General features: G+C 72.5%; 89 protein-coding genes and 2 pseudogenes (1 of these 91 only partly in view). 46 read left to right on the top strand and 45 right to left on the bottom strand.

All coding sequences use genetic code 11. The features are described 5' to 3' along the window. Positions 1-105 precede the first annotated feature (105 nt). Positions 106-1,890: a glyoxylate carboligase gene (gene gcl, locus AB0937_RS27845; RefSeq protein ID WP_366715220.1), complete on the bottom strand. Its 1,785-nt coding sequence runs from the start codon at positions 1,888-1,890 to the stop codon at positions 106-108. A 209-nt stretch (positions 1,891-2,099) separates the two neighbouring features. Between gcl and AB0937_RS27840 the strand changes: the two genes are divergently transcribed. Both AB0937_RS27840 and AB0937_RS27835 read left to right on the top strand, forming a co-directional pair. Beyond that, on the top strand, positions 2,100-2,849 hold the full coding sequence (locus AB0937_RS27840; protein ID WP_366715218.1) for a hypothetical protein: 750 nt from the start codon (positions 2,100-2,102) through the stop codon (positions 2,847-2,849). Positions 2,850-2,877: 28 nt separating this feature from the next. Further along, positions 2,878-3,384, top strand: a complete 507-nt coding sequence (locus tag AB0937_RS27835) for a GNAT family N-acetyltransferase (protein WP_366715216.1) — start codon at positions 2,878-2,880, stop codon at positions 3,382-3,384. A 12-nt stretch (positions 3,385-3,396) separates the two neighbouring features. Here AB0937_RS27835 and AB0937_RS27830 read toward each other — a convergent pair whose 3' ends face one another. Both AB0937_RS27830 and AB0937_RS27825 read right to left on the bottom strand, forming a co-directional pair. Further along, a complete protein-coding gene (locus AB0937_RS27830; protein ID WP_366715214.1) occupies positions 3,397-4,983 on the bottom strand; it encodes an AMP-binding protein in 1,587 nt (528 codons plus the stop codon). Beyond that, positions 4,980-6,659, bottom strand: coding sequence for an AMP-binding protein (locus tag AB0937_RS27825; RefSeq protein ID WP_366715212.1), 1,680 nt, complete (start codon positions 6,657-6,659; stop codon positions 4,980-4,982). The genes AB0937_RS27830 and AB0937_RS27825 overlap by 4 nt, the downstream gene beginning before the upstream one ends. Positions 6,660-6,784: 125 nt before the next feature. Here AB0937_RS27825 and AB0937_RS27820 point away from each other — a divergent pair, with 125 nt between their 5' ends. The 3 genes from AB0937_RS27820 (at position 6,785) to AB0937_RS27810 (ending at position 11,642) form a co-directional block, all read left to right on the top strand. Beyond that, positions 6,785-7,594, top strand: coding sequence for a helix-turn-helix transcriptional regulator (locus tag AB0937_RS27820; protein WP_366715210.1), 810 nt, complete (start codon positions 6,785-6,787; stop codon positions 7,592-7,594). A gap of 204 nt (positions 7,595-7,798) precedes the next feature. Beyond that, a complete protein-coding gene (locus AB0937_RS27815; protein ID WP_366715208.1) occupies positions 7,799-10,651 on the top strand; it encodes an AAA family ATPase in 2,853 nt (950 codons plus the stop codon). Positions 10,652-10,853: 202 nt separating this feature from the next. Then, positions 10,854-11,642 (top strand): serine protease, encoded by a 789-nt coding sequence (locus AB0937_RS27810; protein WP_366715206.1) that lies wholly within the window; start codon positions 10,854-10,856, stop codon positions 11,640-11,642. Positions 11,643-11,743: 101 nt separating this feature from the next. Here the strand turns inward: AB0937_RS27810 and AB0937_RS27805 are convergent, their stop codons facing one another. After that, on the bottom strand, positions 11,744-12,859 hold the full coding sequence (locus AB0937_RS27805; RefSeq protein ID WP_366715204.1) for a winged helix DNA-binding domain-containing protein: 1,116 nt from the start codon (positions 12,857-12,859) through the stop codon (positions 11,744-11,746). A 266-nt stretch (positions 12,860-13,125) separates the two neighbouring features. On the opposite strand from AB0937_RS27805, the gene AB0937_RS27800 reads away from it, so the two are divergent. Beyond that, positions 13,126-13,728: an isochorismatase family cysteine hydrolase gene (locus tag AB0937_RS27800; protein ID WP_366715202.1), complete on the top strand. Its 603-nt coding sequence runs from the start codon at positions 13,126-13,128 to the stop codon at positions 13,726-13,728. A 105-nt stretch (positions 13,729-13,833) separates the two neighbouring features. On the opposite strand, the gene AB0937_RS27795 is transcribed toward AB0937_RS27800, so the two are convergent. Then, positions 13,834-14,565 (bottom strand): flavodoxin family protein, encoded by a 732-nt coding sequence (locus AB0937_RS27795; protein WP_366715201.1) that lies wholly within the window; start codon positions 14,563-14,565, stop codon positions 13,834-13,836. 123 nt (positions 14,566-14,688) lie between these two features. Between AB0937_RS27795 and AB0937_RS27790 the strand changes: the two genes are divergently transcribed. Beyond that, a complete protein-coding gene (locus tag AB0937_RS27790; protein WP_366715199.1) occupies positions 14,689-15,693 on the top strand; it encodes an NAD-dependent epimerase/dehydratase family protein in 1,005 nt (334 codons plus the stop codon). A gap of 233 nt (positions 15,694-15,926) precedes the next feature. On the opposite strand, the gene AB0937_RS27785 is transcribed toward AB0937_RS27790, so the two are convergent. Next, the gene (locus AB0937_RS27785) at positions 15,927-17,039 is read right to left on the bottom strand and encodes a HAMP domain-containing sensor histidine kinase (protein WP_366715197.1); all 1,113 of its coding nucleotides are present in this window, start codon (positions 17,037-17,039) and stop codon (positions 15,927-15,929) included. Continuing rightward, entirely contained in the window at positions 17,036-17,869 is an 834-nt protein-coding gene (locus tag AB0937_RS27780) for a response regulator transcription factor (RefSeq protein ID WP_366715195.1), read from the bottom strand. The genes AB0937_RS27785 and AB0937_RS27780 overlap by 4 nt, the downstream gene beginning before the upstream one ends. Positions 17,870-17,983: 114 nt before the next feature. Here AB0937_RS27780 and AB0937_RS27775 point away from each other — a divergent pair, with 114 nt between their 5' ends. From AB0937_RS27775 to AB0937_RS27765, 3 genes are read left to right on the top strand one after another with little or no spacing between them, the layout of a single operon-like run. Next, the gene (locus tag AB0937_RS27775; protein WP_366715193.1) at positions 17,984-18,697 is read left to right on the top strand and encodes a glycosyltransferase family 2 protein; all 714 of its coding nucleotides are present in this window, start codon (positions 17,984-17,986) and stop codon (positions 18,695-18,697) included. Continuing rightward, positions 18,694-19,449: a DUF2064 domain-containing protein gene (locus AB0937_RS27770; RefSeq protein ID WP_366715191.1), complete on the top strand. Its 756-nt coding sequence runs from the start codon at positions 18,694-18,696 to the stop codon at positions 19,447-19,449. The genes AB0937_RS27775 and AB0937_RS27770 overlap by 4 nt, the downstream gene beginning before the upstream one ends. Further along, complete coding sequence (locus AB0937_RS27765; RefSeq protein ID WP_366715189.1) at positions 19,446-20,204, top strand: methyltransferase domain-containing protein; 759 nt, start codon at positions 19,446-19,448, stop codon at positions 20,202-20,204. The genes AB0937_RS27770 and AB0937_RS27765 overlap by 4 nt, the downstream gene beginning before the upstream one ends. A gap of 313 nt (positions 20,205-20,517) precedes the next feature. Here AB0937_RS27765 and AB0937_RS27760 read toward each other — a convergent pair whose 3' ends face one another. Then, positions 20,518-21,759, bottom strand: coding sequence for a molybdopterin-dependent oxidoreductase (locus AB0937_RS27760; protein WP_366715187.1), 1,242 nt, complete (start codon positions 21,757-21,759; stop codon positions 20,518-20,520). A gap of 117 nt (positions 21,760-21,876) precedes the next feature. On the opposite strand from AB0937_RS27760, the gene AB0937_RS27755 reads away from it, so the two are divergent. Further along, complete coding sequence (locus AB0937_RS27755; RefSeq protein WP_366715230.1) at positions 21,877-23,229, top strand: hypothetical protein; 1,353 nt, start codon at positions 21,877-21,879, stop codon at positions 23,227-23,229. A gap of 31 nt (positions 23,230-23,260) precedes the next feature. Here the strand turns inward: AB0937_RS27755 and AB0937_RS27750 are convergent, their stop codons facing one another. After that, complete coding sequence (locus AB0937_RS27750; RefSeq protein ID WP_366715185.1) at positions 23,261-23,755, bottom strand: ATP-binding protein; 495 nt, start codon at positions 23,753-23,755, stop codon at positions 23,261-23,263. Between the two features lie 300 nt (positions 23,756-24,055). On the opposite strand from AB0937_RS27750, the gene AB0937_RS27745 reads away from it, so the two are divergent. The 4 genes from AB0937_RS27745 to argG all read left to right on the top strand — a co-directional run bounded on the left by AB0937_RS27745 (position 24,056) and on the right by argG (position 30,555). Next, positions 24,056-25,864: a methylmalonyl-CoA mutase subunit beta gene (locus tag AB0937_RS27745; RefSeq protein WP_366715184.1), complete on the top strand. Its 1,809-nt coding sequence runs from the start codon at positions 24,056-24,058 to the stop codon at positions 25,862-25,864. After that, positions 25,864-28,038 carry a methylmalonyl-CoA mutase gene (gene scpA / locus AB0937_RS27740; protein ID WP_366715182.1) on the top strand — a complete coding sequence of 725 codons (2,175 nt, stop codon included), beginning with the start codon at positions 25,864-25,866 and terminating at the stop codon, positions 28,036-28,038. Before AB0937_RS27745 ends, scpA begins: the two co-directional genes overlap by 1 nt. Then, complete coding sequence (meaB, locus tag AB0937_RS27735) at positions 28,035-29,027, top strand: methylmalonyl Co-A mutase-associated GTPase MeaB (RefSeq protein WP_366715180.1); 993 nt, start codon at positions 28,035-28,037, stop codon at positions 29,025-29,027. The genes scpA and meaB overlap by 4 nt, the downstream gene beginning before the upstream one ends. Before the next feature lie 73 nt (positions 29,028-29,100). Then, positions 29,101-30,555 carry an argininosuccinate synthase gene (gene argG, locus AB0937_RS27730; RefSeq protein ID WP_366715178.1) on the top strand — a complete coding sequence of 485 codons (1,455 nt, stop codon included), beginning with the start codon at positions 29,101-29,103 and terminating at the stop codon, positions 30,553-30,555. 58 nt (positions 30,556-30,613) lie between these two features. On the opposite strand, the gene AB0937_RS27725 is transcribed toward argG, so the two are convergent. From AB0937_RS27725 to AB0937_RS27715, 3 genes are all read right to left on the bottom strand, one after another. After that, positions 30,614-31,306 carry a hypothetical protein gene (locus AB0937_RS27725; protein ID WP_366715176.1) on the bottom strand — a complete coding sequence of 231 codons (693 nt, stop codon included), beginning with the start codon at positions 31,304-31,306 and terminating at the stop codon, positions 30,614-30,616. A 163-nt stretch (positions 31,307-31,469) separates the two neighbouring features. After that, positions 31,470-32,903 carry a Re/Si-specific NAD(P)(+) transhydrogenase subunit beta gene (gene pntB, locus AB0937_RS27720; RefSeq protein WP_366715174.1) on the bottom strand — a complete coding sequence of 478 codons (1,434 nt, stop codon included), beginning with the start codon at positions 32,901-32,903 and terminating at the stop codon, positions 31,470-31,472. 6 nt (positions 32,904-32,909) lie between these two features. After that, positions 32,910-34,466, bottom strand: a complete 1,557-nt coding sequence (locus AB0937_RS27715) for a Re/Si-specific NAD(P)(+) transhydrogenase subunit alpha (RefSeq protein ID WP_366715172.1) — start codon at positions 34,464-34,466, stop codon at positions 32,910-32,912. Positions 34,467-34,761: 295 nt separating this feature from the next. Between AB0937_RS27715 and AB0937_RS27710 the strand changes: the two genes are divergently transcribed. Further along, positions 34,762-36,291, top strand: a complete 1,530-nt coding sequence (locus AB0937_RS27710; RefSeq protein ID WP_366715228.1) for an MFS transporter — start codon at positions 34,762-34,764, stop codon at positions 36,289-36,291. A 9-nt stretch (positions 36,292-36,300) separates the two neighbouring features. Here the strand turns inward: AB0937_RS27710 and AB0937_RS27705 are convergent, their stop codons facing one another. Both AB0937_RS27705 and AB0937_RS27700 read right to left on the bottom strand, forming a co-directional pair. Beyond that, complete coding sequence (locus tag AB0937_RS27705) at positions 36,301-36,756, bottom strand: VOC family protein (protein WP_366715170.1); 456 nt, start codon at positions 36,754-36,756, stop codon at positions 36,301-36,303. Positions 36,757-36,820: 64 nt separating this feature from the next. Then, positions 36,821-37,663 carry an AraC family transcriptional regulator gene (locus tag AB0937_RS27700; protein ID WP_366715168.1) on the bottom strand — a complete coding sequence of 281 codons (843 nt, stop codon included), beginning with the start codon at positions 37,661-37,663 and terminating at the stop codon, positions 36,821-36,823. A gap of 104 nt (positions 37,664-37,767) precedes the next feature. Between AB0937_RS27700 and AB0937_RS27695 the strand changes: the two genes are divergently transcribed. Both AB0937_RS27695 and AB0937_RS27690 read left to right on the top strand, forming a co-directional pair. After that, positions 37,768-38,694 carry a polysaccharide pyruvyl transferase family protein gene (locus AB0937_RS27695; protein ID WP_366715166.1) on the top strand — a complete coding sequence of 309 codons (927 nt, stop codon included), beginning with the start codon at positions 37,768-37,770 and terminating at the stop codon, positions 38,692-38,694. 103 nt (positions 38,695-38,797) lie between these two features. Continuing rightward, positions 38,798-39,118: a DUF3040 domain-containing protein gene (locus AB0937_RS27690; RefSeq protein WP_366715164.1), complete on the top strand. Its 321-nt coding sequence runs from the start codon at positions 38,798-38,800 to the stop codon at positions 39,116-39,118. Between the two features lie 68 nt (positions 39,119-39,186). Here AB0937_RS27690 and AB0937_RS27685 read toward each other — a convergent pair whose 3' ends face one another. Continuing rightward, the gene (locus AB0937_RS27685) at positions 39,187-39,768 is read right to left on the bottom strand and encodes an HAD-IIIA family hydrolase (protein ID WP_366715162.1); all 582 of its coding nucleotides are present in this window, start codon (positions 39,766-39,768) and stop codon (positions 39,187-39,189) included. Further along, on the bottom strand, positions 39,765-40,766 hold the full coding sequence (locus tag AB0937_RS27680) for a glycosyltransferase (protein WP_366715160.1): 1,002 nt from the start codon (positions 40,764-40,766) through the stop codon (positions 39,765-39,767). The genes AB0937_RS27685 and AB0937_RS27680 overlap by 4 nt, the downstream gene beginning before the upstream one ends. Before the next feature lie 120 nt (positions 40,767-40,886). On the opposite strand from AB0937_RS27680, the pseudogene AB0937_RS27675 reads away from it, so the two are divergent. Next, a pseudogene (locus AB0937_RS27675) lies at positions 40,887-41,024 on the top strand (polysaccharide deacetylase family protein); the annotation flags it as partial. A 28-nt stretch (positions 41,025-41,052) separates the two neighbouring features. Then, the gene (locus AB0937_RS27670; RefSeq protein ID WP_366715158.1) at positions 41,053-41,493 is read left to right on the top strand and encodes an SRPBCC family protein; all 441 of its coding nucleotides are present in this window, start codon (positions 41,053-41,055) and stop codon (positions 41,491-41,493) included. Between the two features lie 101 nt (positions 41,494-41,594). Here AB0937_RS27670 and AB0937_RS27665 read toward each other — a convergent pair whose 3' ends face one another. From AB0937_RS27665 to AB0937_RS27645, 5 genes are all read right to left on the bottom strand, one after another. Next, positions 41,595-42,746: an XdhC/CoxI family protein gene (locus tag AB0937_RS27665; RefSeq protein ID WP_366715156.1), complete on the bottom strand. Its 1,152-nt coding sequence runs from the start codon at positions 42,744-42,746 to the stop codon at positions 41,595-41,597. A gap of 40 nt (positions 42,747-42,786) precedes the next feature. Further along, positions 42,787-44,244 carry an NCS2 family permease gene (locus AB0937_RS27660; protein WP_366715154.1) on the bottom strand — a complete coding sequence of 486 codons (1,458 nt, stop codon included), beginning with the start codon at positions 44,242-44,244 and terminating at the stop codon, positions 42,787-42,789. A 111-nt stretch (positions 44,245-44,355) separates the two neighbouring features. Next, on the bottom strand, positions 44,356-46,755 hold the full coding sequence (locus AB0937_RS27655) for a molybdopterin cofactor-binding domain-containing protein (RefSeq protein WP_366715152.1): 2,400 nt from the start codon (positions 46,753-46,755) through the stop codon (positions 44,356-44,358). A 2-nt stretch (positions 46,756-46,757) separates the two neighbouring features. Continuing rightward, complete coding sequence (locus AB0937_RS27650; protein ID WP_366715150.1) at positions 46,758-47,366, bottom strand: (2Fe-2S)-binding protein; 609 nt, start codon at positions 47,364-47,366, stop codon at positions 46,758-46,760. Continuing rightward, the gene (locus AB0937_RS27645; protein ID WP_366715148.1) at positions 47,366-48,256 is read right to left on the bottom strand and encodes an FAD binding domain-containing protein; all 891 of its coding nucleotides are present in this window, start codon (positions 48,254-48,256) and stop codon (positions 47,366-47,368) included. Before AB0937_RS27645 ends, AB0937_RS27650 begins: the two co-directional genes overlap by 1 nt. Before the next feature lie 305 nt (positions 48,257-48,561). On the opposite strand from AB0937_RS27645, the gene AB0937_RS27640 reads away from it, so the two are divergent. Together AB0937_RS27640 and AB0937_RS27635 are read left to right on the top strand one after the other, a co-directional pair. Then, positions 48,562-50,235, top strand: a complete 1,674-nt coding sequence (locus AB0937_RS27640) for a PucR family transcriptional regulator ligand-binding domain-containing protein (protein ID WP_366715146.1) — start codon at positions 48,562-48,564, stop codon at positions 50,233-50,235. Positions 50,236-50,400: 165 nt separating this feature from the next. Next, the gene (locus AB0937_RS27635) at positions 50,401-51,168 is read left to right on the top strand and encodes a hypothetical protein (RefSeq protein ID WP_366715144.1); all 768 of its coding nucleotides are present in this window, start codon (positions 50,401-50,403) and stop codon (positions 51,166-51,168) included. A gap of 84 nt (positions 51,169-51,252) precedes the next feature. Here AB0937_RS27635 and AB0937_RS27630 read toward each other — a convergent pair whose 3' ends face one another. Next, entirely contained in the window at positions 51,253-52,101 is an 849-nt protein-coding gene (locus tag AB0937_RS27630; protein WP_366715142.1) for a GntR family transcriptional regulator, read from the bottom strand. A 176-nt stretch (positions 52,102-52,277) separates the two neighbouring features. On the opposite strand from AB0937_RS27630, the gene AB0937_RS27625 reads away from it, so the two are divergent. Together AB0937_RS27625 and AB0937_RS27620 are read left to right on the top strand one after the other, a co-directional pair. Beyond that, positions 52,278-53,129, top strand: coding sequence for a (2Fe-2S)-binding protein (locus AB0937_RS27625; RefSeq protein ID WP_366715140.1), 852 nt, complete (start codon positions 52,278-52,280; stop codon positions 53,127-53,129). 293 nt (positions 53,130-53,422) lie between these two features. Continuing rightward, entirely contained in the window at positions 53,423-54,463 is a 1,041-nt protein-coding gene (locus AB0937_RS27620; protein ID WP_366715138.1) for a DUF2637 domain-containing protein, read from the top strand. A gap of 51 nt (positions 54,464-54,514) precedes the next feature. On the opposite strand, the gene AB0937_RS27615 is transcribed toward AB0937_RS27620, so the two are convergent. Further along, the gene (locus AB0937_RS27615) at positions 54,515-54,997 is read right to left on the bottom strand and encodes an ATP-binding protein (protein WP_366715136.1); all 483 of its coding nucleotides are present in this window, start codon (positions 54,995-54,997) and stop codon (positions 54,515-54,517) included. Positions 54,998-55,424: 427 nt separating this feature from the next. Continuing rightward, positions 55,425-56,048, bottom strand: coding sequence for a hypothetical protein (locus AB0937_RS27610; protein WP_366715134.1), 624 nt, complete (start codon positions 56,046-56,048; stop codon positions 55,425-55,427). A gap of 189 nt (positions 56,049-56,237) precedes the next feature. Here AB0937_RS27610 and AB0937_RS27605 point away from each other — a divergent pair, with 189 nt between their 5' ends. Beyond that, positions 56,238-57,932, top strand: coding sequence for a helix-turn-helix domain-containing protein (locus AB0937_RS27605; protein WP_366715132.1), 1,695 nt, complete (start codon positions 56,238-56,240; stop codon positions 57,930-57,932). 8 nt (positions 57,933-57,940) lie between these two features. On the opposite strand, the gene AB0937_RS27600 is transcribed toward AB0937_RS27605, so the two are convergent. Together AB0937_RS27600 and AB0937_RS27595 are read right to left on the bottom strand one after the other, a co-directional pair. Continuing rightward, on the bottom strand, positions 57,941-59,683 hold the full coding sequence (locus AB0937_RS27600) for a pyruvate dehydrogenase (RefSeq protein WP_366715130.1): 1,743 nt from the start codon (positions 59,681-59,683) through the stop codon (positions 57,941-57,943). A gap of 66 nt (positions 59,684-59,749) precedes the next feature. Beyond that, positions 59,750-61,762: a protein phosphatase 2C domain-containing protein gene (locus AB0937_RS27595; protein ID WP_366715128.1), complete on the bottom strand. Its 2,013-nt coding sequence runs from the start codon at positions 61,760-61,762 to the stop codon at positions 59,750-59,752. A gap of 211 nt (positions 61,763-61,973) precedes the next feature. Here AB0937_RS27595 and AB0937_RS27590 point away from each other — a divergent pair, with 211 nt between their 5' ends. Beyond that, positions 61,974-62,456, top strand: a complete 483-nt coding sequence (locus tag AB0937_RS27590) for a DUF456 domain-containing protein (protein WP_366715126.1) — start codon at positions 61,974-61,976, stop codon at positions 62,454-62,456. A gap of 11 nt (positions 62,457-62,467) precedes the next feature. Here AB0937_RS27590 and AB0937_RS27585 read toward each other — a convergent pair whose 3' ends face one another. From AB0937_RS27585 to AB0937_RS27560, 6 genes are all read right to left on the bottom strand, one after another. Continuing rightward, entirely contained in the window at positions 62,468-62,962 is a 495-nt protein-coding gene (locus AB0937_RS27585; RefSeq protein WP_366715124.1) for a methylated-DNA--[protein]-cysteine S-methyltransferase, read from the bottom strand. Further along, positions 62,959-64,374, bottom strand: coding sequence for an AlkA N-terminal domain-containing protein (locus tag AB0937_RS27580; protein WP_366715122.1), 1,416 nt, complete (start codon positions 64,372-64,374; stop codon positions 62,959-62,961). Before AB0937_RS27580 ends, AB0937_RS27585 begins: the two co-directional genes overlap by 4 nt. Before the next feature lie 208 nt (positions 64,375-64,582). Next, positions 64,583-65,689 (bottom strand): ribosome small subunit-dependent GTPase A, encoded by a 1,107-nt coding sequence (gene rsgA / locus AB0937_RS27575; protein WP_366715120.1) that lies wholly within the window; start codon positions 65,687-65,689, stop codon positions 64,583-64,585. A 208-nt stretch (positions 65,690-65,897) separates the two neighbouring features. Next, the gene (locus AB0937_RS27570; protein ID WP_366715118.1) at positions 65,898-67,394 is read right to left on the bottom strand and encodes a cellulose-binding domain-containing protein; all 1,497 of its coding nucleotides are present in this window, start codon (positions 67,392-67,394) and stop codon (positions 65,898-65,900) included. A 235-nt stretch (positions 67,395-67,629) separates the two neighbouring features. Then, positions 67,630-68,949, bottom strand: a complete 1,320-nt coding sequence (locus tag AB0937_RS27565; RefSeq protein ID WP_366715116.1) for a radical SAM protein — start codon at positions 68,947-68,949, stop codon at positions 67,630-67,632. A gap of 189 nt (positions 68,950-69,138) precedes the next feature. Further along, complete coding sequence (locus tag AB0937_RS27560; RefSeq protein WP_366715114.1) at positions 69,139-70,146, bottom strand: hydroxyacid dehydrogenase; 1,008 nt, start codon at positions 70,144-70,146, stop codon at positions 69,139-69,141. A 173-nt stretch (positions 70,147-70,319) separates the two neighbouring features. On the opposite strand from AB0937_RS27560, the gene AB0937_RS27555 reads away from it, so the two are divergent. Beyond that, entirely contained in the window at positions 70,320-71,693 is a 1,374-nt protein-coding gene (locus tag AB0937_RS27555; protein WP_366715113.1) for a D-arabinono-1,4-lactone oxidase, read from the top strand. Here AB0937_RS27555 and AB0937_RS27550 read toward each other — a convergent pair. Beyond that, positions 71,662-72,012, bottom strand: coding sequence for a helix-turn-helix domain-containing protein (locus AB0937_RS27550; RefSeq protein WP_366715111.1), 351 nt, complete (start codon positions 72,010-72,012; stop codon positions 71,662-71,664). The genes AB0937_RS27555 and AB0937_RS27550 overlap by 32 nt on opposite strands. 228 nt (positions 72,013-72,240) lie before the next feature. On the opposite strand from AB0937_RS27550, the gene AB0937_RS27545 reads away from it, so the two are divergent. The 9 genes from AB0937_RS27545 to AB0937_RS27505 all read left to right on the top strand — a co-directional run bounded on the left by AB0937_RS27545 (position 72,241) and on the right by AB0937_RS27505 (position 83,408). Continuing rightward, positions 72,241-72,915 (top strand): ANTAR domain-containing protein, encoded by a 675-nt coding sequence (locus AB0937_RS27545; protein WP_366715109.1) that lies wholly within the window; start codon positions 72,241-72,243, stop codon positions 72,913-72,915. Positions 72,916-73,115: 200 nt separating this feature from the next. Continuing rightward, positions 73,116-74,363, top strand: coding sequence for an ROK family transcriptional regulator (locus AB0937_RS27540; protein WP_366715107.1), 1,248 nt, complete (start codon positions 73,116-73,118; stop codon positions 74,361-74,363). 218 nt (positions 74,364-74,581) lie between these two features. Then, on the top strand, positions 74,582-75,847 hold the full coding sequence (locus tag AB0937_RS27535; RefSeq protein ID WP_366715105.1) for a sugar ABC transporter substrate-binding protein: 1,266 nt from the start codon (positions 74,582-74,584) through the stop codon (positions 75,845-75,847). 20 nt (positions 75,848-75,867) lie between these two features. Further along, on the top strand, positions 75,868-76,833 hold the full coding sequence (locus tag AB0937_RS27530) for a sugar ABC transporter permease (RefSeq protein ID WP_366715103.1): 966 nt from the start codon (positions 75,868-75,870) through the stop codon (positions 76,831-76,833). A gap of 77 nt (positions 76,834-76,910) precedes the next feature. Further along, entirely contained in the window at positions 76,911-77,726 is an 816-nt protein-coding gene (locus AB0937_RS27525; RefSeq protein WP_366715226.1) for a carbohydrate ABC transporter permease, read from the top strand. A gap of 12 nt (positions 77,727-77,738) precedes the next feature. Next, complete coding sequence (locus AB0937_RS27520) at positions 77,739-80,612, top strand: glycoside hydrolase family 2 TIM barrel-domain containing protein (RefSeq protein ID WP_366715101.1); 2,874 nt, start codon at positions 77,739-77,741, stop codon at positions 80,610-80,612. A gap of 246 nt (positions 80,613-80,858) precedes the next feature. Then, on the top strand, positions 80,859-81,722 hold the full coding sequence (locus tag AB0937_RS27515) for an alpha/beta hydrolase (RefSeq protein ID WP_366715099.1): 864 nt from the start codon (positions 80,859-80,861) through the stop codon (positions 81,720-81,722). A gap of 110 nt (positions 81,723-81,832) precedes the next feature. Then, positions 81,833-82,441: a WHG domain-containing protein gene (locus AB0937_RS27510; protein WP_366715097.1), complete on the top strand. Its 609-nt coding sequence runs from the start codon at positions 81,833-81,835 to the stop codon at positions 82,439-82,441. Then, entirely contained in the window at positions 82,416-83,408 is a 993-nt protein-coding gene (locus AB0937_RS27505; protein WP_366715095.1) for an aminoglycoside phosphotransferase family protein, read from the top strand. The genes AB0937_RS27510 and AB0937_RS27505 overlap by 26 nt, the downstream gene beginning before the upstream one ends. A 45-nt stretch (positions 83,409-83,453) precedes the next feature. On the opposite strand, the gene AB0937_RS27500 is transcribed toward AB0937_RS27505, so the two are convergent. From AB0937_RS27500 to AB0937_RS27490, 3 genes are all read right to left on the bottom strand, one after another. Continuing rightward, complete coding sequence (locus AB0937_RS27500; protein ID WP_366715093.1) at positions 83,454-84,287, bottom strand: isocitrate lyase/phosphoenolpyruvate mutase family protein; 834 nt, start codon at positions 84,285-84,287, stop codon at positions 83,454-83,456. A 193-nt stretch (positions 84,288-84,480) separates the two neighbouring features. Then, positions 84,481-86,163, bottom strand: coding sequence for a DUF2264 domain-containing protein (locus tag AB0937_RS27495; protein ID WP_366715091.1), 1,683 nt, complete (start codon positions 86,161-86,163; stop codon positions 84,481-84,483). A 79-nt stretch (positions 86,164-86,242) separates the two neighbouring features. Continuing rightward, positions 86,243-87,286, bottom strand: coding sequence for a rhamnogalacturonan acetylesterase (locus AB0937_RS27490; protein ID WP_366715089.1), 1,044 nt, complete (start codon positions 87,284-87,286; stop codon positions 86,243-86,245). A 190-nt stretch (positions 87,287-87,476) separates the two neighbouring features. On the opposite strand from AB0937_RS27490, the gene AB0937_RS27485 reads away from it, so the two are divergent. Then, the gene (locus AB0937_RS27485) at positions 87,477-89,141 is read left to right on the top strand and encodes a rhamnogalacturonan lyase B N-terminal domain-containing protein (RefSeq protein WP_366715087.1); all 1,665 of its coding nucleotides are present in this window, start codon (positions 87,477-87,479) and stop codon (positions 89,139-89,141) included. A 6-nt stretch (positions 89,142-89,147) separates the two neighbouring features. Here the strand turns inward: AB0937_RS27485 and AB0937_RS27480 are convergent, their stop codons facing one another. The 5 genes from AB0937_RS27480 to AB0937_RS27460 all read right to left on the bottom strand — a co-directional run bounded on the left by AB0937_RS27480 (position 89,148) and on the right by AB0937_RS27460 (position 95,420). After that, positions 89,148-90,560 carry an RICIN domain-containing protein gene (locus AB0937_RS27480; RefSeq protein WP_366715085.1) on the bottom strand — a complete coding sequence of 471 codons (1,413 nt, stop codon included), beginning with the start codon at positions 90,558-90,560 and terminating at the stop codon, positions 89,148-89,150. Between the two features lies 1 nt (position 90,561). Next, the gene (locus tag AB0937_RS27475) at positions 90,562-91,677 is read right to left on the bottom strand and encodes a glycoside hydrolase family 43 protein (RefSeq protein WP_366715084.1); all 1,116 of its coding nucleotides are present in this window, start codon (positions 91,675-91,677) and stop codon (positions 90,562-90,564) included. A 372-nt stretch (positions 91,678-92,049) separates the two neighbouring features. After that, the gene (locus tag AB0937_RS27470; RefSeq protein WP_366715082.1) at positions 92,050-92,877 is read right to left on the bottom strand and encodes an MOSC N-terminal beta barrel domain-containing protein; all 828 of its coding nucleotides are present in this window, start codon (positions 92,875-92,877) and stop codon (positions 92,050-92,052) included. Positions 92,878-92,900: 23 nt separating this feature from the next. Further along, positions 92,901-94,019 (bottom strand): aminoglycoside phosphotransferase, encoded by a 1,119-nt coding sequence (locus tag AB0937_RS27465; protein ID WP_366715080.1) that lies wholly within the window; start codon positions 94,017-94,019, stop codon positions 92,901-92,903. Between the two features lie 9 nt (positions 94,020-94,028). Next, positions 94,029-95,420, bottom strand: coding sequence for an amino acid permease (locus tag AB0937_RS27460; RefSeq protein WP_366715078.1), 1,392 nt, complete (start codon positions 95,418-95,420; stop codon positions 94,029-94,031). 130 nt (positions 95,421-95,550) lie between these two features. On the opposite strand from AB0937_RS27460, the gene mmuM reads away from it, so the two are divergent. Further along, complete coding sequence (gene mmuM / locus AB0937_RS27455; RefSeq protein ID WP_366715076.1) at positions 95,551-96,462, top strand: homocysteine S-methyltransferase; 912 nt, start codon at positions 95,551-95,553, stop codon at positions 96,460-96,462. A 363-nt stretch (positions 96,463-96,825) separates the two neighbouring features. Here mmuM and AB0937_RS27450 read toward each other — a convergent pair whose 3' ends face one another. Further along, on the bottom strand, positions 96,826-98,442 hold the full coding sequence (locus tag AB0937_RS27450) for a carboxylesterase family protein (RefSeq protein ID WP_366715074.1): 1,617 nt from the start codon (positions 98,440-98,442) through the stop codon (positions 96,826-96,828). Between the two features lie 27 nt (positions 98,443-98,469). Between AB0937_RS27450 and AB0937_RS27445 the strand changes: the two genes are divergently transcribed. The 5 genes from AB0937_RS27445 to AB0937_RS27425 all read left to right on the top strand — a co-directional run bounded on the left by AB0937_RS27445 (position 98,470) and on the right by AB0937_RS27425 (position 101,847). Next, positions 98,470-99,072 (top strand): hypothetical protein, encoded by a 603-nt coding sequence (locus AB0937_RS27445; protein WP_366715072.1) that lies wholly within the window; start codon positions 98,470-98,472, stop codon positions 99,070-99,072. Continuing rightward, on the top strand, positions 99,069-99,305 hold the full coding sequence (locus AB0937_RS27440; RefSeq protein WP_366715070.1) for a hypothetical protein: 237 nt from the start codon (positions 99,069-99,071) through the stop codon (positions 99,303-99,305). Before AB0937_RS27445 ends, AB0937_RS27440 begins: the two co-directional genes overlap by 4 nt. Positions 99,306-99,492: 187 nt before the next feature. Then, positions 99,493-100,536 (top strand): substrate-binding domain-containing protein, encoded by a 1,044-nt coding sequence (locus AB0937_RS27435; RefSeq protein ID WP_366715068.1) that lies wholly within the window; start codon positions 99,493-99,495, stop codon positions 100,534-100,536. 149 nt (positions 100,537-100,685) lie between these two features. Then, positions 100,686-101,111, top strand: coding sequence for a Rid family hydrolase (locus tag AB0937_RS27430; protein WP_366715066.1), 426 nt, complete (start codon positions 100,686-100,688; stop codon positions 101,109-101,111). 316 nt (positions 101,112-101,427) lie between these two features. Then, positions 101,428-101,847 carry a helix-turn-helix transcriptional regulator gene (locus AB0937_RS27425; protein ID WP_366715064.1) on the top strand — a complete coding sequence of 140 codons (420 nt, stop codon included), beginning with the start codon at positions 101,428-101,430 and terminating at the stop codon, positions 101,845-101,847. Positions 101,848-101,883: 36 nt separating this feature from the next. On the opposite strand, the gene AB0937_RS27420 is transcribed toward AB0937_RS27425, so the two are convergent. Beyond that, positions 101,884-102,423 carry a peptidoglycan-binding protein gene (locus AB0937_RS27420; protein WP_366715062.1) on the bottom strand — a complete coding sequence of 180 codons (540 nt, stop codon included), beginning with the start codon at positions 102,421-102,423 and terminating at the stop codon, positions 101,884-101,886. Positions 102,424-102,753: 330 nt separating this feature from the next. Here AB0937_RS27420 and AB0937_RS27415 point away from each other — a divergent pair, with 330 nt between their 5' ends. Beyond that, the gene (locus AB0937_RS27415) at positions 102,754-103,152 is read left to right on the top strand and encodes a VOC family protein (RefSeq protein ID WP_366715060.1); all 399 of its coding nucleotides are present in this window, start codon (positions 102,754-102,756) and stop codon (positions 103,150-103,152) included. Here AB0937_RS27415 and AB0937_RS27410 read toward each other — a convergent pair. Then, on the bottom strand, positions 103,138-103,821 hold the full coding sequence (locus AB0937_RS27410; RefSeq protein ID WP_366715058.1) for a helix-turn-helix domain-containing protein: 684 nt from the start codon (positions 103,819-103,821) through the stop codon (positions 103,138-103,140). The genes AB0937_RS27415 and AB0937_RS27410 overlap by 15 nt on opposite strands. Before the next feature lie 211 nt (positions 103,822-104,032). Between AB0937_RS27410 and AB0937_RS27405 the strand changes: the two are divergent. Next, positions 104,033-104,553, top strand: a pseudogene (locus AB0937_RS27405) (NmrA family transcriptional regulator); the annotation flags it as partial. A 19-nt stretch (positions 104,554-104,572) separates the two neighbouring features. On the opposite strand, the gene AB0937_RS27400 reads toward AB0937_RS27405, so the two are convergent. Beyond that, the gene (locus AB0937_RS27400) at positions 104,573-105,751 is read right to left on the bottom strand and encodes a YihY/virulence factor BrkB family protein (protein WP_366715057.1); all 1,179 of its coding nucleotides are present in this window, start codon (positions 105,749-105,751) and stop codon (positions 104,573-104,575) included. A 110-nt stretch (positions 105,752-105,861) separates the two neighbouring features. Between AB0937_RS27400 and AB0937_RS27395 the strand changes: the two genes are divergently transcribed. Continuing rightward, a protein-coding gene (locus AB0937_RS27395) for an acyl-CoA dehydrogenase family protein (RefSeq protein WP_366715055.1) crosses the window boundary here: on the top strand, positions 105,862-105,881 show its start. Its footprint extends 1,615 nt past the window's final position; 20 of the gene's 1,635 nt are visible here — the first part of the coding sequence; the start codon lies at positions 105,862-105,864; its stop codon lies beyond the right edge, outside the window.

Raw genomic sequence — 105,881 nt, 5'->3', positions numbered from 1 at the left:
AACGCGTCACCAACATCTCCCTGTCGACGACCAACGACATCGGCAACGTCGTGGAGTTCGAGGAGACCGCCACGGAGCCGGGCCGCCCCTCCTGCCGCGTGGGTCTCAGGCCTTCAGCGGTGTGATCGACGTCGGCGCGTGGCCCGGCTCCGTGGCGGTCTCCTCGAACTCCACGACGTTGCCGATGTCGTTGGTCGTCGACATGGAGATGTTGGTGACGCGTTCCAGGATCGCCTCGACGACGACCGGGACCCGGTACTCCGCGGCGAGCTTCCTGGCCTGCTCGAAGGCGGCACCCAGCTCGGCCGGGTCGGTGACGCGGATCGCCTTGCAGCCGAGGCCCTCGGCGACCTTGACGTGGTCGACGCCGTAGACGCCGATCTCCGGGGAGTTGAGGTTCTCAAACTCCAGGTTGACCTGGAAGTCGATCTCGAACGCCCGCTGCGCCTGGCGGATCAGGCCCAGGTAGGAGTTGTTCACCAGGACGTGGACGTACGGGATCCGGTGCTGCGCGCCGACGGCCAGTTCCTCCAGCATGAACTGGAAGTCGTAGTCGCCGGAGAGGGCGACGACCGAGGCCTCCGGGTCGGCCTTGGCCACGCCAAGCGCGGCCGGGATGGTCCAGCCGAGCGGGCCGGCCTGGCCGCAGTTGATCCAGTGCCGGGGCCGGTACACGTGCAGCATCTGCGCGCCGGCGATCTGCGAGAGGCCGATGGTGGAGACGTACCGGGTCTCCGGGCCGAAGGCCTTGTTCATCTCCTCGTAGACGCGCTGCGGCTTGATCGGAATGTCGTCGAAGTGCGTACGGCGCTGGAGGGTCGCCTTGCGCTCCTGCGCGGAGGCGGCCCACGCGGAGCGGTCGGGCAGTTTCCCGGCCGCCTTCAGCTCCCTGGCGACCTCCACGAACAGCTCGAGGGCCGCCTTGGCGTCCGAGGCGATGCCGTAGTCCGGGGCGAAGATCCTGCCGATCTGGGTGGGCTCGATGTCGACGTGGACGAATGTCCGCCCGGCCGTGTAGACGTCGAGCTTGCCAGTGTGGCGGTTGGCCCAGCGGTTGCCGATGCCGAGGACGAAGTCGGACTCCAGGAAGGTCGCGTTGCCGTAGCGGTGCGAGGTCTGCAGGCCCACCATGCCGGCGTTCAGCTCGTGGTCGTCGGGCAGCAGGCCCCAGCCCATCAGGGTCGGGACGACCGGAGTGCCCGTCAGTTCGGCGAACTCAGCGAGGAGTTCGGCGGCGTCGGCGTTGATGATGCCGCCGCCCGCGACGATCAGCGGCCGCTCGGAGGCGTTCAGCATCCCGATGGCCTTCTCGATCTGGGCGCGGGTCGCGGCGGGCTTGTAGACCGGGAGCGGCTCGTACGTCTCCGGGTCGAACTCGATCTCCGTCAGCTGGACGTCGATCGGCAGGTCGATGAGGACCGGGCCGGGGCGGCCGGAGCGCATGAGGTGGAAGGCCTGCTGGAAGACGCCCGGGACCTGCGCCGCCTCCAGCACCGTGACGGCCATCTTCGTGACCGGCTTGGCGATGGAGGCGATGTCGACGGCCTGGAAGTCCTCCTTGTGGATCACACCGGTCGGGGCCTGGCCCGTGATGCACAGGATCGGGATCGAGTCGCCGGTCGCGGAGTACAGGCCCGTGATCATGTCGGTGCCGGCCGGGCCCGAGGTGCCGATGCAGACGCCGATGTTGCCCGGGTGGGTGCGGGTGTAGCCCTCGGCCATGTGCGAGGCGCCCTCGACGTGCCGGGCGAGGGTGTGGGCGATGCCGCCGGAGGCCTTGAGCGCCGCGTAGAACGGGTTGATCGCCGCGCCGGGGACACCGAACGCGTCGGTGACGCCCTCGCGCTTGAGGATCTCAACTGCCGCGCGGGCAGCGGTCATTCGAGCCATCGAGTACTCCTGCTTCGGCTGTCGGATTCGCACTCCCGTCGCGCCCCCGCGGTGAGCTCTTCCGTATTGTGGAAATTGTTTTCTACGATCTGGAATGAATGTATGCGGGGTGGGCGAAGGGCGTCAAGAGACGGAAAGCACCGGACAGGGCGGGGCCGGAGGGGGCACGATGGGCACGCCGTCCCGCTACGACACGGTTCTGGAGTGCCATGTCCGAGACCGTCGCGGTGCGCTGCCCTGCCTGCCGCCGCGAGCACCGCTGCACGACACCGGCGTACCCGTGCGTGTGCGGCGCGCCGGTCGCCCCGCGCCTGGACCGGGACGGCACGGCGACGCCCGTCTCGCACCGGACCTGGCAGGACGACTGGGTGACGGTGCGGTGCGGCTCCTGCGGGCGGCGCGGCGAATGGCCGCGCCCCGAGGTGGGGTGCGCGTGCGGGGTGGTGTTGCGGGTGGCGGTGGTGGAGGACGGAGAGAGCGCTGCCGACAGTGACGGCACGCCCGGCGCCGAGGTCACTCCGGCCCCGCAGGCCGACACGGTCCGGCGCGCCACCCCGGCCGCCCGGCCCCCTTTCCCCTCCGTCACGATCCGTACGGCGCGCGATGCCGTCACGGCCACCGCCCTGTACCTGCGCTGGCTCGGCTACCGGGGTGTCCGCAGGGCCGACCAGCGTCCGCCCTCCGGCATCGGACTCGCCGCCCGCGGTGTCGTCGCGCAGGTGGATCCGGCCGTACGCCCGGCGACCCTGCGGGACGTCGAATGCCTCTGGCTGACGGCCATGACGGAGTCCGTGGAGGGCCTCTACTTCTCCCTCGCCGGGTACGCGGACGACGCCCGGGCCCGCGCCGACACCCTGGGTGTCGCCCTGTTCGTCCTCGACCTCACCGGCACACCGCGGCCGGTGAACGCCCCGGCCGACGCCCTGGCTGCCTCCGGCGCCGGGAACCGGGCCCCCTGACCGATCCCGCGCACCGCATACTCACCGCATGCGCATCCGCCTCGCGACCCCGGCCGAACTCCCCGCTCTGCAGGACATCGAACGGGCCGCCGGCGCCCCCTTCCGCGACCTCGGCATGCCGGAGATCGCCGACGACGAACCGCCCGCCCTGGACCAACTGGAGCGCTACCGCCGGGCGGGCCGCTGCTGGGTCGCCGCCGACCAGCGGGACCGGCCGGTCGCCTACCTCCTCGCCGAACCCGTCGACGGCGCCCTGCACATCGAGCAGGTCTCGGTCCACCCGAGCGCCGCACGCCAGGGCATCGGACGCGCCCTGCTGACCCACGCCGCCGGCCGCGCCCGCGAGGAGGGCCTGACGTCCCTGACGCTGACCACCTTCGCGGAGGTCCCGTGGAACGCCCCGTACTACGCCCGCCTCGGCTTCCGGCCCCTGGCCGGGGCGGACCTCACGCCCGGCCTCCGCGAGATCCGCGCGGCGGAGGCGGCACACGTCCTCGACCTCTGGCCACGGGTGTGCATGCGCGCGCCGCTGTGACATGCACACCCCTCAGCCGTCGGCGAACCTCTCCCGCAGCTCCACCTTGCGGACCTTCCCGGACACCGTCATCGGGAAGGACTCCAGGATCCGCACCCGGGCCGGGATCTTGTAATGCGCCAACTGCCCCTCGCAGAAGGCCCGCAGCTCCTCCGGGGTGGGCGGGTCCGCCGGGTCGCGGGCGATGACGCAGGCCAGCACCTCCTCGCCGTAGCGCTCGTGCGGGACGCCGACGACCTGGACGTCCTGGATCTTCGGATGCCCGTAGAGGAACTCCTCGATCTCGCGGGGGTAGATGTTCTCCCCGCCCCGGATGATCATGTCCTTGATGCGGCCGACGATCTCGACGTAGCCGTCCTCGCGCATGACGGCGAGGTCCCCGGTGTGCATCCAGCGGCCCGCGTCGACGGATTCGGCGGTCTTCTCGGGCTCGTTCCAGTAGCCGAGCATCACGCTGTAGCCGCGGGTGCACAACTCGCCTGCTTTTCCACGCGGTTGCGTGACGCCCGTCGCCGGATCGACCACCTTGACCTCGATGTGCGGCAGGACCCGGCCGACCGTGCCGGTGCGGTGCTCCAGGTCGTCGTCCCGCCGGGTCTGCAGTGACACCGGGGACGTCTCGGTCATGCCGTAACAGATGGACACCTCCGCCATGTGCATCTCGGCGACCACCCGTTTCATCACCTCCACCGGGCAGGGCGAGCCCGCCATGATGCCGGTGCGCAGGGAGGACAGGTCGTAGGAGGCGAAGTCGGGGAGGTTCAGCTCCGCGATGAACATCGTCGGGACGCCGTAGAGGGACGTGCAGCGCTCCTGCTGGACCGCCTCCAGGGTGGCCTTCGGGTCGAAGGACGGGGCCGGGATGACCATGCAGGCGCCGTGCGAAGTGGCGGCCAGATTCCCCATGACCATGCCGAAGCAGTGGTAGAAGGGGACGGGGATGCAGATCCTGTCCTGCTCGGTGCAGGCGATCGACTCACCCACGAAGTAACCGTTGTTGAGGATGTTGTGGTGGGAGAGGGTCGCGCCCTTCGGGAAGCCGGTCGTGCCCGAGGTGTACTGGATGTTGATGGGGTCGTCGCAGGAGAGCTCCTCGTAGCCGGCGTCGGGGGTCGCCCTCTCCAGCAGCGCCTCCCAGCCGGGGTCGCCGAAGTAGACCACCTCCCGCAACTCCGGCAGTCCGCCTCGGACTTGTCCGACCATCGCCCGGTAGTCGCTCGTCTTGTGCCGCAGGGAGGCGAACAGCAGGGACACGCCGGCCTGCTTCAGGACGTACTCCACCTCGTGGGTGCGGTACGCCGGGTTGATGTTCACCATGATCGCGCCGAGGCGGGCGGTGGCGTACTGGACGAGCACCCACTCGGGGCAGTTGACGGCCCAGATGCCCACCCGGTCGCCCTTGGCGACGCCGGAGGCGTGCAGGGCGGAGGCGAGCTCGTCGACCGCCGCGCCGAACTCGGCGTAGGTCCAGCGCCGTCCGGAGGGCACGTCGACCAGGGCCTCGCGGTCCGGCCAGGCCGCCACGGCCCGGTCCAGATTGGCCCCGATGGTGTCGCCGAGCAGCGCCGTCGCGCTGGTGCCGTGGCTGTAGGAGTTCACCGGAAGTCCTCCTCGCGGTACTCGGCGTCCGACCCGGCCGCCGTGGCCTCACGCAGCTCGATCCGGCGGATCTTGCCGGAGACGGTCTTGGGCAGGTCGCCGAACTCCAGGCGGCGGATGCGCTTGTAGGGGGCCAGGGCCTCGCGGGAGTGCTCGAAGAGGACCCTGGCGGTGCCGGGGCCGGGCTGCCAGCCCTCGGCCAGCACGACGTACGCCTTGGGGACGGCCAGCCGCAGCTCGTCGGGGGCGGGCACGACCGCCGCCTCGGCGACCGCCTCGTGCTCCAGCAGCGCGCTCTCCAGCTCGAACGGGCTGATCTTGTAGTCGGAGGCCTTGAAGACGTCGTCGCTGCGGCCGATGTACGTCAGATACCCCTCGTCGTCCCTGGAGGCGACGTCGCCCGTGCGGTAGTAGCCGCCGGCCATCGCCTCGGCCGTGCGGTCCGCGTCGCCGTGGTAGCCGGTCATCAGCCCGACGGGCCGGTCGGACAGGTCCAGCGCGATCTCGCCCTCCGCCGCGCCCGGCGCGCCGGACACGGGGTCGAGGAGTTCGACGCGGTAACCGGGGCTCGGCCGTCCCATCGAGCCGGTCTTGAGCGGCTGGCCCGGGCTGTTGGCGACCTGGACGGCCGTCTCGGTCTGGCCGAAGCCGTCCCGGATGGTGCGGTGCCAGGCCCGGCGGACCTGCTCGATGACCTCCGGGTTGAGCGGCTCGCCGGCCGCGACGACCTCGCGGGGCGGGGTGCGCAGCTGCGTCAGGTCGGCCTGGATGAGCATGCGCCACACGGTCGGCGGGGCGCAGAACGTGGTGACGCCCGCCCGGTCCATCTCGGTCATGAGACGAGCGGCGTCGAAACGCGTGTAGTTGTGCAGGAAGACCGTCGCCTCGGCGTTCCACGGGGCGAAGAGATTGGACCAGGCGTGCTTGGCCCAGCCGGGTGAGGAGATGTTCAGATGCACGTCGCCGGGTTTCAGGCCGATCCAGTACATGGTCGACAGGTGGCCGATCGGGTACGACGTGTGGGTGTGCTCGACGAGCTTGGGCCGGGCGGTGGTGCCCGAGGTGAAGTAGAGCATCAGCGGGTCGTCGGCCCGGGTCGGGCCGTCGGGGGTGAAGTCGGCGGAGGCCTCGTAGGCGTCGTCCAGCGGCAGCCAGCCGTCCGGCACCGCGCCGGCGGCGGTCGCGGCGATGCGCGTGTAGTCGCCGGGGACCTCGGCGAACTTCCCGGTGTCCTCCGGGCGCGCGATGACGTGCCGGACCCGGCCGCGCTCGACGCGGTCGCGCAGGTCGGCCGGGCCGAGCAGCGGGGTGGCCGGGATGACCACCGCGCGCAGTTTCATCGCGGCGAGGGCGGTGATCCACAGTTCGGCCTGGTTGCCGAGCATGACGAGGATCCGGTCCTCGGCGCGCACGCCCCGTTCCCGCAGCCAGGTGGCGAACTGGGCCGAACGCACCGACATCTCCCCGAAGGACAGCCGGGTCTCACGGCCGTCCTCCTCGACGAGGTGCAGGGCGGTGCGGGCGTTGCCGTCGGCGATCTCGTCGAACCAGTCGAGCGCCCAGTTGAAGTACTCGGGCCGGGGCCAGCGGAAGCCCTCGTAGGCGGTCGGGTAGTCCTCGCGGTGTTCGAGCAGGAAATCCCGCGCGTCGCGGAACAGCTCCGTCGCCGATGTCATCTGTCCTCCTGGGTGCCGGACCATTGCCGGGCGGCTCTGAGCCATCGTGTAATCCGTGATGCAGGTCTCACTACCCCCGAACGGGGGGTGCGCCCGCACAGGAGCCGTAGTGAAGGGGCGATCAGGTGACGACGGACGCGTCCGACGCGGTCGAGATACGCGATGCGCTGCTGCGGCTGCGCCGGGGGACCGGTCTGCCCGTCGCCTTCGGCGGCCTGATGGAGGCCGGGCAGCAGATGCGCATCAGCGAACTGAGCGGCACGGCGACGCACGCCCTGCGGTCGCTGGTGGTGACGCCCGGCACCGGTCTGGGCGGCAAGACGGTCGCGCTGGCCCGGCCGTGCGTGGTGACCGACTACTCGGTGTCACGGCAGATCAGCCACGAGTACGACGCGCCGGTCGGCGCGGAGGGGCTGCGCTCGGTGCTGGCCGTGCCGGTGGTGGTGCGGCACCGGGTGCGCGGGGTGCTGTACGGGGCGCTGCGCACGGCCCTGCCGCTGGGCGGGCGGATGCTGGACGCGGCAGTGGAGGCGGCGCGGGACGTGGAGCGGGCGCTGGCCGTCCGGGACGAGGCCCGCACCCTGGCCGCCGCAGCCGGGGCGGGGCCGGGGTGGGAGCGGGTACGCGAGGCGCACGCGGCCCTGCGGGCACTGGCCACGCGGATCGCGGACCCGGAGTTGCGCGCGGAGTTGCTCGGCGCGTGTGCGCTGCTGACGGACGAGTCGGCCGGGCCGCCCCGGGTCCGGCTCGCGCCGCGCGAGGTGGACGTGCTGGCGTGCGTCGCGGCGGGGGCGACGAACGCGGTCACCGCGGAGCGGCTGGGCGTGACGCCGGAGACCGTCAAGGGGTACCTGCGGTCGGCCATGCGGAAGCTGCGGGCCCGCACCCGTGGTGAGGCCGTGGTCGCCGCGCGCCGAGCGGGGTGGTTGCCGTAGGTTTGTGGTGATTTCTCTGATGCCTGCACGAGCGCTGGGCCGAGGGGTCCCCGAGAGGGCGCCGACCCCGTCTTCCGGGGCATTCGGGAGTCCGGAGAATTCTCCCGCCGTCACATGTTGTTATTTCCCTCACGAGGTCGTCCCTCCGAAATTCAAAGAACTGTTGCCTAATATTGGCCAGGACACGACACAGGGAGGGGAGCGGTGACCGCACGACGGGACTTCCAGGAGCCTCCCAGGAGCCGCCCCGACCAGGTCATCGGCCGGGAGGAGCTGTTCGCGTCGGCGCGTGAACAGCTCGGCCGAGGGGGCAGTGTGCTGCTCCACGGCCCGGCCGGAATTGGAAAGTCGACCGTCCTGCGGGCGCTGGCCGCGGATTACGGCGGCGCGGACCGGACGGTGTTGCGCTGCTCGGCGACCGAGTCGGAATCCCACCTGCCGTTCCTGGCGCTGGCCGATCTGTTCGGGCTGGTCCTGGACGACGTGTCCGGTGCGCTGCCCGGCGCCCAGCGCACGGCACTGGAGTCGGCGCTGACCGGCCGCGGCGAGTCCACGCTCCAGCGGGACGGGCTCGCGCTGCGGCTGGCGGTGCTGTCGGCGCTGCGCGCCCTGGCCGCGAAGGGCCCGGTGCTCGTGGTCGCCGACGATCTGCAGTGGCTGGACGCCGCCAGTGCGGAACTGCTCGGCTTCGCGGCCCGCCGGCTGGGGGACACTCCCGTGCAGATGCTGTGCGCGGTGCGGACCGAGGGCCAGGAGTACGACCGTCACCTGCCCGCGTCCCCGCCGGACACCCTCGCGGTCCGGCTGGGCCCGCTGACCCGCACGCAGGTCTCCGCGCTGCTGGACAACCGCGGCTACACGCCCCTGTCGCGGTCCACCATCCGCGACATCCACCGCACCAGCGGCGGCAACCCGCTCTTCGCGCTGGAACTGGGCCGCGCCCTGGCCGAGAGCCCCACCCGGCCCCGGCCGGGCGAACCGCTGCCGGTGCCCACGTCGCTGCGCGCCCTGGTGCTGAGCCGGCTGGAGATGCTGTCCGACGAGGCGCGCCGCACCCTCCTCGTGGCCAGCGCCGGTGCCCGTCCCACCGTGGCGCTGCTGCACGCGGCCGGGCGGGAGCACGCCGAGGCCGAGACGGCCCAGGCGGCGGCCCTGGGGCTGCTGGCCACGGACCCCGAGGCGCCGGCCCTGCGGTTCGCGCATCCGCTGATCTCGGCCGCGCTCTACGCGGAGGCCCCGGCGCAGGAGCGGCGGGCCGTGCACGCGGCGCTGTCCACGGCGGCCTCCGACCCCATCGAGCGGGCCCGGCACCTGGCCCTGGCGACCACCGGCACCGACCCGGAGGTCGCGACACGGCTCGCCGAGGCCGGGGCACTGGCCCGGGACCGCGGGGCCCCGTCCGTCGCCGCCTCGCTCGGGCTGCTGTCCGCCCGGCACACCCCGGCCGACAGCGCTCCCGGCCCCGACGAGCGGCGTCTGCAGGCCGCGGAGGACGCGATCACCGCCGGTGAGGCCGATCTCGCCCGGGACATCGCACGCGACGTACTGACGCGTGCCACCGTGCCGGCCGAGCGGGTCCGGGCCTGGATGGTGGTCATCGAGGCGGCCGGCCAGGCCCTCGGCGAGGTCGACGCCGTCTTCCCGCAGGTCCTGGCCGACGCCGGTGACGACCCGTGCCTGCTCGCCCAGGTCCACTACCAGCTGGCCTGGCGGGGCCTGGTCGTCGAGGGCGATTTCGCCGAGGCCCGGCAGGAGGCCGCGCACGCGGCGGAGCTGGCCGCACGGGGCGGGGACCGGCGCACCGAGCTGATGGCACTGTCCTTCCAGGCCTCCACCGAGACCCTGATGGGCCATCCGGACGCCCCCGTGACCGTCAAACGGGCCCTCAAGGAGCCCCAGGACCCCTACGTGGCCTGCCATCACAACGGCGCCGGGTCGGCCCGCTTCCGCTGGCTGATCATGAGCGACCAGCTGCCCGAGGCGCGGGCGACCATCACCGCGCTGCTGCGCGAGGTACGGCGGCGCGGCATGGTCGAGAGCGAGGTGCACTTCCTGCGCTTCCTCGCCGACACCGAGCTGCGCTCCGGGCACTGCGGCCGGGCCCTGGACCTGGCCCGGGAGAGTCTGCGGCTGGCCCGGGACTCCGGGATCGGCGAGGGCGCCTCGGCCATGCTCGCCTCCCTCGCGGAGGCCTCGGCAGGGGACGTCGACCGGGCCCTGGCCCTCGCCCGGGAGGCGGCGGACCACGCGGAGGTCGACGGTGACCAGATGTACCTGTCCCGGGCCCTCGCGGCGCTGGGCTACGCCCAGTTGGTGGCCGGCGACCCGGCCGCCACCGTCCGCTCCCTGCGCCGGGTCCGGGAGCTGGAGCAGGGTCTCGGCATCAACGACCCGGGGCGGGGCCGCTGGCACGGCGACCTCGCCGAGGCCCTGGTCCGCATCGGCGAGCCGGCCGAGGCCCAGGACGTCATCGACACCACCCGGGCGCACGCGCTGCGGCTGGGCCGGCAGAGCGTACTGGCCGTCCTGGACCGGGCCGAGGCGCTGGTGCGGGCCGCACGGGGCGAACACGAGGCCGCCCTCGTCCGGTTGACGTCCGTGCAGGACCGGCTCGGGCGGCTCGGATACGGCCTGGAGGAGGCCCGGGCCGCCTTCGCCCTGGCCCGCCTGCGCGCCCAGGCGGCCGCCGCCCCCCGCCCGGGGGCCAGGCCGCTGCCGGGAACGGCGTCGTACGACGAGGCCGCGCGGCTGTTCCGGCGTTGCCGCGCGCTGCCCTGGCTGCGACAGGTCGACGCGGCCGCCACCGCAGGACCCACCGCGGTGGCACCGGCCGCCACCGCGCCGCCGGTCGCCCTGGACGCGCTGGAGGGTCTCGCCGCGATGGAGCGTCAGGTCGCCTCGCTGGTGATGGAGGGCGCGACCAACCGGGAGATCGCGGCCCGCCTGTTCATCAGCGTCAAGACGGTCGAGGCGACCCTCACCCGGGTCTACCGCAAGCTCGGGATCCGTTCCCGGGTGGACATCGTCCGGCTGGCCGCCGGCCGCCGCCCGACCTGACCCACCTGGGTTTGCGGGGCCCGACCGAGGGTTATCCCTGCCCAACTCCCTTAGGGGGTTCCCTCATTGGGGCCGCCCCCCGCGGGGCTCTAACTTTGGGGCGTGCCGCTCGCCGGGCACACGGAGATCCGAACAAAGGCGTCAGGGTCCCCGTGCTCCACCACCCGCGCGACCCCCCACCGGCAACTCCCCAAGGAGACCCATGTTCGGGCTCAACGCTGCCAAGAAGCTTGCCGCCGTTGCCGCGGCGACCGCCGCCGCCACGACCGCGCTGCTCGCCGCCCCCTCGGCCGTCGCCGCGCCCCAGCCGATCGTCGGGGGCACCACGACCACGACGTCCGCGTACCCGTTCGTCATGCAGATCACGGACGCCTCGCAGAACCAGTTCTGCGGCGGCACGCTGGTCTCGCCCACGAAGGTCGTCACCGCCGCGCACTGCATGGCCGGCGAGACCACCGGCAGCGTGCGCGTCGTGGGAGGCCGCACCTACCTCAACGGCACCAACGGCACGGTCAGCAGAGTCAGCAAGATATGGATCCACCCGAGCTACACCGACGTCAGCAACGGTGACGACGTGGCCGTGCTGACGCTGTCGACGTCCATGCCGTACACCCCGGCGAAGTACGTCTCCGCCTCCCAGACCTCGGTGTACGCGGCCGGCACCACCGCCCGCATCCTCGGCTGGGGCACCACCGCCTCGAACGGCAGCTCCTCCAACCAGCTGCGCACCGCGACCGTACCGACCGTGTCCGACTCCAGCTGCGGTAGCTCCTACGGCTCCGACTACGTGAAGAGCGACATGGTGTGCGCCGGATACACCTCCGGCGGCGTGGACACCTGCCAGGGCGACAGCGGCGGCCCCCTGCTCATCGGGGGCGTCCTGGCAGGCATCACTTCCTGGGGCGAGGGCTGCGCCCAGGCCGGTTACCCGGGTGTCTACACCCGGCTGACCACCTTCTCCAACCTGGTCACGACGCAGGTCAAATCGTGACCACACGCTGACTCCTGAGTACCCCTCAGGTGAATGACCAGGGGGCGTTGCGGGCCTCCACGAGCGGCCCGCAACGCCCCCTTTCCATGTCGCGAGGCGCGTCAGGTCCGTACCACGCCGAATCGGACGTCGCGCGACGACCCCGGGTGCATGACGTGCAGCATCCGCTCCCCCTCGGCGGTGACCTCGTCCTGCTGCGTGCGGGTGAGGCGGTCGAAGGGCTCGATCACGAGCGCGTCCTCCTCCAGCCGCCACAGCCCCGCGAGGAAGCCGTCGACGAGGAGCGTGCGGTAGGCCATGTTGCCCTTCCACGAGCGGCCCCGGTACTCGGGCGGGACGACGCGGCCGCGGTCGGCGTGCGAGAGCAGCAGGTTGTCGAACTCGGGCAGGAAACGCGGCGGCGCAGGGGTGTCCGGGTCGGGGCGAGGGGCGTCGGGGAGGTCGAAGAGCTCGACGCCGGCTTCGTCCCGGAAGGTCACGAGCCGCGGCCGGAGACGTTCGAAGGCGTCGCGCAGGCGGGTCATGCCGGCCCAGGCCTGCATGTCCTTCACCGAGGCCGGGCCGAAGGCGGCGAGATAGCGCAGGACGACCGCGTCGGGCGCGGGGGCCGGTTGCGCGGGCCGGCCGAGCCAGTGCTCGGCGGTGGTGAGACGAACCTGCCCGCTGCGCTCCCACAGCCCGCGGGGCGTCACCTGCACCAGCGGGAGGCGGCAGCGGGCGGCGACGGCCAGGGCCTGCGGATCGGCGTCGGGCCACTCCCGGAGCAGGGCCTCGCGCAGCTGCGTCATGGTGCGGGGCTCGGTCTCGACGAGGTCGCGGGCGAGCGCGGCGAGCCGGTCCAGGTCGACCCCGGCGAGTCCCTTGCGGAAGGTGACGAGCTCCCGGTCGCGGGCGGGCTGCACCAGGGGCCGCAGGGTGAGGCAGTCGTCCGCGGTGTGGGTGTGGATGGTGGAGCGCATCGTGACGATCCGGACAACCTCGCGGCCGGCCATCAGCCGGGACAACGCCTCGGGGGCGAACCCGTCGAGCCGGGCGGCGAGGGCGTAATACGGCGGCCTGACGTTCTGCGCCTGGAGCCCGAGCAGGTGCTCGACGGCCGCCGCGACGGAGAGCCGGGCGGGTCGCAGCAGCAACTGCCGGTCGAGGGTGGCCCGGTTGAGGGCACGCGCGCCGAGCAGGGGTGCCGTGCCGGTGACGCTCCGCTTGGTGTTCGTCATGCGATGCACGGTAGCGGGGCTTGCGGACAGGTTCTGGCCGCGACTCCGCAGGGGAACGCACGGGGCTTTCAGGGCGGCCCATGATCCCCAGTGGGCACCGCGACGCCGTCACCACGGGCTGAGGACGTCCGGACGGGTCGTCGGCGGGTTGTTAGCCCCACCGCGCCGCCGGGTACTCAGCAGTGCGTTCGCGCAACCCGCACCACACGCTCCACCGGGAGATCCGATGTTCCGACCTCTTCCGCGACGCGATCCCGCCGTTTCCCATGAGTGACAGCACCGAAGAGGCGGCCGAGGGCCGGGTACGGGGCGCGGACCCGGCACGATCGGCTCTGATCGTGATCGACATGATCAACACGTACGACCACGAGGACGCCGAGCTCCTCGTACCGTCCGTCGAGCAGGTCGTGCCCGTCCTGAAGGAGCTGATCGGCCGGGCCCGTGAGGCCGACGCCCCCGTGATCTACGTGAACGACAACTTCGGACTGTGGCGCTCGCACCACGGAGAGCTGCTGGACGCCGCCCTGTCCCAGCCGAACGCCCACCTGATCGAACCGATCCGGCCGGACGACCGCTCGCTGTTCGTGCTGAAGGCCCGCCACTCGGTCTTCTTCGAGACTCCCCTGTCCTACCTGCTGTGGAGCCTGGACGTCGGGCACGTGGTCCTGACCGGCCAGGTCACCGAGCAGTGCGTCCTGTACTCCGCCCTGGACGCGCACATCCGCCACCTGGACGTCACGGTGCCGAAGGACGCCGTGGCCTCCATCCATCCCCATCTGGCGTCCGCGGCCTTGGAGATGATGGGGCGCAACATGGGCGCCCGGATCATCACGGCGAAGGAGACCGAGTTCACGCCCCGTAAGGACTGAGACCCGTACAGTGGCCTTCCCCTGGTGGGGCGAAGAGGGGCCACCGGTTCCGGGCGCGCGTCATCGGCGCGCAAAGTAGTGACCTTTCGGCGGCGGCCCGGTCGGTCAGCGGTGCTCGGGGTTGTCCGCCCCGGGGCGGCAGCCGGCGTCCCACTCCGAGCGCCGGTTGCCGTGGGCGGGGACCCCTCCGGCGCGCTTCAGCAGGGCCGCGATGTGCATCAGGTTCCAGGTCATGAAGCTCGTGTTGCGGTTGGTGAAGTCGTTCTCCGGGCCGCCCGAGTCCGGGTCCAGGTACGAGGGTCCGGGGCCGGCCGCGCCGATCCAGCCCGCGTCCGCCTGGGGCGGGATCGTGTAGCCGAGGTGCTGGAGGCTGTAGAGAACGTTCATCGCGCAGTGCTTGATGCCGTCCTCGTTGCCGGTGATGAGACAGCCGCCGACCCGGCCGTAGTAGGCGTACTGCCCTTGGGGGTTGAGCAGCGAGGAGCAGGCGTAGAGGCGCTCGATGACCTGCTTGGTGACGGAGCTGTTGTCGCCGAGCCAGATCGGCCCGGCCAGGACCAGGATGTCCGCCGCCATGACCTTCTCGTACAGCGACGGCCAGGCGTCCGTGGCGAAGCCGTGCTCGGTCATGTCGGGGTAGACGCCGGTTGCGATGTCGTGGTCGACGGCACGGATGAGCTCGGTGGTCACACCGGCTGCGGCCATGATCGACCGGCTCTTGTCGATCAGGCCCTGGGTGTGGCTGCGCTGCGGGGACGGTTTGAGGGTGCAGTTGATGTAAAGGGCCGTCAGATCGTCGAAGCGGTGGGCCGCGCCGGATGCGGGGGAAGCTGTCATGGGGGCAGGTTCTCGCGCCGGGCCCGGTTTGCTGCGGTTCGGCACACCGTTCCCGTCTTACGGAGTCATGACGTACCGCCGCGCTCCCGTGAGCCGGCGCCGGTGTGCGCCTAGCGTGCCCGTATGCGCGTACTGGTCACCGGCGGTGCCGGGTTCATCGGGTCCCACGTGGTCGCCGCCCTGCGGGAGCGGGGGCACGAGGCGATCGTGTTCGACGTGCGGGAGGATCCCTCGGCCGACGTGCGGGACCCTGCGGCGGTGGGCCGCGCCCTGGCCGGTGTGGACGCGGTGTGCCACCAGGCCGCGAAGGTCGGGCTCGGCGACGGCGTCGCCGACGCGGCGGACTACGTCTCGCACAACGACCTGGGGACGGCCGTGCTGCTCGCGGCCATGGCGGAGGCGGGGGTGCGGAGCCTCGTGCTCGCCGGGTCGATGGTGGTCTACGGCGAGGGGCGGTATGTGTGCGAACGGCACGGGGCGGTGCGGCCGGGGCCGCGGGCGGTGGCCGATCTCGACGCGGGCCGGTTCGAGCCCGTGTGCCCGGAGTGCGGGGCGGACCTCGCCCCCGGGCTGGTCCGCGAGGACGCCCCGGCAGACCCGCGGAACGTGTACGCGACGACCAAGCTCGCCCAGGAGCATCTGGCGGCCGCGTGGGCCCGCTGCACCGGCGGGTCGGCGGTGTCGTTGCGCTACCACAACGTGTACGGGCCCGGCATGCCCCGGGACACCCCCTACGCCGGGGTCGCCTCCTTCTTCCGCTCGGCGCTCGCGCGGGGCGAGGCCCCTCGGGTGTTCGAGGACGGGCGGCAGCGCCGGGACTTCGTGCACGTGCGGGACGTGGCGGCGGCGAACGCCGTGGCGCTGGAGTCGCGGGCCGCCGCTCCCGGCGTGGTCACCGCCTACAACACCGGCAGCGGCGACCCGCACACCGTCGGCGAGATGGCCCGGGCGCTGGCCGCCGCCCACGGCGGGCCCGAGCCGGTCGTCACGGGTGAGTACCGGCTCGGGGACGTCCGGCACATCACCGCGGACTCGTCGCGTGTGCGGACGGAGCTGGGGTGGAAGCCCGGGGTCGGCTTCGCGGAGGGCATGACGGAGTTCGCGCGAGCCGGGATGCGCGAGGGGTGACCCCGCCGGATCCGGCCGGGTTCGGTAGGCGGCGGCCGGCGGCACCACCTCGCGTCGGCCGGGTTCAGGACGCGGCGGCCGGCAGCACCACCTCGAAGCGGCCAGGTTCAGCACGCGGCAGCCGACAGCACACCTCGAAGCGGCCGGGTTCAAGACGCGGCAGCCGACAGCACCAGCCACCCCGGCCCGGTTCAGGACGCGGCAGCCGGCAGCACCAGCCACCCCAGCCGGGTTCAGGACGCGGCGGCCGGCAGCATCACCTCGAAGCGGCAGCCCCCGGGGATGTTGCGTACGCCGGTCCGGCCCTGGTGGGCCTCGACGATGCCGCGGACGATGGCGAGGCCCAGGCCCGCCCCCGCCGGAGGCGTCCGTGCGTGCGTGCCACGCCAGCCGGTGTCGAAGACGCGCGGCAGGTCCTCCTCGGGAATACCGCCACAGGCATCGGTCACGGACAGGACGACGCCCTCGGGCGAACGTTCGGCGGCGATGGCGACCGTGCCGTCGGCGGGGGTCCGGCGGATGGCGTTCACCAGCAGGTTGCCCAGGACGCGGCTCATCTCCTTGCCGTCCACCTCCACCGGCACCGGCTCGATACGGCCGCCCATCAGCCGCACCCCGTACTCGCGGGCGAGGGGGTCGACACCGGCGAGGGCGTCGCCGACGAGGTCGTACAGGGAGATCCGGGTGGGCGTCAGCGCCAGGGCCCCGGCGTGGATGCGGGACAGTTCGAAGAGGTCGCCGACCATGTCGTTGAGGCGTTCGACCTCGGTGCGCATCTGCTGGAGGTAGCGCTTCGGGTCGGCGGCGACGCCGTCCTCCAGTGCCTCCGACATGGCCCGCAGACCGGCCAGCGGTGTGCGCAGGTCGTGCGAGATCCAGGCGACGAGCTCGCGTCGGGAGGCTTCCAGGGCGCGTTCGCGCTCCCGGGACTCGGCGAGCCGGGCGCTGGTGGCCGCCAGCTCGCGGCTCACCGCGGCGAGTTCGGCGGTGGCGGGCCCGTCGGGTGCCGCGAAGTTCCCGCCGTCGCCGAAGGAGCGCGCGGCGACCGCGAGTTCACGGCTGCGGGCGACGACCCAGCGGCCCAGCAGCAGGGCGGTGGCCAGGGAGACGACGGCCGCCATGGCGACGACGGTGGTGACGACGGTGAGGTCGTGCGCCGACAGGAACATCGCCCAGGCGACGGCGAGCGTGCCCGCGAGCATCGCGACGACGCCGACCGCCGCCACCACGGCGAGGGAGACGGTCAGCGAACGGCGGCGGATCAGGCGCAGTACGCCCGCTCCGGCCAGCCCCGTCACGGCGGCACCGGCGAAGGCGTACAGGGCGATCAGGAGGTTGGCGCTCACGGTCGGTCGTCTCCTCCACCGGGCTCACCGGGTGCGGCGGGTGCAGCAGGTGCAGCAGGTGCAGCAGGTGCAGCAGGTGCATTGAGTTCACCAGGTGCGCCGGGTTCACCGGGTTCACCGGGTTCGAAGCGGTAGCCCACGCCCCAGACGGTCTGGATCAGTCGGGGCCGGGCCGGGTCGTCCTCGACCTTGCCGCGCAGCCGGCGGACGTGGACGGTGACCGTCGACAGGTCACCGAAGTCCCACCCCCAGACCTCGCGCATCAGGTCCTCGCGGCCGAACGCCCGCCCGGGGTGGCGCAGGAAGAACGAGAGCAGGTCGAACTCGCGGAGGGTGAGCGCGAGTTCGGTGCCGTTCTTGGTGGCACGGCGGGCCGCCGGTTCCACGGTCAGGCCGGCCGCCCCGAGCCGGTGCCCCGTGGCGGCGGGACGGCTGCGGCGCAGCACCGACTCGACGCGCAGGACGAGTTCGCGAGGGCTGAAGGGTTTGGTGACGTAGTCGTCGGCACCGACCTCCAGGCCCAGGATCCGGTCGTCCTCGTCACCGCGGGCGGTGAGCATGATGACGGGCACGGGGCCGTGGCCGCGGATCCGCCGGCACACCTCCAGGCCGTCCATGCCGGGCAGCATCAGGTCGAGCACGACCAGGTCCGGCCGGTGTGCGGCGGCGCGCGTGAGGGCGGTCGGGCCGTCGTCGGCGCGGTCGACCGCGTAGCCGGCGCGGTCCAGATAGCCGGCGACGACCTCGGCGACGGTCGGGTCGTCGTCGACGACCAGGACCCTGGGCGCCCCGCCCGCGGTCCCGGGGCGCTCGTACGATTGCTGCTGCATGCCTCCAGCCTGGCACCGCGCCACCGCCGGCGGGGCCCTAGTACCGCCCGCGGACTCCGACGTCCGCGTTTCGTAAGGACCGATGGCCCGGTATGCCTGATTCGCGTTCGTAGGGTGAAACCCGTGACGACGACACCTTCGGACGTCGACGTGGTGCTGCCCTGCCTGAACGAGGCCGAGGCCCTTCCCTGGGTGCTCGAACGGATTCCGCCGGGCTGGCGCGCACTCGTCGTCGACAACGGTTCCACGGATGGCTCGGCCGAGGTCGCCCGCGCGTGCGGTGCGACCGTGGTGCGGGAGCCGCGGCGGGGCTTCGGCGCCGCCTGCCACGCCGGGCTGACGGCCGCCACGGCCGACCTGGTGTGTTTCTGCGACTGCGACGCCTCCCTCGACCCCGGGCTCCTGGTCCCCTTCGTGCGCGAAGTACGCGACGGCCGGGCCGACCTGGTGCTCGGGCGGCGACGTCCGCAGGGCCGGGGCGCGTGGCCCCCGCACGCCCGGGCCGGCAATCTCGCCCTGGCGCGGATGCTGCGCCGCCGCACCGGGCTGCGGCTGCGCGACCTCGGCCCCCTGCGCGCCGCCCGCCGCGAACCGCTGCTCGCCCTCGGCCTGAGCGACCGGCGCAGCGGCTATCCGCTGCAGATGGTGGTCCGCGCGGCCGACGCGGGATGGCGGATCGAGGAGCATGACGTGCCGTACCTGCCGCGTACCGGGGCCTCGAAGGTGACGGGCACCTGGCGCGGTACGTGGCAGGCCGTACGGGACATGAGCCGCGTGCTGGCCGAGGCCCCGGCGCACGAAGCGCACGAAGGGGGAACCGTCCGTTGACCACGCTCCTCGTCATCGCCAAGGAGCCGCGGCCGGGCCGGGTGAAGACGCGGCTCACGCCGCCCTTCACCCCCCGGCAGGCGGCCGCACTGGCCGAAGCGGCCCTCGCGGACACGCTGCACGCGGTGGCCGCCACGCCCGCCACCCGGCGCGTCCTCGTGCTCGACGGCGCCCCCGGCCCGTGGCTCCCGCCCGGCTTCGACGTCGTGGCGCAGTGCGCGGGCGGTCTGGACGAACGGCTGGCTGCTGCCTTCGCGCGCTGCGCCGGACCGGCCCTGCTCATCGGCATGGACACCCCGCAGGTGACCCCGGAGCTGCTCACCGTGGACTTCGCCGGCTGTGACGCCTGGTTCGGCCCGGCCGAGGACGGCGGTTTCTGGGCGCTGGGTCTGGCGTGTCCGGATCCCGCTCTGCTGCGGGGCGTGCCCATGTCGACGCCGGTGACGGGTGCCGTCCAGCGGGAGCGGCTGGTCACGGCGGGCCTGCGGGTGCGGGACCTGCCGTCCCTGCGTGACGTCGACACCGCTTCCGACGCCCACGCCGTCGCCGCGCTGGCCCCACGGGGACGCTTCGCGGCGCGGCTCGCCCGGTACACGGCGGACGGGCCGTCCGAGGCCGGGCCGTCCGATGCCGGGCCGTCCGAGGCCGGGCCGTCCGAGGCCGGGCCGTCCGATGCCGGGCCGTCCGAGGCCGGGCCGTCCGATGCCGGGCCGTCGGCCGGACCGGTCGCACCGACGGCCGGTCCCCGATGAGCGCCCCGCCCGCCACCGCCCTGGCCTGGGCCGCCGCCGACCCCTACGACGCCGCCCTGCGGGCCGGCCGCGGCCCCCTGTTCCTGCGCCGCCCGGACGGCTGGCTGCTGCCGCTGGAGGTGGAGCGCTGGTGCGCCCGGGCCGACGCGGTCGACCGGGACGTACTGGACCGGTGCGAGGGGGCCGTGCTGGACGTGGGGTGCGGGCCCGGACGGCTCGTGGCGGAACTGGCCGCCCGGGGCCGGACCGTCCTCGGGATCGACGTCAGCGGAGCCGCGGTGGAGCACACCGTCCGGCTCGGCGGGCAGGCGCTGCGGCGCTCCGTCTTCGAGCCGCTGCCCGGTGAGGGCCGTTGGGACACCGCGCTGCTCATGGACGGCAACATCGGCATCGGCGGCGACCCGCGCGCCCTGCTGGATCGGGTCGCCGCCCTCCTGCGCCCCGGTGGCCTGCTGATCGCCGAGACCGCCCCCGCGGACGTCGACGAACGCGTGGACGTCCACATCACCGATGCCCACGCCACCTCCGGCGCCCCGTTCCCCTGGGCACGGCTGGGCACCCGCGCGCTGCTGCGGCACGCGCGGGGCTGGGAGCGGGCCGGTCAGTGGTCGGCCGGCGGGCGGCGTTTCGCCGCCCTGCGCAGTCGCAGCAGCCGCACCGCCAGCAGCAGCGCCGAGCCGCCGAAGAGGGCGGCGGTGATCAGCAGCCAGCGTGTGAGGAACACCTCCGGCGGCAGGCCGGTGGCGGACCGGTAGCGCGCCTCCACCATGGAGCTGATCAGCGGGAACCACACGAGCAGCAGCAGCCCGGAGAGGGCGGCCGGTACGCGCACGTACATCGCCCACTCCCGGCGGCGGAGGCCTTCGAGCCCCCGCACCACCGCCCGGTCCGCCGCCGCGTACAGCGGCAGCAGGACGAGGTCGTGCAGCAGTGCGACGCCCACGACCCACAGGGCCACGGCGAACCAGTCCCCGGCGAGCAGGCGCACTCCCGCGTAGGCGGCCAGGGCGAACGAGCAGCAGAGCACCAGGAGTTGCAGGGGGCTGCCGATCACGGCGCGTCCACGCATCACAGTTCTCCGAACGTCATCCGGACCACCCACTTGGTGTTCAGCACGCCGGGCGCGGCGGGCACGATGATCCGCGCCGGGTAGCCGTGGTCGGGGGACAGCTCCTCGCCGTTGACGTACAGGGCGAGCAGGGAACGCGGGTCGGCCACCTGGTTGGCGCGCAGCGCGGCCTTGCGGAAGGCACCGTGCCGCTGGAGGGACTCGACGAACACGTCCGGCGGATCGTCCTCGTACCCGACGAGGGCCGCGAGGTCGCGCAGCCGCACCCCGCGCCACCGCTGGTCGGGCGTGGACCAGCCCTCCACACAGGCGATGGGCAGCGCCGAGTTGTGCAAGGGGAGTTCGGCGAGACGGGCGCGGCTGAGGCGGATCGTTCCGGTGCGCCCGGTCACGACGAGCCGCCAGGCGTCCCCGGCCGTCTCCGCCGTGTCGATCCCGGCGTACGCGGCGGTCTTGTTGATCTGGAAGCCGTTCGGGCCGGTGCCGGGTTCGCCGCCCCCGTGCGGGGCGAGGAGGGCGGTACGCCGCAGCGGGCCGCCGAAGTTCTGCCCCACGGTCGTGGCGAACAGCAGCAGCGAGCCGCTCCCGACGAACCACAGTGCGCCCCGCCGGGAGACGGTCGGCTCGGCGGGGCGCGGTGGGACCAGGTCGTTCTTCTCCTCCCCCGGCTGCCGCAGATTGCGCAGTGCCGTGGGGGCCTTCAGCAGGACGTGGGCCACGAAGGCGGCGAAGAACACCCAGGCGCCGTAGAAGTGCAGGGGGTAGAACGAGCCGGGGAACACGTAGTCGAGCTGGACGTTGAGGACGCCGGTCACGAACTCGAACAGTCCGCCGCCGACCAGCAGGAGCAGCGAGATCCGCTCCAGGGCGTGCGCGAGCGAGCGGGCCGGCGGCAGCGCGAACAGCCTCGGCACGACGGACCACAGCTTGGCGAGCAGGACGGGGATCAGGGTGATGCCGAGGGTGACGTGGACGCCCTGGTTCAGCCGGTACAGCCAGTGCGGGTCCGTCGGCCAGGCGAACAGGTAGAAGCCGAGGATCCCCTTGCCCGGGGTCTTGTCGTTGACCGGCGACAGGTCCGGGTTGTAGGCGGCGTACGAGACGAGTCCCGTCACGAACAGCACGGTGACGCCGGCCAGGAGGACGAGGCCCAGCACCGAGGTGAGCCAGGGCCCCCGCAGGGGGCTGCGCCAGAAGGCGGGGGACGTGGGGAGCCGCGGATCGCGTGGGTCGTCTCGCATGAGCCGACGGTAGGCCGCGAACACCCCGCGAACGGGTGCGCGACCCATGACGAAACGCTGACGTCGGGGCCCGGTCGGCGGCCCGTGGCCGGCCGCGCGGCCTAGCGTGCCGGTGTGATCCGCACCCCGCCCACCGCCCCGTCCCGGGACCTGCGCCGCGATGCGTACGCCGTCGGGGCCGCCGCGCTGCTCGTGACGGCGTCCGTCCTGGTCGGCCGCCACATCCAGGACACCCGCCGGACGCTGTTCGTCGACTGGCCCCCACTGCTGGCGTCATGGGCCCCGCACACGGGCCCCGGCACCCCGGCCGCCGTCCTGATCGCGGTCGCCACCGTGGCGTACGGGCCCGTCCTGGCGGCCCGGCTGTCATGGCGTGCCCTGCTCCCGTCCGCCTGGGCCACGTCCACGGTGTGGATCCTGTCCCTCGCCCTGGTCGACGGCTGGCACCGGGGTGTCGCCCGCAGGCTCACCACTCGCCATGAGTACCTCCAGGTCATCGACCGCTTCCACGACGTCCCGGCGGCGCTGCGGGGCTTCACCGGGCACATCCTGCTGGACTCCCCCGACAACTGGCCCGCCCACGTCGCGGGGCACCCACCCGCCGCCACCCTCACCTTCGTGCTGCTCGACCGGGCCGGCTTGCGGGGCGGGGGGTGGGCCGGGGCCTGGTGCGTCGTCGTAGGGGCGACCGCGTGCGTGGCCGTGCTGGTCGCGCTCCGCGCGCTGGCCGACGAGGCGCTCGCCCGCCGTGCGGCGCCCTTCCTGGTCCTGGCCCCGGCCGCCGTGTGGATGGGCACCTCGGCCGACGCGTACTTCGCGGCGGTGGCGGCCTGGGCCGTGGCACTGCTGGCGCTGGCGGTCACCCGGGGTTCCCCGGGGTGGGCGGGCGTGTCCGGGCTGCTGTTCGGCCTGACCTGCTACCTGTCGTACGGCCTCACGCTCGTCGCGCTGATCGCCGGGGCCGTCCTCGTCCTCGGCCGCCACGGGGTCCGGCGGCACCCGGTCGTACTGGCGCCGCTGCTCGCCGGGCTGGCGGTGGTGCCCGCGGTGTTCACGCTCGCCGGCTTCGACTGGTGGGAGGCCTACCGCCTGCTGGTCACACGCTACGCTCAGGGCGCGGGCGGTATCCGTCCCTACGGCTACTGGGTGTGGGCCAATCTGGCCTGCGTGGTGCTCGTCACGGGACCGGCGACCGTGGCGGGGCTGCGGCGGACAGCGGCCTCGCTGCTCCGGCACCGCACCGGGGCCCGGGCCGGTGTCCGCCTCGCCTTCCTCGTGGCCGCCGCGCCGGCGGCCCTGCTGGTCGCCGACCTGTCCGGCATGAGCAAGGCGGAGACGGAACGCATCTGGCTCCCCTTCGCCCTGTGGCTCCTGCCGGCGTGCGCCTTCCTCCCCCGCCCCCGCCTGTGGCTCGCCGCCCAGGCGCTGCTCGCACTGCTCCTGAACCATCTGCTGCTCACCGGGTGGTGAACCCCGCCGGGAGCCGGCACCGTCGCGGGCTTCAGGCCGCCGGGTTGGTGTCGATCACCGCGTCGGCCTCCTCGTCCCGTGCCGGGCGCAGGCGGGCCGTGATCTGCTTGCCGTCGCCGAAGGGGCTGACCACGACTTCCGCGCTGACCGTGTGCACCACGTGCATCCCGTGGCCGCCGAAACGCTGCCCGTCGCGCTGCCTGACCACCGGCCGCTCGGCGGAGGTGTCCCACACGGTGATGGCGAGTCCGTCCCCGGACAGCTGGAGGATCATCCCGCAGGGTCCGGGTGCGTGCCGGATCGCGTTGGTGACCAGTTCACTGACGACCAGCTCGGCATCGATCGCCAGCGAGGCCGGCACGGAGCGGCGGCCGGTACACGGTACGTGCGACAAGAACGCGCGCAGCGCCCGGCGCGCCTCGACGGCGCAAGCCGCGCCTTCGGCCCAGACCGCGCCGCAGCGCGGGGTGGCCCGCTCGTCCGCGCCCGGCTCATCTTCCGCCTGCTTCATAAGCGGGATGACCATACGGGGGCTCTTTCGTTGTTGTTCGTGTTGCCCAGTGACCTTTCGGTCGTTCGTCTACCCAGGCGCTCACCCCACACACTGCCGATGACCCACCGCCGGGTGTGCTCTGCGCCGCATCACGGCCGGTACTTCTTCGCCACACACGGGGCCTCGAGGGCGGACGCGTCGCTAGCATGGGCGCCGCCCACCGTCCGTTCGGGCCGGGCGCGGGCGGGGAGAGCGAGGTCACAACCGGGGCGAGGGCAAGGTCACAGCCGTTCCCTCTGCAGCTCGTTCGTTAACGTGGCCTAACATCCGAGCATGACGGTCCTGCCTGACGACGGGCTTGAGCTGGCCGGCGAGTTCCCTGACGTGCCCCATGAGCAGTGGCAGCGCCTTGTTGCGGGCGTACTGCGCAAATCGGGCAAGGACGTCGAGGGGGCCGAGGCCGAGGAAGCCCTGTCCACCGCGCTGGAGGACGGGTTGCGCACCCGCCCTCTCTACACCGCCCACGACTCCGCGCCCGAGCCGGGCTTCCCCGGTTTCGCTCCCTTTGTGCGCGGCGGCCGCCCCGAGGGGAACACGGTCGGCGGCTGGGACGTACGGCAACGGCACTCCACGGCCGACCGTGACGCGGTGCTCGGGGACCTGGAGAACGGCGTCACCTCGCTCTGGCTGACGGTCGGGGAAGGCGGCATCCCGGTGCCGGACCTCGGCCGGGTCCTCGACGGCGTGTACCTCGACCTGGCGCCCGTCGTCCTGGACGCCGGGCGCGATGCCGAGCCCGCCGCACGGGAGTTGCTCCGGGTGTACGCGGAGCGGGGAGTGGCCCGGGACGCGGCGCGCGGCAATCTGGGCGTGGATCCGCTCGGGCACGAGGCCCGTACCGGTCAGCGGTGCGACACCGCGCCGGCGGCGGAACTCGCGCGGCTGTGCGCCGGGGAGTACCCGGGGCTGCGTGCGCTGACCGTGGACGCGCTGCCCTATCACGAGGCCGGTGGTTCGGCCGCCCAGGAGCTGGGCTGCTCGCTGGCCACCGGCGTGGCGTATCTGCGGGAGCTGACCGGGGCCGGTCTCGATGTCGAACAGGCCTGTGCCCAGCTGGAGTTCCGGTACGCGGCGACCGCCGACCAGTTCCTGACGATCGCGAAGCTGCGGGCCGCGCGGCGGCTGTGGGCCCGCGTGGCCGAGGCCTGCGGGGCGCCGCGCGCGGGTGCGCAGCTCCAGCACGTGGTCACCTCGCCCGTGATGATGACGCGCCGCGACCCGTGGGTGAACATGCTGCGCGCCACGATCGCCACCCTGGCCGCCGGGACGGGCGGGGCCGACGCGGTCACCGTGCTGCCCTTCGACCACGCCCTCGGCCTGCCGGACGCGTTCGCGCGCCGGATCGCCCGCAACACCTCGACGATCCTCATCGAGGAGTCGCACCTGGCGCGGGTGATCGACCCCGCGGGCGGCTCCTGGTACGTGGAGCACCTCACGGACGAACTCGCCCACGCGGGCTGGGAGTTCTTCCAGCGCATCGAGCGGCTCGGCGGCATGGCGGCCGCCCTGCGGTCGGGGGACGTCGCGCAGGACCTGGCCGAGACCTGGCGGGCACGCACCGGCAGGCTGGCCAAGCGGCGCGAACCCATCACCGGCGTCAGCGAGTTCCCGTTCCTCGCGGAGAAGCCGGTGGTCCGCGCGGACGCACCCGAGCCGCGCTCCGGCGGTCTGCCGCGCGTACGCCGTGACGAGGCGTACGAGGCGCTGCGCGCCCGTTCGGACGCCCACCTCGCCGCGACGGGTTCCCGGCCGCGGGTCTTCCTCGCCGCGCTCGGCCCTGCCGCCGCGCACACCGCCCGCCTCACGTTCGTCTCCAACCTCTTCCAGGCCGGCGGCATCGAGCCGGTCGCGGAGGGCACCTTCGAGGAGAGCGGTGCGACGGAGGCCGTGCTGTGCTCCAGCGACGCGCTGTACGCGGAACAGGCCGAGGCGGCCGTCCGGGCGCTGAAGGACGCCGGCGCACGGCATGTGTTCCTCGCGGGCCGCCCCGGGGAGTACCCGGGTGTCGACTCGTACGTCTTCGCGGGCTGCGACGCCGTCGCCGTGCTGTCCGCCACCCTCGACCGCATGGGAGTGTCGTGATGGGTATCCCCGACTTCTCCGGGATCGAGCTGGGCGCCCCGGCCTCGGACGGCGGCGCCGACGAGTGGCGCACGGCGGTCAAGAACGCCTCCGGCGGGGACGACCTGCTGTGGGAGACCCCGGAGGGCATCGCGGTCAAGCCGCTGTACACCGGCCGTGACCTGGAGGGACTGGACTTCCTGGACACATACCCGGGAGCGGCGCCGTACCTGCGCGGCCCGTACCCGACGATGTACGTCAACCAGCCCTGGACGATCCGCCAGTACGCCGGCTTCTCGACGGCCGAGGAGTCCAACGCCTTCTACCGGCGCAACCTCGCGGCCGGCCAGAAGGGCCTGTCGGTCGCCTTCGACCTGCCCACGCACCGGGGTTACGACAGCGACCACCCGCGGGTGACCGGTGACGTCGGCATGGCGGGCGTGGCGATCGACTCCATCTACGACATGCGGCAGCTGTTCGACGGCATTCCGCTGGACAAGATGACCGTGTCGATGACGATGAACGGTGCCGTGCTGCCGGTGCTGGCGTTGTACATCGTGGCGGCGGAGGAGCAGGGCGTACCGCCCGAGAAGCTGGCCGGAACCATTCAGAACGACATTCTGAAGGAGTTCATGGTCCGCAACACCTACATCTATCCGCCGAAGCCGTCGATGCGGATCATCTCCGACATCTTCGCGTACACCTCGCAGCGGATGCCGCGCTACAACTCCATCTCCATCTCCGGCTACCACATCCAGGAGGCCGGTGCGACGGCCGACCTGGAGCTGGCGTACACCCTCGCGGACGGTGTCGAGTACATCCGCGCGGGCCGTGAAGCGGGCCTGGACGTGGACGCCTTCGCGCCGCGGCTGTCGTTCTTCTGGGCGATCGGCATGAACTTCTTCATGGAGGTCGCCAAGCTGCGGGCGGCGCGCCTGCTGTGGGCGAAGCTGGTGAAGCAGTTCGACCCGAAGAACGCCAAGTCCCTGTCGCTGCGCACCCATTCGCAGACCTCGGGCTGGTCGCTGACCGCGCAGGACGTGTTCAACAACGTGACGCGCACCTGCGTCGAGGCGATGGCCGCGACCCAGGGGCACACGCAGTCACTGCACACCAACGCCCTCGACGAGGCGCTCGCGCTGCCGACGGACTTCTCGGCGCGCATCGCCCGCAACACCCAGCTGCTGCTCCAGCAGGAGTCCGGCACCACCCGCGTGATCGACCCGTGGGGCGGCAGCGCGTACGTGGAGAAGCTGACGTACGACCTGGCCCGGCGGGCCTGGCAGCACATCGAGGAGGTCGAGGCCGCGGGCGGTATGGCCAAGGCCATCGACGCGGGCATCCCGAAGCTGCGCATCGAGGAGGCCGCGGCGCGCACACAGGCCCGGATCGACTCGGGCCGGCAGCCGGTCATCGGCGTCAACAAGTACCGGGTGGAGTCCGACGAGCAGATCGACGTCCTGAAGGTCGACAACTCCTCCGTGCGGGCGCAGCAGGTCGAGAAGCTGCGGCGGCTGCGCGCGGAGCGGGACGAGCAGGCCTGCCAGGACGCGCTGGACGCGCTGACCCGGGCCGCCGGCGGCGAGGGCAACCTGCTGGAGCTGGCCGTGCACGCGGCCCGCGCGAAGGCCACCGTCGGGGAGATCTCCGACGCCCTGGAGAAGGTGTACGGCCGGCACGCGGGGCAGATCCGTACGATCTCCGGCGTGTACCGCAACGAAACCGGAGAGTCCCCGAGCGTGGACCGCACCCGCACCCTGGTGTCCGCCTTCGAGGAGGCCGAGGGCCGCCGCCCGCGCATCCTGGTCGCGAAGATGGGCCAGGACGGTCACGACCGCGGCCAGAAGGTGATCGCCACGGCCTTCGCCGACCTCGGATTCGACGTGGACGTCGGCCCGCTGTTCCAGACGCCCGCCGAGGTGGCCCGGCAGGCCGTCGAGGCGGACGTGCACATCGTCGGCGTCTCGTCGCTGGCGGCCGGTCACCTCACCCTCGTCCCGGCGCTGCGCGAGGCGCTGGCCGAGGAGGGCCGCGAGGACATCATGATCGTGGTCGGCGGCGTGATCCCGCCGCAGGACGTGCCGACGCTGCTGGAGATGGGCGCGGCGGCCGTCTTCCCGCCCGGGACGGTGATCCCGGACGCGGCGTACGACCTGGTGAAGCGGTTGTCGGACGGCCTCGGGCACGAGCTGTGATCGATGTCGACGCGTATGTGAAGGGCGTGCTCGACGGGAAGCGGGCGGTCATCGCCCGCGCGATCACCCTCGTCGAGTCGACCCGGCCCCAGCACCGGGCGCTGGCGCAGGAGTTGCTGACCGCGCTGCTGCCGCACAGCGGCCGGGCCCGGCGGATCGGCGTCAGCGGGGTGCCGGGCGTGGGCAAGTCGACGTTCATCGACGCGTTCGGCACGCTGCTGACCTCGCTCGGGCACCGGGTGGCGGTGCTGGCCGTCGACCCGTCCTCCAGCCGTACGGGCGGCTCCATCCTGGGCGACAAGACCCGGATGGAGCGGCTGGCCGTGGACCCGGCGGCGTTCGTGCGTCCCTCCCCCACCGCGGGCACGCTGGGCGGGGTCGCCAAGGCCACCCGCGAGTCGATCGTGGTGATGGAGGCCGCAGGGTACGACGTGATCCTGGTGGAGACGGTCGGCGTCGGCCAGTCCGAGACGGCCGTCGCGAACATGGTCGACACGTTCCTGCTGCTCACCCTCGCCCGCACCGGCGACCAGCTCCAGGGCATCAAGAAGGGCGTCCTGGAGCTGGCCGACGTGATCGCCGTCAACAAGGCGGACGGGCCGCACGAGCGCGACGCCCGGGCGGCGGCCCGGGAGCTGGCGGGCGCACTGCGCCTGATGCACGGCAAGGACGCGTTCTGGACCCCGCCGGTGCTGCACTGCAGTGCCCGCGAGTCGACCGGCCTGGACACGCTGTGGGAGCGCCTGGAGCAGCACCGCACCCTGCTGGACTCCACCGGCCGCCTCACCGCGAAGCGCCGCGACCAGCAGGTCGACTGGACCTGGAACATGGTCCGCGACGAGCTCCTCGGCCGCCTCCAGGCCGACCCGGCGGTACGGGCGCTGGCGCCGGTGCTGGAGCGGCGCGTCCGGGAGGGCGAGCTCACCCCGACGCTGGCCGCCGAGCGGATCCTCGGCGCGCTCGGGGGTTCCGGGACAGCGGGTTCCTGAGCTCTGAGCAGCCGGGACGGCGATTTCGCATACCCGGCTTGCATGAATATGCAAAGTGAGACATACTCTTTCTATGTCCAAGGTCCTCACCTCCCTGCCCGCCGGCGAGCGCGTCGGCATCGCCTTCTCGGGCGGTCTCGACACCTCCGTCGCGGTCGCGTGGATGCGCGACAAGGGCGCCGTCCCGTGCACCTACACCGCCGACATCGGCCAGTACGACGAGCCCGACATCGCCTCGGTGCCCGGCCGTGCCAAGACCTACGGGGCCGAGATCGCGCGCCTGGTCGACTGCCGTGCCGCGCTGGTCGAGGAGGGCCTGGCCGCGCTGACCTGCGGCGCGTTCCACATCCGCTCGGGCGGGCGGGCGTACTTCAACACCACCCCGCTCGGCCGGGCCGTCACCGGCACGCTGCTGGTGCGGGCCATGCTGGAGGACGACGTCCAGATCTGGGGCGACGGCTCGACCTTCAAGGGCAACGACATCGAGCGGTTCTACCGCTACGGCCTGCTCGCCAACCCGCACCTGCGGATCTACAAGCCCTGGCTGGACGCGGCGTTCGTGACCGAGCTCGGCGGCCGCAAGGAGATGTCCGAGTGGCTGCTGGCCCACGGACTGCCCTACCGGGACAGCACGGAGAAGGCGTACTCCACGGACGCCAACATCTGGGGCGCCACGCACGAGGCCAAGACCCTGGAGCACCTGGACACCGGCGTCGAGACGGTCGAGCCGATCATGGGCGTCCGGTTCTGGGACCCGTCGGTCGAGATCGCCGCCGAGGACGTGACGATCGGCTTCGCCGAGGGCCGCCCGGTGTCGATCAACGGCAAGGAGTTCGCCTCCCCCGTCGACCTGGTCATGGAGGCCAACGCCATCGGCGGCCGGCACGGCCTGGGCATGTCGGACCAGATCGAGAACCGGATCATCGAGGCCAAGAGCCGCGGCATCTACGAGGCCCCGGGCATGGCCCTGCTGCACGCCGCCTACGAGCGTCTCGTCAACGCGATCCACAACGAGGACACCCTCGCCCAGTACCACACCGAGGGCCGGCGCCTCGGCCGGCTGATGTACGAGGGCCGCTGGCTGGACCCGCAGGCGCTGATGATCCGTGAGTCGCTGCAGCGCTGGGTCGGCGCCGCCGTCACCGGTGAGGTGACGCTGCGGCTGCGGCGCGGCGAGGACTACTCGATCCTCGACACCACGGGCCCGGCCTTCAGCTACCACCCGGACAAGCTGTCCATGGAGCGCACCGAGGACTCCGCGTTCGGCCCGGTGGACCGGATCGGCCAGCTCACCATGCGCAACCTCGACATCGCCGACTCCCGCGCCAAGCTGGAGCAGTACGCCGGCATCGGCCTGATCGGCACGGGCAGCCCCACCATCGGCGCCTCCCAGGCCGCCGCGACCGGCCTCATCGGCACCATGCCCGAGCTGCCGCAGGGCGGCGCCGAGGCCATCGCCTCCCGGGGCGAGGTCTCCGAGGAGGACGCGTGGCTGGACCGTGCGGCGATGGAGTCCGGCACGGACTGACCCCGCAGCACCGCGAGAGGCCGGCCCGGCATGATGCCGGGCCGGCCTCTCGGCGTTCTCATCGGCCGAGGGCCGCCGCCGCACCTTCGGTGGACACCTCGTCCGGCAAGCACCCCTCGACGCCCAGCTCTTGCCCCAGGCCGAAGGCGTCGACCCGCTCGTCGGCGCTTCCGTGGTCCCCTTCCTTCGTCCAGGGTGTGTTGTCGGCGTCGCGGACGAGGGCCGTGCGCAGCTCGTCGACGTCCCCCTCCTCGAAGACGACCGTTCCGTCCCGGGCCGCGCCGTCGAGCTCTGCTCCGGCCAGGCAATCCGCCTGCAATTCAGCGTCCACGGTGCGGAGTTCGGCCTCGAGGCGGTTCTGTATCGCATGACCCCACTCGTGCGCGACGACCAGGTACACGAACGCGTCCCCGTACCGGTAGCCGGATCGCATGAGATCGGTGTCCCAGGCGAGGTAGTCCTCGGCCGTTGTGCAGTAGAAGGCGTTGTCGTCGGCCAGCGGTTCGCCGTCGCAGGTGGGGACCTCCGCGGAAGCGCCGTCGTACTCGCCCAGGACGGTGGGCGGGACGTACGTCTCCGTGAAGAACTCGGACCAGTGGGCGCCCCAGAAGGCGTCGACTCCCTGCACGGCCGATTCGATGTCCTGGCCCATGTCGTCACGCGCGGGGGCCCCGTACGCCCAACCACCGGAAAGGGCCAGCAGAGCGGTGGTCAGCACTGCGCACACGCGTATCCGAAGCTGATGGGTCATGGTCGACTCCGCAACATGCCGGTGTGACGCGGCGCGGCTGCGTCATTCCGCCGCGTGCCAGGCGTGTCGTGATGCCCTCATCACCAGTCAACGCCGATACCGGGCCGACCGCACCCTCGGGGACGCCGGTGCCCCGCCGGTCAGTACCGGCGGGGCAACGCGCTCAGCGTGACGTGCCGGCCATCTCCGGGACCGGTGCGTCCAGGGAGTCCAGGCCGCGCAGGATGTCCTCCACACGCTGCCGGGCGTCGCCGAACAGCATCTGGGTGTTCTCGCGGAAGAACAGCGGGTTCTGCACGCCCGCGTAGCCGGCGGCCATGGACCGCTTGAAGACGACCACGTTCGCCGCCTCCCAGACGTGCAGCACCGGCATGCCGGCGATGGGGCTGGACGGGTTGTCGGTGGCGGCCGGGTTGACCGTGTCGTTGGCGCCGATGACCAGGACGACCGAGGTGGCGGCGAAGTCGTCGTTGATCTCGTCCATCTCCAGGACGATGTCGTACGGCACGTTGGCCTCGGCGAGCAGCACGTTCATGTGCCCGGGCAGCCGGCCGGCGACGGGGTGGATGCCGAACCGCACCTCCACGCCCCGGTCGCGCAGCTTGCGCGCCAGTTCGGCGACCGGGTACTGAGCCTGCGCGACGGCCATGCCGTAACCCGGTGTGATGATGACCGAGGTGGCGTTGCCGAGGAGTTCCGCGGTCTCCTCGGCGCTGATCTCCCGGTGCTCGCCCTGCTCGCCCTCGTCGGCGGCTGCCGCCGGGGTGCCGAAGCCGCCCGCGATCACCGAGATGAAGGAGCGGTTCATCGCCTTGCACATGATGTACGACAGGTAGGCACCGGAGGAGCCGACCAGCGCGCCGGTCACGATGAGCAGGTTGTTGGCGAGCAGGAAGCCCGAAGCGGCGGCGGCCCAGCCGGAGTAGCTGTTCAGCATGGAGACCACCACCGGCATGTCACCGCCGCCGATCGAGGCGACCAGGTGCGCGCCGAGGGCGAGCGCGATCACGGTGACCGCGATGAGCAGGCCCATGTTCGGGCGGGCCACGAACGCGATGGTCAGCCCCACGAAGGCGACCAGCGCGCCGATGTTGAGGACGTGCTTGCCGGGCAGCGTGAGCGGGCGGGAGTTGATGCGCGCCGAGAGCTTCAGGTACGCGACGACCGAACCCGTGAAGGTGACGGCGCCGATGAACACCCCGATGAACACCTCGGCGTGATGGATGCCCAGCAGCGAACCGGACAGCTCCGCGTCGACGTCGAGGTAGCCGTTCCAGCCGACGAACGTGGCGGCGAGACCGACCAGGCTGTGCATGATGGCGATGAGCTCGGGCATGCCGGTCATCTCGACGACCCTGGCCCGCCACAGGCCGATGCCCGCGCCGAGGGCCGTGGCGACGACGATCAGCACCAGTCCGGTCGCGGAGATGCTGCGGGAGGCGAGCCCGACCGTGGCGGCCAGGGCGACGACCATGCCCGCGATGCCCCAGACGACTCCGGAGCGGGACGTCTTGTGCTGGGAGAGGCCGGCGAGGCTGAGGATGAACAGCAGCGCGGCGACGACGTATGCGGCCTGGGCGGCCGTGTCTGTGGTCATCCCTGATCAGCCCTTCGAGAACATGCCGAGCATGCGGCGGGTGACGGCGAATCCGCCGAAGATGTTGATGCTCGCCAGCAGGATCGCGGCGAACGACAGCACGGTGACGGCGGTGTCGCCCTGCCCGATCTGCAGCAGCGCGCCGACCACGACGATGCCGGAGATGGCGTTGGTGACCGACATCAGCGGGGTGTGCAGCGCGTGGTGCACGTTGCCGATGACGTAGAAGCCGATGACGATCGCCAGCACGAACACCGTGAAGTGGCCGAGGAGTTCGCTCGGGGAGAAGGCCGTCACCAGGAACAGCGCGAGCGCGCCCGCGCCGACGAGGGCGTAGGAGGACCAGGCGGGGCGGGCGGGCTTCGCCGGTGTCCCGGCGGCGGCCGGTTCCGGCTCCTTGGCCGCGGCCGGTGCGGGGGCGGCGGACACCTGGACCGGGGGCGGCGGCCAGGTCTTCTCGCCCTCGCGGACCACGGTCATGGACCGCTGCACCACGTCGTCGAAGTCGAGGACGAGCCGGCCGTCCTTGCCCGGGGTGAGCAGCTTCATCAGGTTGACGATGTTCGTGCCGTACAACTGCGAGGCCTGGGCGGGGAGCCGGCCGGGCAGGTCGGTGTAGCCGATGATCGTCACGTCGTTGTCGGTGACGACCGCCTTCCCGGCGACCGTCCCCTCGACGTTGCCCCCCTGGGCGGCCGCCATGTCGACGATCACGCTGCCGGGCTTCATGCGCGCGACGTCCTCGGCGGTGATCAGCCTCGGCGCCGGACGGCCCGGGATGAGCGCGGTGGTGATGATGATGTCGACGTCGGCGGCCTGCTCGGCGTACATCTGCGCCGCGAGCCGGTTGTAGTCGTCCGAGGTGGCCTTGGCGTAGCCGTCGGTGCTCACCTCCTGCTCGGTCGAGACGGAGAGGAACTCCCCGCCCAGCGAGCGGACCTGCTCGGCGACCTCCGGCCGGGGGTCGGTGGCGCGGACCACCGCGCCGAGGCTGCGGGCGGCGCCGATGGCCGCGAGGCCGGCCACTCCGGCCCCGGCCACCAGGACCTTGGCGGGCGGTACCTTGCCGGCGGCGGTGACCTGGCCGGTGAAGAACCGGCCGAAGGCGTGCGCGGCCTCGACCACGGCCCGGTAGCCGGCGATGTTCGCCATCGAGCTGAGGACGTCCAGCGACTGCGCGCGCGAGATGCGCGGCACGGCGTCCATGGCGAGCACGGTGATCGGCCGCCGCGCCAACTCCTCGACCAGTTCCGGGTTGAGGGCGGGGCTGATCAGCGCGATCAGTGTCGCCCCGTCGCTCAGCCGGCCGGCCTCCTCGGTCGAGGGGGCGTTGACCTTGAGCACGATCTCCGCCTGCCACGGGTCGCCGAGCCGGGCCCCCGCCTCCTCGTAGGCCGCGTCGGAGAAGCGGGACGAGGCTCCCGCGCCCGGTTCGACGACCACCTCGTACCCGAGCGCGACGAGTCTGCCCACGGTGGCCGGTGTGGCCGCCACCCTGGTCTCGTCCGCAGTGGATTCGGCCGGAATGCCGATCCTCTGGGGTTCAGCTTCCGCTGGAACCATCGTCTGCCTCTCCTCGTCTTTGTGTCTGTCCTCCTTGGTGCCCGCATCCTGCACGGTCGACGCGGCATCCGTGGCGGACCACGGTCACACGGCCGGGGAGGCCGTCCTCACACGACCGAGGGGTTGCCGAAAGGCCCGTTCGGCGGTATTGACGTGACGCCAGAGGCGGCAGATGTCCCGTGATGCGGCATGTTTCCCGTGGGCGCAGACTGAGCTGGTGAGCAACGTGCGCCCGGGACGCGGGTCCGCGTCCCCCTCCCGAACCGCGCCACAGCAGACACTGGCGCTGGCGGCGATGATGTTCGCCGTCGCCATGACCTTCATCGACCAGACCATCGTGTCGATCGCGGCTCCGGACATCGTCCGCGAACTGGGCCTGTCGTCCTCCGGGATGCAGTGGGTGGTCAACGCCTACCTGCTGGCTCTGGCGGCGTTCTTCGCGCTCGGCGGGCGGCTCGCGGACCTGTACGGGCCGCGCCGGGTCGTCGTCATCGGCACAGTGGTGTTCGTCGTGTCGTCCGTGCTGTGCGGCTGCGTCCCGGAGGGCGGCGCCGCACAGGCCTGGCTGATCATCTTCCGGGCCGCCCAGGGTCTGGGGGCGGCCCTGCTGTTCCCCGCGGCCCTGGCCGTGGTGGTGGCCGTCTTCCCGGTCGAGCGGCGCGGCCGCGCCCTGGCCCTCTTCTTCGGCGTCACCGGTGCGCTGACCGCCGTCGGACCGCTCCTGGGCGGCTGGCTGACGAACTGGACCTGGCGGGCCGTGTTCTGGGTCAACGTCCCGGTGGCGATCGTGGCGCTGGTGCTGACGGCCCTGGCGCACATCCCCGACCGGCGGCGGTCCGGAACGCTGGACGTGCCGGGTGCCGTCCTCATCGCCATCGGCATGGGCCTGAGCGTCCTCGGCTTCCAGCAGGCGTTCTCCTGGGGCTGGGACAGCTGGGCGACCTGGCTGTGCATCGTCGGCGGCCTCGCGGTACTGGCCGGGTTCGTCCGCTACGAACGGGGGGTGGAGCACCCGCTGATCGACCTGAGGGTCTTCCGCGACAAGGCGTTCAGCGTGGACGCGCTGGTGCTGTTCTTCGCCATGCTCGCGTTCGTCCCGCTGTTCTTCTTCGCCTCCGTCTACGCGCAGGTGTCGCTGAGCGCCTCGCCGAACCAAGCGGCGCTGTTCCTGCTGTACTTCTTCGTGGGCTTCGCGATCGCCTCCCAGTGGGGCGGCCGGATCCTCGACAAGAAGGGCGCGAGGCCGGCCCTGAAACTGGGCTCGGTGGTGGGCGCCGTCGGGTTCGCGCTCTGGGCGGGCGAACTCACCAACCTGACCATGCACGACCAGTGGCTCTACGCGGCGCTGGCCGGGGCCGGTATCGGCTTCGTCCTGGCCCCGGCGTCGACGGACGCCGTGAACAGGGCCATCGGCGCCTCCTACGGCGAGGTCACCGGCATCACCCAGACGGTGCGCAACTTCGCGGCCAGCGTGGGCATGGCGATCTTCGGCACGATCCTGACGCACGTCACGACCGGCAACGTGACGGGCACCCTGGAGTCCCGGGGCGTGCCCGCCGGGACGGCCGAGAGCGTGGCGCGCGGCGTCACCGAGTCGGTCACGGGCAACGGCGACGCCCAGCCGCCCACCGGCACCGGGCCCGCCGCGGAGGCGACCCGGGACGCGATGTCCGCGATCCGCATGGACTTCGCGGAGGCCAACCAGTGGGTGTTCTACGGCATGGCCATCGCGCTGGGCATCGCCTTCCTGTGCGCCCTGCGGCATCCGGGTGGCAGGGTGGACTCGGACGCGAAGGTGCAGGAGCCGGCGGCGCAGGCGCGCTGACGGAGCCCGTCAGGATGTGGACGACTCGTCCGTGCGCCGCTGGATCTGTTCCGGTGTCAGCTCCTCGATGGTCTGGGAGATCATCCAGAGATGGCCGAACGGGTCGGCGAGGCGGCCGCCGCGCTGCCCGTAGTGCTGGTCGGCGACGGGGTGCACCACCGTCGCCCCGCTCCGCAGCATGGACTCGGCCACGGCGTCGGCGTCGGACACCTCGAGCGCGATGATCACCGGGCTGCCGCCGAGGGACGTCGGCGCCGGGTCGCCGGCGTCGGCGTCCTTGACCGCGATCGCCGCGCCGCCGAGTCTCAGCATCGCGTGCACGATCCGGCCGTCGGGTCCGGTGTACCGTTCGCTCTCCTCGGCGCCGAGCGCGTCCCGGTAGAAGTCGATCGCGCGGGCTCCGTCGCAGACCACGAGCCGTGCGTAGAGCCGGGTGACGGCGGGTTCAGCGGTTGCGTTCGTCATGTCCCCACGATCGCCGCCGCCGGCGGGCGTGGATTGCAGAAAACGGTCACCCGGGCGCGGTCCGTCACCCGCCGAGCGGGACGTGATTGGTTTCGCGCGGCGAGCGCGGGACGTAAGCGGTCGGGGTGATCCCGGCGAGCGCGCGGAATTCGTGGATCAGGTGGGCCTGGTCGTGGTAGCCGCAGTCCGCAGCCAGCACCGCCCAGTCCGGCGGTCCGTGCCCGGCGTTCACGCGGCGCAGCAGCCGCTGGAAGCGCCGGACCCGGGCATACTGCTTGGGCGCGAGTCCCAGCTGGGCGGTGCACCGGCGGGCCAGTCGCCTGGCGGTCCAGCCCAGCCGGTCGGCGACCTCGGCGACGGGCGTGCCACGGTCGAGCAGCGCGGCGGCGAGACGGACCGCCGGGTCGGGCTCCAGGGGGCGCAGCGCCCGCTCCAGCAGGGTCGTTTCCAGCATCCGCAGCGCGGCCTTCGGGCCCCCGGCCGCCACGGCCCCCAGCAGCCGCTCGCGCAGCACCACGCCGTCCGTGCCCCAGAGCCGGTCGAGGCCGACGAGCTCGTCGCGGACCGCGGAGACCGGCGCGGCGAGGAAGGGGTGGGCGCCCGCGGGGCGGAACGCCACCCACAGGACGGCCCGTTGCTGCGCGGGATCGATCAGGGCCGGCTCCGAGAACGGCCCGTGCAGGGCCGCGCCCCCGGTACGCCGGTCCGCGCCCTTCCGCGTGGACGAGGACAGGGCGTCGGCGTCGAGGTTCACCAGGAGTTGTGCCGCGCCCGTCGGCAGGGCCAACTCGACGGCGTGCGCGAACCGTGCCTCGGCGTAGCCCATCGCGCCGATCAGCGGCACGAGCGCGGGCGCCGAGGGCCGGACGGTGAGCGCGGCGGGTGACTGCCCGGCCGTACGAGCCATGGGTCCACCCTACGGCCGCGCACCGCCCCTTCACACCCGGTGACAGGACGGTCGGTGACCGTAATGCCCGGAATGTCTTTACGGGAGGCGGGAACTCAGGGCATGTGCACACACAACAGGGCAAGCGACCGCGCAGGGTGTTGCTCACCGGGTGGTTCAGCTTCCGGGACAGGGAGGCGACCGCCGGGGACGTGCTGGCCCTGCGCCGGGTGGAGGACGTGCTGCGGGGGACGGGTATCCCCTACGACGTCGCCTGGAGTCCCCGCTTCCGTCCGGAGGCGTTGCATCTGGACCGGCTGTGGCCCGAGGACTACACCCACCTCGTCTTCGTGTGCGGCCCGCTGCACGGGCCGCAGATCGAGGAGCTGCACCAGCGGTTCGCGCACTGCGTGCGGATCGCCGTCGGCACCTCGGTGATCGACCCCGGCAGCCCGGCCGTGACCGGCTTCCACCGGGTGCTGCCGCGGGACGGACCGGACAGCGAGCCGGTGGAGGACCTCGCGGCCCGCGCCCCGGACGTACCGGCACGGCCCGTGGTCGGGGTGATCCTCGCGCACGGGCAGCACGAGTACGGGCGGCTGCGGCGGCACGGACAGGTCGCCGAGGAGGTGACGCGCTGGCTGGCCGGCAAGGACTGCGGCAGGCTGGAGCTGGAGACCCGGCTGGACACCCACGACTGGCATCTGAGCGCGACGCCCGCACAGCTTCAGTCGGTGCTGGCCCGGCTGGACCTGGTCGTCACCGACCGGCTGCACGGGCTGGTGATCGCGCTGCGGGTGGGCACGCCGGTGCTGGCCGTCGACCCGGTCGCGGGCGGCGCCAAACTGACCGCGCAGGCCCGGGCCTGCGGCTGGCCCGCGCTGGTGCCCGCCGAGCGGCTGGACGTGCGGCAGTTGGACCGCTGGTGGGACTGGTGCCTGACCGGCGGCCGGGTGACTGCGCGGCAGATCCGCGACGGGTTCCGGGAGGGCACCGTCCCGGACAGCGCGGACCGGCTCGTCGAGGCGCTGGCGCGCCCGGTGCCCGGTTAGCCCGAGGGCCCCACGGGGCACCCGCTTGTACGTCCCCGCTGTACTTCCCCGCCGCACGTCCCCCCGGGAGGAGAGACGGTCCGGCCGCCCGGAAGGAGAGAGCGTGTCCATCGGCCGACTTCCCGAGAATGAGCAGCGCATCCTCGATGAGATGGAACGGGCCCTGCGCCGCGACCGTCGTCTCGACCGCAAGCTGCGCACCCACCGAGTGAGCCGCCGCCCCGACCCCGCCCGCCTCCTGACCCGTGCCGCTTCCTACCGCCCCCGCGTGTGGACCGTGGCGGTCCTGCTCGCGGTGTCGACGGGGATGATGGTGGCCGGGATCGTCACGTCCGAGCCAGGGGTGATCTGGGCGTTCGCGGCGATATGGCCCCTGACGATGTTCGCCGGGTTCCGGCTGATGTGCCGGTGGTGCGGGAGCTGAACGCGCCCCGTCCCGCTACGGCCGTGGCCCGCCGGGCACTTCGGTGACGGCGCGCAGGACGTCGTCTTTCACGGGCCGGTCGTGAACGCCTGCCGGATGGGGCGTTCGTCGGCGAGGACGCGGCCCTTCGGTGGTCCGTCCAGCAGCGCCCGGGCCGCGGTCAGCAGGTCCGGGGCGACGTGGTCGGCCCGGGTGGTCTCCTCGGGGCGGGTGTGCCCGTTCGGGACGAGGATGCCGTGGGCGCCCGCCCGGCGCGCGGCCTCGGCGTCCGCCGCGGTGGAGCCGATGACGGCGAGTTCGGCGGGACCGGTGCAGATCCGGCCGCCCGCCCACAGCAGCATGCCGGGCTGCGGCCTGCGGCAGTGACAGCCGTCGTCGGGGCCGTGCGGGCAGACGGCGAACACGTCGAAGGGGCCGAGGAGTTCGTCCACACGGTGGTTGACCCGGCGCACGTCGGCGTCGGTGAGCAGCCCGCCCGCGACACCGGGCTGGTCGGTGACGACACCGGTGCGGATGCCGCGCCGCCGCAGCAGCGCGAGCGCCTCGCGTGCCCCCTCGACGGGACGTACCCGATCGGGGTCGGCGTTGTCCGGGACGTCTTCGACGAGCGTGCCGTCGCGGTCGAACAGCACGGCCTTCACCGGGCTCACGGGGTGGCCTCCTCCTGCCAGGCGGGGATGTGTCGGTGGCGCCAGGCACCCGCCAGCCGGTGCCAGGTCGCGGTGGGCGGGATGAGCACGCTGGTCGCCAGCATCGTCGTCACCTCGTGGCGGGTGCGCGGTCCGGGGGCGATACGGGCGCGGGCGAACTCCGCCGTGCCGGCCGCCCAGCCGAGCGCGCAGGCCGTGGCGGCCCGGCCGTGCCCGGTGGCGGCGAGGGCGCAGGCGGCGAGCCCGGCGGTGGTGATGGCCGCGTGGGTGCGGATCCGGCCGCGCGGTGCGACGGCCTTGTCCCACCAGTCGGGGCCGTGCAGATGCCGCATGAGGGCGTCGTCGGCGTTGCCGCGCTGCTGGCGCACGGACTCCCAGCGGGAGGCGGAGCGTACGGGGTGGCGGGTGGTGCGGCGGCCCTGCCGGATGCGCCAGCCGGAGTCGAGGACGCGCAGCGCGAGGTCGGCGTCCTCGCGGAAGGCGCGCCGGAAGCGTTCGTCGAAGCCGCCGACCCGCTTGAGTGCCTCGGTGCGGTAGGCCATGTCGGCGGTGACCCAGTGGGCGCGGACGAGGCCCGCGGTGCCGCGCTCCCAGTCGGTGGGGCGGCGTTCGCCGGGCAGCGGAACGGCGAGGACGCCCTGGACGCCCGCGGTGTCGGGGGACGCCCCGGCGAGGTCCTCGGCCAGCTGCTCGCACCAGTGGGCACCCACCTGGACGTCGTCGTCGAGGAACACGGTCCACGGCGTACTCACGGCGCGCAGCCCGGTGTTGCGGGCGGCGGCGGGCCCACGACCGCCGCCGCCCAGCACGGTGGTGCGTCCACGCAGGTCCCCGAGGACGCTCAACGGGTGCCGCAGCGGCCCGGGTTCGGGGTCGGTCCGGTCGTCGACCAGGACGATCTCCTCGGGGCGCGGCCCGGTCGCGGCGGCGAGCGCGGCGAGGCAGTCGGCGAGGGTGTCCGGCACGAGGGTGGGGATCACGACGGCGTACGAGGTCATACGGGCGGCCCTCCCTCCGACGGTGTACGCGGACTGCCGTGCTGGCGAGTGCCGCGGTACGGCTCCCTCAAACACCAGGTCAGACCCGTCACGGGACACCTCGGCGACTATGAACCACGTGTATACACGCGATACGACGGCACGGTGCCGGCCGTGCCGGGGATCATCGGCGCCCTGAAGGAGCGCGGCTACGTCTTCGTGACGGTGCCCCGGTTGCCGGCGCCGGGCACGGCGGAGCCGGGCGAGGTGTACCGCTGACGCCGCGCGGGTTCCCTACGATCGGAGCGTGGCGAACTTCCTGCTCGAACGCACGGCTCCGCTCCCCCTCGACGAGGCGTGGCGGCGGATCACCCGGTGGCAGCGGCACGGTGACGCGGTGCCGATGACGGTGGTCAGGGTCGTGCCGCCCGGGCCGACACGCGAGGGAACGCTCGTCGTGGCCCGCTCGGGCGCCGGACCGCTGGGCTTCGACGACCCCATGGAGGTCACGGTGTGGCAGCCGCCCGTGGACGGGTCGGCGGGGGTGTGCCGGCTGGAGAAGCGCGGCCGTGTGGTGCTGGGGTGGGCCGAACTCGAGGTGCGGCCCGGGCCGGGGGGCCGTACGCGGGTGGTCTGGCGGGAGGAGATCCGTGTCCGGTTCCTGCCGTCGCTCTTCGACGGCGTGGTGCGGCACTCCTCGCGGTACGTGTTCGGGCGAGCCCTGAACCAGTTGCTCAGGCAGCCCTGAACCGCCTGCTCGGGCGAGCCTGAACCTGCACAGGCGGGACCGCAATCCGGCCCGCGGTGCGGCGCCCTCCGCTCCGGTTCCGGCTCCGGCTCCGCCCCCGCTCAGGCCACCGACCCGATCCGCCCCACGGTTCCCGGCCCCGGCTCGTGGTGGATCGGCGTGTGCGCCCCGGTCAGGGAGACCCCGCTGCCGCCCCGCCGGCCGGCGACGATCTCCGACGCGATCGACAGGGCCGTCTCCTCGGGCGTCCGGGCCCCGAGGTCCAGGCCGATCGGCGAGCGCAGCCGACTCAACTCCAGTTCGGTGACGCCCACTTCACGCAGGCGGGCGTTGCGGTCCAGGTGGGTGCGCCGGGAGCCCATGGCTCCGACGTACGCCACCGGCAGGCGCAGGGCGAGCTTCAGCAGGGGCACGTCGAACTTGGCGTCGTGGGTCAGCACGCACAGGACCGTGCGGGCGTCGACCTCCGTGGCCTCCAGGTAGCGGTGGGGCCAGTCGACCACGATCTCGTCGGCCTCCGGGAAGCGCGTCCGGGTCGCGAAGACGGGGCGCGCGTCGCACACCGTGACGTGGTAGCCGAGGAACTTGCCCATCCGGACCAGGGCGGAGGCGAAGTCGATCGCCCCGAAGACGATCATGCGGGGTGCGGGGACCGAGGACTCGACCAGGACCGTGAGGGGCGCCCCGCAGCGAGAGCCCTGCTCGCCGATCTCCAGGGTGCCCGTGCGCCCGGCGTCCAGGAAGGCGCCGGCCTCGGCGGCGACCGTGCGGTCCAGTTCCGGGTGGGCGCCGAAGCCGCCCTCGCGAGAGCCGTCGGGGCGGACCACGAGGGCCCGGCCCGTCAGTTCGCGCGGGCCCGACACGATCCGCGCCACCGCCGCCGCCTCCCCTAGTGCGGCGGCGGTGAGCGCGGCCCTGACCACCGGGCGGACCGGATCGGCGGCCCGTACCGGCGTGACCAGGATGTCGATGACGCCGCCGCAGGTCAGGCCCACCGCGAAGGCGTCGTCGTCGCTGTACCCGAAGCGCTCCAGGACGGTTTCGCCGTCCCGCAGCGCCTGCTCGCACAGTTCGTAGACCGCGCCCTCCACGCAGCCGCCGGAGACCGAGCCGATCGCCGTGCCCTCGGTGTCCACCGCGAGCGCGGCGCCGGGCTGCCGGGGCGCGCTGCCGCCGACGGCCACCACGGTGGCCACGGCGAAGTCACGGCCCTGCTCGACCCACCGGTTCAGCTCCTCGGCGATGTCCAGCATCTGTCTCGGTCTCCTTGAGGTTGCGGCCGGGGGCGGGGCGTCAGTGGACGCCCAGCCAGCTCTCGATCGGGTTGAGGGCGAAGTACACGAGGAACACCGCCGTGAGGATCCACATGAAGGCGCCGATCTCACGCCCCTTGCCCTGGGCGGTCTTGATGGCGGCGTAGGAGATGACGCCCGCGGCGACACCGGTGGTGATGGTGTACGTGAACGGCATCAGCACGACCGTGAGGAACACCGGGACAGCGGTGGCCCGGTCGGCCCAGTCCACGTGCCGGGCGTTCATCAGCATCATGGCGCCGATGACGACGAGGGCGGCGGACGCGACCTCCTGCGGCACGATGGCCGTGAGCGGGGTGAAGAACAGGCAGGCCGCGAAGAACAGGCCCGTCACCACGGATGCCAGGCCGGTGCGGGCGCCTTCGCCGACGCCGGTGGCGGACTCGATGAACACCGTCTGGCCGGAACCGCCGGACACGCCTCCGATCGCGCCGCCGGCCCCGTCGATGAACAGCGCCTTGGACAGGCCCGGCATACGGCCCTTGTCGTCGGCGAGCTCGGCCTCGGTGCCGACGCCGATGATGGTCGCCATCGCGTCGAAGAACCCGGCGAGCACCAGGGTGAAGACGATCATCCCGACCGTCATCGCGCCGACCTCGCCCCAGCCGCCGAACCGCACGTCCCCGAAGAGCGAGAAGTCGGGCATGGACACCGCGCTGCCGTGCAGTTCGGGTGCCCCGCCCGACCACTGCCTCGGGTCGATGACGCCCGCCGCGTTCAGGATCGCCGCGACGACCGTGCCGCTGACGATGCCGATGAGGATGGCACCGGGGATGTTCCGGGCCTGGAGCATGAAGATCAGCAGCAGGGTCCCGGCGAACAACAGCACGGGCCAGCCGGACAGTTCGCCCGCCGGGCCGAGCGCGAGGGGCGTGGCCTTGCCCTGGTGCACGAAGCCCGACTTGTAGAAACCGATGAGGGCGATGAACAGGCCGATGCCCATGGTGATGCCGTGCTTGAGCGCGAGCGGAATCGCGTTCATGATCATCTCGCGCAGGCCGGTGACGACCAGCAGCATGATGACCACGCCGTACATCACGCACATGCCCATAGCCTGCGGCCAGGTCATCTCGGGTGCGACCTGGGAGGCGAGGACTCCGGAGACCGAGAGGCCGGCGGCGAGGGCCAGGGGCACCTTGCCGACGAAGCCCATCAGCAGGGTGGTGAAGGCCGCCGCGAACGCGGTCGCGGTGATCAGGGCGGGCTGGGCGAGCGTGGCCCCGGCCGCGTCCTCGCCGGACAGGATCAGGGGGTTGAGCAGGAGGATGTACGCCATCGCCATGAAGGTCGTGATGCCGCCGCGCACTTCACGGGCGACCGTGGACCCTCTGTGGGATATGTGGAAGTACCTGTCCAGCCAGGACCGTCCCGCCGGGACGCGGGTGCCTTCGCCCGCGTCGTCGGCTGTGGCCCTCGGCTCCAGTGATTGCTGGGTCATGGGTGCCGTCTCCCAAGTTTCAAAGGGGGTTGGGATGTTCACGACCCGGGGGACGGCCCGAGACGAACAAGGGACCTGGGGGGCCGAAGCCCCCCAGGGGATCGTGACTGCTCAGCCCTCGGAGAGCTGGGTACCCGTCAGGTGCTCGGGCCTCACCGGGGTCCGGTTCAGCTCGAGCCCGGTCGCGTCGCGGATCGCCGCGAGGACGGCCGGGGTCGACGACAGGGTGGGTGCCTCACCGACGCCGCGCAGCCCGTACGGGGCGTGCTCGTCGGCGAGTTCGAGGACGTCGACCGGGATGGTCGGCGTGTCGAGGATGGTCGGGATCAGGTAGTCGGTGAAGGAGGGGTTCTTGACCTTCGCCGTCTTCGGGTCGACGACGATCTCCTCCATGACCGCCACGCCCAGGCCCTGCGTGGTGCCGCCCTGGATCTGGCCGAGCACCGACAGCGGGTTGAGCGCCTTGCCGACGTCCTGGGCGCAGGCCAGTTCGATGACCTTGACCAGGCCGAGCTCGGTGTCGACCTCGACGACGGCGCGGTGCGCGGCGAAGGAGTACTGCACGTGCCCGTTGCCCTGACCGGTGCGCAGGTCGAAGGGCTCGGTCGGCCGGTGCCGCCACTCCGCCTCGACCTCCACGGTCTCGCCCTCCAGCACGTCGGCCAGGTCGGACAGGACCTCGCCGCCGTCGGTGACGACCTTGCCGCCCTCCAGGAGCAGCTCGGCCGTCGCCCAGGCCGGGTGGTAGGAGCCGAACTTGCGGCGCCCGATCTCCAGGACCTTCTCGCGGACCAGCTCGCAGGAGTTCTTCACCGCGCCGCCGGTGACGTACGTCTGCCGGGAGGCCGACGTGGAACCGGCGCTGCCCACCTGGGTGTCGGCCGGGTGGATGGTCACCTGGGTGACGCCCAGCTCGGTGCGGGCGATCTGCGCGTGGACGGTGACGCCGCCCTGGCCGACCTCCGCCATGGCGGTGTGCACGACGGCGACCGGCTCACCGGCGACGACCTCCATACGGACCTTGGCGGTGGAGTAGTCGTCGAACCCCTCGGAGAAACCGACGTTCTTGATGCCGACCGCGTAGCCGACCCCGCGGACGACGCCTTCGCCGTGCGTGGTGTTGGACAGGCCGCCCGGCAGCTGCCGTACGTCGGCGCCCTCGCTGGACTCCCACTGGCGCTCCGGCGGCATCGGCATCGCCTTGACGCGGCGCAGCAGTTCGGCGACCGGGGCCGGGGAGTCGACGGGCTGCCCGGTCGGCAGGAGGGTGCCCTGCTCCATGGCGTTGAGCCGGCGGAACTCCACCGGGTCCATGCCGAGCTTCGCGGCCAGCTTGTCCATCTGCGCCTCATAGGCGAAGCACGCCTGGACCGCGCCGAAGCCGCGCATGGCGCCGCAGGGCGGGTTGTTGGTGTAGAGGGCGATGGCCTCGATGTCCACGTCCTCGACCACGTACGGGCCGACGGACAGGGAGGAGGCGTTGCCGACGACGGCCGGGGATGCGGAGGCGTAGGCGCCGCCGTCCAGGACGATCCGGCATTTCAGGTGGGTGAGCTTGCCGTCCTTGGTGGCGCCGTGCTCGTAGTACAGCTTCGCGGGGTGGCGGTGGACGTGCCCGAAGAACGACTCGAACCGGTTGTAGACGATCTTGACGGGCTTGCCGGTGCGCAGGGCCAGCAGGCAGGCGTGGATCTGCATCGACAGGTCCTCGCGGCCGCCGAACGCGCCGCCGACGCCGGAGAGCGTCATCCGCACCTTGTCCTCGGGCAGGCCGAGCACGGGCGCGATCTGGCGCAGGTCGCTGTGCAGCCACTGGGTGGCGATGTAGAGGTGGACGCCACCGTCCTCCTCCGGCACGGCGAGGCCGGACTCGGGGCCGAGGAAGGCCTGGTCCTGCATGCCGAAGGTGTACTCGCCCTCGACGATGACGTCGGCCCGCTCCCGGGCGGCCGTGACGTCGCCGCGGACGATCGGCTGGCGGTGCACGATGTTGGGGTGCGGGACGTGACCGGCGTGGTGGTCGTCGCGGTTCTCGTGGACGAGAAGCGCGTCCGGGGCGGTCGCGGAGGCCTCGTCGGTGATGACGGGCAGTTCGCGGTAGTCGACCTTGATCTTCGCGGCGGCCCGGCGCGCGGTCTCCGGGTGGTCGGCGGCGACGAGGGCGACCGGCTCGCCGTGGTGGCGGACCTTGCCGTGGGCGAGGACCGGGGTGTCCTGGATCTCCAGCCCGTAGTTCTTCACGTCGGTGGGCAGGTCGTCGTACGTCAGCACGGCGTAGACACCCGGCATGGCCAGGGCCTCGCCCGTGTCGATGGACACGATCTCGGCGTGGGCGACGGTCGAGCGGAGGATCTGCCCCCACAGCATGTCCTCGTGCCACATGTCGGACGAGTACGCGAACTCGCCGGTGACCTTGAGGGTGCCGTCGGGGCGCAGCGTGGACTCGCCGATGCCGCCCTTGGTCTGGGAGCCCTGGGTGATCTTCGTGGGGGTTCCACTGGGGGAAGCCATGATCAGACCGCCTCTCCCTGCCGGGCGGCCGCGAGGCGGACCGCATCCATGATCTTCTCGTAGCCGGTGCAGCGGCACAGGTTGCCCGACAGCGCCTCACGGATGTCCGCGTCGCTCGGGTTGGGGTTGCGCTCCAGCATCTCGTCGGCCGCGACCAGCAGGCCCGGCGTGCAGAAGCCGCACTGGACGGCGCCGGCGTCGATGAACGCCTGCTGGATGGCGGACAGCTCCGTGCCCTCGCCGGTCTGCGAGTCGATGCCCTTGGCCTCCCTCCCCCAGGCTTCGCCCGGGGGGACCCCCAGCTGGGCGTTCTGCGGGGACGTACCGCAGGCACCGGAGGAGCAGCCGTCCTCGGCGCGCTGCTTGGCGAAGTCGGCGAGCCCCTCGACGGTGACGACCTCGCGGCCCTCCACCTGCCCGGCGGCGACCAGGCACGCGCACACCGGCACACCGTCCAGACGGACCGTGCACGAGCCGCACTCGCCCTGCTCGCAGGCGTTCTTCGAACCCGGCAGCCCGAGCCGCTCCCTCAGCACGTACAGCAGGGACTCGCCCTCCCACACGTCGTCGGCTTCCTGCGGACGGCCGTTGACCGTGAAGTTGACGCGCATCACGCAGCTCCCTCGGTAGTGCGGCGGGCGCCGCGGTAGGACTCCCAGGTCCAGGTCAGCGTGCGGCGGGCCATGACGCCGACCGCGTGGCGGCGGTAGCTCGCGGTGCCCCGGACGTCGTCGATCGGGTTGCAGGCGGCGGAGCACAGGTCCGCGAACTGCTTGGCGACCGACGGGGTGATGATCTTTCCGTTGTCCCAGAAGCCGCCCTCCTCCAGGGCGGCGTTCAGGAACTCCTCGGCGGCCCGGGCCCGGACGGGAGTCGGAGCGGCCGAACCGATCCCGGTCCGCACGGTCCGCGTCTCGGGGTGCAGCGCGAGCCCGAAGGCGCACACGGCGATGACCATCGCGTTCCGGGTCCCCACCTTGGAGAACTGCTGCGGCCCGTCGGCCTTCTTCACGTGCACGGCGCGGATCAGCTCATCGGCCGCCAGCGCGTTGCGCTTCACACCGGTGTAGAACGCGTCGATCGGGATGAGACGGCTCCCGCGCACCGACTCCACCTCCACCTCGGCGCCCGCGGCGAGCAGGGCGGGGTGGGCGTCGCCGGCCGGGGATGCGGTGCCGAGGTTGCCGCCGACACCGCCACGGTTGCGGATCTGCGGGGAGGCGACCGTGTGCGAGGCGAGGGCGAGACCCGGCAGCTCGGCGCGCAGGTTCTCCATGATCTTCGTGTACGGCACGGAGGCCCCGAGCCGCACGCTCTCCTCGCCGACCTCCCACTCGGAGAGGTCGCCGACGCGGTTCAGGTCCAGGAGGTACTCGGGCCGGCGGTGGTCGAAGTTGATCTCGACCATCACGTCGGTGCCACCCGCAATCGGCACAGCTGTGGGGTGCTCGGCTTTCGCGGCGAGCGCCTCCTCCCAGCTGGCGGGGCGAAGGAAGTCCATGACCGGCTCTCTTCTTCGTCTTCTCGTGGGGCGTTCAGATTGAGCCAATCCGTGTGCGGCGGTCCCGGCTCGTTCATGTGCTGTTCACGCGTAGTGGCCTCAGTACACAGCGCACTGCGCCAAGCGAGTCAGTCACGGAAACCATGAAGGAGTTGGCTGGCCAGGACAGGCATCTTGTAGATTCGTATGAACGGAGGCCCGTGGAAACCTCCTCGTTCCCCTGTGGAAACACGCGACCCGACAGCGTGACCTGGAACACAGCCGGGGCAGGGCTTGATTTCGAGACTAGAACGGCGGCGACGAGAATGCGGCTGCGCGCACTGCTGGACACCGACGCGCTGGGCCTCAAGCTGCTCGGCGGCGAGGACGAGCTGGACCGCACCGTCCGGGGTGTGATGACCACCGACCTGCGTGACCCCAGCCGCTACCTCGCGGGCGGCGAACTGGTGCTCACGGGCCTGGCCTGGCGCCGGGACGCCGACGACTCGGAGCCGTTCGTGCGGATCCTGGTGCAGGCGGGCGTGACGGCCCTCGCCGCGGGCGAGGCCGAGCTCGGTGACGTGCCGGAGGACCTGGTCGTGGCCTGCGCCCGGCATCGACTCCCGCTCTTCGCGGTGCACGAGTCGGTGGCGTTCGCGACGATCACCGAGCACGTCGTACGGCAGGTCTCCGGCGAGCGCGCCGGAGACCTGGCGGCGGTCGTCGACCGGCACCGCCGGATGATGACCGCGGGACCGGCGGGCGGCGGCCCCGACGTGGTCCTGGACCTGCTCGGCACGGACCTGGACCTGCGGGCCTGGGTCCTCTCCCCCACCGGCCGCCTGATCGCGGGCTCGAAGGCGACGGGCCCCGCCCTGCCGGCCGAGGCGTGCGCCCGGCTCGCCGGGGAGCACCTGGCCGCCACCCGGACGGGCCGCCGCGGCCCCCACCGCGTCGTCCTGGGCGCCACGACGTACTCACTGTTCCCGGTCCGCTCCGCGGGCCGTTCCCCGCAGCCCGCCCGGGACGTCCGTGAGACCGTCCTCGCGGACTGGCTGCTGGCCGTGGAGGCGGACGCCGGGGACTGGCCCGAGGAGCGGCTGGATCTGCTCTACGGCGTCACCCAGCTCATCGCCGTCGAACGGGACCGCCGCGACGCGGCCCGCACGGTCCGCCGCCGGCTGGCCCAGGAGGTCCTGGAACTGGTCCAGGCGGGCGCGGCGCCCGCCGAGATCGCCGCCCGCCTGCGCGTGGCCGCGCCGGTACTGCTGCCCGGCCTGGGCTCCGCGCCGCACTGGCAGGTGGTCGTGGCCCGCGTCGACTGGGAGGGCGAGGGGATCGAGGGCGGCCCGGTGGCGCAGGCCCTGCTGGAGGAGGTCCTCGTCGACCCCGCGGTCGCCGGGCCGGAGCATTCCGACCGCATCGCGGTGGCCCACACGGGTGGCGAGGCCATCGCCCTGGTCCCGCTCCCCGCCGTCTCGGCGGAGCACGACGGCCCGGAGCCGGGCGTCCTCGCGGACACGCTTCTGGCCTCGGTACGGGAACCCCTCACGGCGGGCCTCGACGACTACGGCCGGCTCACGCTGGGCGTCAGCGCGTCGGTCCACTCGGCGGAGGGTCTGCGCGGCGCGCTGGAGGAGGCCCGCCACGCCCGGCGCGTCGCCGCGGCCCGCCCGGGCCGGGTCTGCGCGGCGGGCCACCACGAACTGGCCTCGCACGTCCTGCTGCTGCCCTTCGTCCCGGACGACGTCCGCCGCGCCTTCACGGCCCGCCTCCTGGACCCCCTCCGCGACTACGACCGCCGCCACCGCGCCGAGCTGATCCCCACCCTGGAGGCCTTCCTCGACTGCGACGGCTCCTGGACCCGCTGCGCCACCCGTCTGCACCTGCACGTCAACACGCTGCGCTACCGGGTCGGCCGAATCGAGCAGTTGACGAGTCGTGACCTGTCACGCCTCGAGGACAAGCTGGACTTCTTCCTGGCACTGCGCATGAGCTGATACGCAGGGTGTCCCGGGGGCAAACCCCGGGCACCCCGGGATCCCACGACTTTGTGAAATCCTTCACCCACCCTCTTGGCCCGGCCCGCCGATTCGTGCTGAGATGCCGCCACCACTCAACAGCTCGATGGCGTGCTCGGGGAGGGCAACGTGGCGCATACCGCCATGTCTGGTAACGGAACGACCGCCGGTGACGATCCCCTCCAGACCGCGGTATGGCGGCTGCGCTCACGCGGGTGCTGGTCCGACGCGGCTGCCCTGCTCCTGCCGGCCACACCGGCGGCGGCGCTGCAACGCGCGTCGCTCCTGGTGGAACGGTGTCTGTACACCGAGCAGGGCTGGGAGGAGGCCGAGGACGCGCTGCGCACGGCCGAGGCGATGGCCCACAGCGACGACGAGCGGGGCGCGGCCGCTTGTGAACGCGGTTACTTGGCCTACGCGGCGACCCTGCTCGCGGTACGGGACCGGGCCGACGAGGCACGGGCCGCACTCGGCCGGGCGGCGGCACTGCTCCCTCCAGGAGCTCCCACGCGGGCGCTGCTGGACTTCCGTCGCGGCCTGCTGGCGGAGAACCTGACGAGCGCCCCCCAGGCCGCCCGCGCCGCGTACCGCCGGGCCCACGCGGGCGCGACAGCGCACTCCGACCCGCTGCTGCTGTCGTTCACCTGGCGCCACCTGGCCGGACTCGCCCTGCGCGAAGGGGAGTTGGCGGAGGCGCGGCACGGATTCACGGAGTCACTGCGGCTGAGGGAGGAGCTGGGCTATCTCGTCGGCACGGCCCCGGCGCTGGTGTCCCTCGCCGACACGGAGACGGAGCCGGAGGCGTCGCGGCTGCGTGAGGAGGCGAGGCGGTTGTTCCGGCTGCTCGGCGGCGTACCGACGTGGCTGTCCCGCCAGTTGGCTCCGCCGGTACCGCCGGCTGCGACGGCTTAGGTGCTCGGCGTTTCCGAGGACGGACACCCCCGGAGCGACCCCGGCCCACCCCCGGCGAGAAGGCGAAGACGCGCTCACCGCCACTCAGCCGACGGCACCCGCCCCCGCGAAGTGCTCTCCCACCAGCGCCCTGACCACATCCAGGTCCCGTGCGGCCAGCGCGTCCAGCAACGCCGTGTGCTCGTGTGCGTCCGCCAGCAGATCGGCCCGCGCCCGCACCCCGCGACCGTCCCCGCCCAACGGCCACTGCGCCCTGCGGTGCAGATCCTCCGCGATCTGCACCAGCTGCGCGTTGCCCGACAGCGACAGCACGGCCCGGTGGAACCCCCGGTCGGACTCCGCGTAGGTGGCGCGGCAGCCCGAGGACGCCGCACGGACCGTCGCCTCGGCGAGAGGGCGCAGTTCGGCCCAGCGCTCGGCGGGAACGGTGCGGGCCAGCCGCAGCATCACCGGGACTTCGATCAGCGCCCGGACCTCGGCCAGTTCCGCCAGTTCCCGAACCCCCCGCTCGACCACCCGGAACCCGCGGTTGGGGACGACCTCGACGGCGCCTTCGAGGGCCAGTTGCTGCATGGCCTCCCGGACCGGCGTCGCCGAGACCCCGAACCGCTCGCCGAGCACCGGCGCCGAGTACACCTCTCCGGGCCGCAGATCCCCCGCCACCAGCGCGGCGCGCAACGCGTCCAGGATCTGCCCGCGCACCGAGGCCCGCTGCACCACGGGCCGGACCCGCGGGGCGACCGGCGCGGCCGGCTCACTGTGCGTGTGCTCCCCGCGCACCTCCCCGGCCTGCCGCGGCACGCGCGTGGACCCGGCCGGTTTCCCGGTCGCCGCTGACGTCGCTGCCGAAGCCGGCGGCGACGTCGCTGCCGATGCCGCCGCGGCCGCCCACGGAGTCCCCGTGCCCGCAGAGCCCTGCGCTCCCTGCCTCACGGGTCCTCCTCCGGACGTATCGGTACTTGGGGTCATTACGGCGGGTTGTTACTCGCCCGTCAAGCACCATAAGCGCCGAAGCCCCGAGTTCACATCCCCGTTCAACTTCCGGCGACCTTGAGTAAGGTTAGGCTTACCTTCAAGAACTCCGTTTCTCCCGTCGGATCGGTGATCACATGCCTGCCACCCTTTCGGCCGTCTCCGGCGCCTACGCCCGTCTGGCCGATGTCCTCCCGGGCCTCGCCGTCACCGAACTGGACGCGGCGGACGAGACGCCGCCCGGCGACGGCTGGACGGCGGCCGCCGACCTCGCAGCCGCCGGCCCCGCCCTGGACCGCTTCCTGGCGTGGGACGTGGACCAGATCCGGCGCGACTACGACCGGCAGGCCCGCCCCGATGTCGTCGCCGGCTTCGGGCTGCACCGCTACGCATGGCCCGCCTGCCTCCTGATCACCGTGCCGTGGTTCCTGCACCGCCGGGTCCCCCGCTACCCCGTGACGCATGTCTCCTACGACCGCACCGCCCCGGGCCGTGCCCTCGGACACCTGGCCGTCCGCCCCGCCGGCTTCGCCTGCCTGCCCGACGACGAGGCGGCCACGCTGCCCGGCGCCAGGGTCGTCCCGGACGAGGAGGCACTGCGGGCGGAGGTGCGGTCGGCGGTCGCCGAGCACCTGGAGCCGGTACTGACCGGCTTCGGCCCCCGGATGCGCCGCCGCGGGCGCGCGCTGTGGGGCATGGCGACCGACGAGATCGTCGAAGGGCTGTGGTACGTGGCCCAGTTGCTCGGCGAGACCGAGGAGCGCCGCGCGATGCGCGAACTGGAGCTGCTCCTGCCGGGCGCGACCAAGCCGTATGCCGGCACGGCGGCGTTCCGGGAGCTGACCGGCCCCGGCGGCGAGCCGCTGCTCACCCGGGACCGCGCGAGCTGCTGCATGTTCTACACACTGCGCCCGGAGGACACCTGCACCACCTGCCCGCGCACCTGTGACACGGAACGCGTCACCAAGCTGCTGGCCACGGCCGGTTGACGGACCCGCGGGGCCGAGCCCCCGGGTCGCTCCGCACGCCGGCAGGCCGGCCCACCCGCAGGCGATTCACATCATCCCCACGTGTCACGGGAACTTTCCGGAGAACCACTCGTGCGGGTAGTCTTGCTCGAACTCAACTCCCGCCCCTCAAGCGACAGTTCGAGCAGATCGCCGTCCTGGGTATTCCCTTGCACTTCCTTGGCGGTCTCTTGCCCCGAAACCCCCTGAGGGCCGATGGGATTGGGCCACTATGGCGGGCGTTACGCCCTATCCCAATGCAAGGGACCACCCAGATGAGACTGACCGACATATCGCTGAACTGGCTGCTTCCGGGCGCCGTGCTTCTCCTGGGCATGCTGGCGGCGGTGGCGGTGCTCGCGCGCGGCAAGCGCTCCTCGGTCAAGGACACGAGCGCGGACGACTCCTGGGAGCGCAGCGAGGAACGCCGCAGACGCAAGGAAGCCCTCTACGGCACCCTCTCCTATCTCCTTCTGTTCTGCTGTGCGGCCGTCGCCGCCCTGCTCTCCTTCCACGGCCTGGTCGGTTTCGGCGAGCAGAACCTCGGACTGTCCGGCGGCTGGCAATACCTCGTCCCGTTCGGCCTGGACGGTGCGGCGATGTTCTGCTCCGTCCTCGCGGTGCGCGAGGCCAGCCACGGTGACGCGGCGCTCGGCTCCCGGATACTGGTCTGGACGTTCGCCTTCGCCGCGGCCTGGTTCAACTGGGTGCACGCCCCCAGGGGCATCGGCCACGCGGGCGCCCCCCACTTCTTCGCGGGCATGTCCCTGTCGGCGGCGGTCCTCTTCGACCGCGCGCTGAAGCAGACCCGCCGGGCCGCGCTGCGGGAGCAGGGCCTGGTGCCCCGTCCGCTGCCGCAGATCCGCATGGTGCGCTGGCTGCGGGCTCCCCGCGAGACCTACCGCGCCTGGTCGCTGATGCTCCTGGAGGGGGTGCGCAGCCTGGACGAGGCGGTCGACGAGGTGCGCGACGACAAGCGCAAGAAGGACGAGACCCGGCAGCGGCGGCGCGACCAGCAGCGTGTGGAGCGGGCCCAGCTGAAGGCGCTCAGCCGCGGTCACCGCGGCCACTTCGGCCGCGGTGGCGGACGGCAGCTGGAGGTACAGGTGGAGCGCGACTCCTCGCAGGTCTCCGCGGAGCCTGCCATATCCGCGCCGGAGCCCCTGCCCGTGCGCTCGCGTCCCTCCCTGCAGCCGGTGCGCAAAGGAGCTGACGCGGTGACCGTCGACCTCACCGCGGAGGACGACACCATGGCTCTGCCGCGTCTGGACTCCCTGGAGCGCAAGCTCAAGGACCTTGAGCAGCAGTTCGGTTAGCCGAGCCGCAGCGGCGAAGGGGCGTGGCCTGCGGGCCGCGCCCTTCGGCGTTCACGCCGCGCCGGCCTCCAGCTCGAACCAGACGGACTTGCCCACGCCGTGCGGCCGCACACCCCACGCGTCCGCGAGGGACTGCACCAGGAACAGGCCCCTGCCGTTCGTGCCGTCGTCGGCGACCGGGACGCGCAGCCGGGGTCTGCGGGCCACGAAGTCCCGCACCTCCACCCGCAGTCCGCGGGGTCCGACGGTGGCCGTGAGGACCGCGTCGTGGTCGGTGTGGACGATCGCGTTGGTGACGAGTTCGCTGGTGAGCAGTTCGGCCACGTCGGACTGCCCGTGCTTCCCCCACTGCCCGAGCAGTTCCCGCAGGGCCCTGCGTGCTTCGGGAACGGCCCGCAGGTCCGCCCGCCCCAGTCGGCGCCTCAACTGCGGCGCCGGATCGTGTTCCGTGACATCGTCGGTCCTGTCCTCCACCGTCTTCGCCGAGAAGCCCCCGATCGCTATGGGACCGCCTCGTCGTGCCTGCCTCTCCATGGCCCCCGCCCGCGCGCCGATGTCGGTTCCCCTCCTGCTCGAACACGTTCACGGGGATCCATGCCCCATCGGGAACGCGGCAGTCATGCCGGATCGTCGACGACCGGGTGTTCGGCCACCGGAACGGCACGGGCGGCACGGGCGGCGGGTCGCCGAGCGGTACGGCGAGGGCGGGGAGGGGGGCAAGAGGGTAGCCGGTCATCGTCCCCGGACAGATCCTGACCGCCGGAGATCGGCCGATGGGCCGATGGCCGGCTGTCGATCCGTGCGTACCCGGGGAAGGGCCGGGGCGAGGGCACCGGGTGCGCGGCGCTCGGGTGAAGTTGGCTGAAGTACGACGGTCTTGACGGCCCCCGGAATCGGTACGGGGCCGTCCTCCCCACCCCCGTGGGGGGAGGACGGCCCCGCATCTCCCGATGGACGCGCGTCAGTACAGCTTGTTGACGGCGGTGGTCGTCGTCTTCTTGAAGGCGGCGACGGGGGCGTCGCCGAAGTCGCCCATCTGGCCCCACTGCACGACGGTGACCGTCCTGCCGTCGCGTCCGACGGACAGCAGCGAGATGTCCGTGGAGCCCCCGGACGTCTCCGTGTGCACGCCGCGGACACGGGCGCCCTCCTCGACGGGCAGCGAACCGTAGTCCCGGCCCTCGGCCTCGATGTCGGGGTCGTTCTTCTCCAGGCGGTCGGCGCAGGTGCGGATCAGGTCGTCGTAGTGCTTCGCCAGGGCCTTGGCCAGGGCGGCTGTGTCCGCCACGACGGTCAGCTGCACGGCGCCGGTGTCCAGGTCGGTCCGGAACTCCCGGTGCCGGTAGTCGTAGGAGGGCACGCCCTCCGTGCTCACGCAGGTGCCGAGTCCCTCCGGGAACCCATCGGTGACCGGGCCGGCCGTCCAGGCGGAGGTGGGGTGCGGCGGCAGCTGGGACGCCGACAGGAACTTCGGTGCGGCGGCCTTCGGCGCGGCACCTGCGGCCGGTGCCGTGAGGACCGTGCCCGCCGCGAGGGTGGCGACGGTGAGTGCGGTGAGCGCGCTCGCTCGGATGTGCCTGGGCATGGGTGTCCCCCGTGGGTGAATGCGTGAATGGTCGATGCCGCCGCGAGACCGGCTGGTCGGCCCGGGTCTGCTCGGTGCGACACCAAAAGCATCAGCGCTCCCACCGGGAGGGCGCAACAGCCCGCATCCGATCCGGCACGGTGGAACCATCCCAGCCCATCTGACGTGCAGATATATGAGGTGCCTGGGATGCCGTTCCGGGCCCGGCCGGACGCGGAGGACGGGGGCACGGTGTCGGCACGGAGCGACGTCGACGACGTCGGGGAGTTCGCGGCGCTGCTGAGGACGCTGAAGGAGCGCACGGACCGCAGTTACGGTTCACTGGCCCGGCGCCTGGCCATGAACACCTCGACCCTGCACCGCTACTGCGCGGGCGAGGCGGTCCCGGTCGACTTCGCCCCGGTCGAGCGCTTCGCCGCCCTGTGCGGGGCGTCCCCGGAGGAACGTCTGGAGCTCCACCGCCGCTGGCTGCAGGCGGTGGCGGCCCGGCAGCGCCCCCGCACGGCGAGCGCGGCGGCTGCGGCCGAGGAGAACGCGGTCACCGCCGAAGCGGCGAAGCCGGAAGCCGAAGCCGGCACGGCCGCCCTCAAAGCGGAGTTACCGGAGGCCGAAGAGAGCCCGGTCGCCACGAGGGCGGAGAAGCCGGGGGCCGAAGAGGACACGGTCGACGCCAGAGCCGAAGAACCCGAGGGCGAAGGGGACGCGGTCGCCGCCAGAGCCGAAGAACCCGAGGCCCAAGAGGACACGGTCGCCGCCGGAGCCGAAGAACCCGAAGCCCAAGAGGACACGGTCGCCGCCAGAGCCGAAGAACCCGAGGGCGAAGGGGACGCGGTCGCCGCCGGAGCGGAAGAACGCGGAGGCGAAGAGGCGGTCGCCGCCGGAGGGGCGGTAGCGGCGGCCGCACCGGTCGGCGTCGGCGGCCCTGCCTACGTTGGGTCGCCGCTCCCCCGCCGCCCCTGGTACCGCCGCGGACGCGTCGCGGTCGGACTCGCGGCCGCCTGCGCGGTGCTCGCGGCACTGGGGAGCCTCGCCGCACTGCCGGACGGGCGGCGTGCGTCCGCCGACGACCGTGCCAGGTCGGCGGGCCCGGTCCCGTCCGGTGCGGCGGGGGCGGGAGCCCCCCGCCGCGAGAGCGCATCCCCCACCCCGAGCGACAGCTCCCCCATCGCCGAGCCGCCCTCGCCCTCAGCGACTCCGGAGAAGAAGAAGCCCTCCCCCTCCTCCTCGGCCCGTATCACCCCGCCGCCCGCCGGCGCGGCCGACCCCGCCGTCCCCCTCACCTGGTCGGCCGACTCCCACGCCTGGGAGCTCGGCTGCGGTCACGACTACGTCGTCGCCAGGCCGCCGGATCAGGTGGCACCGCCACCGGCCCCGCAGGACGCCGCCGTCTGGGCCGCCGCGCAGAACGCGGTGCACGGCGGCGAGACGCTCGTGCAGCTGTCCGTGCAGGGGCGGACCGACACGGCCGTCGTGCTGGAGGCGCTGCGCGTGCGCGTCGTGGGGCGGACGGCCCCGGCGCAGGGCAACGCCTACGCCATGGACCGGGGCTGCGGCGGTTCGATCACCCCGCGCTCCTTCGACGTGAACCTGGACAAGGACCGCCCCATCGCCCGCGCAGTCGCCGGGAGCGACGCGGGTACGCCGATCCCGGCGGTGCGCATGCCTTACCGGGTGTCCGCGCGGGACCCCGAGGTGCTGCTGGTCAACGCCCGGACCCAGGCGTGCGACTGCCGCTGGTACCTGGAGCTGGACTGGTCCTCCCAGGGCCGCCGGGGCACGGTCCGGATCGACGACGACGGCCACCCGTTCCGCACCAGCGGCATCAAGGGTCTGCCCCGCTACGTGTACGACACCTCCGCGCGCGCGTGGACGCCTTACAGCTGAGGGGACTTCTAGAACCGCGGCACGTTGCGCAGGTTGGAGCGGGCCATCTGCAGCATGCGGCCGACCCCGCCGTCCAGCACGATCTTCGAGGCCGACAGGGCGAACCCGGTCACCATCTCGGCCTTGATCTTGGGCGGGATGGACAGCGCGTTGGGGTCGGTGACGACGTCGACGAGGGCCGGCCCCTTGTGCTTGAACGCGTCCTTCAGGGCCCCCGGGAGATCCTTGGGCTTCTCGACGCGCACGCCGTACGCCCCGCAGGCACGGGCGACGGCGGCGAAGTCGGGGTTCTTGTTGGCGGTGCCGTACGACGGGAGACCGGCGACCAGCATCTCCAACTCGACCATGCCGAGCGAGGAGTTGTTGAACAGTACGACCTTCACGGGGAGGTCGTACTGAACCAGCGTGAGGAAGTCCCCCATCAGCATGGAGAAGCCGCCGTCGCCGGACATCGACACGACTTGCCGTTCGCGGTCGGTGAACTGCGCGCCGATCGCCATGGGCAGGGCGTTGGCCATCGAGCCGTGGGAGAAGGAACCGATGACGCGGCGACGGCCGTTGGGGGAGATGTAGCGGGCGGCCCAGACGTTGCACATGCCGGTGTCGACGGTGAACACGGCGTCGTCGGAGGCCACTTCGTCGAGCACGGACGCCACGTACTCGGGGTGGATCGGCGTGTGCTTCTCGACCTTGCGGGTGTACGCCTTGACCACCCCCTCCAGCGCGTCCGCGTGCTTCTTCAGCATCCGGTCGAGGAAGCGCCGGTTCTTCTTCTCCCGCACGCGCGGGATCAGGCAGCGCAGCGTCTCCCGTACGTCCCCCCACACCGCGAGGTCCAGTTTCGAGCGGCGGCCGAGGTTCTCGGGCCGGACGTCGACCTGGGCGATCTTGACGTCGTCGGGGAGGAAGGCGTTGTAGGGGAAGTCGGTGCCGAGCAGGATCAGCAGGTCGCACTCGTGGGTGGCCTCGTAGGCGGCGCCGTATCCCAGCAGCCCGCTCATGCCGACGTCGAAGGGATTGTCGTACTGGATCCATTCCTTGCCGCGCAGGGCGTGCCCGACCGGGGACTTGATCTTCCCGGCGAACTCCATGACTTCGGCGTGCGCTCCGGCCGTGCCGCTGCCGCAGAAGAGGGTGACCTTGCCGGCCTCGTCGATCATCTCCACGAGGCGTTCGATCTCGGCGTCGCCCGGGCGGACCGTCGGGCGGGAGGTCACGAGGGCGGTCTCGGCGGCCTTCTCCGGTGCGGGCCGGTCGGCGATGTCGCCCGGCAGCGTGACGACGCTGACGCCGCTGCGTCCGACGGCGTTCTGGATGGCGGTCTGCAGCAGCCGCGGCATCTGCTGCGGGCTGGAGATCATCTCGCTGTAGTGGCTGCACTCGGCGAACAGCCGGTCGGGATGGGTCTCCTGGAAGTAGCCGAGGCCGATTTCGCTGGAGGGGATGTGCGAGGCGAGGGCGAGGACCGGGGCCATGGAGCGGTGGGCGTCGTAGAGGCCGTTGATGAGGTGGAGGTTGCCGGGGCCGCAGGAACCGGCGCAGGCGGCGAGAGAGCCGGTGATCTGCGCCTCGGCACTGGCGGCGAAGGCGGCGGTCTCCTCGTGCCGCACGTGGATCCAGTCGATGGCGGAGTTGCGGCGGACGGCGTCGACGACCGGGTTGAGGCTGTCACCGACGACTCCGTAGAGGCGTTTGACCCCGGCGCGGGTCAGGATGTCGACGAACTGTTCCGCGACGTTCTGTTTGGCCATGGTTCTCGTCTGCCCCTTCGGTCTCCTGGGATCCCTCCGGGTTCCATCAAGTCACACGGCTCGCGCTCACGCCTCCCACACCGCGGCGGCCGTACGGTCGTCTGCATAACCCTTGACCCGCACTTGGGAGTCGGCGAGGAACGCGGCGAGTCCGGGCGGGTCGGGGCGGGACCACCGCTCGGCGAGGTACTCGCCCAGTTCGGGTTCGCCGCGCAGGGGGTCGGCGAGGCCGGCGCTGCACATCAGGAGCGTGTCACCCGGGCGGGCGACGGAGGTCCGGAAGCGGAAGGGCTCGCGGGGCGGCTCCGGGGCCGGTTCGTAAGGGCTGGGCGGGGTGGGGATGCCCAGGTCCATGGTGAGCCGGTCGCCCTCGGGGGTCTCGGAGGGCGGCGAGCCGAAGCCCAGGACGGGTTCGCCCGTGACCTCGGCGACCTGCGGCTCGATGTCCTGCCACTCGCCCTCCCGCAACCGGAACAGTCCGCCCGGCCCGACCCCGAAGAACACCCGGGTGCGGCACCGGGGGTCGGCCGACAGCAGCAGGCAGCGCAGGCTGGCCGCGTACTCCTCGGGGGCGACGCCCTGCTCGGAGGCGCTGGCCCGGAGCTTGCCGAGGCTGCGGTCGGTGAGCCGGTGCAGCCCGGACTTCAGGTCGCCGCGCCGGCCGTCCCTTATGTCCTCGACCAGCCGGGCGTGACTGCGTCCGACGGCTCGTCCGATTAAGTGACAGGCCTCGGCGGCGGCCCGGTGCGCCCCCGGAGTGGCCCGGGCCCCCGTCGCCATCGCCACCAGCAGCAGCGCGCGTTCCCCCACGCCGAACCGGGCGGTGAGCAGCGAATCCCTGCGGGGCTCCCCCCGGTACCGCGCCGAGTCCCCCCGCAGAGAGACGGCCCGCAGCGTGCAGGCACCGTACCGGGCCCCGTCCAGCACGGTGTCGGCGACGAGATCGTCGAGGTGGTCCGGATCGGCGGCCGGGAGAGCGGTGGGTTCGGCGTCGTAAGTGGGCGGCCGCGTACCGACGTGACCACGGGCTCCTGGGATGGGCTCGGGGCGCTCGAGTACCGACGGGGTGTCTTCGGGTTGCGGGACCGCGGAGGGCTGCTCGGCGGGGCGCGCAGGTGCTGACGGGGCGTCCTGGGGCTGCGGGACCGCGGTCGGCGGCCCGGCGGGGCGAGGCGGTACGGGCGCCTGGTCCGCCGGACCCGCAGGGGCGGGCGCCGGGGCGGCGGGGGGCGCGGGCCGGGGCGCCCGGCCGGAGGGGCCGGTGGGCGGGGCCGGCGGCACGGGCGGCCGGTCGGCCGGAGCGGGGGAGGCGGCTCCGCCCGGCTCGGGCGGGCTCGCCCCGGACGGGCGTGGCTCGGTGGCCGGAGCCTCCGAGGTGACTCCCGCAGGCGGGTGGGCCCCGGAGGGCGGCCAGGCCGGAGGGTCCGTGGGAGGTGGCGGAACCCGGGGCGCCCGCGCGTCGGGGCCCCGCGGGACGGGCGCCTGCTCCGGGCTCTGCGAGGACGCTCGCGGGTCGGCCGTGGGCGGCGCTGCCTCCCCCGGCCGCTCACCCGAGGACGCACGAGGGCCGACCGCAGGCCGGGCCGCCTCCCCCGGCCGCTCACCCGAGGACGCACGAGGGCCGACCGCAGGCGGGGCTGCCTCCGCCGAGGACGCGCGGGGGTCGGCCGGTGGGGGTGTGTGACCTGGTCGCTCGGCCGAGGGTGGGTCGGCGGCTGTCCGGTCGGGCCGCGGCGGCGGCTGCTGTGCGGTCGGGAAGCTCACCGGGCCCTCCGGGGGTGGCTCCCAGGGGGCGCGTTGCCGGGGCCGGCCGGCCGGTCGGGGTGGGTCGAGTACGTCGTCGGCCCCGGTCCGGGGCGCCGGGACCACCGGCTGCGTCCCGAAGGGCCGCGCCGCCGACCGGTTCGGGGAACCGGTACGCTCCTCGGCCCCCTCCCCCACCGCCCCCGACGCCGACGCGAACCGGTCGTCCAGGGAATCCCGCGCCGGTGTGGGGCCCGTGTCGTCGGTGGAGTCGTCGTACAACTCCCTCCACCAGTCGTCCTCGTGACCGGTGGGCCTTCCCCCCTGCTGGCTCATGCCCCTGATTGTCCACCGCACGAGCGGGATGAAAACGGGGCTTGTGGAAAAAACCGGCCCGCCGAGGGGTGGCGAACGGCACGTCGAGTGAGCCCTAGAACGGTCGTACGAAAGTCCCGGCGCGGCCCGGCGCGGGCGGCTGACCTGCGGGTCTGGGCCCCTGGCGCGCTTCTGACCTGCGTGTTCTCCGGTGTTCCGGCAGTCTGGTCAGATGGGAGTGTGGGACCTCCTGCTGGTCGGGCTGGTCATCCTGCTCGGACTGTGCGGAGTGCTGCTGCCCGCCATGCCGGGATCGTTGCTGGTGTGGGCCGCGGTCATGTGGTGGGCGCTGAAGGACCCGCAGCCCGTCACATGGTGGGTGCTGGTCGGGGCCACGGCCCTGCTGCTGGTCTCCCAGGCAGTCCGCTGGGCGCTCCCACCCCGCCGTCTGCGCATGAACCGCACCACCCGCCGCATGCTGGCCTGCGCCGGCACCGGTTCCGTCCTGGGTTTCGTCCTGATCCCCGTCCTCGGCGCGATCCCGGGATTCCTCGCCGGTGTCTACCTCTTCGAACGGTTCCGCCTCGGCCGTCACGCCGACGCGGTGGCCGCCCTGCGCACGGTCATGCGCGCGGGCGGCTCCAGCATCCTGGCCGAGCTGTTCACCTGCCAGCTGATCGCGGCGGCCTGGGTGGGCGCCGTCGTCTGGGGCTGAGCCGGCGGCCGTCAGACCGGCAGCACTCCCTCATGGGTCAGCAGCCGTACCTTGCGGTCCAGGCCGCCCGCGTATCCGGTCAGCGCGCCGTCCGCCCCGATCACCCGGTGGCACGGGCGGACCACCAGCAGCGGATTCGCGCCGATCGCGCCGCCGACCGCCCGCACGGCGGCCCGGGGCGCTCCGACTCGCGCGGCGATCTCGCCGTAGGTCGTGGTCGAGCCGTACGGGATGTCGTCCAGCGCGGCCCAGACCTTCTCACGGAAGGCGGTGCCGTCGGTGCGCCAGGCCAGGCGGAACTCCTTCAGTTCCCCGGCGAAGTACGCGGCGAGCTGCTCCTGTGCCTCCCGGAAGGGCCCGGGATCGCGCCGCCAGTCGTCCCGCACCTCGCGTCCGCCCTTCTGGCCGGGCACCGACAGCGAGGTCAGCTCGCCGGTCGGGGCGGCGGTGAGGAGCAGCGGCCCGAGGGGGCCGGGCACACTCGTCCAGTACGTCGGGCAGGTCATCGGGACTCCCACTCCCCTGCTGCGCGCAGGTGGTTCAGTGCGTACGAGCGCCAGGGGCGCCAGCTGTCGGGTGCGTCGAGGCCGGGCGGGGCCACGTCCGGGTCGCCGAGGGCGCGGGCTCGGATCTCGGCGACGGTACGGGAGTCCAGTCCGGGCACGGCCTTCAGGGCGTCCCGCGCGGCGTCCCGGTCGGCGCCCGGGTCCAGGCGTACAGCCCGGTCGGCGAGGGCGGCGGTGAGCGCGCCGAGGGTGCCCGCGGGCTCGGCCCCGGCCAGCACGGCCGGCTCGGGGAAGAGGTGGGTGAGGCTCCCGCAGGGGGCGTCCAGGGCCTTGCCGTAGCGGCGTACGAGCCGTTCCGCCTCCGTGCGGCCGACCAGGGCGCGCACCGCGAGTTCCTCGGGGTCGGCGGTGCCCGGCGAGCGGAGCCCCGGCCGGGCGGCGACCAGGGGGGCGAGCCGCGGGTCGGCCGCGAGGCGCTCGTCGACGGCGTAGGGGTCGGCGTCGAGGTCGAACAGGCGCCGCAGCCGCTGGACGGCGGTGGTCAAGTCGCGCGGGTCGGTGAGGTGCAGCCGGGCGTCGAGCCAGCCGCCCGGGTGGGCGCCGAGCACCGTCCGGGCGGTACCGGGGCGTTCGTCCACGGCGACGATGCCGGTGCCGTACGGGAGGCGGAGGGTGCGCCGGTAGGTACGGGTGCCGGGTGGGCCGCTCACCTCCTCGATGCCGGGTACGGCCTCGTGTTCCAGCAGGTCGAAGAGGGGTCCGGCGAGGTAGGGGCCGCGGTGGGCGAGCCGGAGCGGGATGCCGGCGTTCGGGGTGGCGGTGCGGCGGCCCCGGCCGTGTTTCGGCGCGGCGGCGCGCAGCTCGCTCGGCGTCGACGCGTACACCGCCCGCATCGTGTCGTTGAACTGCCGCACGCTGGCGAAGCCCGACGCGAAGGCGATCTCGGTGATCGGCAGGTCGGTGGTCTGCAGGAGGACACGGGCGGTGTGGGCCCGCTGGGCCCGGGCGAGGGCGACCGGTCCGGCGCCGAGTTCGGCGGTGAGCTGCCGCTGCACCTGCCGTGCGCTGTAGCCGAGGCGTACGGCGAGACCGGCGACGCCCTCCCGGTCGACGACGCCGTCGGCGATCAGCCGCACGGCCCGGCCGACGACGTCCGCGCGGACGTTCCACTCGGCGGAGCCGGGCACGGCGTCCGGGCGGCAGCGCCGGCAGGCGCGGAAGCCGGAGCCCTGCGCGGCGGCGGCCGTGGCGAAGAACCGTACGTTGGTCCGCTTCGGGGTGACCGCGGGACAGCTGGGCCGGCAGTAGATGCCGGTCGTCTCGACGGCGAAGAAGAACACGCCGTCGAAACGGGCGTCGCGGCTGCGTACGGCCTCGTACCTGGTGTCCTCGTCCGTTCCCTGGTGCGTCACAGGTCCAGTCTCCGCCGGCGGCCGACCGGCCGCTGGCGGAAATCGGACACCACGATCGGGCAGAGGACCGGTGCGGGCCCGGCAGCCGTACGCACGGCGCGGTGCGGTGCGGGCCCGGCAGCCGAACACCGGGCCCACCCGCCGCGGGCCCGGCAGCAGTCGCGCGGGGCGACAGCGGGCGCGCGGGCCGGCAGCGGGCGCGCGAGGGCTACGCGCGCCAGTGGGCGCCCCGCTTCGCCTCCATCGCGGCGCGGCCCATCGCCCCCTTCCGCTTCCAGTCCTTGCGGATCTCGGCCCGGAGGCGGGCGTCGGTCTTGGCGACGATGCGCTGGTTCTCCCTCAGCAGCTTGCGGTAGCTCTCCAGCCGCCGGTGCGGCAGGTCACCGCTGTCGATGGCGGCCAGCACCGCGCAGCCCGGCTCCGCCTCGTGGGCGCAGTCGTGGAAGCGGCACCGCTCGGCCAGTTCCTGGATCTCGGAGAACACCTGCCCGACGCCGGTCTCGGCGTCCCACAGGCCGACGCCCCGCAGCCCGGGGGTGTCGATCAGGACGCCCCCGCCGGGCAGCACGAGCAGGTTGCGGGTGGTCGTGGTGTGGCGGCCCTTGCCGTCGACGTCGCGGGTGGCCTGGACGGCCATGACGTCCTCGCCGAGCAGGGCGTTGGCGAGGGTCGACTTGCCCGCGCCGGACTGACCGAGCAGCACGGACGTCCCGCCGCCGACGATCGCGGCGAGCACGTCGAGGCCGTCCCCGCCCAGGGAGCTGACGGGCACGACCGGCACGCCGGGCGCGCTCGTCTCCACGTCCTGGACGAGGTGTGCGAGGGTCACGGCGTCCGGCACGAGGTCGGCCTTGGTGAGGACGACGACGGGCTGGGCCCCGGACTCCCAGGAGAGCGCGAGGAAGCGCTCGATGCGCCCGAGGTCGAGTTCGGCCGCGAGGGACACGGCGATGACGGCGTGGTCGACGTTGGCCGCGAGGATCTGTCCCTCGGAACGCTGGGAGGAGGTGGAGCGGACGAAGGCGGTGCGGCGCGGCAGGCAGGTGCGGACGTAGCGCGGGTTCCCGCCGGGTTCGACGGCGACCCAGTCACCCGTGCACACCACCCGCAGCGGGTCGTGCGGGGTGACGAACGCGGTGTCGGCCCGCAGCGGCCCGTCGGCGGTGACGACGTCGCACTGCCCGCGGTCGACCCGCACGACCCGGCCGGGCAGCAGCCCTTCGGCCTCGTACGGGGCGAACGCCTCGGCCCAGGCTTCGTCCCAGCCGTAGGGAGCGAGCGCGGAGGAAACGGATGAAGCGGAGGAGGAAGACAAGGGTGACCCTTCCGAGGTCGGCCCCGGCCCGACAGTCGGTCGGATCAGCCGGCGGCCATGGAGGTGGACTTCATGGACTGGATGCGGGCAGCGCCCATCGCAATGACAGCCATCGGTCGACACCTCCTCTTCGCTCGGCTCTTGGTCTGCACGGAACCGCGGTGTGCGCGGAACCGACGTGACGATATCCCGCCCCGGCGCGGGTGCGTCAAATGTTTTTCGCGCAGGCGTGGCCGTTCAGCTCGAATGCGTACGGCGGGGAGTTCTTGCCGCGCCAGGAGGCGAGGAAGCCGAAGGACAGGTCGCCGCCCGCGGGGACCTTCTTGTTGTAGTCGGCGGCCGTGGCGGTGACGCGGGAGCCGTCCTGGGCGACGGAGGCGTCCCACATCTGGCCGACCTGCTGGCCGTCCCGGAAGGACCAGGCGACGCGCCAGGAGTCGAGGGAACGGGTGCTGGTGACGGTGACGGTGGCCTGGAAGCCGTCGGGCCACTGGTTGACCAGGTCGTACTCGACGCGGCAGAGGGGGTCCGCGCTCTCGTCGGGTTCGGTCCGGCCGGTGGGTGAGGAGGTGCCCTGCGGTTCGGTGTGGCGGTTCTCGTCGTCCGGCTTGCCGGACTTCTCCGGCTGCCCGGTGTCCCGGGTGGTTCGGTCGGCGGCCGGCTTCGAGGTCGCGGGCGTCAGGGACGGGGCGGACGGCAGGGGCGGAGCGCTGTCGGCCACGGGCTGGCGGTCGACGCCGCCGCGCGCGCCGAGGTCGGCGCCGTCGCCGCCGAAGGGCATGAGGGAGACACCGAGCGCCAGGACGGAGACCAGGACGGCGGCGACGAGGAGGCCGTTGCGGGCGACGCGGGCCTTGTGCTCGCCGTCCTCCGGTTCCCCGGCCGCCTTGTCCGCGGAGCCGGGTCGGCCGGCGCCGAGCCGTACTTCGGCGGCGCGGCGGCGCCGCTCCAGGTAGGCGAGGCCGCCCCAGCCGATCACTCCGCCGGCCAGCGCCCCGGGCAGGGCCCCGCCGTGCAGGCGCAGACAGGCGGCGGCTTCGGCGCACTGCACGCAGGTGGCGAGGTGCCGGGACAGGTCACCGGGGGTCTCGGCGGAGGAGGAGCGGGTGACGGCGTCCAGCAGCCGGGCGTAGCTGCGGCACTGGGGGTCCATCGGCGTGTCGAGGTGGTTGCGGTGGCAGCGGTCCCGGAACAGGGTGCGCACCTGCTGGAGTTCCTCGGCGACGCCGGCCGGATCGAGTCCCAGGCGGCGGGCGACCAGGGGCAGCGGGAGCGCCTCCACCTCGGCGAACCAGAGCAGTTCGGCGTCGGGCTGCTGCAGATCGCGCAGGCCGCGCAGGGCGAGCGGGCGCTGCAGGGGCGGGCCGGTGTAGCGGGCGGCCTTGTCCGAGTTGAGCCACAGGCGCAGGTCGGGGTCGAGTTTGTGTCCCCGCCCCTCCTGTTCCCAGGCAGCGGCGGTGGTGCGCACGGAGGTCAGCAGCAGGGGTATGCGGGGCAGCCGGGCCGGGCGGCGGGCGGTGCCGCGGACCGGGCCGTTCTCGGCGTCACGGGCCTCGCGTATGCCGTGCGCGAACGCCTCGCGGCCGAGTTGTGAGGCGGCCGCGGAACCGGACGTGCACAGGTCCGCGTACGCGAGGACCGCGTCCCAGCACTCGGAGAACAGCGCGGCCTCGGTGGCGTCCTGAGGGGTCGGCAGGTCGGGCATGGGTCTCCTGCATCCACGAGCGAGGTCAACTCACCACGTCGGTGTTGGAGTTGGGGGGAACCTCGCGGCAGTGCAAGAGCTTTTCACGCCTCCCACACAACTGACAAGCGCCCTGTTCAGATATCACGACAGGGCGGCCGCACCCCCTGGCTCCGGCCTCGGAGTGCCATACGGGTGCGGCCGCCCTGCGACTCAACGCCGTGTCGCCCCTGGGGGCGTTGTCATCGAAGCGTTATCAAACGGCGGTGGGCGCGTCTGCCGGGAGGCTGTCCATGAAGGAGCTCACCGAGAAGACCGCGTTGCCGGCGCCGGGCGGGCCGTAGCCGGGGGGCGAGGAGAGGCCGAAGTCCTCCATGGTCTGCCGGTAGGCCTGGAGCAGACGGATGTGGTACTCCAGGGGCGCGCCCTGCGGGTTGGCCTTGCCGAGCGGCGTCGTGGGCTCCGGGCACCAGGTGGTGAAGCGGGGCGTGATGCCGTGCGACATGAAGAAGCGCAGGCCCTCGGTGGTGGAGTCGATGGCCTCGTCGACCGTCTTGAAGCCGAAGGGCTCGGCCATCTCCACGCCCGCCACGAAGTTGGGGATGACGTTGCGCGCGCCGAAGACCTCCGCCGAGTCCAGGATGCGCTTGTGCCACTCGTCGCGGCCGACGTACCGCTCCTTGCCGGGGCAGTACATCTTGAACAGGTACTCGTCCCACACCTCGTAGTTGGGGTGGTAGATCTGCACGCCGTAGTCCTTGAAGCGCTGGACGTCGTCGCGCGGGAGGGCCTGGGCGACGACCTTGCCGATCCAGCGGCCGGGGAAGCGCTCCTCGATGGCCTTGGCGTAGTGGCCGTAGAAGTCGGCCTCGTCGCGGCCGGAGACCGTCTTGGTGATGGCGCCGCCGGTGAGGGTGTAGGCGGTGGAGGCCTTGGCGGTGTCGTAGCGGTCGATGATCTCGAGGGCCTCCAGCACCTCCTCGACGTCCTTCACGCCCGTGTAGGGACGGCCGGCGGCCTTGTGCTGGCGCCAGTTGTGGTTGATGTCGCAGTACTGGCACTCCTCCTTGGCGCCGAAGTACTGGCAGACCCTGAAGACGGTCAGGTAGATCAGGTAGCCCCACTGGATGGTCGGCGCGACCTCCATGACCGACTTCCCGTTGGCGAGGGTGTGCCGGTAGTACTCGGGCATCGGCGGCACGCCGACGTCGGAGATGCGCTTGCCGTCGAGGTAGAGGCCGAGCACGCCGTCCTCGTTGGCGGCCACGCGATAGGGGGAGGCGGGGTTCACCCGGACCGAGACGACCGTGCGGCGCAGGTCGTAGGGGCCGCCCGTGAGGATGATCTCCTCCGGTGGGCGGCGCAGCGCGGCCTCGCCCAGCTCGGGCAGGGTGCCGTGGTCGAAGGAGAAGATGAAGTACGACTTCGGCTTGACCTCGCCGCCCTCGTTGTCGCTGAGCGCGGACGGGTCGAAGGCGACGCCGCCGCGGAGCAGGTCCTCCTTGAAGACGGCCTCCCGCGGCACGTGCGGGAACCGCTCCATCAGATCCTCGACCAGCGCGGTACGGCTGCCCATCCCGTCTCTCCTCCCGGTTCGGACGTACGACTCCTCACGGTATGCCCCCGGCCGCGCGGGACGGGTACCGGGTCCCCCCGAGCCGGGAGAATGTCTTGTTCGTCAGGTTTCGCCCCGTGGTGACCGGGCTCGCCATCCGGGCCGAGTCGGGCCTCCGGGCCGACGGCCGGGCTCAGCGGCCCGGACGGGTCAGGCTTCGCGCTCCAGCGTCGCCCAGTCGACCGCGTACGCCGGCTCCTCGCCGGTCACCAGGCGTTCCGCCTCCTGCGCGACCGCCAGGCCGAGGCGGGCCAGCTCGTTGCCCTGGGAGCCGGCGAGGTGGGGGGTGACGAAGGCGCCGGGCAGGTCGTAGAGGGGCGAGTCGGCGGGGAGCGGCTCCGGGTCGGTGACGTCGAGGACGGCGGAGAGGCGTCCGGTGCGCAGCTCCGCCACGAGGGCGTCGTGGTCGACCAGGCCACCGCGCGCGGTGTTGATCAGTACCGCCCCGTCGGGCATGAGCCCCAGCTCGCGGCGGCCGATCATGTGGCGGGTCTCGGGCGTCTCGGGGGCGTGCACGGTGACGATGCCGGACGTGCGCAGCAGCTCGTCCAGCGGCAGCAGGGGGACGCCGAGCGCGGCGGCGCCGGACTCGTCGACGTAGGGGTCGGTGAGGACGGGCCGCAGATCGAAGGGGCGGAGCAGTTCGAGGACGCGGCGGCCGATGCGGGAGGCGCCGATGACGCCGACCCGGCGGCCGTGGTTGCCGATGCCGGGGATGACGCCCCAGCCAGCGGAGGTGCGGGTGGCGCGCATCCGGTCGCGGGCGGCGAGGACGTCCTTCCCGGCGAGCAGGATCATGGCGAGGGTGTATTCGGCGACCGGCAGCGCGTTGGCGACGGCCGCCGAGGAGACGGCGATGCCACGTTCCCACAGGGAGCGGGTGGCGAAGGACTTCACGGAGCCGGCCGAGTGCAGCACCGCCCGCAGCCGGGGCGCGGCGTCGAGCACCGTGCCGTCGATCCGGGGGCAGCCCCAGCCGGTCACCAGGACCTCGGCCCGGGTGAGCGCGTCGAGGGCACGCGGGTCGGTGAAGTCCTGGACGACCAGGTCCGGGTCGATGTCGACCGACTCGCGCAGTCGCGCCAGCACCTCGGGCGGGAAGACCAGCGGCACGTTCTCTGCGGCCAGGGCGAACAGTGCCTGGGGGCGCCGGCTCAAGGAGGTGACCTTCCTGCTCGGGGTTTGAGAACGGTTTCCGCAACCCGCACAGAAAACGCTCTCTACGTATCCCACCCTAGGTCGAGCCGGGCAGGGGCGGCAACGGACAACGGACCGGGGGTAGGTTCCCGCGGGGGCTTTCCTGCCCCCGCCGCCTCGGGGAAGGACGTCGGATGAACGGGACCGTGACCAACTGGGCCGGCAACGTCACCTACGCGGCGAAGGAGCTGCACCGGCCCGGCTCGCCGGCCGCGGTGCGCGCCCTGGTCGCGGGGAGCGACCGGGTACGGGTCCTGGGCAGCGGACACTCGTTCAACGAGATCGCCGAGCCCGGCCCCGAGGGCGTCCTGCTGTCGCTGGCGGACCTGCCCCCCGAGGTGGAGATCGACACGGTGGCCCGGACGGTCCGGGTGGGCGGCGGTGTGCGCTACGCGGAACTGGCCCGCCGGGTGCACGGGAGAGGGCTGGCGCTGCACAACATGGCGTCCCTGCCGCACATCTCGGTGGCCGGGTCGGTCGCGACCGGCACGCACGGCTCGGGCGTCCTCAACGGTCCGCTCTCGGCATCCGTGCGCGAGGTGGAACTGGTCACGGCCGACGGCTCGGTGGTGACCATGGGACGGGACGAGGAGCGGTTCGGCGGGGCCGTCACCTCACTGGGCGCGCTCGGCGTCGTCACCGCGCTCACGCTGGACCTGGAGCCGGCCTACGAGGTCGAGCAGCACGTGTTCACCGGACTGCCCCTGGAGGGCCTGGACTCCGGGGTGTTCGAGACGGTGATGGCGACGGGGTACAGCGTCAGCCTGTTCACCGACTGGCGCGAGCCTGGCTTCGGGCAGGTGTGGCTCAAGCGGCGCACGGACCAGCCGCTGCCCGCGTTCCCCTGGGCGGCTCCCGCGACAGAGAAGATGCACCCGGTGCCGGGCATGCCCGCGGTCAACTGCACCGAGCAGTTCGGTGTGCCGGGACCGTGGCACCAGCGACTGCCGCACTTCCGGGCGGAGTTCGTGCCGAGCAGCGGGGCGGAGCTGCAGTCGGAGTACCTGCTGCCGCGCGGGCACGCCGTGGAGATGCTGCACGCGCTCGACGCGATCCGGGAGAGCGTCGCGCCCGTCCTGCAGATCTGCGAGGTGCGCACGGTCGCCGGCGACGACCAGTGGCTGAGCCCTTCCTGCGGACGGGACACCGTCGCGGCGCACTTCACCTGGGTCGAGGACACGCGGGCGGTCCTGCCGGTGGTGCGGCGGGTCGAGGCGGCGCTGGCACCCTTCGGGGCCCGCCCGCACTGGGGGAAGGTCTTCACGCTGCCCGCCTCCGCTCTGCGCGAGTCGTACCCGCGCCTCGGTGACTTCCGGGCGCTGGCGCAGGAACTCGACCCGAGGGGGAAGTTCGCGAACGCCTTCGTGCGGGAGGTGCTCGCGCAGGCGCAGGCGGAGGAAGGTGCCGGTCAGGCCGATCGCCGAGGCCCCCGGCACGGGCGGCTCGCACCGCCGTCCGTGGCAGGGCGGGCGCCGGTCAGGTCGCGGCGTGGGGGTGGCCGCCGGTGACGGAGGTCGTGGCGCGGTCGGCCTCGGCCTTGACGAGCAGGGACATCAGGGACGCCACGGTCAGCCCCGCCTCGGCGGGGTGGCGCAGCACCTTGCCGGGGTCGATCCGGTACGTGTTGGTGCGCCCCTCCCGGGTGTGGGAGAGGTACCCGTCCCGCTCCAGGTCGGCGATGATCTTCTGCACGGCTCGCTCGGTGAGCCGGCAGTGAGCCGCGATGTCCCGGATACGGGCACTGTGATTGTCGGCGATGACGGCCAGCACGCGGGCATGGTTGGTGAGGAACGTCCATCCGGTGTGTGGCTCGGGCACTCCATCCATGCCCCCAACTCTAGCGACAGAACATTCATGCACCCAAAAACACGTACGGCGTTTCATGTATTGATTGACGTACATGGGGTAGAGGCGCAACGCTGGAAGCGGAGGCAAGGCGAACGGACGAGGGAGAAGAGGGCCATGCCCGAGTCTGCGTACTCTGCGCGGTCTCACACCCCGGAAGGCGCCGCACCCGCGGCGCCCGGCAGTGCGCCGGCGGCGATCCCGCCCTGCATGGCGACCATGGACGTCGCCCCGGACGGCGACCGGATGACCGTGACGATGTGGGGCGAACTGGACCTGGGAAGCCGCCGGTTGCTGCCCGAGCTGTACGACATGCTCACCCTGTCGGGCGGCGGCCTCGACCTGCGACTGGACGCGATCGGGTTCTGCGACTGTTCCGGCCTCGACGCCCTGCTGGACCTGCACGATCGCGCCGTCGGGCAGGGCAAGTCGGTCACCGTCCGGTCCAGCGGCGTCGCGGTCGACCGCGTTCTCGACCTGACCGGCGTGCGGGAACTGTTCACCGACTCCCGCCCCGCGGAGGCATCCGCACCCCTGCCCCCGTCCGGCACGGCCCCGCCACAGGAGGACGGCCAGGACCTGCGGGCCGAAGTCACCCAGCTGCGGCGCGCCATGCAGACCCGGCCCACCATCGACCTGGCCCGCGGCATCCTGATGGCCTCCTTCAGCCTGACCCCCGAGGCGGCCTGGAGCGTGCTGGTCAGGACCTCGCAGAACACCAACACCAAACTGCACGACCTGGCCCGGGACCTGGTGGGCACCGTACGCGGCACGACGCTGCCCGAACAGGTGCAGCGGCAGCTGTCCGCCGCGGTCGCCGGAGCGAGCCGCCCGGGCGAGGCGCCGGCCGGTCCCGCCGGTGCTCCCGCGGAGGAGTGGGACTGACGCACCGGGGGCCGTCGGCCCCGCACTGAGGCATGATGAGCGGGCCAGGGTGGGCCACCAACATCCCTCACCAGGCGCGCACTTTATAAAGCCCCTTTCCAAACCCCTTGTCGAAAGTCCCGGCAGCCCATAGCCTTGCGCCGCGCCGGTGCCGACGTCGACCCCGGCCCGGCCGGTCTGGGAAGGAATGGGGCACCCCGGTGAAGCGCACATCACGTGACATCCGCACCGCGAACCGCTACGAGGTGCTGCGCCAGATCATCGCGGAGTCACCCACGTCCCGGCAGGAGCTGGCAGCGGCCACCGGCCTCAGCCTGGCGACGGTCGCCACCCTCGTCGGCGAGCTGCTCGACCTGCGCATGATCACCGAGGTGGGTTTCGAGGACTCGGCCGGCGGCCGCCCCCGGGGCCTGGTCGCGGTCAACACCTCGGGCGGCGCGCTGATCGGCGTCGACATCGCCGAGACGTACGTCCATGTCGAGCTGTTCGACCTCGGGCTGAACGTACTGGCCCGCGCCGAGGAGGACGTCCGGCCCGGCGAGAGCCTGCCCGAGCACGTGGTCGGCCACGTCGCCACCGCCGTCGGGTCAGTGGTCACGCAGGCCGGCATCGAGGGCGCCCGGGTGCTGGGGGTCGGGGTGAGCGTGCCGGGGCAGGTCGACCGCGCGACCGGCATCTCCGAGTACGCGCCGAACTGGGACTGGCACGACGTACCGCTGCTCGACCTGCTCACCGAGCACATCGCCTACCCGCTGTACCTGGACAACCCGCTGCGCGCCAGCGCGGTCGCCGAGCTGTGGTTCGGGGCCGCGCGCGGACGCGGGAACGCGGTGGTGGTCAACCTGGGCACCGGCGTGGGCGCCGGTCTCGTCCTGGGCGGCGGACTGCACCGGGGAGTCAGCAACAGCGCCGGCGAGTGGGGCCACACCACGATGGTGCTGGACGGACGCCCCTGCCGCTGCGGCAACCACGGATGCGTGGAGACGTACGTCGGCGCGCGCGGCATCATGCTGAACCTGCGCGAACTCGACCCCGGCAGCGCGCTGCTGCACGCCGAGGACCAGACGGCGACCATCGACGCCCTGGCCCGCGGGGTCGCGGCGGACGACCCCGTGGCACGCCGGGTCGTCCACGAGACCGCCCGCTACCTGGGCGCCGGCGTCGCGGACCTGGTCAACCTGTTCAACCCCGAGATCGTCGTGCTGAGCAGCTGGGTCGCCCGCACCCTGGGTGAGCCGCTGCTGCACGAGGTGCGCGAGGCCGTGACCCGGCACGCGCTGCCACGGCCGCTGGCCGCCACGGAGGTCGTCCTCTCCCCGATCCCCACCGACCCGGTGTGCCTCGGCGCGGCGACGTTCGCGCTCGAGGGCGCGCTGCAGACCGTCGGGCAGAAGAACAGCAAACGCACCGCCCCCGTGAGGAGCCGTACCACCGCCCCGCCCTCGTAGCGGGAACCAACTCCTCCGCTCCCCCCACGCGTTCGAAATGGCGAACCGGACACAACGCTTCGTACAGACTTCGTCCAACCCCTTGCCGAAGCCTTAGCCGAAGCTCTAGCGTCCCGCACCGCACCTCTCTTTGAGCCACCTGGCGCGCGCCTACGGGCCGTGAGCCATCAGGCAGTGAGCCGCAGAGCCGCAGCCGCACTCGAGACAAGGACGTCAGCATGTCGGCATCGAGCAACATGAACTGGGACCGCCGGAACGTACTGCGGGCCGCGATGGGTCTGGCCGCCGCCGGCGGACTCGCCGCGTGTGGTGGCAACAACGGCCGGGGCGGTGGGTCCGGTTCGGGCACCAACCTGGTGCAGATGTTCCACGCGTACGGCGAGGCGGGCACCGAGCAGGCCGTCAAGCGGTACGCGAAGGCGTACAAGGACGCCGACGTGACCACGCAGTGGATCACCAGCGCCGACTACGAGAGCAAGCTCTTCTCGGCCCTGCTCACCAAGAACGCGCCGGACCTCTTCGAGTTCCACCCGCAGATCCAGCTCATCAAGAGCGGCCAGGTGGCGGACCTGAGCGACATCATCAACCCGGTCAAGGACGACTTCAACCCGGCCGACATCACGTCGCACACGGTCGACGGGAAGATATACGGCGTCCGCATGATCGACGACCCGCAGTTCTTCTTCTACCGCAAGTCGATGCTGGAGAAGGCCAAGGTCGAGGTGCCGACCACGCTCGACGAGCTCATGGAGGCCGCCGCCAAGCTCACCACCGGCAAGGTCAAGGGCCTGTACATGGGCAACGACCTGCACAGCGTCAACGACACCTTGATCTGGTCGGCCGGGGCGCAGCACCTCAACGAGAAGAACGAGATCGCCTACCACACCGACGGCGTCGTCGAGGGCCTGAAGAAGATGCGCCGGCTGTTCACCAGCGGCGACCTCCTCCTCGGCGCTCCGACCGAGTCCTGGGACCCCTCCTCGTTCAACCAGGGCCTGTGCGCCATCCAGTTCTGCGGCATGTGGGCGATGCCGGCGATCCAGGACGCGCTCGGCGACGACTGGGGGGTCTTCCCCTTCCCGAAGGTCACGGACTCCGGAAAGCCGTCGGTCTACAACGGCGGCTGGTCGATGTTCGTCAACGCCAAGGGCAAGGACGTCGACGCGGCCAAGGAATACGTCAAGTGGCTGTGGATCGACCAGAAGGACTACCAGGAGGACTGGGCCACCTCCTACGGCTTCCACATTCCGCCGCGCACCTCGATCGCCCAGAAGGCCACCAAGCTCAAGTCGGGCAACGCCGCTGAGGGCGTCCGCCTGTTCAACGAGTTCGGGCACTTCGACAACATCGGCTGGACCCAGGCCATGCGCACCGCCTTCGAGGACGTCTTCGCCAACTGTGTCCGCAAGAACATGGACCCGGAGAAGGCACTCGACCGGTGCGACACGGCCGTCAACCGCGAGCTCAAGAAGCTGTTCGGATAGGCCGCGGGACGGACCACGACATGTCGACCACCACCGAGCTCGACCTCGCGGGCTCCGCTCCGGCGAAGGCCTCACCGGCCAAGCCGCGGCGGGGCCTGCGGGGCGGCCCCACCTTCGCCTTCTGGCTCTTCACCGGGCCGTTCCTGATCGGCCTGGCGATCTTCGTCTACGCGCCGATCCTCTGGAGCCTCTGGCTGAGCTTCTTCGAGGCCCGCTTCACCGTCACGCCGGACAAGTTCGTCGGCTTCGACAACTACACGTACATGCTGACGAACGACGACTTCGTCGGCTCGCTCGGCACCTTCACCGTCTTCGCCGCGTTCATCGTGCCCACCACCTGGGCGCTGTCGCTGGGCCTGGCCCTGCTGGTGAACCGCATGCGCTTCATGCGGGCGTTCTTCCGTTCGGTCTTCTTCCTGCCGACCGCGGTCAGTTACGTCGCCGCGGCCCTTATCTGGAAGATGTCCATCTTCAGCGGGGTCCGCTTCGGCCTGATGAACACGGTCCTCGGCTGGTTCGGCATCGACAACATCGCCTGGCTGATCGACCCCAACCCGCCCTGGTACTGGCTGGTCATCGTGACCGCCCGGCTGTGGCTGCAGTCCGGCTTCTACATGATCCTGTTCATCGCGGCGCTGCAGAACATCCCGGACGAGCTGTACGAGGCCGCCGCCATCGACGGCGCCAAGTCGGGCTGGCAGACCTTCCGGTACATCACCCTGCCCCAGCTGCGCGCCACGTCCACCGCGGTGATCCTGCTGCTGCTGGTCGCCGCCTACCAGGCCTTCGACGAGTTCTTCAACCTGCTGTCCAAGACCACCTGGGGCCGCCCGCCCCTGGTCGAGCTGTACTACAAGGCCCTCGGCGAGAGCCAGGACTACGGCGCCGGCAGCGCGGGGGCACTCATCCTGACCGTGCTGATCTGTGCCGTGACCCTGCTCCAGGGCAAGATCATGGGCTTCGGAAGGGGCGACGAGTCCAAGTGACCACCACCACGCCCAAGGTGCGGAAGTCCGCGCCGGCATCGGACACGACCAGCCGGGTCAGGCGCGGTGGCGGCGTGATGAGCTCCACCGGGCTCTACATCGCCACGGGCGTCGCCGCGTTCCTGTTCCTGGTCCCCTTCTACATCCTCGTCCGCAACGCCCTCTCCACCGACGCCGAGATCACCGGAGAGAACTGGAAGTTCTTCCCCACGGACATCCAGTGGGGCAACATCAGCGAACTCTTCTCCGACGAGACGGTCCCCTTCGGCCAGTCCCTGTGGAACTCGGCGGTCGTGGCGACCCTGCACACCGTCGGCGTCCTGCTGGTGTGTTCCCTCGCGGGCTACGGTCTGGCCCGTATCCCGTACCAGCACGCCAACAAGGTGTTCTACGCCGTCCTGGGGACCCTGATGGTCCCGACGGCGGTCACCTTCGTCCCGAGCTTCGTGCTGGTCTCCTCGCTCGGCTGGGTGGACACCTACCGGGGTCTCATCATCCCGGGGCTGTTCAGCGGTTTCACCTGCTTCCTGTTCCGGCAGTACTTCCTGGGGTTCCCCAAGGAGCTGGAGGAGGCCGCGCGCATGGACGGTCTGGGCTACTGGGGCGCATACTGGCGCGTCGTGGTGCCGAACTCGCTGAACTTCTTCGCGGCGATGGCCACCATCACCTTCATCAACGGCTGGAACGCCTTCCTGTGGCCGCTGGTCATCGGCCAGGACCCCGGTTCCTGGACGGTGCAGGTCGCGCTCTCCAGCTACATGACCAACCAGACCGTCGTCTTCCACCTGATCTTCATGGCCACGGCCGTATCCATCCTCCCCCTGGTCTTCGTCTTCCTCTTCCTCCAGCGCTGGCTGGTGCAGGGGATCGCACAGACCGGCATCAAGGGCTGAGCTAGGAGACCGATGTCTTTCCGCACGACCCCCTCCGTCGAATACGTCGAGGACGTCTCCCCGGGCAACGGTGCCCTGCCGCCCCGCGCCTGGTACGCGTCCTCGGACGCGCGGTCCCTGTCGCTGAACGGCCGCTGGCGCTTCCGGCTCTCGGCCACGGCCGGTGCCGAGGACGACTCGTTCGCCGAAGAGGGCCACGACGCGGGGAACTGGGCCGAGGTCACGGTCCCCGGGCACTGGGTCCTCCAGGGCGACGGGGCGTTCGGCTCCCCGATCTACACCAACCACCTCTACCCCTTCCCGGTGGACCCGCCGTACGTCCCGACGGAGAACCCGACCGGTGACCACCTGCGCGTCTTCGACCTGCCGTCCGACTGGCCGTCGGACGGTGGGGCGGTGCTGCGCTTCGACGGCGTCGAGTCCTGCGCCCGGGTCTGGCTGAACGGCACGGAGCTCGGCGAGTTCAAGGGCTCCCGCCTCGCGCACGAGTTCGCGGTCGGCGAGCTGCTGAAGCCGGGCCGCAACGTGCTCGCGGTGCGCGTGCACCAGTGGTCGGCCGGGTCGTACCTGGAGGACCAGGACCAGTGGTGGCTGCCCGGCATCTTCCGGGACGTGACGCTGCTGCACCGCCCGGCGGGCGGCGTCGGCGACTTCTTCGTGCACGCCTCCTACGACCACACCACCGGCGAGGGCACCCTGCGCGTCGACTCCGACGTCGCCGGGCGGGTGACCGTCCCCGCCCTGGACATCGATATCGCGACCGGCGAGCCGGTCACGGTCGCCGTCGAGCCGTGGACCGCGGAGACACCGAGGCTGTACGACGGCGTGCTGGCCACGGACGGGGAGCGGGTGCCGCTGCGGATCGGTTTCCGCACGGTCGTCCTCGAGGACGGGCTGATCAAGGTCAACGGCAAGGCGATCCTGTTCAGGGGCGTCAACCGGCACGAGTGGCATCCCGAGCAGGGCCGTGCCCTGGACCTGGAGACCATGCGCGAGGACGTGCTGCTGATGAAGCGGCACAACCTCAACGCCGTGCGCACCTCGCACTACCCGCCGCACCCGGCCTTCCTGGACCTGTGCGACGAGTACGGCCTGTGGGTCATCGACGAGTGCGACCTGGAGACCCACGGCTTCACCGAGCAGGACTGGCGGGACAACCCGGTCGACGACGACCGCTGGACCCCGGCCCTGCTGGACCGCGCCGCGCGCATGGTGGAACGGGACAAGAACCACCCGTCGATCGTGTTCTGGTCGCTGGGCAACGAGGCCGGCACCGGACGCGGCCTGACCGCCATGGCCGAGTGGATCCACGGCCGCGATCCCGAGCGGCTGGTGCACTACGAGGGCGACTGGAACTGCCGCGACACCGACGTGTACTCGCGGATGTACGCCTTCCACGACGAGGTCGAGAAGATCGGCCGGCAGCTCGACGGCGGCACCCACAAGCGCCGCGAGCTGCCGTTCATCCAGTGCGAGTACGCGCACGCCATGGGCAACGGCCCGGGTGGCCTCGCCGACTACCAGGAGCTGTTCGAGACGTACGACAGACTCCAGGGCGGCTTCGTCTGGGAGTGGATCGACCACGGCGTCAAGCACGCCGAGCTGGGCTACGCCTACGGCGGTGACTTCGGCGAGGAACTGCACGACGGCAACTTCGTGTGCGACGGGCTGGTCTTCCCGGACCGGACGCCGTCGCCGGGCCTGATCGAGTACAAGAAGGTCGTCGAGCCGGTCCGCATCGAGGGCGACGGCGCCAACGGCACCGTGCGGGTCACCAACAAGCACGACTTCGCCGACCTGTCCGCGCTGGCCTTCGCGTGGTCGTGCCAGGTGGACGGCGAGACCGTCGAGTCGGGCTCGCTCGCCGTGCCGGCGCTCGCGCCGGGCGAGAGCGCCGAGGTCAAGCTGCCGGAGCCGCCCGCGGACGGCCGCGGCGGCGAGCGGCAGTGGACGGTCCGGGCGCTGCTCGCGGACGACACGTCGTGGGCCGCGAAGGGCCACGTGGTGGCCTGGGGCCAGTTCTCGGTGGGGGCGCGGCCGCTGCCGTCCTTCCCGGCGACCGACCGGCCCGTCCCCGACGGCGGCCGGATCACGCTCGGCCCGGCCCGGTTCGACGCCCGCACCGGTGCGCTGCTCTCGATCGGCGGGGTGGAGGTCGACGCGACGCCGCGGCTGGACGTGTGGCGGGCGACGACCGACAACGACGACGGCGCCGAATGGCAGACCGACACCCGTTTCGGGGTGCTGTGGCGCACGCTGGGCCTGCACCGGATGCGGCACCGCCTGGTCTCGGTCGAGGCCGGCGACGACGCGCTGACGGTCCGCACCCGGGTGGCGCCCGCCGCCCGCGAGGTGGGCCTGGACACGGTGTACCGCTGGACGTCCGACGGCGAGCGGCTGCGGCTGGGCGTGTCCGTGACGCCGGAGGGCGACTGGACGGTGCCGCTGCCCCGGCTCGGGGTGCGCTTCGGGCTGCCGGAGGCCGACGCGGTGGAGTGGTTCGGCGGCGGTCCCGGCGAGGCGTACCCGGACACCGGGACGGCGTCCATGGTGGGCCGCTGGCAGTCGACGGTGGACGGGCTGCAGACGCCGTACGTCCGGCCGCAGGAGAACGGTGCCCGGGCCGACGTGCGCTGGGTGGAGCTCGGCGGTCTCCGGGTCGAGGGCGACCCGGAGTTCTGGTTCACGGCGCGGCGCTGGACGACCGAGCAGCTCGATGCCGCCCGGCACCGCACCGACCTCACGGCCGGCGACACGGTGTGGGTCAACCTCGACCATGGGCTGCACGGTATCGGCTCGCAGTCCTGCGGCCCGGGTCCGCTGCCGCAGTACTTCCTGAAGGCGGAGCCGGTGGAGTTCTCGTTCGTGTTCTCGACCACCGGGTGAGAAACCGATGAATCGATTGACCGATTGACCGACATCCCGAGAGTGCCGGGATGTCATCCGCGGCCGGTCGGCCCTCGTGCCGACCGGCCGCCTTCGTCGTGGCCGCGGGCGAGGTCCTCGCCCTGCAACGGCTTACGCCCCCGGCGCCGCCGAGACGAACCCACGCGTATCCGCGCCCGGCCGTCCCTGTCCCGTACTACGCTCGGTCCTTCTGAACTGCGCTGACGGACATCGGGGGAACGGGCGATGGCACGGGTCGTGGTGGTGCACGGGATCGGGCACGAGTGGTCGGGGGCCGCGCTGATGGGCCGGGACGTGATCCCGGCCCTGCGTGACGGCGTACGGCTCGGGTCGGGGCTCCGGCTCACCGAGGACGAGGTCGCCTGCGCGTTCTACGGCGACGTCTTCTTCGAGGAGGGCACCCGCGCCCTCGGCGTGCCGCCCTGGGACGAGCACGACGTCGAGGAGGGTTTCGAGGCGGAGCTGCTCGCTGCGTGGTGGGAGGCCGCCGCGGCCACGGACCCGGCGGTGACGGGCCCGGACGAGCCGGGCACCCGCGCGATCCCCGGTACGGGGCGGCTGCTGTCCCAGCGGGTCCGCGGCGCGCTGGACGCGCTGTCCGGGTCCCGGTTCTTCGGCACGTACTCGGACCGCATGATGGTGCTCGCCCTGAAGCAGGTGCGGCGGTACATGAACGAGCCCGTCGTGTGGCAGCGGGCCCGGGCCCGGGTGGCGGAGGAGATCGGCCCCGACACCCGCGTGCTGGTCGCGCACTCGCTCGGCTCGGTCGTGGCGTACGAGGCACTGTGCGAGCACCCCGAGTGGCCGGTCACCGACCTGGTGACGGTCGGCTCCCCGCTGGGCCTGTCCCTGATCTTCAACCGGCTGAGCCCACTGCCGACGGAGGGACGAGGTGCCTGGCCGGGCGGAGTCCACCGGTGGACGAACATCGCCGACCCGGGCGACCTGGTGGCCGTCGTCCACGAACTCGCCCCGCGCTTCGGTGCGGTGGTGGACGAGCCCCTCGACAACGGCCTGAAGCCCCACAGCCTGCTGCGCTACCTGACGGCTCCTAAGACGGGCCGGGCGGTCGCGGAGGGGCTGGCGTGACCGACGGGATCCGGCACCGCCGTGCGCCCGCCGGCGGCTACGATCACCCGGTGCGTCCGGGGTACCTCGCCTCCCGCCCGGCCCTCTTCGAGAGGTAACCCGAACTTCCCATGCCCAGAGCCGGTCTCACGCCCGAGCGTCTCGTCGCGGCCGCGGTCGAGCTTGCCGACCAGGTCGGCCTCGAAGGTGTCACACTCTCCGCCCTGGCCCGCCGCTTCGGGGTGAAGGACGCCAGTCTGTACACCCACGTCCGGGGTCTGCAGGACCTGCGGATCCGCATGGCCCTGCTCGCCGGCGGCGAGATGATCGACCGGATCGCGGAGGCGGTCCAGGGGCGCAGCCCGGGCCGGGACACGCTCGGCGCCTTCGCCGCCGCCTACCGGGCCTACGCCGTGGACCACCCCGGCCGGTACGCCGCGACGCAGATCCGCATCGACCAGGAACTCGTCGCCGTCTCCCCCGCGATGCGCCGCACGGCCGACGTCACCTACGGCATGCTCCGCGCCTACGGCCTGGACGAACCCGACCTCACCGACGCCGTGCGCCTGCTGCGCAGCACCTTCCACGGCTACTGCGCCCTGGAGTCCACCGGCGCCTTCGGCGCGCCCCGTGACGTACAGGCCTCCTGGGACAGGACGATCGACGCCCTGCACGTACTGCTCCTGAACTGGCCGGGCGAGAAAGGGACTTCCGATGGCCGAACACCTTCCGTCCGATGACACCGCCGGTGTCATAGCCGAGCGCTACTCCCTCGGCACCGGCCCCTGGACGATGACGCCCGTCACCCGGGGCGCCCTCGGCCAGATCTGGAAACTCTCCGGGAACGGCCGCTCCTGGGCCGTGAAGGAACTCCTCTTCGGCTGCGACGAGGCCCAGGTCGCCCGCGAGGCCGCCTTACGGGACTCCGCGGCTGTTCTCGGCATCGCCTCGCCCCGGCTCCACGCCGACCGGTACGGCGCCCACGTCTGGCGCCTCGACTCCCCGCGCGGCGGGGCCTGGGTGAAGCTGTACGACTGGGTCTACGGCGTCGAGGCGGACCCGTCCGACCCGGCCGTCCTGGCCTGGTTCGGCCGGACCATGGCTCTGCTCCACCAGGCCGGTCGGGGAGCCGTCGAGCCCCCGGACGACTGGTACGAACGGTGCCCTGACGACGCCGACTGGGAGGACGTCCTCAAGAAGGTGCGGGACGCGGGCCTGCCGTGGTGGGAGGAACTGGACCGGTTCGTCTCCCTGTCCGCACCCCCGCTGGCCCACTGGGTGACACCCTCGGCGCCCGGCGACCTGGTGACCTCCCACCTGGACCTCCAGCCCCGGAACGTCCTCATCGGCCCGGCCGGGCCCGTCCTGCTGGACTGGGACGACGCCGGTCCCATCGCGGCGGAACGGGAATTCGCACGCGCCCTCCACGTCTGGTCCGGCGGCAACGACGTGGACATCACCACCGCGCGGCTCCTGGCCCGGGCGTACCGGGAGGCCGGCGGCCGTGCCGTGCTCACCGGTCCGGAGTCCTTCTCCATGCTCTTCGCCACGGCCCTCAACTACGTCCACGTGCAGGCCGCGACGGCCGTCGACCCCACCGTGACGGCCGCCCAGCGCGAGTTCGGGGGCCGGCAGGCCGTGACGTGCCTGCGCAACGCACCCGACCTGGCCGCCGTCTCCCTCCTGGTCGCCGCACTCGACGAGTAGAGACCGTGCGGATGCCCGGCTGCCCGTGCAGACCCGGATACCCGGCTACCGGCTACCGGCCGTGGCACCGGGGGTGCCGGCCGGCGCGGCAAGCCCCGCCACGTCGCCGTACGACGGCGTTGCGCCCGTCGGTGGCCGGCCCGCGCGGATGTCCGCCACGGCCTCCAGGGCCGCGCCCAGTGCCCGCCGGTACAGCAGCGAGCCGAGGCTGACCCGGCGTACCCCGGCGTCGGCGAGGCGGGCGACGGACGGGCCGCCGGGCGCGTAGAGGACGTTGAGGGGCACCTCCAGGTGGCGCACCAGCGCCTCGATCCCCCGCGGGTCGGTGAGGCCCGGCACGAACACCCCGTCCGCGCCCGCCTGTTGGTAGGCGTCGAGGCGGGCGAGGACGCCGTCGCCGTCGCCCAGCCAGTGGGTGTCGGTGCGGGCGTTGACGAACAGGCCGGGCGCGGCCTGTTTGACCGCCGCGATCTTCGCCGCGTGCCGGGCGGCCGGTCCCAGACCGTCCTCCAGGTTGATGCCGGCCGCTCCGACCGCGTGCAACTCGCGTGCGAACTCGGCCACCTCGTCGGGGTCGTCGCTGAATCCGCTCTCCGCGTCGACGGACAGCAGGAACGGCTCGGGCCCCAGGGTCACGGCCAGCCGCAGCGTCTCCTCCCGGGTCGCCGCCGCCCCGTCGGGCAGACCGGCCGCCGCGGCGACGCCGAGGCTCGTCGTGCCGATCGCCCGGAAGCCCTGTCCCGCCAGGGCCCGGGCGGATGCGTGGTCCCAGGCGTTGGGCAGGAGCAGGGGCTCCTCGGCGCGGTGAAGAGCGGCGAAGGCGGTGGCAGCCCGGCGGGGCGGCGACGGCTGCGGCTGCGGCTGCGGATCTGCGGTCATCCCGCCACGCTAGGCCCGGCTCGTTTCGGTGCGGGCCGAAGTACGACCAACCCCGGCCGGCTCGTTTCGGCACCGGCCGAAGTACGACCAACCCCGGCAGGCTGGCACCGGCCGAAGTGCGGCCAACCCCAGCAGGCTCGTTTCGGCACCGGCCGATAGACAGCCGACCACGACAGCCCGGACGATGGAGACCTCAGTCGACGTGCACACCCGACGCGTCCAGCCGGACCCGCACCTCAGGCCCCTCGCTCCAGCGGACCGTCAGCTCCCCCTCCCCGGAAGCGGTCACCGAGACCGTTTCCCTCAGCGGAACCGGATCCGCCTCGGCGGTGAGCCGGGCCAGGGCCACGAACAGGGTGGCGTCCCCGGCGGTCACACCGGTGAGGTCGTCGTCGAGACCGACCGCGGGCAGCAGTTCCGCCCGGATACCCTCCGTCGCGGCCCAGCCGGTCACGCGGATCTCCGTGCCCGGCTCCGCCCCCGAGACGAGATGGGCCCGCACTTCCGACGCCCCGCGCGCCAGCACCGCACTCGTCACCCGCGCTGCCCCGCCCGCGTCGTGCCGGGACGCCGCCCAGCCCTCGCCCACGCCGAGCGGTTCGATGCCCGTGCGGCTCGGGTCGCCGGCGACGAGGACGCTGTTGTCGTACGCGGCCGCGGGTGCCGTCACGGTGGAGTACGCCAGCCGCGTGTAGTACGGGTCGTAGCGCACGTCCTCGCTGCCGTGGTTGTGGAGCCGGACCACCCCGTCGGAACGGGTCGACTGGAGCAGCCAGTTGGGAGGGCCGACAGGGGTGACGAAGTCCGCGCGTTCGGCGGGGGCGGGTTCCTCCGGCGCCGTCCAGACCTCGTGGTCGGGCGGCAGCAGCAGGCCGAGGAAGCCCTTGCTCGCCCAGTACGGGGAGGCCGGGCCGGAATAGCCCTGGAGGACGGACTCGTCGTAGCCGTGCCAGCCGAGGGAGAGCAGGCCCCGGTCGTCCACCGCGCCCCGGTCCAGGAAGTACTTCAGCGCGCCCGAGGCCAGGCGCCGGGTCTCACCGGGGGGCAGGGGTGTACGGCCGGTCAGCGCGCCGAGCCACAGCGGGGCCGTCGTGGCGAAGCGGTACGTCAGGGAGCGGCCCTGGTGCATCGGGGCACCGTCGCCGCCGAACAGGCGGGCGTAGTCGCCGAGGTGCCGGTGGAGGCGGTCGCCGTACAGGGTCAGCAGTCGTTCGTCGCCCTCCAGCCAGGCGTGCAGCACCGGGTAGAGGTGCATCGCCCAGCCGTTGTAGTAGTCGTACTTGCGGCCGTCGCCGTCGGTGTACCAGCCGTCGCCGGCGTACCACTGCTCGATGCGTTCCAGGCCCCGGTCGATCGCCGCGCGGGAGGCGTCCGGTTCGTGGCCGATCCCGGCCAGGAAGCCGCCCACGGTGACCGGGAACAGTTCCCAGTTGCAGGGCCAGGGTTCGGCCGTGAGGGCGTCGGTCAGCCAGGCTGCCGTCCGCTGGCGTACCCCTTCGTCGAGGCGGTCCCAGAGCAGGTCGCGCGTGAGCCGCAGGGCCAGGGCGATGGACGCCGCCTCCACCAGGGACTGGTGGCGGTCCTCGATGCGGGGCCAGACGCCCGAGACACCGGCGGCGAGGCCGGTCGCGTAGCGTTCCAGGGCCTTCTCGTCACGGCGGAACGCGGCGAGCAGCAGAGTGCGTGCGTAGCCCTCCAGGCCGTCGGAGAGGCGGCCCGACCAGCCGGCCCGGTCGCCGGGCAGGTGGTAGAGCGCGCGGTCTCCGGTGGCGTACGGCTCCACGGCGGCGAGCAGGGAGTCGGCCGCCGCCTCCCAGTGGGCGCGGGTGTAGCCGGTGATCGGGGACGTCGTGCGGTCGGCGGGAGGCAGCTGCATCGGGTGTCTTTCGTGCTCGGGCCGGTCGGAACGGATCGGACCTGGGGCGCCCCGGTTCCGGTCGGGGCGCCCCAGGGGTTCATCCCACCCGGAGCATGCCCTTCGGCACCAGATGCCGGGTGACGAGTTCGTCGCGGACGAGGCCCGCGTAGGCGGTCGCCCCGCGCACGGACGTGTGCGTGTTGTCCCGCGCCTCGTTGGTCAGGTAGAGCGCCTTGGAGCCTTCCACGCCGAGGGACTCGACCAGTTCCTTGGTCTTCGCCGTGAGGTCGATCAGCGGGACGCGCCGGTCCGCGGCGACCGCGCGGACGACGGCCGGGTGGTCGACACCGAGGCCGTTGACCAGGAGCGCGGTTCCGTTGTTGAGCGTGCCGTCGGGGTTGAACCAGCGCCGCACGATGGGAGTGACAAGGACCGGCTGTCCGCCCCGCTCCCGGACGCCCTCCACCAGGGTTTCCAGGTTGGCCCGGTAGGCGGCCTCGTCCGTGGTCTTGTCGTTGTGGGCGAGCTGGACCAGGACCAGGTCGCCGGGGCGGATCAGGGGCCGTACGGTGGCCCACAGCCGCGGGTTCCCCAGATACGAGACCGTACTCTCCCCGGAATCGGCGTAGTTGACGACCGACAGGCCCTTGCGGAGGTACTGGGGCAGTTGCTGGCCCCAGCCGGAATACGGGTCGCCGGGCTGGTCGCAGACGGTGGAGTCGCCGACCAGGAGGATCTGGCGGGCGTGCCGGGCCGGGGTGACCCTGATGTCGGCGAGGGCCGGGGCGGAGCCGCCGATCCGCAGGTCGAGGCCGGGGGTTCCCTCGGGGCCCGTGGGCTCGCCCTCGGGGGTGCGGACGTTCACCGTGAAACTGCGGGTGAGACGCCTTCCGGCCGGTGCGGCCGTCTCGGGGAGCAGGGAGCGGCGGGTCTCGCCGCCGAGGCTCGTGCTGGATGCCGTCTCGCCGCCGAGCGTGACCCGTACGTCGTAGGTGCCCGGCGGGACGTCGAAGTGACAGGCGCCGGCGGTGCAGTGGCCGAGGCCCGAGCCCGCGTTCTGCCCACCCGCGTGGGCGGGTGCGGACAGCGGCGCGGCCCCCAGGGCCACCGCCGCGGTGACGGCGATGCTGAAACGTCTCACTCCTGGCTCCCCCCGGCACACGACATGACCTGAAGGGGGACCGTATCGCCCTGGGCAAGCGCTTTCTAGCCCTCCAGCAGCATTCACTGAATCTCCGGCCGGAGATGAGTGATAGCCCTTTCGCGAAATCGATTCAACTGTCACCCTCGCTCCCACCGCACTCCCCCCACCTTCCGCAGGAGGCACCCCCATGTCCGGATCCACGAACAGACCGGTCGGCCGCCGTACCGTCGTGCTCGCCGCCGGCGCCGGTGCCGTCGCCGCGGCCCTCACCCGCACGGCGCACGCGGCCGCCTTCGGCTGGACCGACGGCGGCTCGGACTACGTCGTCGACACCGGCGCCCGGCTGGTCTTCAAGGTGAGCAAGTCCACCGGCGACCTGACCTCCCTGGTCTACCGCGGTACGGAGTACCAGGGCTACGGCGGCAAGAACTCGCACATCGAGTCAGGCCTCGGCGCCTCCACCGTGAGCATCAGGCAGTCCGGTTCCACGATCCTGGTCTCCGTCACGCACGGCACGCTGAAGCACTACTACGCGGCCCGCAGCGGCGAGAACAACATCTACCTGTGGACGAACAAGGCCGACGCCTCCGTCTCCGCGACCCGGTACATCGTGCGTGTGAAGAAGGGCGCGTTCCTCAACGACGAGCCCGACTCCTGCACGTACGCGCCCACCGCCATCGAGGCCTCGGACGTGTTCCGGAAAGCCGACGGCCAGACCCGTTCGAAGCACTACTCGGGGCGGCGCGTCATGGACTACGACCACATCGGCTGGTCCGCGGGAGGTGTCGGTCTGTGGATGGTGCGCAGCAACCACGAGAAGGCCTCCGGCGGCCCCTTCTACCGTTCCCTGCTGCGCCACCAGAGCACGGACGGCGGCGGCCTGTACGAGATCCTCCACTACGGCCAGAACCAGACCGAGGCACAGCGCTTCGGTCTCCAGGGCCCGTACGTCGTCGCCTTCACGGATGGCGGGGCGCCCTCCTCGGCGCTGTTCCCGGGCACGCTGACCACACCGTGGGCCGACTCGCTCGGCATCGCGGGCTACGTGCCCGCGAGCGGCCGGGGCAAGGTGGCCGGCGTGGGCATCTCCGGGCGGGACACGACGTACCCGTACACCGTCGGGCTCGCCAACACGTCGGCGCAGTACTGGGGTGCGGCCCGCTCCTCGGACGGCTGGTTCTCCCTCTCCGGTGTGCTGCCGGGGTCGTACACGCTGACCGTCCACAAGGGCGAACTGGCGGTGTACACCACGTCGGTGAGCGTGTCGGCGGGCGGTACGACGACCCTGAACACGATCGCGATCCCGTCCTCCGACGACCCCTCGAACGCGGCCGCGATCTGGCGGATCGGCGACTGGAACGGCACGCCGGCGGGGTTCAAGAACGCGGAGCTGATGACGTACGCGCATCCTTCCGACCCCCGGGCCGCGTCCTGGACCGGGAACGTGGTGATCGGCAGCGGGGAGACCGCCGCCTTCCCGTGCTACCTCTGGAAGGATGTCAACAGCGGGATCCTGGTGTACTTCCGGCTGACGGCGGCCCAGGCGGCGGCCGCGCACACCCTGCGCATCGGGGTGACGACGGCATACGCGAACGGCCGGCCCCAGGTCACCGTCAACGACACCTGGACCTCGCCGATCCCCTCCCCGCCCACCCAGCCGAACACCCGGTCGCTGACCAACGGTTCCTACCGGGGCAACAACCACACGTTCACGTACAGCGTCCCGGCGTCCGCCTGGAAGACGGACACGAGTCAGTACAACGTGCTCAGGATCGACGTGGTGAGCGGGTCGGGAACGACCGGCTATCTCAGTGCGGGCACGGCGATCGACGCGATCGACCTGCTCGCCTGAGCCGGGTCAGGTACCGCGCGTCCACTGCTGGTTGGTGCCGCCGTTGCACGTGTACGTGATGAGGGCGGCGCCGCCCGCGGTGGACGCCCCGTTCACATCGAGGCACTCGCCGCTCGCGCGGGACCTGACGTTCACGTACGAGCCGGTGGTGGTCAGCGACCACTGCTGGCTCGTCGCGGAGGAGGCGCAGTTCTCCTGCGTGACCGTGCTCGCGTTCTCCTGCACGCACAGGCTGCTGTTCCTGACCATCAGCTGGTAGTAACCGCTTCCGACCGGCTTGAACCAGTACTTCTGGTTGGCGCCTCCGTTGCAGTCGTACTGCTTGATCTGTGCACCCGCCCAGAGCGACTGACTGGTGACGTCCGCGCACTTGGCGGAGTGGCGGGCGATCAGGGTGTTGTACGGGGCGGCGGTGCCCGTGACGGTACCGGCCGTCGTGTCGACGGTGATCTCGGGCGACCAGGACATCGACATGGTGGTCGAGTTGGAGAAGGCCAGCGGCAGCCACACGTACCGCGAGTCGTTGACGGTGCCGCCGAAGGAGTTGCCCCAGCGGTCACCCAGGTAGAGGTACGAGGTACCCGAGGTGCCCTGCACGGGCAGCACGAAAGCGGTCTGCGAGCCGTACGCCGTCGAGTCGCCGGCGTTCTTCATCGCCGACCAGGGTCCGGCGATGCTGGTGGCCGTCGCGTACTGCTGCTGATTGGGGTTCCAGCCGGTGGCGCCCGAAGTCAGCATGAAGTACACGCCGCCCCGCTTGAACAGGGCCGGAGCCTCGCGGTGGCCACCGGGCCAGGGGTTGGCGACGAGGCTCGCGACGCCGGTGTGGTCGGCGGTGAGGCGGTAGATGTGGAGGTCGTAGTTCTCGCGGGCGGCGGAGATCATGTATCCGGCGCCGTCGGTGTCGACGAAGACCGTGATGTCCCGGGACATGTGCTGGCCGAGCGGGCGGAAACTGCCCTTCCAGGTGTAGTCGCCGTCGACGGTGTCGGAGACGGCGACGGCCGCGCGGGCCTCGCTGTAGTCGGTGCCGTTCTCCTTGTGCATCCACATCACGAACTTGCCGGTGGCGGCGTTGTACATCACCTTCGGCCGCTCGATGTTGGCGGTCGCGAGCTCCGGGTCGCTGGCCTCGGTGAGGACGTGGTTGCGGAACTCCCAGTTCTTCAGGTCGGTCGAGCGGTAGGCGTCGACGTAGCGGAAGGTGTTGTCGGCGTTGCGGTGCTCGCCGAACCAGTAGTAGAAGGAGCCGACCTTGAGGACTCCGCCGCCGTGCGCGTGGACGGGGTTGCCCGAGGTGTCGGTGAACCGGGTGCCGTTGGTGACGGTCTGGGGCGCGGCCTGGGCGGGTCCGGCGGTGGCGAGGGCGCCGAACAGCGCGAGGCACAGGGCGAGGAGGGCGGCGCGGGCCCGTCTCATGTCATTCACCTGCCGTTGCCGAGTCGGCGACCGGGATGCCGAAGTCGGGGGTGCCGTCGGGCTTCCAGCCGAGTTTCTGGATACGGGTGTGGCGGTTGGGGTCGTTCAGCGGGTCGCCGTTGATCTCCTTGTACTGGCGGGCGTGGTAGACGAGCACGTCGGTGCGGCCGTCCTCGGCGACGGTGAAGCAGTTGTGGCCGGGGCCGTACTGCTTGGTCGTGTCGTTGCTGGTGAAGACCGGGGTCGGCGACTTGCTCCAGCTCAGGGGGTCCAGGAGGTGGCTGTCGGCGTCGGCGGTCAGCAGGCCCATGCAGTAGTTGAAGTCGGTGGCGCTGGCCGAGTACGTCATGAACAGGCGGCCGTTGCGCTTGAGGACGTACGGGCCCTCGTTGACCTTGAAGCCGATGCACTCCCAGTCGTACTCCGGGGTGGAGAGCCGCACCTGCGGGCCCTTCAGGGTCCACGGGTTCGCCATCTCGGACAGGAAGATGCCGGTGTTGTTGTCCAGGCCGGGCTCGTGCTGGGCCCAAGCGAGGTAACGCTTGCCCCGGTGGCTGAAGGGGGTGGCGTCCAGGGAGAAGGTTTCCCACGCCGTCTTGACCTGGCCCCTCTCCACCCAGCTGCCCTGGAAGGGGTTGGGGTGGGCGTTCTCCAGCACCCATATGCGGATCGCCCAGACGTCCTCGGCAGGCGCGGAGGCGAAGTAGATGTACCACTTGCCGCCGATGCGGTGCAGTTCGGGCGCCCAGATGTGGGCGCCCATGGGGCCGGTGGGGTGGGCGCGCCAGATGACGGACTCGTCCGCCGTGCCGAGGCCGTTCAGGGTGCGGGAGCGGCGCAGGATGATGCGGTCGTACTCGGGGGCGGTGGCGGTGAAGTAGTAGAAGCCGTCCGTGTGACGGTCGATGTGCGGGTCGGCGCGGTTGCGGACCAGCGGGTTGACGAAGGGGGCGGGCTTCGGGCGCCTGCCGGGTGTTCCGGCAGCGGTTTCCGCCGCGGGTGCCGCCTGGGCGACGCCGGGGAGGGCGGGGACGGCGGCCAGGGCGCCGGCGGCTGCGGCGCCCTTCAGCAGCCCTCTGCGGCTGGGGGATTCGGGCAGAACAGGGTCGCGGCTCATGCGGCCTGCCTCTCATGGGTGGGGGGGAACACACCACGTCGTCCGATACCTCGAACGTCATCTGTCATTACGAACGCCGAAAAGGTAAGGGTGTGCCACGAGGAGGTCAACGGGTCTGACGAGTCGAGTCGTTCACCGATTTTCCGCTATCGGCACGAACCGGGCCCGTCTCCGGTGGTGTGCGCATCCGGCCCCTCACCACCGCAGCGGTGGCCCAGAGCAGCGCGTGGACCTCCGGAGACATCGGCTTCGGCTGGTGGCCCTACGCCCCGGACTCAGCCCTGGTCATCAGCCTCGCGACACCGGCGCGGCCGAGGGGGCGCGGCCGGGGCGGGCGGGGTGCACGTGAGTGACTCGGCCTGAGCCCCGGCCTCACAGCTCGGACTCCCCCCACGCCACGACCTCCACCTCGTCCCCCACCGCCACCGTGCCGGGCCGGACCACCGCGTACTTCGTGCCGAAGGCGACGCCGCCCTGGCGGGCGCGGCGGTAGGTGGCGAGGGTGCGCAGGGGTTCCGGGCCCGCCCGGGTGCCCGTGTGCTGGTCGACCAGGGTCACCGCGCAGCGGATCGCGAGCTTGGCGTAAGCCACTTCCGTGCCGCCGATGCGGAGACGGTGCGCGCGGTCCTCCGTGTGGGGGTCGTCCCAGCCGTCGACGACGAGGTTGGGGCGGAAGCGGTCGAGCGGCAGGGGGCCCGCACCGCGGTCGGTCATCCGCTGGTCGAGGAGGTCGAGGGTGGAGCGGGAGATGACGTGCAGGGCGCAGCTGTCGGCGTAGCCGGAGGTGCCGGGGGTCAGGCCGTCGGTCACCCGGTCGTGTTCCGGTGGAACCCGTACCAGCCGGCTCGGTGCGCCCAGCAGGTCCGAGAGCCAGTGTGCTGCGTCGTCACCTTGGTCGATGCCCTGGCAGGCGGTCCCGAACAGGTCCACTTTCTGCCGGGTGCCGGAGGTGTCCACCCGGAGGTGGAGGGACTCGGCCCCGGGGGCGGTGAGCGTGAGGTGGTCGCCGTCGGGCGTGATGCGGGGGCGGATGACGGCCAGCAGCGGGTTCCGGCGCTGCGTCCGGTACACGCCCTCCTCGCTGACGACCATGAAGCTGCGGTCGTGCGCCAGCCCGGCCGGCGTCAGCAGCGCCTCGCGTACGGGCGTCCCGGCGCAGCCCTTGACGGGGTAGTACGACAGCTCGGCGACTCGGGCCATGACCTCTCGTTCCGTTCCGCGGTTCAACGGCCGCTGGGGGCTTCGGGGAAACCGAGCAGAGGAGCCAGCATCCGCGCCTCGGCCGCCCACTCGGCCAGGAACGCCAGGGTCAGTCCCCTTTCCCGGTAATGGAGTTCGGCCGGGACCGTACCCTCACCGCCGTACGCCACCGGCTCCCGGTCCGCCCGCGCGAGCATCAGCGCGGTGAGCCAGTCGTACTTCACCGCGGACGCGCACACACCCAGCCGGACAAGGCGTTCGTCGCCCCGCCAGCCGCTCCCGCGCAGCCCGTGCACGTAGGCGTCGTAGGCCGCCTTGGCCAGGCCCGGCAGGTCGGCGGCCGGGACGAACAGGTCGAAGACGCAGTCCGGGAGGTAGTTGCCGAGGTCCTCGCCGAGGGCGCCGTCGCCGGTGAACGCCCAGTCGAGCAGGACGCTGGCGCCCGGGCCGCCGTGGACGACGTTCGCGGGCCACTGGTCCAGGTGGCACAGGGCGCGGGGCAGCGACTCCATGACCGTGAGGAACCAGTCGCGGTCCAGATGGAGGCGGACCATGTCCTCGCGCAGGCCGGGCGGGAAGTGCCGCCGGATCATTGGCTGTCGCCACGCCTCGTCGTCGTCGAGCAGCTCCTCACCGGTCGTCTTTCCCGAGATGTAGTCCCGCAGGAAGGACTGTGACAGCCAGGGGGCGTCCTCCCCCGGTCCGGCCGCGCCCTGCGCGGCACCCAGGCGGTGGGCGTGGTCGACGTGTCCGGTGAGGGGCCAGGCGGTGGCCGGTTCGCCCGTCACGTCCTCCAGCCACAACGCCACGTCACCGTCCGGGCGTTCGACGCACTCCAGCAGCCGGGGGGCGCGGATGCCGTGCCGCTGCCACACCCCCGCGAGCCCGGTCCGGTGGACGTAGGCCTCGCGGCGCCAGAAGTTCCAGTGGCGCGGGTCGTTGGACGCCGACCAGGCGACGCCGGTCTCCTTCGTCCGCGTCAGCACCTTCAGGACGGCCGAGCGGTCACCCCCGGCGACCCGCCACACGCCGGCCGTGACGCCGTTCGACGGGTTGTGCGTGAGCGGCTCGAACACCGCCTCGTCCGCGGCAACTCCCAGGACCTCATGTACTTCGGCATGCGCTGCGGCGACCTCGGGCATCCCCCGATGCTATGCCTCCGCCACGGCCCTGTCCTTGCGTCCCCGCAGCCACACGTACACCGGGATGCCCGCGAAGAGGAACAGCACGCCCTGGTAGACGGCCGCGTACCCGGCGCCGGCGATCAGCCAGAACGAGAAGCCGAAGGAGAGGACGGCGACGGCCAGGTCACGGGCCAGACCGGCCGGGCGGACCCTGTCGTGGGTGCCGCGGGCCAGCCAGTACAGCTGGGCCGCCGCCGACAGCAGGTAGGGCACACAACCGGTGAAGGTGGTGATCAGGACGAGGACGCGGAACGTGGTGTCCGGTCCTGCCGTGTAGTTGAGGGCGATGAGGATGCTGCCGAGGACCGCGCAGGCCCACACCCCGAAACCGGGGACGCCGCCCTTGCCGAGACGGGCGAAGGGCGCCGGGAAGAGACCGTCACGGGCGGCGGCGTACGGCATCTGCGCGGCCATGAGGATCCAGCCGTTGAGGCAGCCGGTGATCGAGGCGACGGCGACCAGGGCGATGGCCGTGCCGCCCCATGAACTGCCGGTGGCGGCGTTGACGGCGTCGGCGAACGGCGCGCCCGAGTCGACGAGCCGGTCGTGCGGGACCAGTCCGAAGACGGCGATCGTGCCGAGGATGTAGACGAGGGCGGAGGCCAGTGTGCCGAGGACGCTCGCCCGGCCCACCGTGCGCTCGGGGTCACGGACCTCGCCCGCACTGACCGCGGCGGACTCGACTCCGAGGAAGCTGTAGAGCAGCAGTGCCGCGGAGGCGGCCAGCGCGCCGGAGACGCTCTGGCCGGAGGCGTTGAACGGGCCGAAGTTGTCCGCGTCGACGAAGAAGAGACCGACCGTGGCGAGCAGGAGCAGCGGGACGAACTTCAGGACGGTGGAGACGACCTGCACCGCGCCGACCCAGCGCGTGCCCGCGAAGTTCGCCGCGGCCGGCAGCCAGAGGGCGGCCAGGGCGACGGCGGCCTGGAGGGCGTGGTTGCCGTGCAGGGGTATGAGGACGTCGACATAGCCGACTACCGCGACGGCCAGGGCGGCGATGCTGACCCAGCACATCGTCCAGTACGACCAGGCCGACAGGAACCCGGCGAACTCGCCGAAGGCGTCCCGCGGGTAGACGTACAGGCCGCCGGTGACGGGGCTGCGCCGCGCCAGCCTGCCGAAGAGCAGCGCGAGCAGGACCGCGCCGACCGAGAGCACGAGGAACGCGAGCAGGCTGATCGTGCCGTACGGGGCGACGGTGGCGGGCAGGGCGAAGATGCCGCCGCCGATGATGTTGCCCATGACGAGGGCCGTGGCGGCGGCGAGGCCGAAGGTGCGGCGGGGAGCGGATGCCGGGGCGGTTCCGGTCGTGGCCCGGTCGGCGGGTTCCGCGGCCTCGGTGGGGCTGGGGACGGTCATGAGGGTTCCTGTACAAGCGGAGGGGGAGGGTCCTGATCGTAAACCGCAATCCCACATGCTGGTCGGCCCGTTCATCTGATGGACACAATCGGCTGGGGTCCGCCGCGGGATGTCGGCTACCGTCGTCGGCATGACCAGCACCCTCCCCCTCGCAGAAGCCCTCGCCGCGGGGACGGTCGTCCTCGACGGCGGCATGTCCAACCAGCTCGAGTCGGCCGGGCACGACCTGAGCGACGAGCTGTGGTCGGCGCGGTTGCTCGCCGAACAGCCGGAGGCGGTGACCGAGGCGCACCTCGCCTACTTCCGGGCCGGGGCGGACGTGGCGATCACGTCCAGCTACCAGGCGACGTTCGAGGGGTTCGCCAAGCGCGGGATCGGCCATGACCGGGCTGCCGAACTCATGTCCCTGAGCGTGGAGTCGGCCCGGGAGGCGGCCCGGCGGGCGCGTGTCCCGCGCCCCCTGTGGGTGGCCGCGTCCGCGGGTCCCTACGGGGCGATGCTCGCGGACGGCTCGGAGTACCGGGGGCGTTACGGGCTGAGCGTGGACGAGCTGGAGCGTTTCCACCGGCCGCGCCTGGAGGTGCTGGCCGCGGCCCGGCCCGACGTCCTCGCGCTGGAGACGGTCCCGGACGCCGACGAGGCCAGGGCCCTGCTGCGGGCGGTGCGCGGGCTCGGAGTGCCGGCCTGGCTGACGTACTCCGTCGCCGGGGGCCGCACACGTGCCGGACAGCCGCTGGAGGAGGCCTTCGCCCTGGCCGCCGAGGCGGACGAGGTGATCGCGGTCGGGGTGAACTGCTGCGCGCCGCAGGACGTGGACGCCGCGGCCGCGACGGCGGCGCGGGTCACCGGCAAGCCCGTCGTCGTGTACCCCAACAGCGGTGAGGTCTGGGACGCCCGGGCGCGTGCCTGGACCGGCCGTTCCACCTTTTCATCCGGCCAGGTGAAGGGCTGGCAGCAGGCGGGCGCCCGGCTGATCGGCGGTTGCTGCCGGGTGGGGCCGGACGGCATCGCGGGCATCACGCAGGCGCTGGGGGCGGCGTAGGGCCCGCCGTTCGGATCACGCCGCAGACGCTTGAGGCGGCACGCACATCCGCCGTGTCATCGCCGGTCGCAGACGTCCCGGGCCCTCGACGATACGGGCGGTCCACGAGCTGGACCACGTGGCCGGCGCCCGGGCGAAGGCCGTCGCCGGCACCGGCACGCCCCCCTCGCCTTCGTCCTGGAGGACATCACCGGCCGCCCTTCGCGCACATGTCGGCGGCACGGCGGACACCTGCTGCTGGGGACGCATGTGGTGGTACGGGACTCGGTGGGCCCGCCCCGGTCCGGCTGAGGCACGGCGCGCCGGACGTGACTGCGGGCCCCTGCCGTCAGGGTGCCGGGAGCACGCCCGGCCACCAGTGCGTCACTGCCGGCGGAGCGCGCCGGAGCGGCGGAGTCGGCGTACGGCCGATCGAAGTTCCGCGCTGCGCGTGGGTGAGGCGTCGGCCGCGACCGGTTCGAGTGCGGTGTCCGGGGGTGCGGCGGCGTCGGTCTTCCAGAAGGCGAGTTCACGGTCCCGGGGCCCGTACGCCGTATAGGCCACCTCGTCCTCGGCGTCCGGTGCCCGGTCGCCGAAGACGCGCACCGGGTGGGCCCCGTCCCAGCGCTCCCAGCCGGGGTCGCCGTCCGTGGCGAAGCGGACCCACGCGCCGTGCATCGCGTCGGCCAGTTCCTGCGGGGCGCCCTCACCGGCCAGTTTCCGTGACTCGGGGACGTCCCCGGTGTCGAAGACGAAGCCGAGTTCCAGTGCGTGGCAGGCGCCGAGGCCGGGCAGGTTGGAGGGCCAGGCGAACTCGTAGACGTACGAGGGTTCCGTGCGGGCGTCGGCCAGGTGGTGCAGCGGGATGCGGAGCAGGCGGTCGGTGACGAGCTGGCCGACGGTCTCCGCCGTACCGGCCTCGGGGTGCAGGGTGCGGTAACCGCGCGGGACCTCGGCGCCGCAGTGGCAGCGGGCCATGGCGGCGGCGAGGGCGACGGCGCCGAGGCGGTCGACGCGTTCCAGGAGTCCGCCCGGCACCAGCCACAGCCGGTATTCGTCGCGGGTCCAGCCCAGCAGCAGCTCGACGCCGGGGGCCGCGCCGCCGTCGGTGAGGGCCTCCAGGGGGTCGCGCGGGACGACGTCGCCGTCGATGACGAGACCGAAGGCGGGGCCGCCGACCACCGGGCTGCTCAGCCTGCCCACCTCGGCCTGGGTGCGCAGCAGCAGATCGCGGTCTACGGCGGCGAAGGCCTCGGCGGTGGCGGGGATCTTCAGCCGGGACGCCATGCGGCGGACCATCCGCCGCACCTTGGCCCGTTCGGACGCCTCGGGCGGCCCGCTCTGCAGGACGGCCCGCCGGACCAGCCCCTGGGTCTGCGGGGCGGCGATGAGGGCGCCGATGCTGATCGCCCCGGCGGACTGGCCGAAGAGGGTGATGCGGCCGGGGTCGCCGCCGAAGGCCTCGATGGCCTCGTGCACCCAGGTCAGGGCGGCTATCTGGTCGCGCAGGCCGGGGTTCGGCGGTGTGTCCGGGAACAGGCCGTAGCCCTCGACACCCAGCCGGTAGTTGATGGATACACAGACGACGCCGTCGCGGGCGAAGGTATGTCCGTCGTACACGGGCACCGCTGAGGAACCCCTGGTCAGGGCGCCGCCGTGCAACCAGACAAGGACGGGCAGGCGGGCTCGCGGGTCGGGCTGCGGGGTCCAGACGTTGAGGTTGAGGCAGTCGTCCCCGGGCACGACCGGGTCGGACAGGTAGTGGGCGAAGGCGTCGGAGTACGGCGGTTTCGGCGGGGTGGGACCGAACGCACCGGCGTCACGGACACCGTCCCAGGGCGGCAGGGGTACGGGCGGCCGGAAGCGGCGGGGGCCGAAAGGAGGGGCGGCGTAGGGGATGCCGCGGAAGACCGCGACGCCTCGTTCGTACCGGCCCCGCAAGGCGCCGTAGGGCGTGCGCACCACGGGGTCCGCCTGCGGTTCCACCTGGTCTGCCGTCATACGTCCACCAGCCTCCTCACCGCGCTCGTGCACCGTGAAGATCAGAGCAACTCATTCTGTCCCGGTATTCCGGTGCACGGACGGGTGGGAGGGCCGTTCGGGCTACTTGGTGTACATCAGCGTGCCGAAGCCGGAGCTGGCCGAACCCGTCGCTGGTGGTGCCGTAGTCACCTCGGCCGGCCGCGAGGGCGGCCGAGGCCGACGTGCCGAGGTCGACGTGCCGACGCCGCCGCACCGCAGCAGGGCCTGTCCCGGCCGTGGAGCGCCCTGTGCGAACCGCCGGACCCGTCCTGGGCGGACACGACGGCGCGCCCCGGGTGGATCCGGCCGCGCGGGCGGCACGGGCCGGAGTCCCGGTGGGCGGCCTCCCTGCTGGCCCAGCGTGTCACCGAGCACCACGCGGAGGCCGAAGACACCGTCGAGGCACGGCCCGGTCCCCTGCACGCAGGCGGCCGGGCCGATGCTCTGGCACCCCGAGGCGTATCTCGCCCTGGACCAGACGTGGGCGGAGCGGGAGGGCGAACCGCGGCGCGGACAGCAGTGGGAGGCGCCGGGGGCGGCCGTACGGTGCTCAGCCCGTCGCGCGGCGAGGACGACGCGCGGCAGGTCGCCGTCGTGGACGTACCGTGACGCTGGGGGTGACGGTCGAGGAGGCCGACGCCTGTTCCTGGTACGTCCGTGGCGGGGTGCGCACGACGGTCGGGCCGGAGTCGGACTTCGGCCGGCTGTCCGACGACCACGGTTCCCGGCTGCGGTTCACCGGGGCGATGGCGGCGACGGCGGCGATCCACGCCCGGGACCTCGTCGACGCGGAGTTCACGGCGGACTTCACCGGGTCTCGGCTGACCCGCGCACCCGGCTGAGGGAGCCGTTCGCGGTTTCGAAAGTTTTGACCCGCGGGAGACGGTGCATTCGCTTTCCCTTCCCGCCGCCCTGCACCCCACCTAGAGTAGGAAGCGCTTTCTGCCCGGCCGGATCCCGTGACCGCCGTGTGCAGCGCTGGTCGAAACTTTCCACGGCCCTCGGGCGGGCCGGAGAGGTGGGTTCCCGATGGTCCGTACGGCGAGTGCGAACATGGCGGCTGGTCCGACACTGGCGGTCGTGGCGCGCGAGGCGGGGGTGTCGGTGCCGACTGCTTCGAAGGTGGTCAACGGCCGCGAGGACGTGGCACCCGCGACCCGCCGCCGCGTGACCGAGGCGCTCGACCGGCTCGGGTACGTGCGCAGACCCCGCTTCGACGCGGCGAAGGCACCCCGGCTGGTCGATCTGGTCGTGCACTCGCTGGAGAGTTCCTGGTCCGGTGCGGTCCTGCACGGTGTGGAGGAGGCGGCGCACGACGCGGGTCTGGAGGTCGTGGTGTCGGCGGCGCTGGTCCGCTCGCGGCTCGGCCGACCGGAGCGCGGCTGGCTCGACAAACTGGTCGCCCGGGGTTCCTCCGGGGTCCTGTTCAACCTGGCCGAGCTCAGCGACTCGCAGTACGCGTGGCTGGAGCAGCACCGCATCCCCTTCGTGATGATCGATCCGGTGCAGGAACCGCCGGAGGGCGTGGTCTCGGTGGGGGCGGCGAACTGGCAGGGCGGCCTGACGGCCACGGAGCACCTGCTGTCCCTCGGTCACGAGCGGGTCGCCGTCATCGCCGGCCCCCGCCGGACGATGTGCAGCAGCGCGCGGGTCGCCGGGTACCGCTCGGCCCTCGCGTCCGCCGGGGTCCGGCACCGCCCCGAGTATGTGCGGCACGCCGGTTTCGACGAGAGCGTGGCCCACCGCCGCATGCTGGAGCTCCTCGACCTGTCCGAGCCGCCCACCGCTGTCTTCGTCTGCTCGGACCGAATGGCACTCGGTGTCTACGAGGCCCTGGCCGAAAGGGGGTTGAGGGTCCCGGACGACATCAGTGTGGTCGGCTTCGACGACCTGCCCGAGGCGCGCTGGGCCTCCCCCGGCCTGACCACCGTGCGCCAGCCGCTGTCCGAGATGGCAGCGACGGCGCTGCGGTCGCTGCTGCGCCTGATGGACGGCCATCACCCGGAGAGCACACGGACGGAGTTGTCGACACGGCTGGTGGAACGGGCGAGTACGGCGGCGCCGCGCGCGTGAGAGGCGCGAGTTTTCATCAAGAGTGCTCTGTGCGCAGGGAGTTGCTCAAGGCGCGGTGAGGAATGCGCTCGCAGGTACGGGAGTTGGCGGGAGTGCCAGGGCCGCCGCCGCTGTGGGGGCGGCCGAACTCCGCGAAAGGACCACCGGTCATGACGCGCGACTCGCGCACGATCACCAACCCGGCCACACTCCACGACCCCACGCCCTTCGGCTACAGCCACGCCGTGTCGGCACCCGGGGAAACCGTCTTCATCGGTGGCCAGTACGCCTCGGACGCCACCGGTGCGCCGGTGGCGGGCGACTTCGCCGCACAGGTGGAACTGGCCTTCGACCGGCTGCGCTCCGCGCTGGCGGGGGTCGGTCTCGGCTACGAACACGTCGTACGGCTGGGCACATTCATCGTGGACCACGACCTGGGCAAGCTGGAGACCCTGGGCAAGGCCCTGCACGCCCGCTTCGGTGAGCGGCTCCCGGCGCAGACGCTGAGCGGGGTCGCCTCGCTGGCGCTGCCGGGGATGCTGTTCGAGGTCGACGCGGTCGCGGTACGACCCGCCGGGGCCGACGGGGCGGCCTGACGGGCACGTCTCCGCCCGTCAGGGACACCGCCCCGCCCTGACGGACGCTTCCTCTGAGGGACACGCCGCCTCACTCTGACGGACACGCCGCCTCACCCTGACGGACACGCCCCCGCGGGCCACGCCGGGACGTCTCCCCGCGGGGCGCGCGGACCACCGGTCGGCGGTCGTGCGGGAGTTCGCCGCACACCCCTTGTGCGCGTCGCGCGCCCGCCATTGGGGGGAACTGGCCGGGACGGCCCGGCGTCGAACGATGCGGTGGAGAGGGGCCGGTGTCCGGGGGGCGGGGCGCTCGGCGAGCAGTGGGGGGACGACCATGACGCGCTGGCGGCCGCTTCCGGACGCACTGCCGAGGGAGGCACGAAACCTGGTCGAGCAGCTGCGGGCCCTGAAGGACCGCACCGGGTGGAGCCTCGCCGAACTGGCCCGGCGGACCGCGTACAGCAAGTCGTCGTGGCAGCGGTACCTCAGCGGGGCCAAGCAGCCACCGCGCGGAGCGGTGCAGGCGCTGTGCCGGGTGGCGGAGGCGGAGCAGGCGCGGCTGCTGGCGCTGTGGGACCTGGCCGACCGGACGTGGCCGCACGGGGCGGTGGCCGGGCCGGCGGAGCCGGCGGCGGACAAGCCGCCGGCCGGTGCCGACTACCGGCGCTGGCGGGCGGCGGCTCTGGTGTCGTTCGCCGTCATCGCCGTGCTGCTGGCCGGCCTGTTGTGGGTGCTGCCGGTGGGGAGCGGGTGACCGTCACGGCCGGCCGCTCCCCGGCGGCGGTGTCGCTCAGCCCAGCGTGCGGTAGTGGGCGTACTTCCAGGAGCCGACGTTCCTCAGCTTCACCTGGTACTTGCCGCCCACGCGCTTGAAGTTGACGTTCCGCACGAGGCCCTTGTACTGGACGATGTTGCCCGGCTGGCTCTGCAGCCGGGTCTGGGCGAAGTCCCAGCTCTCGCTGACCACGACTCCGTCGGTCTCGGGCAGACCGTGCCGGCTCTGCCACCACTGCGTGGCGGATTCGGTCTCCGGTCCGAAGGAGCCGTCGATCTGGCTCTTCCGGAACGGCTGCCACTCGCCCTCGTCGTCCTCCCACTGGGCGCCGTCCGCCCACAGCACGGTCTCCCACAGGGCGATGGCGTTGCCCCTGGCGTAGGCGTCGACGCCGAGGTTCTCCTCGTCCTCCCAGTCGTTGGCGACGGCACCCTTGCCGTCGATGCCGAAGTAGGCGGGCGCGGCGCTCGCCGCCGGCGCCAGGGCGATGCCGGTCCCCCCGGCGCCCAGCATCACGGCCGTCATCAGCGCCACGGCCCGATTGCGCATGCTCATGCGGTTGTCCTTTCCGAACCGCCGTCCCCCGGCGGGTTTCCCCTGGGGCGGCTCGTCTCGTCTGGCACGGCACAGCCTCGGGGCCCGCGGCACCCACGGCGAGCCCTTCCGGCGTCCCCGGACCGCCCTGGGACGGTCCACGCCCGAGGCGGCGGGCGTCCCGGCCCGGGAACGGGTCACCGGGGGCCTGCTCGGGTCGGAGGGTCGCCCGGGCCGGGGGCCGAACTCCGTCACCGGGCGTCCGGCATCGGACCTGCGGCCTCGGGCCCAAGGCGCGCGGCGTCCGTTTTCTTCAAGACCGGGCCTCGTGGGCCTCCCTACGGTGGCTCCATGACTGCACGATTCGATGCCATCGGCCTGGTCGTCTCCGACATGGCCGCCTCCGTCGCGTTCTACCGCCGCCTCGGACTCGTCTTCCCGGACGGCGCCGAGGACCAGCCGCACACCGAGGCCGCACTGCCCGGCGGGCTGCGGCTGATGTTCGACACCGAGGAGACGGTCCGTTCCTTCCTGCCCGGGTGGCGGCCGCCCACGGACGGGGGCCGGGCCTCGCTCGCCCTGCGCTGCGACGGACCGGAGGAGGTGGACGCGCTGTACGAACGGCTGGTCGGCGCCGGCCACCACGGTGAGCTCAAGCCGTGGGACGCCTTCTGGGGGCAGCGGTACGCCGTCGTGCACGACCCGGACGGCAACGGGGTGGACCTGTTCGCCCCGCTAGCCGGCGAGTAGCCGACCCAGCGACAGCCCCGCCAGCTCCCTCACGTCACGGGCCAGATGAGCCTGGTCGGCGTAACCGGCCCGGGCGGCCGTCTCCGCGAACGGCACACCGGCCCGGGCCAGTGCGAGGGCCCGGTGCAGCCGCAGGATGCGGGCCAGGGTCTTGGGACCGTAGCCGAACGCGGACAGGGAGCGGCGGTGCAACTGGCGGGAGTTGATACCGAGTCCGTCGGCGATCGCGGCCACGGGGCGGCCCGCGTCGAGGGCGGCGACGACCTGCCGGAGCAGCGGGTCCGGGGGTTCGGCACCGGCCGCTCGCCGCAGCGCCAGCTCCTCCAGGCCGCTCGCCGGATCGGCGGCGGCGTTCACACCGCCGGCCAGACGCCGCACCCGCGCGGCCGGCCACAGGTCGGCGAGCTCGACGCGCCGGTCGCGCAGCTCGTGCGCCGGTACGCCGAGGAGCGCCGGGGCCGTGCCCGGCGGGAAGCGGACTCCGGCCCAGGGACCTGTCCCGCCGTCCGGGAGGTGGGCGCGGGTGTCGGGCCCGGCGACCATCAGCCGTCCGTCGTGCCAGAGCAGATCCATGCACCCGTCGGGCAGCACCCGGACCACCCCGTCCCCGGACGGGGTGTTGGTCCACGCCACCGCCCCGGGCAGCCGCGACGCCCGCTCCACGTACACGTGGGCCAGGCTACGCCGGAGCGGTGGGCCGAGTCCGGGGGCCGGGCGCGGGGGCGCAGACGCGGAGGCCGGGAGCGCGGGCCGGGCGCGGAGGCGCAGACGCGGGGGCAAGGCCGGACGCGGAGGCGCAGACGCGGAGGCCGGGTGCGGACGCGCGAGCCGGGTGCGGACGCGCGAGCCGGGTGCGGACGCGCGAGCCGGGTGCGGACGCGCGGACGCGGCCTGCCTCGCCCTGCCCTCGGACGTCGGCGCGCCGGGCGCCGCGGAGGCGGTCGGCGCGCTCGGGCTCGGGGTGCGGTCGCTGGTGCCGCTGTCGGCGCGGAGCGAGGACCAGGCCCTGCCCACCGAGGAGGCGCTCCACGCTTCGGGGGCGGACTGGACGGTCGTACGGGCCGCGTGGTGCGCGCAGCACTTCAGCGAGGGGCCGCCGGTGGCGGAACTGCGGGAACGCGGGGGAGCCGGTGTTCCCGGCCGGCGGGGTGCCCGAGCCGTTCCCTCGACGTGCGGGACATCGCCGACGTGGTGGTTGGCCGCGCTGACGTCCAGCGACCGGTACACGGGGCTGAGCCTGACGCTCTCCGGGGCGCGCCTGCTGACCTTCGGGGAGGCCGTCGCGGAGATCGCGGCGACGGGGCGCCCGCCGACGTACCGGGCCGTCTCGACGCGTGACCACGGAGAGGCGCCGGCGGTTTCGGCGTGCCGCCGGACGAGGTGGCGGGCCTGACGGAGATCTGCTGAGAGCGGCATTCGGTCACTTCTCCTCGGGCGGCTGCCCCTCCCCGTTGACCTGCGTGCTCTTCACGTGGCTGTTCTTCACGTGGCTCTTCACATGGGTGCTCTTCACATGGGTGCGCAGCCGGGCCGAGACGTCCTCGGGGGGCAGGAAGCGGGACCAGCGTTCCGGGAACTCGGAGGGCATGTCCGGGTCGCCTTCGCCCGTGGCCGTGGCGCGGGCGACGTACTCGGCGACCTGGGCCTGCCGCAGCCGCTCGTTGGCCTCGCGGGCCGCGGCCGTCGCGGCGGCCGGCCAGACCCGGTCGATGGCGGCGTTGACCGCGGCCCCGACGAGCACGGCGAACGCGGACACACCGATCCACAGCAGCACGGCGACGGGCGCGGCGAGGGAACCGTAGATCGTGGGGCCCTCGACGGTGCTGGTCAGATAGATCCGCAGCAGGAAACTGCCGAGCACCCACATGCCGAGGGCGACCAGCGCGCCGGGGACGTCCTCGATCCACGGGGAGCGGACCGGGACGGACACGTGGTAGAGCGTCGTCAGGAAGGCGATCGACAGGAGGATCACCGTGGGCCAGTAGAGGACCTGCACGAGAGTCGTCGACCACGGCACGATCCGCACTACCGCGTCCGGTCCCGCCACCATCAGCGGCAGCGCGACCGAGCCGATCAGCAGCGCCACGATGAACAGCAGGAAGGCCATCAGCCGGGTCTTGACGATGCCCCGGACGCCGTCGAGGCCGTACATCACGGTGATGGTGTCGATGAAGACGTTCACCGCGCGGGAGCCGGACCACAGGGCGAACAGGAAGCCGATGGAGATGACGTCGGGCCGGCCGCCTTTCATCACGTCGTGCAGGATCGGCTGGGCGATCTCCCGGACGCCCTGGTCGGACAGGACCGTGCGGGAGGCCTCCAGGAGGTTGGTCTGGAGGCTCTGGATGGTGTCGGCGCCGGTCCAGGCGTCGACGTAGCCGAGCAGTCCGATCATGCTCAGCAGCAGCGGAGGCACCGACAGCAGAGTGAAGAACGCGGCCTCGGCCGCCAGCCCCAGGATGCGGTACTCGACGCAGGAATTGACGGTGTCCTTGACCAGCAGCCAGGCGGTCCTGCGCTTGGAGACGTTCCGGTAGAGGGCCCGCGCCCGGTGGAGGCGCCCGGACGGCGTGTCGGGGGATTCACTTGCTGGCTGCACCCCCTAACGGTATCCGCCGGGGCCGGGCCCACTCACCCACAGGCCGGGTCTTCGCCGGCCGTGCCGGGTTCGCTGGTGACCAGGGTGCTACCGCGGGGTACGTTCGCAGCATGGCAGGCAGCACCCACAC

Origin of the sequence: Streptomyces sp. NPDC047880, from assembly GCF_040706515.1 — a bacterium.
In the GTDB taxonomy this organism is placed as follows: Bacteria; Actinomycetota; Actinomycetes; order Streptomycetales; family Streptomycetaceae; genus Streptomyces.
Note: the sequence above shows the minus strand (reverse complement) of the source record. Positions and strands in the feature narration are given on the sequence as shown.

Coding starts and splice junctions, on each gene's coding strand:
- AB0937_RS27760 (WP_366715187.1), bottom strand. CDS start 21,759: ATGCGAGACGACCCACGCGATCCGCGGCTCCCCACGTCCCCCGCCTTC.
- AB0937_RS27615 (WP_366715136.1), bottom strand. CDS start 54,997: ATGGAGAGGCAGGCACGACGAGGCGGTCCCATAGCGATCGGGGGCTTC.
- AB0937_RS27430 (WP_366715066.1), top strand. CDS start 100,686: ATGACGCGCGACTCGCGCACGATCACCAACCCGGCCACACTCCACGAC.
- AB0937_RS27510 (WP_366715097.1), top strand. CDS start 81,833: ATGCCCAGAGCCGGTCTCACGCCCGAGCGTCTCGTCGCGGCCGCGGTC.
- argG (WP_366715178.1), top strand. CDS start 29,101: ATGTCCAAGGTCCTCACCTCCCTGCCCGCCGGCGAGCGCGTCGGCATC.
- AB0937_RS27505 (WP_366715095.1), top strand. CDS start 82,416: ATGGCCGAACACCTTCCGTCCGATGACACCGCCGGTGTCATAGCCGAG.
- AB0937_RS27550 (WP_366715111.1), bottom strand. CDS start 72,012: ATGGATGGAGTGCCCGAGCCACACACCGGATGGACGTTCCTCACCAAC.
- AB0937_RS27485 (WP_366715087.1), top strand. CDS start 87,477: ATGTCCGGATCCACGAACAGACCGGTCGGCCGCCGTACCGTCGTGCTC.
- AB0937_RS27435 (WP_366715068.1), top strand. CDS start 99,493: ATGGTCCGTACGGCGAGTGCGAACATGGCGGCTGGTCCGACACTGGCG.
- AB0937_RS27780 (WP_366715195.1), bottom strand. CDS start 17,869: ATGCAGCAGCAATCGTACGAGCGCCCCGGGACCGCGGGCGGGGCGCCC.
- AB0937_RS27680 (WP_366715160.1), bottom strand. CDS start 40,766: ATGACCTCGTACGCCGTCGTGATCCCCACCCTCGTGCCGGACACCCTC.
- AB0937_RS27425 (WP_366715064.1), top strand. CDS start 101,428: ATGACGCGCTGGCGGCCGCTTCCGGACGCACTGCCGAGGGAGGCACGA.
- scpA (WP_366715182.1), top strand. CDS start 25,864: ATGGGTATCCCCGACTTCTCCGGGATCGAGCTGGGCGCCCCGGCCTCG.
- AB0937_RS27610 (WP_366715134.1), bottom strand. CDS start 56,048: ATGCCCAGGCACATCCGAGCGAGCGCGCTCACCGCACTCACCGTCGCC.
- AB0937_RS27595 (WP_366715128.1), bottom strand. CDS start 61,762: ATGAGCCAGCAGGGGGGAAGGCCCACCGGTCACGAGGACGACTGGTGG.
- AB0937_RS27765 (WP_366715189.1), top strand. CDS start 19,446: ATGAGCGCCCCGCCCGCCACCGCCCTGGCCTGGGCCGCCGCCGACCCC.
- AB0937_RS27825 (WP_366715212.1), bottom strand. CDS start 6,659: ATGACATCGGCGACGGAGCTGTTCCGCGACGCGCGGGATTTCCTGCTC.
- AB0937_RS27545 (WP_366715109.1), top strand. CDS start 72,241: ATGGCGACCATGGACGTCGCCCCGGACGGCGACCGGATGACCGTGACG.
- AB0937_RS27620 (WP_366715138.1), top strand. CDS start 53,423: ATGAGACTGACCGACATATCGCTGAACTGGCTGCTTCCGGGCGCCGTG.
- AB0937_RS27470 (WP_366715082.1), bottom strand. CDS start 92,877: ATGGCCCGAGTCGCCGAGCTGTCGTACTACCCCGTCAAGGGCTGCGCC.
- AB0937_RS27650 (WP_366715150.1), bottom strand. CDS start 47,366: ATGCGCGTCAACTTCACGGTCAACGGCCGTCCGCAGGAAGCCGACGAC.
- AB0937_RS27655 (WP_366715152.1), bottom strand. CDS start 46,755: ATGGCTTCCCCCAGTGGAACCCCCACGAAGATCACCCAGGGCTCCCAG.
- mmuM (WP_366715076.1), top strand. CDS start 95,551: ATGACCAGCACCCTCCCCCTCGCAGAAGCCCTCGCCGCGGGGACGGTC.
- AB0937_RS27810 (WP_366715206.1), top strand. CDS start 10,854: ATGTTCGGGCTCAACGCTGCCAAGAAGCTTGCCGCCGTTGCCGCGGCG.
- AB0937_RS27515 (WP_366715099.1), top strand. CDS start 80,859: ATGGCACGGGTCGTGGTGGTGCACGGGATCGGGCACGAGTGGTCGGGG.
- AB0937_RS27460 (WP_366715078.1), bottom strand. CDS start 95,420: ATGACCGTCCCCAGCCCCACCGAGGCCGCGGAACCCGCCGACCGGGCC.
- AB0937_RS27415 (WP_366715060.1), top strand. CDS start 102,754: ATGACTGCACGATTCGATGCCATCGGCCTGGTCGTCTCCGACATGGCC.
- AB0937_RS27635 (WP_366715144.1), top strand. CDS start 50,401: ATGTCTGGTAACGGAACGACCGCCGGTGACGATCCCCTCCAGACCGCG.
- AB0937_RS27495 (WP_366715091.1), bottom strand. CDS start 86,163: ATGCAGCTGCCTCCCGCCGACCGCACGACGTCCCCGATCACCGGCTAC.
- AB0937_RS27555 (WP_366715113.1), top strand. CDS start 70,320: ATGAACGGGACCGTGACCAACTGGGCCGGCAACGTCACCTACGCGGCG.
- AB0937_RS27450 (WP_366715074.1), bottom strand. CDS start 98,442: ATGACGGCAGACCAGGTGGAACCGCAGGCGGACCCCGTGGTGCGCACG.
- AB0937_RS27535 (WP_366715105.1), top strand. CDS start 74,582: ATGTCGGCATCGAGCAACATGAACTGGGACCGCCGGAACGTACTGCGG.
- AB0937_RS27835 (WP_366715216.1), top strand. CDS start 2,878: ATGCGCATCCGCCTCGCGACCCCGGCCGAACTCCCCGCTCTGCAGGAC.
- AB0937_RS27840 (WP_366715218.1), top strand. CDS start 2,100: ATGTCCGAGACCGTCGCGGTGCGCTGCCCTGCCTGCCGCCGCGAGCAC.
- AB0937_RS27525 (WP_366715226.1), top strand. CDS start 76,911: ATGAGCTCCACCGGGCTCTACATCGCCACGGGCGTCGCCGCGTTCCTG.
- AB0937_RS27750 (WP_366715185.1), bottom strand. CDS start 23,755: ATGGTCATCCCGCTTATGAAGCAGGCGGAAGATGAGCCGGGCGCGGAC.
- gcl (WP_366715220.1), bottom strand. CDS start 1,890: ATGGCTCGAATGACCGCTGCCCGCGCGGCAGTTGAGATCCTCAAGCGC.
- AB0937_RS27500 (WP_366715093.1), bottom strand. CDS start 84,287: ATGACCGCAGATCCGCAGCCGCAGCCGCAGCCGTCGCCGCCCCGCCGG.
- AB0937_RS27645 (WP_366715148.1), bottom strand. CDS start 48,256: ATGGACTTCCTTCGCCCCGCCAGCTGGGAGGAGGCGCTCGCCGCGAAA.
- AB0937_RS27420 (WP_366715062.1), bottom strand. CDS start 102,423: ATGAGCATGCGCAATCGGGCCGTGGCGCTGATGACGGCCGTGATGCTG.
- AB0937_RS27565 (WP_366715116.1), bottom strand. CDS start 68,949: ATGGGCAGCCGTACCGCGCTGGTCGAGGATCTGATGGAGCGGTTCCCG.
- AB0937_RS27805 (WP_366715204.1), bottom strand. CDS start 12,859: ATGACGAACACCAAGCGGAGCGTCACCGGCACGGCACCCCTGCTCGGC.
- AB0937_RS27475 (WP_366715084.1), bottom strand. CDS start 91,677: ATGAGCCGCGACCCTGTTCTGCCCGAATCCCCCAGCCGCAGAGGGCTG.
- AB0937_RS27520 (WP_366715101.1), top strand. CDS start 77,739: ATGTCTTTCCGCACGACCCCCTCCGTCGAATACGTCGAGGACGTCTCC.
- pntB (WP_366715174.1), bottom strand. CDS start 32,903: ATGACCACAGACACGGCCGCCCAGGCCGCATACGTCGTCGCCGCGCTG.
- AB0937_RS27665 (WP_366715156.1), bottom strand. CDS start 42,746: ATGCTGGACATCGCCGAGGAGCTGAACCGGTGGGTCGAGCAGGGCCGT.
- AB0937_RS27605 (WP_366715132.1), top strand. CDS start 56,238: ATGCCGTTCCGGGCCCGGCCGGACGCGGAGGACGGGGGCACGGTGTCG.
- AB0937_RS27660 (WP_366715154.1), bottom strand. CDS start 44,244: ATGACCCAGCAATCACTGGAGCCGAGGGCCACAGCCGACGACGCGGGC.
- AB0937_RS27745 (WP_366715184.1), top strand. CDS start 24,056: ATGACGGTCCTGCCTGACGACGGGCTTGAGCTGGCCGGCGAGTTCCCT.
- AB0937_RS27570 (WP_366715118.1), bottom strand. CDS start 67,394: ATGCCCGACCTGCCGACCCCTCAGGACGCCACCGAGGCCGCGCTGTTC.
- AB0937_RS27795 (WP_366715201.1), bottom strand. CDS start 14,565: ATGACAGCTTCCCCCGCATCCGGCGCGGCCCACCGCTTCGACGATCTG.
- AB0937_RS27705 (WP_366715170.1), bottom strand. CDS start 36,756: ATGACGAACGCAACCGCTGAACCCGCCGTCACCCGGCTCTACGCACGG.
- AB0937_RS27600 (WP_366715130.1), bottom strand. CDS start 59,683: ATGGCCAAACAGAACGTCGCGGAACAGTTCGTCGACATCCTGACCCGC.
- AB0937_RS27715 (WP_366715172.1), bottom strand. CDS start 34,466: ATGGTTCCAGCGGAAGCTGAACCCCAGAGGATCGGCATTCCGGCCGAA.
- AB0937_RS27725 (WP_366715176.1), bottom strand. CDS start 31,306: ATGACCCATCAGCTTCGGATACGCGTGTGCGCAGTGCTGACCACCGCT.
- AB0937_RS27700 (WP_366715168.1), bottom strand. CDS start 37,663: ATGGCTCGTACGGCCGGGCAGTCACCCGCCGCGCTCACCGTCCGGCCC.
- AB0937_RS27800 (WP_366715202.1), top strand. CDS start 13,126: ATGAGTGACAGCACCGAAGAGGCGGCCGAGGGCCGGGTACGGGGCGCG.
- AB0937_RS27465 (WP_366715080.1), bottom strand. CDS start 94,019: ATGCCCGAGGTCGCCGCAGCGCATGCCGAAGTACATGAGGTCCTGGGA.
- AB0937_RS27480 (WP_366715085.1), bottom strand. CDS start 90,560: ATGAGACGGGCCCGCGCCGCCCTCCTCGCCCTGTGCCTCGCGCTGTTC.
- AB0937_RS27585 (WP_366715124.1), bottom strand. CDS start 62,962: ATGACCTGCCCGACGTACTGGACGAGTGTGCCCGGCCCCCTCGGGCCG.
- AB0937_RS27625 (WP_366715140.1), top strand. CDS start 52,278: ATGCCTGCCACCCTTTCGGCCGTCTCCGGCGCCTACGCCCGTCTGGCC.
- AB0937_RS27530 (WP_366715103.1), top strand. CDS start 75,868: ATGTCGACCACCACCGAGCTCGACCTCGCGGGCTCCGCTCCGGCGAAG.
- AB0937_RS27640 (WP_366715146.1), top strand. CDS start 48,562: ATGCGGCTGCGCGCACTGCTGGACACCGACGCGCTGGGCCTCAAGCTG.
- AB0937_RS27710 (WP_366715228.1), top strand. CDS start 34,762: ATGATGTTCGCCGTCGCCATGACCTTCATCGACCAGACCATCGTGTCG.
- AB0937_RS27790 (WP_366715199.1), top strand. CDS start 14,689: ATGCGCGTACTGGTCACCGGCGGTGCCGGGTTCATCGGGTCCCACGTG.
- AB0937_RS27590 (WP_366715126.1), top strand. CDS start 61,974: ATGGGAGTGTGGGACCTCCTGCTGGTCGGGCTGGTCATCCTGCTCGGA.